Genomic DNA, 115,343 nt, shown 5'->3' with positions numbered 1-115,343 from the left:
ACGCCGGGGACTGCATAGCGCAGCTTGGCGATCAGGCCGTTGACCTTGCCACCGGGCAGCTGGCCGCCCTCACCGGGCTTGGCGCCCTGAGCGACTTTGATCTGCAGTACTTCGGCGTTGACCAGGTACTCCGGGGTCACGCCGAAACGGCCAGTGGCCACTTGCTTGATCTTCGAGCTCTTGATGGTGCCGTAGCGCGCCGGGTCTTCACCGCCTTCACCGGAGTTGGAACGCGCGCCAAGGCGGTTCATGGCTTCGGCCAGGGCTTCGTGAGCTTCCGGCGACAGGGCACCCAGGGAGATACCGGCAGAGTCGAAGCGCTTGAGGATCGATTCCAGGGGCTCGACTTCGCTGATGTCCATCGGCGTGTCCAGGGTCTTCACCTGGAACAGGTCGCGGATCATCGACACCGGACGGTTGTCCACCAGCGCGGTGTATTCCTTGAACTTGGCGTAGTCGCCCTGCTGCACAGCGGCTTGCAGGGTGTTGACCACGTCCGGGTTGTAGGCGTGGTATTCGCCGCCGTGGACGAACTTCAGCAGGCCGCCTTGCTGGATCGGCTTGCGCGGGCTCCAGGCTTCGGTCGCCAGGGCTTTCTGCTCGGCTTCGATGTCGACGAAACGTGCGCCCTTGATCCGGCTCGGCACGCCACGGAAGCTCAGGTTGCAGACCTCCTCGGACAGGCCGATGGCTTCGAACAGCTGCGCGCCACGGTAAGAGGCGATGGTGGAGATGCCCATCTTCGACAGGATCTTCAGCAGGCCCTTGGTGATGCCCTTGCGGTAGTTCTTGAACACCTCGTAGAGGTCGCCCAGCACTTCACCGGTACGGATCAGGTCGCCCAGCACTTCGTAGGCCAGGAACGGATAGACCGCCGAGGCGCCGAACCCGATCAGCACCGCGAAGTGGTGCGGATCGCGGGCGGTGGCGGTTTCCACGAGGATGTTGGAGTCGCAGCGCAGGCCTTTTTCGGTCAGGCGGTGGTGCACCGCGCCCGTGGCCAGGGAGGCGTGGATCGGCAACTTGCCCGGCGCGATATGACGGTCGCTGAGGACGATCTGGGTGCGGCCGGCGCGCGCGGCTTCTTCAGCCTGGTCGGCGACGTTGCGGATCGCCGCTTCCAGACCGACGCTCTCGTCGTAGTTGAGGTCGATGACCTGGCGCTCGAAGCCCGGGCGATCGAGGTTCATCAGCGAACGCCACTTGGCCGGGGAGATCACTGGCGAGCTGAGTATCACTCGCGAAGCATGCTCAGGCGACTCCTGGAAGATGTTGCGCTCGGCACCGAGGCAGATCTCCAGGGACATGACGATGGCTTCGCGCAGCGGGTCGATCGGCGGGTTGGTGACCTGGGCGAACTGCTGGCGGAAATAGTCGTAAGGGGTACGCACGCGCTGGGACAGCACCGCCATCGGCGTGTCGTCGCCCATGGAGCCCACCGCTTCGTAGCCCTGCTCGCCCAGCGGACGCAGGACCTGGTCACGCTCTTCGAAGGTGACCTGGTACATCTTCATGTACTGCTTGAGCTGGTCGACGTCGTAGAAGGCCGAACCGTGGTCGTTGTCTTCCATGGTGGCCTGGATGCGCAGGGCATTCTTGCGCAGCCATTGCTTGTACGGATGACGGGACTTCAGACGGTTGTCGATGGCGTCGGTGTCGAGGATCTGCCCGGTCTCGGTGTCCACGGCAAAGATCTGGCCCGGGCCGACCCGGCCCTTGGCGATCACGTCCTCGGGCTGGTAGTTCCACACGCCGATTTCCGAGGCCAGGGTGATGAAGCCGTTCTGGGTGGTGACCCAGCGCGCCGGGCGCAGGCCGTTGCGGTCCAGCAGGCAGACGGCGTAGCGGCCGTCGGTCATGACCACGCCGGCCGGGCCGTCCCACGGCTCCATGTGCATCGAGTTGTATTCGTAGAACGCGCGCAGGTCGGCGTCCATGGTCTCGACGTTCTGCCACGCTGGCGGAATGATCATGCGCACGCCGCGGAACAGGTCGATGCCGCCGGTGACCATCAACTCCAGCATGTTGTCCATGCTCGAGGAGTCGGAACCCACACGGTTGACCAGCGGGCCGAGCTCTTCCAGGTCCGGGATCAGGTCGTTGGCGAACTTGGTGCGCCGGGCCACGGCCCAGTTGCGGTTGCCGGTGATGGTGTTGATCTCGCCGTTGTGGGCGAGGAAGCGGAATGGCTGGGCCAGCGGCCATTTCGGCAGGGTGTTGGTGGAGAAGCGCTGGTGAAACACGCAGATCGCGGTTTGCAGGCGCTCGTCACCCAGGTCCGGATAGAAGGCGGCGAGGTCCGCCGGCATCATCAGGCCCTTATAGATGATGGTCTTGTGGGAAAAGCTGCAGATGTAGTGGTCGGTGTCGGCGGCGTTGGCCACCGAGGAGCGGCGACGGGAACTGAACAGCTTGATGGCGAAATCCTGGTCGCTCAGACCCTGGCCGCCGATGAACACTTGTTCGATCTGTGGCAGGCGCTCCAGGGCCAGACGCCCGAGCACACTGGTATCGATCGGTACTTTGCGCCAGCCCACCAGTTGCAGGCCGGCGGCGAGGATCTCGCGGTTCATGTTTTCGCGAGCGGCTTCGGCTTTCACCGGGTCCTGGTTGAAGAACACCATGCCCACCGCATATTGCTTGGGCAGCTCGATGCCGAAGTGCTCCGTGGCGACTGCGCGCAGGAACAGGTCGGGCTTTTGCATCAGCAGACCGCAACCGTCGCCGGTCTTGCCGTCCGCGTTGATCCCACCGCGGTGGGTCATGCAGGTCAGGGCCTCAATGGCCGTTTTCAACAGGGTATGACTGGGTTCGCCCTGCATGTGGGCTATCAGGCCGAAACCACAGTTATCCTTAAATTCATCTGGTTGGTACAGACCTGCTTTCATAGACACTTTCTCACCAGGCTGCCTCTTTTAGAGGCAAATTTCTTTTCAATTCAACCACTTGCATTCCGCGCCGAACGTACGCCAGCTTTGCGGGGGCAAAAGGGAGGTCATTGTACACACCGACACAAAGCCCCACAAATTTAGCGACGATCTGCCGTAAATTCATGTCGCATTTATGAACGTTTTAAAGCGATATGCTGTGCTAGTCAAAAAGTTTTGCTTTTGACTGCCGCGACTCAAAAACTACTGTGACGCAGACACCACAAGGCACGCGGCCTGTAAGGCAGCATGCCGATGCGGAAATTTGAGGTTGCCGGGAGAGGCGGCCTGGGTAAGGCCGCCGAATCTTCAGCGAGTTGTTGCCAGTTCTTGTTGAACGCTAGCGACAGTGCGAGGCCAAGGTTTACCAGCCTGAACCTTCGCTGGCAAGGATTTGATGGCGCTGACCGCTGCATCGCGGCTTGCGAAGTTGCCGTAGGTGATCACATACAGCGGCTTGCCGTTGAGGACTTTCTTGAAGTAGCGGTATTCGCCGCCCTGTTCCTTGACGAAGTTCTGCGCGGTGGCTTCCGAGCTGGTGCCGAGGATCTGCACCACGTAGTTGCCTGGCGCCTGGCCAGCGTACCAGCTGCCACCGGCGGCCTTGGCCACGGTGACCGGCTTCTCGGCCGGCTTGGCCGGAGCAGGCTTGGCTGCCACTGGTTTCTCTGCCGGCTTGGCGGCAGGCGCAGGCTTGGCCGTGGCCACCTGGGTCGGTGCCGGGGTTGGACGCGCTGCCGGAGTCGGCGTCGGGCCAGCCGTAGCCCCAGCAGGCGGCGCGGTGGTGGTCACGGTCGGTGGAACGGCGCTGGAGCCTTCAACCGGTACCCCGTCGTCACCCTCACTGATACCCCCTGCGGCTTCGGCCAGAGGACCGCGCATCACGGGCTGCGACTGGCCGACCAACGGCAGCGGCATTGGCTGTGACGAACCGGCGAACTCTACTGACGGGCTGCCATTGGCATTGGGTGTCGGTGTTTGCCCCAAAGGCAGTTGCGCTTGCTCATTGGCCGGAGCGCCGGTGGTTGGAGCCTTGCTGCGGCCCGGCATCAACCAGGCCGCGGCCACGGCCACCACCACGACAGCGGAGATGGCCAATACGTGTTTCTTCGGCATGTTGAACCCCATACTTGGACGCTTGACCGCAGAGCGGCTGGCGATCATTGCTTCGATCATTGCATCCCTGGCGACCTGGTTGATGTTGCCCGGCCAGCCATCGGAGCCTTCGTGAATATCACTGATCTGATCTGCGGAGAAAAGTTCGATGCCCTGCCCCGCACCTTCAAGCCGCTGGGCCAGATATTCGCGGGTTTCCTCTTCGGTATAAGGCTGCAACTCGATGACGTGGAAGCGCTCTTCCTCGGTATTGAGCTGGTCCAGTGCGGCGATCAGCGACGACTCGCCGAACAGGAACACATGGGGACGACCTTCCGGAGCGCCGGCCGCCAGGGCCAGCAGGGCCTCGAGGGCGGACTCGTCGAGCTGCTCGGCATCATCCACCAGCAGATAGACTTCCTGACCGGTCAGGGCCAGTTGCACTATCTGGGCGAGGATCGCGCCGATTTCAGCCTCGGCCACGTTCAGCGCCTGGGCCACCTGGCGCAGCACGCCGGCAGCGTCGCCAGCGCCGCGGGCCGACACCACCACGCTCTGCACCGATTGCTTGTTGGTACTGGCTACCAGCGCCTGGCGCAGCAGGGTCTTGCCGCTGCCCTGAGGCCCGGTGACCACCAGCAGCAACTGGCTGTAGCGGGCCAGGTGATGCAGTTGCCCCAGCACGGGCTTGCGCTGGGCAGGAAAGAACTTGAAGCCAGGGACCCGGGGAGCGAAAGGATCGTGGCTCAACTGGTAATGGCCGAGGAAAGCCTCGTCGGCGTGCAAACTAGTCATCGGGATCTTATTAACCTTTAAGCTGAGCCAGGGCGCGGTAGTCCGCTCCCAGCGTGGCCTGTAAAACCTCTTTCGGATAATCGTCGGTCACTACGGCTTCGCCCATGCGGCGCAACAGCACCAGACGCAAACGACCGTCGATCACTTTCTTGTCAATTGCCATGTGTTCGAGAAAATCCGCTTCGCTCATTTCCTCTGGCGGGATGACCGGCAAGCCCGCGCGCTGGAACAGGCGAATACCGCGGTCACGCTCCTGGCTGGTGATCCAGCCCAGGCGCGCGGACATTTCCAGGGCCATTACGGTGCCAGCAGCCACCGCCTCCCCATGCAGCCACACACCGTACCCCATGTGGGTTTCGATGGCGTGGCCGAAGGTATGCCCCAGGTTGAGAGTGGCCCGCACTCCCGATTCACGTTCGTCGGCACCCACCACCGCGGCCTTGGCCGCACAGGAGCGCTCGATGGCGTAAGTCAGGGCCTGCTGGTCCAGGGCCCGCAGGCGGTCGACGTTCTCTTCCAGCCAGGTGAGGAAGGGCTCGTCGCAGATCAGGCCGTACTTGATCACTTCCGCCAGACCTGCCGACAGCTCGCGGCTGGGCAGGGTGTTAAGGCTGGTGGTATCGATCAGCACCACGTTCGGCTGGTAGAAGGCGCCGACCATGTTCTTGCCCAGCGGGTGGTTGATACCGGTCTTGCCACCCACCGAAGAGTCCACCTGGGACAGGAGGGTGGTAGGAATCTGGATGAAATCCACGCCCCGCTGGTAGCAGGCCGCGGCAAAGCCGGCCATATCACCGATCACGCCGCCACCGAGGGCGATGATGGTAGTGCGTCGATCGTGGCGAGCAGTGAGCAGGCCATCGAAGATCAACTGCAGGGTTTCCCAGTTCTTGTAGGCCTCGCCATCGGGCAGGACCACCGAGATCACCGAGAACTGCCCCAGGCTGCGGGTCAGACGCTCAAGGTAAAGCGGCGCGACGGTCTCATTGGAAATGATCGCCACTTGCCGCCCGGCGATATGCGGCACCAGCAGCTCGGGCTGGTCCAACAGACCTTCACCAATGTGAATCGGGTAGCTGCGCTCGCCTAGATCGACCTTAAGTGTCTGCATGTGTCCCCACAGTGAAGATGGAAGCAGGCATTGTGCCCTGCATTGACGATGGGCCTCGTCTGGTCTTCTGACGCAGCCCGATAGCTCTGCGCCACACCTTGGCGGTCTGGCGCGACGCCGAGAATAGCGCATTTCGCTCGACGCATTAACGGGGTGGCAGCTGCTGCAGGCGCTCCAGTATGTCCAGTACCACCATTCGTGGCGGCCGCTCATCGGTTTCCACCACCAGATCGGCAATTTCCCGATAAAGCGGGTCGCGGATTTCCAGCAGGTCGCGCAGGGTCTTGGCCGGATCGGCGGTGCGCAGCAGGGGACGATTGCGGTCCCGGGCGGTGCGCCCCACCTGTTGCTCGACCGAGGCGTGCAGATAGACCACTCGTCCGCCAGCGTGCAGCGCCCGACGATTGGCCTCGCGCATCACTGCACCACCGCCAGTGGCCAGGACCACGCCGTCAGTGCCACAGAGCTCGGCGATCATCGCCTGTTCGCGATCACGAAAGCCCGGTTCGCCTTCCTTATCGAAGATCCACGGGATATTCGCGCCTGTACGCAGTTCAATTTCCTTATCGGAATCTTTGAATGGCAGGCGCAGCTCTTTGGCCAGTAAGCGACCAATGGTGCTTTTTCCAGCCCCCATCGGCCCAACAAGAATCAAATTTCGCACAGAATCAACGACTCACAGCAATCGCCTGGTTGTTCATGATACGCGGAGTGAGAAATACCAGCAGCTCGGATTTTTTCTCCGACACCACGTCACGCCGGAAAAGGCGGCCAAGATACGGCACATCGCCAAGAAATGGCACTTTATCTACAACCTTGCTCTGGGTATTCGAGAAAACCCCGCCGATGACGATGGTCGCCCCGTCGTTGACCAGGACCTTGGCATTGACCTCGTTCTTCTTGATCGGCGGTACATCCTGGACCTTGTTCAGGTAGTCCGGCTCATCCTTGGTGACCTTGACCTCCATGATGATGCGGTTGTCCGGGGTGATCTGCGGCGTCACTTCAAGCGACAGCGACGCCTCCTTGAAGGACACCGAGGTAGCGCCGCTGGAGCTGGCTTCCTGGTAGGGGATCTCGGTGCCCTTGAGGATCTTTGCGGTTTCCTTGTCGGAGGTGACCACCTTGGGCTGGGAAACGATCTCGCCGTTGCCGGTCTTCTCCATGGCGGTCAACTCCAGGTCCAGCAGCACGTTGTCGGTGATGTAGGCGATACCGATGCCCGAGGTATGGGCGCTAGCCCCCAGATCGACAAAGGGCGAGTTGCTGCCGCCGCTGCCCGGAGCGCCGATGCTGCTGGAACCGCTGGCAGCGTTCTGCACCCCGCTGGCGCTCCAGTTGCCCTGGTTCTGCACCGAGCCGCCCCAGCGCACGCCCAGGCTCTTGTCGTAGTCAACGTTGGCCTCGACGATGCGCGCTTCGATCATCACCTGGCGCACCGGAACATCCAGCTGGGCGACGATGCGCCGAAGTTCGTCGAGGCGCTCCTGGCTCTGGTAGGCAATGATGCTGTTGGTGCGTTCGTCCACGGTGATCGAGCCACGCTCATCGGCTTTTTCCTCGGCGCGGGTCACCGACTGGAACAGCTTGGCGATGTCCGCTGCCTTGGCGTAGTTGACCTGCAGCAGCTCCCGACGCAACGGCGCCAGGTCCTCCAGCTGCTTCTGTGACTCCAGCTCCTGACGCTCCCGGGCGGCAATCTCATCCGCCGGAGCCACCAGCAGCACATTGCCGATCTTGCGTGAATCAAGGCCCTTGGTCCGTAGCACCAGATCCAGGGCCTGATCCCAGGGCACGTTCTGCAGGCGCAGGGTGATGCCGCCCTGCACCGTGTCGCTGGCCACCAGGTTGAGGCCCGTGAAATCGGCGATCAGTTGCAGCACCGAGCGCACCTCGATGTCCTGAAAGTTCAGCGAGAGCTTTTCCCCCTTGTAGGCAGGTCGGGCCGCAGCCGCCCTGCTGCTGGTCTCGGCCAGGGGGCGGACACTGACCGTCAGGCGGTTGTCGGTCTGGAAGGTGGAATAGTCGAAGGCGCCCTTGGGCTCCAGGGTGACGGTGGTACGCCCGGCAGCCGTATCCGCAGTGATGTACTGCACCGGGGTGGCGAAATCCTTGACGTCCAGGCGAACCCGCAGCGCCTCGGGCAATTGGGTACGGGCAAAATCGAGGACGATCCGGCCCTCGCGCCGCTGGACATCGACAGCGATGCGCGGGTCGGACAGGTCGATCAGCACATTGCCTTCGCCCTCCTCGCCGCGCCGAAAATCCACGCCGCGTATCGACCCGGCCACTGCCTGCGGCTTTGCAGGCGCCCGAGCTGCCGTCCCCGGAGCAGCGGGCTTGGGCTCGGCGGCGCCGACCAGCGGTGCCAGCAGCGCTATCCATAGCGCTACACCGAGGGCTGAAACAGTCCTGTTCATTTTCCAGATTCCACTTAAGAGTGTTTTTTCAGCGCCAGTGTTCGCGGCCGCTCCAGCCAGGCTCCCGCTCCATCGGGAACAATTTCCACCACCTCGATCTGCGATTCGCTGATGGTCACAACCCGGCCTTCGTTGCGCCCCAGGTAGTCGCCCACCTGCAAGCGGTGGATGCCACCTGCGCCGCGCAACAGGGCAAAGCTCCCGGAGGCGTTGGACAGGGTCCCGACCATTTGCAACTGCTCGATATCGAACCCCTCCAGGTATTGCCGGGCTCGCTGCGGGTCGGGCCGGACCGCACTGGCCCCTTGCCGACGGGCCGCCAGGTCAAGCCTTTGCGGCGGCTGGAACGGACTACGCAATGCGCTGGCGTCATAGGTGAACGAGGGGTAAGACCGGATTACCGGGATTGGTTCAATCGGCCCGGGCGCTTGCAGGCGCATCTGGTTCATGTAGGCGTCCAGGTCGGCAAAGTCGTCATCGGCGCCACCACACCCCCACAGCCCGGCACAAAGGCAGCCAAGCACCGCCCAGCGCAGGCGCCTCATGAGTGCGGCTCCGGAGCGTCGTACCTGTAGGTGCGCGCCTCGATGCTCATGCGCAACAGCGCCGGATTGCCCGCCGCCACAGGCTGAATGCGAAAATCATGCAAGGTGACGATGCGCGGCAGGCCGGCGACGCCACTGACGAAGCTCGCCAGGTCGTGATAGGCCCCGGTGACAGTAATCTGGATCGGCAACTCGACGTAGAACTGCCTGGCCACCTCCGGTTGCAGCCTGATTTCCTCGAAGGCCAGGCCACTGCCCAGCCCCACGCGACTGATGTCCTCCAGCAGGCCGGGGACCTCGGTGTCGCTGGGCAACTGACGCAACAGCAGGTCGAAGCTGTTGCGTATGACGGCCAACTGCTCCTGGTAGCGCGGCAAATTGGCTCCCTGGCGCGCCTTGCCGGCAAACTCCTGCCTGAGACGAGTTTCCTCCTGGCGCTGGCGCTCCAGTTGCTCCAGGTGCGGGCTCAGGTAAAAGCCGTAGCCCACTAGCAGAACCAGCAGCAGAAGCAGGGCCGCCACCAGACTCCTGGCCGGCCCGGGCCAGGAGCCCAGGTTGGCCAGCTCCAGCTCCCGCAGATCGATACGCCGCAACTCTGCCAGCCATTGTCGAGGGGTCATTGCCGAAGCTCCCCGGTTGGCCCGGGCGTCTGCCCGACATTCAGCCGGAACAGGTTGTTCAGCCCTTGCTGGGCGTCCACCGCGTTCTTCACCTCGGTCAGGCTGGGGGCAGCAAAACCCTCGGCAGCCTGCAGATTGCGCATCAGGTCGGACACCCTGTTGTTTGACTCGGCGGCACCGCTGATTCCAAGGTTCTGCCCCTGCAGATCCACCTCGGTGAAGTACACGCCATCAGGCAGGCTGCGGGCCAACTGCTGAAAAATCCGCACACTGTTGGAGCGGTTGCCCTGCAGCTCTTCGATGATGCCCATGCGTTCGAGCAACTGCTGTCGTTGCGCCTTGAGCCCCTGGATGCTGGCGATCTGCTCATCCAGGCGTGCCGTCGCCTGGCCCAGATACTGGTTGCGCAAATGCTGGCGCTCGATCACCCGGCTTATATAGGCGTCGGCCAACAGAATGACCCCGGCCCCGAGCACGACCATCATCGCCAGCATCTGCAGGAAACGCCGACGCCTCAGTTCGCGCGAGGCCTCGCGCCAGGGCAACAGGTTGATCCGCGCCATCAGTCGAACCCTCGCAGGGCCAGGCCACAGGCCAGGAGCAGGTTCGGCGCCTGTTCATTCAATACCTGGGGGTCGACTCGAGGCCCCATCGGCATGGCCCGGAAAGGATTGGCCAGCGACGTATCGATGCCTGTCTCGCCCTCCACCCGTCGCTCCAGGCCGGCCAGGCCGCTACCGTCTCCGGCCAGCAGCAGTTGCACCAGGGGCTGTTGCTGAGGCGAGGTGGCGAACTGCTGCAGGGAACGGCTGACCTGTTGCAGCACTTCCTGCTCGAAGGGTTGCAGCAACTCTTCGGCGCAGCCCTGTGGCAAACGGCCCTGGCTCTGCGCCAGCAATGCCTGCTCCAGTGTCAGCCCGTATCGACGCTGGAGCGCTTCCATCAGCAGCCCGCTACCGAAAAGCTGCTCACGGTTATAGATCACTCGCTGGCCGTGCAGGACGCTGAAACGGCTGAGGGCCGGACCTATATCCAGCAACGCCACGGCGCCAGGAGTCGCCAGCGGCAGGTGCGCCGCCAGCAGCAACAGGCAGCGCTCCAGAGCCAGGGGCTGGGTATCCACCACCCGGGCTGTCAGGCCGGCCAGGCCCAATACCGTTTCCAGGGCTTCTACCCGCTCGTTGCGACAGGCTACCAGCAGCACCTGAACCCGCTGCGGATTACCGGGCACCGGCCCCTGCACTTCAAAATCCAGGGCCACGTCTTCCAGGGGATAGGGAATGTACTGGCCGGCTTCCAGCCGGACCTGCTGCTCCAGTTCGTCGGTGTGCAGGCCCGCCGGCATCTCGATCAGTTTGCTGATCACCGCTTCGCCGGCCACCGCTACCGCCACCCCCTTGAGCCGGCTGCCCGTCTTGAGCCAGGCGCGGGACAGGGCCGCGGCCAGGGCCTCGGGGTCGGCAATGTGCTGGTCAAGCACAGTATTGGGCGCCAGGGGCTCCCTGGCGTAGGCCTCGACCCGGTACCCCTGCCCCTGGCGCCCCAGGGCCAGAAGCGTGACCGATGTCGCATTGATATCGATCCCCATAAGGGAACTCGGCTTTTTGCTGAAGAGTCCAAGCACGACCAATTCCCTATGACTATCCGTGACTTACGGACTGCTTAAGCTGCATTGCGTTCAATGGTCACGTCTTGACAGACGGGCAAATGACGCTCTCGGCGGAAAATGCTTATAATGCCCAGCGTTTTTTTCCGCTTTTACCTGCTGCGTGGGCCGGCCCCTGATGTCCGTGAATGCCCTGACGCCTAATTCATTCCTTTCTCTGGAAATCCAAAAGCCTTGATTCGTCTGCTGAAGTTTTTCGGGTGGTCCATCGTCGCGGTGTTCTGCGGGCTCCTCCTCGCCCTCTCCGGTGCGTTTCTCTATCTTAGTCCCGGCTTGCCGTCGGTTGAGGCCCTGAGAAGCATCCAGTTGCAGATTCCCCTGCGGGTGTACAGCAGCGACGGCAAACTGATCGCTGAATTCGGTGAAATGCGCCGTACCCCCATACGTTTCGCCGACATTCCGCCCAACTTCATCAATGCGTTACTAAGTGCTGAAGACGACAACTTCGCTAACCATTACGGGGTTGACCCCAGCAGCCTGATGCGTGCCGCAACCCAGCTGGTCAAGAGCGGACACATCCAGTCCGGCGGCAGTACCATCACCATGCAAGTGGCGAAGAACTTCTTCCTGACCAGCGAGCGCAGCTTCTCGCGCAAGACCACCGAGATCCTCCTGGCTCTGCAGATCGAACGGCAGCTGACCAAGGACGAGATCCTCGAGCTGTACGTCAACAAGATCTACCTGGGCAACCGTGCCTACGGGATCGAGGCAGCGGCCCAGGTGTATTACGGCAAGTCCATCCGTGACGTGAGCCTGGCGCAGATGGCGATGATCGCCGGCCTGCCCAAGGCGCCTTCGCGCTTCAACCCCCTGGCCAACCCGGCACGCAGCAAGGAACGTCGCGACTGGATCCTGGGGCGCATGTACAAGCTCGGCAAGATCACCGAAGCGGCCTATACCGAGGCAATCAACGAACCGTTGAACGCCAGCTATCACGTACCGACTCCGGAAGTGAACGCCCCGTACATCGCCGAGATGGCCCGGGCCGAAATGGTCGGCCGCTATGGCAGCGATGCCTACACCGAAGGTTTCCGGGTCACCACCACGGTGCCCAGCGATCTGCAGGAAATGGCCAACACCGCGGTCCATGAAGGCCTGATGACCTACGACCAGCGCCACGGCTATCGCGGCCCGGAATCGCGCCTGCCAGGCAAGACCCAGGCGGCCTGGGCCAGCGAACTGACCAAGCAGCGGACCATCAGCGGCCTGGAACCGGCGATCGTCACCCTGGTAGAGAAGAATGGCCTCCAGGTGCTGACCCGCAACGGCGAAGAACATGTGGCCTGGGACAGCATGAAATGGGCCCGGCCGTTCCTCAATACCAACAGCATGGGCCCGGTCCCGCGCCAACCGGCGGACGTGGCCCAGGTCGGCGACCTGATCCGCGTGCAGCGCCAGGCGGACAACTCGCTGAAGTTCAGCCAGATCCCGGTCGCCCAGGGCGCCCTGGTGACGCTGGACCCGCAGAACGGTGCGATCCGCGCCCTGGTGGGCGGCTTCGCCTTCGAGCAGAGCAACTACAACCGTGCGATGCAGGCCAAGCGCCAGCCCGGCTCCAGCTTCAAGCCGTTCATCTATAGCGCCGCCCTGGATAACGGCTACACCCCGGCCAGCCTGGTGAACGACGCACCTATCGTGTTCGTCGACGAATACCTGGACAAGGTCTGGCGCCCGAAGAACGACACCAACACCTTCCTCGGCCCGATCCGCATGCGCGAGGCGCTGTACAAGTCGCGCAACCTGGTGTCGATCCGCCTGCTGCAGAGCATGGGCGTGGACCGCACCATCGACTACATCAGCAAGTTCGGCTTCAACAAGCAGGACCTGCCGCGCAACCTGTCCCTGGCCCTGGGTACCGCAACCCTGACGCCGATGGAAATCGCCACCGGCTGGAGCACCTTTGCCAACGGCGGCTACAAGATCACCCCGTACATCATCGACAAGATCGAAAGCCGCAACGGCGAGCTGCTGTTCAGCGCCAACCCGCCAAGCGCCCCCACCGGCAATACGGCCACCAGCGGCATCGCCGCCCCTGAGCACAACTTCACGATCAACAACGTGGCCGGTGAAACCTCAGCTCCGGCAGCGACGCAAGCCCCGGCGGTTGCCGAGCGGATCATCGATGGCCGTACCACCTACATCCTCAACAGCATGCTCCAGGACGTGATCAAGCTGGGTACCGGACGCCGCGCACTGGCCTTGGGCCGTACCGACCTGGCGGGCAAGACCGGTACCACCAACGAGTCCAAGGATGCCTGGTTCTCCGGCTACAACGCCGACTACGTGACCACCGTATGGACCGGTTTCGACCAGCCGGAAAGCCTCGGGCGCCGCGAATACGGCGGCACCGTGGCACTGCCGATCTGGATGAGCTTCATGGGCGCCGCCCTCAAGGACAAGCCGCCACACACCCAGCCAGAGCCAGAAGGCATTCTCAGCCTGCGGGTAGACCCGGTCAGCGGCCGCGCCGCCACACCCGGCACGCCCAATGCCTACTTCGAACTGTTCAAGAGCGAAGACACTCCGCCCTCGGTCAATGAACTGGGCAATGGCGCCGTACCAGGCAGCCCGCTGCCGGCGGACGAAGCGGCGCCGATCGATCTGTTCTAGCGCCAGGGGAGCCGCGAACGCGGCAACCTTCGCCGGCTTGCCCGCTCCTACAGCGGGCAAGCGCCCACAAAAAAGCCCCGGCTCTCGCGAGCCGGGGCTTTTTGCATGACGCTACGAACGCTTAACCGTTGAACACATCATCCACGCTCTTGAGCGGGTAGTTCTTCGGGTACGGCAGGGTAGCCACGCCGGTCTCGATGGCGGCCTTGGCCACGGCATCGGAGATCACGGTGATCAGGCGGGCATCCATTGGCTTGGGAATGATGTACTCACGGCCGAATTCCAGCTTGATGCCACCGTAGGCGTCGCACACTTCCTGAGGAACCGGCAGCTTGGCCAGGTCACGCAGGGCGTTGGCCGCGGCGATCTTCATTTCTTCGTTGATGCGCTTGGCGCGTACGTCCAGGGCACCACGGAAGATGAACGGGAAGCCCAGGACGTTGTTCACCTGGTTCGGGTAGTCCGAACGGCCGGTAGCCATGATCACGTCGTCGCGGGTGGCGTGCGCCAGTTCCGGGGCGATTTCCGGATCAGGGTTGGAGCAGGCGAACACGATCGGGTTCGGCGCCATGGATTTCAGGCCTTCAGCACTCAGCAGGTTCGGGCCGGACAGACCGACGAACACGTCGGCGCCTTGCAGGGCGTCGGCCAGGGTGCGCTTGTCAGTGGCGTGGGCGAACACCGCCTTGTACTGGTTCAGGTCATCGCGGCCGGAGTGGATCACGCCGGTACGGTCGACCATGAAGATGTTTTCGATCTGTGCACCCATGCTCACCAGCAACTTCATGCAGGAGATGGCGGCAGCACCGGCACCCAGGCAGACGATCTTGGCGTCGGCCAGGGTTTTGCCAGCGATTTCCAGGGCGTTGATCATGCCGGCGGCGGTAACGATCGCGGTGCCGTGCTGGTCATCGTGGAACACCGGAATGTCGCACTGCTCGATCAGAGCGCGCTCGATCTCAAAGCACTCGGGTGCCTTGATGTCTTCCAGGTTGATGCCACCGAAGGTGATGGAAATGCGCTTGACGGTGTCGATGAAAGCCTGCGGGCTTTCGGAGTCGACTTCGATGTCGAATACATCGATGCCGGCGAAACGCTTGAACAGCACGCCCTTGCCTTCCATCACTGGCTTGGAGGCCAGTGGGCCGAGGTTACCCAGGCCGAGAATCGCGGTGCCATCGGAAATGACGGCAACCAGGTTGCCTTTGCCGGTGTACTTGTAGGCCAGTTCCGGATCGCGAGCGATTTCGCGTACCGGCTCGGCTACGCCGGGGCTGTAGGCCAACGCCAGATCACGAGCGGTAGCAGTGGCCTTGGTGAGCTCGACACTCAGCTTTCCTGGACGAGGATTGGCATGGTATTCGAGAGCGGCAGTTTTCAAATCAGACATGTGGGCATTCCGCTTTTTGCTGTTGGACAGACGGACCGCCGAGGATACTCGTGTCGCATAGTCCCCACAAGACTGCCCAGTCACCCCTGTCAAGGCCCCTAGCGTACGACTTTGGGCCAAGAGCCGCGGGGTACAAGGCTTTCAACTGTTCACAATCTATTAAAAAAATGTCTACAATTTTTCTTTATCAGATAAGTCTGAGCATGGAAGGGTCAGTCACGGACAACATCCAGCGTGGATGTGCAGATTGCCGGCCAGGCTGACGCGAGCGATCGACAACCCAGCCGCGAGCCTCGATCCGGCGCCCCGAAAGGCCACTGAGCAGCCGGCGATCGAAGCGCCGCAGGACATTGGGTGCAATGCGCAATACAACCTGCCCCTGCAATGTGATCCAAAGACCACCGCGATTGCGCTGCACCCTGCTCACTCGCCCTTCGAACAGGGCAAAGCCCGCGCGATGGATCTGCTGCGCCTTGAGTACAGGTGAACGTCGCCAAAGCCCCAGCCCGGCTCGGCGCGCATGGTTCTCGGCAGCCTTCTGGCAGCTCGCCAGGGCGACGTTTGGCAGCACGGCAATCCGATAGGCCAAGCCTTCCGCGATCAACCGGGCTTCGAAGTTGATACCAGTGACGCCATAGACATGGGCCAGGACACGACCGTAACGATCCTGCCTTTCACGCCCCGGCAGCAGGCCGACCCGCCCACCACTCTGTGCCACCAGTTGTCGCAGGCGCTGCCGCGCCGCCTCGGCAAAGGGCTCGGCAGGGCGCCCCTTGCCCGCCAGCTCCGGGGCATTGAGGCCGATCATGCGCAACCTGCGGCCATCCTTGAGGTGCAGGGTGTCGCCGTCCACCACCCGGAGCACCGTTGCCGGCAACAGCCCCTTGGGCGCCGGGCAAAACGCCTCGGCCGCTGTCAGCCAAATCGCGCCCACAAAAAAGGCGCCCACTAGGGACGCCTTTTTCATCAGCGAGGAAAGTCGGTATCGGCTTTCCAGAACGATCAGCCTCAGGCCTTCTTCGTTGCGCCGAAAGCACCGAAGCGCGACTTGAACTTGTCGACACGACCGCCAACGTCCAGAGTCTTTTGCTTGCCGGTGTAGAACGGGTGGCACTCGTTGCACACGTCCAGGCTCAGAGGCTTGGCCAGGGTGGAGCGAGTTTCGATGACGTTACCGCAGCTGCAGGTAGCGGTAATGGCTTCGTATACTGGATGGATATCGGCTTTCATGGTGTATTCCTCAGGCTAGCGTGCCGCCACCCAACACTATTGTTGAATACCGCACGAATTAGGGCGCGAATTCTACCAGACCGCGTCAAACGCGCAAGCGATCCTGAGTGCAGCCCATCAGAAAAAGCCGGTGCAACCTTGACAGCCCAGGCTTTGCCACCTCCTGAACTTAAAAACCGGCTCCATGCCCGGGCAGACCCCGCAGGTACAGGGGCCACGCACGCTTATACAGGACACTCCACCGCTGCTCTGTTAGGCTCCGGGGCCTATTTACCCTCTGCTCAACGAGATTGTCCCGCGTGCCCGACGCCATCCTGCGCCTCGCCCTGCCCTCGCCCCTGCGCCGCCTGTTCGACTACCGTGCTCCGGCCGGGGTGCTGCGTGCCCAGTTGCACCCCGGCATGCGCCTGCGGGTGCCATTCGGCCGCCGGGAAATGATCGGCATCCTGGTGGAGGTGGCAGATCACAGCGAGGTCCCGGCGGAAAAACTCAAGCCGGCCCTGGCCCTGCTGGATCCCACGCCTCCGCTACCGCCGGCCCTGTTCAAGCTGTGCCTGTGGACCGCCCAGTACTACCAGCACAGCCTGGGAGACACCCTGAGCTGGGCATTGCCAGTGCTGTTGCGCCAGGGCGAGCTGGCCGAGGCCCGCCAGGAACGCTTCTGGTCGATCGCCCCCGGGGCCCGGCTCGACGACCCGCGCATCGCTCGCGCCCCACGCCAGCGCGAAGCCCTGGCAACCCTGGCCCAGCACCCACACGGCGTGCCCCATACCCTGCTGAGCAAGTTGATGCTGAGCAAGGACAGCCTCGACCTGCTGCTGGCCAAGGACCTGGTGCAGGTGGAGGTGCGCAAGCACGCGCCGGGCGTGCGCCACGAACACTGGCTGGCCCAGCCCGAACTGCCGCTCAACAGCGAGCAGCGCGCCGCCTATGAAGCCATCCGCGCCGGGTTCGACAGCTATCACGCGTTTCTCCTGGCCGGGGTCACCGGCAGCGGCAAGACCGAGGTCTACCTGCAACTGATCCGCGAAACCCTGGAAGCCGGCAAGCAGGCCCTGGTGCTGATTCCGGAGATCAACCTCGGCCCGCAGACCCTGGCGCGCTTCGAGCAACGCTTCAACGCCCGCATCGCCCTGCTGCACTCGGCGGTCAATGACCGCGAACGCCTGGACGCCTGGCTGGCTGCCCGGGACGGCGAGGCCGACATCATCATCGGCACCCGCTCGGCCCTGTTCACGCCGATGAAGAACCCTGGCCTGATCATCATCGATGAGGAGCACGACGGGTCCTATAAACAGCAGGAAGGCCTGCGTTACCACGCCCGCGACCTGGCTTTGGTGCGTGCGCGCCAGGAAAACATTCCCATCGTCCTGGGCTCGGCCACGCCGTCCCTGGAAAGCCTGCACAACGCCTACACCGGCCGCTACGGCCTGCTGCGCCTGAACGAGCGGGCTGGCGGCGCCAAGCAGCCGCGTTTCCTGCGCCTGGACGTGAAGAGCCGCCCGCTGGACAGCGGCATTTCCGGCCCCATGCAGCAAGCCATCGGCCAGACCCTGGCCGCCGGCCAGCAGGTCCTGGTGTTCCTCAACCGCCGCGGCTTCGCCCCGACCCTGCTCTGCCACGACTGCGGCTGGATGTCCGAATGCCAGCGCTGCGACGCCCGCATGACCGTGCACCAGCGTTCCGGCGAGCTGCGCTGCCACCACTGCGGCCATGTGGAGCGGGTTCCGCGCCATTGCCCGCAATGCGGCAAGGTCGACCTGCGCCCCGTGGGCGCCGGCACCGAGCGGGCGGAAGAGCGCCTGGGCATCTTGTTTCCCGACTACCCGGTGCTGCGGGTGGACCGCGACAGCACCTCGCGCAAGGATGCAATGAACCAGCTGTTCGCCACTATCCAGAAAGGCCAGCCGTGCATCCTCGTGGGCACCCAGATGCTGGCCAAGGGTCATCACTTTCCCCGGGTGACCCTGGTGTCGATCCTCGATGCCGATGGCGGCCTGTTCTCCGGCGACTTCCGCGCCAGCGAGCGCATGGCGCAACTGATCGTCCAGGTCGCCGGGCGGGCTGGCCGGGCCGAAGAGCCGGGCAAGGTGATCATCCAGACCCACCTCGCCGACCACCCGTTGCTGGTGCAGTTGACCGAGCAGGGCTACTTCGCCTTCGCCGAACAGGCCCTGAGCGAGCGCCGCGCCGCCGGCCTGCCACCTTTCGCCCACCTGGCGCTGCTGCGGGCCGAAGCCCACAAACCGGGCCAGGCCGAGGGGTTCCTCGATGAAGCCTGCAGCGAGGCCGAGCGCCTGCTGGCGGAACAGAACCTGGGGGGCATCGAACTATTGGGCCCGGTGCCGGCTCCGATGGAGCGGCGCGCCGGACGTTATCGCGCGCAATTGCTGCTGCAGGCCAATGCCCGAGCGCCCTTGCATCGTTTGCTCAGCAGTTGGCTGCTGGTGCTGGAACAGATGCCCAGCGGGCGGCAGGTCCGCTGGTCGCTGGATGTGGATCCCGTGGATCTGTATTGATCGAGGTCGTGCTTTCGCGGGCAAGCCCGCTCCTACAATGGGCAGCATCAAACCCGCAAGAGCCGGCTTGCCGGCGAAGGCAATCGAATGCCGCCATCGATCCCCAAGCAGTCCTCTATAGTTGGCAAGCCCGTTCCAGCAACGGATAATGCCCAGTTTTTCCACCTGCGCACCGAAGCGCCGCCGCACCAGCGGTCGAAAGAGAAGACCATGAAAGACACCATTCGCCAGCTCATCCAGCAAGCCATCACCCAACTCGTCACCGAAGGTGTGTTGCCAGAAGGCCTGACGCCGGCGATCCAGGTCGAAAACACCCGCGACAAGACCCACGGCGACTTCGCCAGCAACATCGCCATGATGCTGGCCAAGCCGGCCGGCATGAAGCCACGCGACCTGGCGGAGAAAATCATCGCCGCCCTGCCGGCCCATGAAGACCTGAGCAAGGCGGAAATCGCCGGCCCCGGCTTCATCAACTTCTTCCAGAACACCCAGGCCCTGGCCGCGCGCCTGGACGCTGCTCTTGGCGACGACCACCTGGGCGTACGCAAGGCCGGCCCGGCGCAGCGCACCGTGATCGACATGTCGGCGCCCAACCTGGCCAAGGAAATGCACGTTGGCCACCTGCGCTCCACCATCATTGGCGACGGCGTGGCCCGGGTCCTGGAGTTCCTCGGCGACACCGTGATTCGCCAGAACCACGTGGGCGACTGGGGCACCCAGTTCGGAATGCTGATGGCCTACCTGGAAGAAAACCCCATCACCAGTGACGAGCTGTCGGACCTGGAGAACTTCTACCGCGCCGCCAAGCAGCGCTTCGACGAGTCCGAAGCCTTCGCCGACCGCGCCCGCGGCCTGGTGGTCAAGCTGCAGGCCGGCGACCCGGACTGCCTGGAGCTGTGGACCAAGTTCAAGGACATCTCCCTGTCCCACTGCCAGAAGATCTACGAGCTGCTCAACGTCAAGCTGACCATGGCCGACGTGATGGGCGAGAGCGCCTACAACGACGACCTGATCAACGTGGTCAACGACCTCAAGGCCCAGGGCCTGCTGGTGGAGAGCAACGGCGCCCAGTGCGTGTTCCTCGACGAGTTCAAGAACGCCGAAGGCGAGCCGCTGCCGGTGATCATCGTCAAGGCTGACGGCGGCTACCTGTACGCCACCACCGACCTGGCGGCCGTGCGCTACCGCAGCGGCAAGCTCAAGGCCGATCGCGCCCTGTACTTCGTCGACCAGCGCCAGGCCCTGCACTTCCAGCAAGTGTTCGCCGTGGCCCGCAAGGCCGGTTTCGTGACCCATCCGATGGAAATGGAGCACATGGGCTTCGGCACCATGAACGGCGCCGACGGCCGTCCGTTCAAGACCCGCGACGGCGGCACCGTGAAGCTCATCGACCTGCTGACCGAAGCCGAAGAACGTGCCTACGCCCTGGTGAAGGAAAAGAACCCGCAACTGCCGGAAGCCGACCTGCGCAGCATCGCCAAGGTGGTGGGCATCGACTCGGTGAAGTACGCCGACCTGTCCAAGCACCGCACCAGCGACTACAGCTTCAACTTCGACCTGATGCTCAACTTCGAAGGCAACACCGCGCCGTACCTGCTGTACGCCTACACCCGCGCCGCCGGTGTGTTCCGCAAGCTGGGCAAGGACTTCAGCGAAGTCGGCGGGCAGATCGAACTGCACGCGGCCCAGGAACTGGAGCTGGCGGCCAAGCTGGCGCAGTTCGGCGAGATTCTCAACAACGTCGCCGAGAAGGGCACGCCACACATCCTCTGCACCTACCTGTACGACGTGGCCGGGCTGTTCTCCAGCTTCTATGAAAACTGCCCGATCCTGGCAGCCGAGACGCCGACCCAGATGCACAGCCGTCTGCGCCTCACCGAGCTGACCCGGCGCACCCTCAAGCAAGGTCTGGAACTGCTGGGCCTCAAAGTCCTGGAGCAAATGTAAGTTGGCTGCCAAGAAAAAACCTGCACCCAAGCGTGGCGCCAGCCGTTACCAGGCCCCGGCCAAGAAGCCGATTCCGGGCTGGTTGTGGCTGGCCATCGGCCTGACCATCGGTGCCTTCATCGTGTTCCTGATGAAGCTCGAGCCCGGCAAGGGCGGCGACAGCGTCAAGCGCGAGAAGATCGAACAGCAGAAAGCCACCAAGATCGCCGAGGCCAACAAGACCCCGCCGAGCCCCCAGCAACCGGTGAAGCCGAAATACGACTTCTACACCCTGTTGCCGGAATCGGAGGTCATCGTGCCGCCGGAAGCGGTGCCGGAAAAAACCCTGCCGACGCCACAGGTGCCACCTGTGCCCACCACCCCGGTAACCCCGGCGGAAGCGGCCAAGATCGACACCGCCCGTGCCCAGGCAGCCCTGGCCGGGATCACCCCGCCACCAGCGCCACCCGTGGCCAAGGCGGCGCCGGTGACCAAGTTCTTCCTCCAGGCCGGTTCGTTCCGCAAGGAAGCCGATGCCGACAAGGTCCGGGCGCAGATCATCCTGCTGGGCCAGTCGGTCTCGGTGGAATCCGGCACGGTGAAGGATGAAACCTGGTACCGGGTATTGGTAGGCCCGTTCAGCAACCGCGAACAGCTGACCGTGGCGCAGAAACAACTGGCCGGCGCCGGCTTCAGCAACCTGCTGTTACAACAGCGCCAGAGCCGCTAAGCCGACCGCTACGCGATTGATCGCGGGCAAGCCCACTCCTACATGGCCCCCCGTAGGAGCGGGCCTGCCCGCGAAGCGCTTGCAGCATGCAACAATGACCGCCGGTCCCTCGCTGCAGCCTCCGGTTGAAAAACGCCCGACCACCCCCATATGAGTTTCCATCAGGGCACTTTCGCCCCGCTGTGTGGAGACTCCCCCCTTGACCACCATCGTTTCAGTCCGCCGCCACGGCAAAGTCGTCATGGGCGGCGACGGCCAGGTTTCTCTCGGCAACACCGTGATGAAAGGCAACGCGAAAAAAGTCCGCCGCCTCTATCACGGCCAGGTCATCGCCGGCTTTGCCGGGGCCACCGCCGACGCCTTCACCCTGTTCGAGCGCTTTGAAGGCCAACTGGAGAAACACCAGGGCCATCTGGTCCGTGCCGCCGTAGAGCTGGCCAAGGAATGGCGCACCGATCGCTCCCTGAGCCGCCTGGAAGCCATGCTGGCCGTGGCCAACAAGGATGCGTCCTTGATCATCACCGGCAATGGCGACGTGGTTGAACCCGAGGACGGGCTGATCGCCATGGGTTCCGGTGGCGCCTACGCCCAGGCCGCTGCCAGCGCCCTGCTGAAAAAGACCGACCTGTCGGCCCGTGAAATCGTCGAGACCGCACTCGGCATCGCCGGCGACATCTGTGTATTCACCAACCACACTCAAACCATCGAGGAGCAGGATCTCGCGGAATAAGCCTGTTGCGGCGCTTGCGCCACGGCATTCATTCTTGCTTGAGGACCGCCAACTACTATGTCCATGACACCCCGCGAAATCGTCCACGAACTCAATCGCCATATCATCGGCCAGGACGATGCCAAGCGCGCCGTCGCTATCGCCCTGCGCAACCGCTGGCGCCGCATGCAACTGCCGGCCGAGCTGCGCGTTGAAGTGACCCCCAAGAACATCCTGATGATCGGCCCGACCGGCGTCGGCAAGACCGAGATCGCCCGCCGCCTGGCCAAGCTGGCCAATGCGCCCTTCATCAAGGTCGAGGCCACCAAGTTCACCGAAGTCGGCTATGTGGGCCGCGACGTTGAATCCATCATCCGCGACCTGGCCGACGCGGCGATCAAGATGTTCCGCGAACAGGAAATGATCCGGGTTCGCCATCGCGCCGAAGACGCCGCCGAAGAACGCATCCTCGATGCCCTGCTGCCCCAGGCACGCACCGGTTTCAACAGCGACGACGCGGCTCCGGCCCAGGACTCCAATACCCGCCAGCTGTTCCGCAAGCGCCTGCGCGAAGGCCAGCTGGATGACAAGGAAATCGAGATCGAAGTGGCGGAAGCTGCAGGCGTCGACATTTCCGCGCCACCGGGCATGGAAGAAATGACCAACCAGCTGCAGAGCCTGTTCGCCAACATGGGCAAGGGCAAGCGCAAGAACCGCAAGCTCAAGGTCAAGGAAGCGCTGAAACTGGTACGCGACGAAGAAGCCAGCCGCCTGGTCAACGACGAAGAACTCAAGGCCAAGGCCCTGGAAGCCGTCGAGCAGCACGGCATCGTGTTCATCGACGAGATCGACAAGGTGGCCAAACGCGGCAACGCCGGCGGTGTGGACGTCTCCCGCGAGGGCGTGCAGCGTGACCTGCTGCCGCTGATCGAAGGCTGCACCGTCAACACCAAGCTGGGCATGGTCAAGACCGACCACATCCTGTTCATTGCCTCCGGTGCCTTCCACCTGAGCAAGCCCAGCGACCTGGTACCGGAGCTGCAAGGCCGTCTGCCGATCCGCGTGGAACTCAAGGCGCTGTCGCCGCAAGACTTCGAGCGCATCCTCAGCGAGCCGCACGCTTCGCTGACCGAGCAATATCGCGAGCTGCTGAAGACCGAAGGCCTGAACATCGAGTTCCTGCCCGAAGGCATCAAGCGCCTGGCGGAAATCGCCTGGCAGGTCAACGAGAAGACCGAGAACATCGGTGCCCGTCGCCTGCACACCCTGCTCGAGCGCCTGCTGGAAGAGGTGTCGTTCAGTGCCGGTGACCTGGCCAGCGCCCACAGCGAAGAGCCGATCCGCATCGACGCCGCCTACGTCAACAGCCACCTGGGCGAATTGGCGCAGAACGAAGACCTTTCCCGTTATATCCTGTAAACCTTCGCCACCCATGCAGGGACTGGCTTGCCAGCGATAGGGCCTCCCCCGATCGCCGGCAAGCCGGCTCCTGCCGGAAGGACTACAGGTCATGAGCAAACTTCCCACCGGTATCAACCTGCACAAAGCCTCGAAAACCCTGACCCTGACTTACGGGCCGGACGAGGTCTATCACCTGCCTGCAGAACTCCTGCGGGTGCATTCTCCCTCCGCCGAGGTCCAGGGCCACGGCAAACCCATCCTGCAATTCGGCAAGCTCGGCGTCGGTCTGACCAAGGTTGAACCGGCGGGCCAGTACGCACTGAAATTGACCTTCGACGACGGTCATGACAGCGGATTGTTCACCTGGGACTACCTCTACCAACTGGCGCTGCGCCAGGACGAGCTGTGGAACGACTATCTGGCGGAGCTCAAGGCTGCCGGAAAATCCCGCGATCCGAACGAGTCCATCGTCAAGCTGATGCTCTAGCTCAAGGCTCCGATGGTTTAGAGGGCATTTTCTAATTTCATCTGTTTGAATGCTTGGCTGTATGGCCAATGAATGGCCTGCTTGCGGAAAAAATTAAACTCGGGTAACCAATGGAGCTGGCAAGTTCCCTGCAGAGCTTTCGGAACAAAAAGCAGCGGTGCGCAATCAACGGTCACCCGAGCAGTAGTACCTGGCATCGTGCTGTGTGACTGCACAGCAGGTCCGGTACTCGTCTCAGGACAATGGAGCGTCGTAGATGAGTAACAAGAATAACGATGACCTGAAACGCCAAGCCTCGGAAAACACCCTGGGGCTCAATCCGGTCATTGGCTTGCGTAGAAAGGACCTGCTTACTTCCGCTCGAATGGTGCTTGCCCAGGCCATCAAACAACCCATCCACAGCGTCAAGCACGTCGCCCATTTCGGCATCGAACTTAAGAACGTGATGTTCGGCAAATCCACCCTGCAGCCGGAGAGCGACGACCGTCGCTTCAACGACCCCGCGTGGAGCCAGAACCCGTTGTACAAACGCTACCTGCAAACCTACCTGGCGTGGCGCAAGGAGCTCCACGACTGGATCGACGACAGCAGCCTGTCCGAGCAGGACATCAGCCGCGGCCACTTCGTGATCAACCTGATGACCGAAGCCATGGCCCCGACCAACAGCGCGGCCAACCCCGCAGCGGTAAAGCGCTTCTTCGAAACCGGCGGCAAGAGCCTGCTGGACGGCCTGTCCCATCTGGCCAAGGACCTGGTGCACAACGGCGGCATGCCCAGCCAGGTCAACATGGACGCCTTCGAAGTGGGCAAGAACCTGGGCACCAGTGAAGGCGCGGTGGTGTTTCGCAATGACGTGCTGGAGCTGATCCAGTACCGGCCGATCACCGAGCAGGTGCATGAGCGCCCGCTGCTGGTGGTGCCACCGCAGATCAACAAGTTCTATGTCTTCGACCTCAGCCCGGACAAGAGCCTGGCGCGCTTCTGCCTGCGCAACAACGTGCAGACCTTTATCGTCAGCTGGCGCAACCCCACCAAGGCCCAGCGCGAATGGGGCCTGTCCACCTACATCGAAGCCCTGAAAGAAGCGGTCGACGTAGTGACCGCGATCACCGGCAGCAAGGACGTGAACATGCTCGGTGCCTGCTCCGGCGGCATCACCTGCACCGCGCTGCTGGGCCACTACGCGGCGCTGGGGCAGAAGAAGGTCAACGCCCTGACCCTGCTGGTCAGCGTACTCGACACCACCCTGGACACCCAGGTAGCGCTGTTCGTCGACGAGCAGACCCTGGAAGCGGCCAAGCGCCACTCCTATCAGGCCGGAGTCCTGGAAGGCCGCGACATGGCCAAGGTGTTCGCCTGGATGCGCCCCAACGACCTGATCTGGAACTACTGGGTCAACAACTACCTGCTGGGCAACGAGCCGCCGGTGTTCGACATCCTGTTCTGGAACAACGACACCACCCGCCTGCCCGCCGCCTTCCACGGCGACCTGATCGAAATGTTCAAGAACAACCCGCTGGTGCGCGCCAATGCACTGGAAGTGTGCGGCACGCCGATCGACCTCAAGCAGGTGACCGCCGATATCTTCTCCCTGGCCGGCACCAACGACCACATCACCCCGTGGAAGTCCTGCTACAAGTCGGCGCAGCTGTTTGGCGGCAACGTCGAGTTCGTGCTCTCCAGCAGCGGCCATATCCAGAGCATCCTCAACCCGCCTGGCAACCCCAAGGCGCGCTACATGACCAGCACCGACATTCCGGCCTGCCCCGACCAGTGGCAGGAAAACTCGATCAAGCACACCGATTCCTGGTGGCTGCATTGGCAGGCCTGGCAGGCGGAACGCTCAGGTGACCTGAAGCCGGCGCCCACCAGCCTGGGTAACAAGAAGTTCGCAGCCGCCGAGGCGGCGCCCGGGACCTACGTCCACGAGCGCTGAGCCCCGGCCATCGACACGGCGGCGCCAGGAGGCTCCGCCAAGCCCTATTCTTGACAAGAGGCTCGGCCTCAGGAAATCCGCAGGACGCCCGGGATGGCGGCTGCGACGGTTTAATTCACAGGGCTACGGCATGCCACACTCATTCATATTCCGCACCGTCGACCTGGATGGCCAGACCATCCGCACCGCGGTACGCCCAGGCAAGCCGCACTTGACGCCGCTGCTGATCTTCAACGGCATCGGCGCCAACCTGGAGCTGGTGTTTCCCTTTGTCCAGGCCCTGGATCCGGACCTCGAGGTGATCGCCTTCGATGTCCCCGGTGTCGGCGGCTCCTCCACGCCGAGCCGGCCCTACCGCTTTCCCGGGCTGGCCAAGCTGACCGCGCGGATGCTCGACTACCTGGACTACGGCCAGGTCAATGCAGTGGGTGTGTCCTGGGGCGGCGCGCTGGCCCAGCAGTTCGCCTACGACTACCCCGAGCGCTGCAAGAAGCTGGTGCTGGCCGCCACCGCGGCCGGGGCGTTCATGGTCCCGGGCAAACCCAAGGTGCTGTGGATGATGGCCAGTCCACGGCGCTACGTGCAGCCCTCCCATGTGATGCGCATCGCGCCGCTGATCTATGGCGGCTCCTTCCGCCGCGACCCGAGCCTGGCAGCGGAACACGCAGCCAAGGTGCGCTCGGCCGGCAAGCTCGGCTACTACTGGCAGCTATTCGCGGGCCTGGGCTGGACCAGCATTCACTGGCTGCACAAGATCCATCAGCCGACCCTGGTGCTGGCCGGCGATGACGACCCGCTGATTCCCCTGATCAACATGCGCATGCTGGCCTGGCGCATACCCAATGCCCAGTTGCACATCATCGATGATGGCCACCTGTTCCTGATCACCCGGGCCGAGGCCGTCGCCCCGATCATCATGAAGTTCCTCCAGGAAGAACGCCAAAGGGCGGTGATGCACCCGCATCCCGAACCTGTGCGCCCTACCAAGTAAAAGATACCTGTCGACAGGATCGTCGCGCGCAAGAAGGGCCAGGACCGACTATGTTGTCTGTCTTGGATTGGTCTGCTTGTTAGTGGTTTGACGAAGGAGTGTTGACTCATGCAAGACAAACCTGCGACGGGCTCATTGCCGTCACCCGCCGCGTATATCAATGCGCAGAGTGCGATCACCGGCCTGCGCGGCCGGGACCTGTTCTCCACCTTGCGCAGCCTGGCGGCCCACAGCCTGCGCAATCCGTTGCACAGTGCCCGGCATACCCTGGCCCTGGGCGGCCAGCTGGGGCGTGTGCTGCTGGGGGAAACCCTGCACAAGACCAACCCCAAGGACAACCGCTTCGCCGACCCGGCCTGGAGCCTCAACCCCTTCTACCGGCGCGGCCTGCAGGCCTACCTGAGCTGGCAGAAGCAGGTGCGCCACTGGATCGACGACAGTGGCATGAGCGAGGACGACCGGGCGCGGGCACACTTTGCCTTTTCCCTGCTCAATGATGCCGTTGCGCCTTCCAATACCCTGCTCAACCCCCTGGCCCTCAAGGAGATCTTCAACACCGGGGGCAACAGCGTGGTGCGGGGCATCGGCAACCTGCTGGATGACCTGCTGCACAACAACGGGTTGCCCAGCCAGGTGACCAAGCACGCCTTCGAGGTGGGCAAGAACCTGGCGGTCACCCCGGGCTCAGTGGTGTTTCGCAATGAATTGCTGGAGCTGATCCAGTACAGCCCCATGAGCGAAAAACAGTACGCCAAGCCGCTGCTGATCGTGCCGCCACAAATCAACAAGTACTACATTTTCGACCTGAGCCCGACCAACAGCTTCGTCCAGTACGCGCTGAAAAACGGCCTGCAGGTGTTCATGGTCAGCTGGCGCAACCCGGATGTGCGGCACCGCGAGTGGGGCCTGTCGACCTACGTCGAGGCGGCCGAAGAAGCGCTGAACGTCACCCGGGCGATTACCGGCAGTCGCGAAGTCAACCTGGTGGGAGCCTGTGCCGGAGGGCTGACCATCGCCGCCCTGCAAGGCCATCTGCAGGCCAAGCGCCAGCTGCGCCGGGTATCCAGCGCGACCTACATGGTGAGCCTGCTGGACAGCCAGATGGACAGCCCGGCAACGCTGTTCGCCGACGAGAAGACCCTCGAAGCGGCCAAGCGTCGCTCCTATCAGCAAGGGGTACTGGACGGTCGCGACATGGCCAAGGTGTTCGCCTGGATGCGCCCCAACGACCTGATCTGGAACTACTGGGTCAACAACTACCTGCTGGGCAAGGAGCCGCCGGTCTTCGACATTCTCTACTGGAACAACGACAGCACCCGGTTGCCGGCCGCGCTGCACGGCGATCTGCTGGACTTCTTCAAGCACAACCCCCTGAGCCATGTCGGCGGGCTGGAAGTCTGCGGCACGCCGATCGACTTGCAGAAGGTCACGGTGGACAGCTTCAGCGTGGCCGGGATCAACGACCACATCACGCCCTGGGACGCGGTCTACCGCTCGACCCTGCTGCTGGGCGGCGAACGGCGCTTCGTGCTGTCCAACAGCGGCCACGTGCAGAGCATCCTCAACCCGCCGAGCAATCCCAAGGCCAATTACGTGGAGAACCGCAAGCTCAGCAGCGACCCGCGGGCCTGGTACTACGATGCCGAGCATGTGGACGGCAGCTGGTGGAGCCAGTGGCTGACCTGGGTCCAGGAGCGTTCGGGGGCGCAGCGGGAAACCCTCACCACCCTGGGCAACCAGAACTATCCGCCGATGGAGGCTGCGCCCGGCACCTACGTGCGCGTGCGCTGAAGACACTTTGCACCACGGTTCCACGCCGGAGCCGTGCCCCTTCAATGGACCGACAAGAAGTCAGGATGAAGACCCGCGACCGGATACTCGAATGTGCCCTGCAACTGTTCAATCAAAAGGGCGAGCCCAATGTCTCCACCATGGAGGTGGCCAATGAAATGGGGATCAGCCCCGGCAACCTCTACTACCACTTCCATGGCAAGGAGCCGCTGGTGCTCGGCCTGTTCGAGCGCTTTCAGAACGAACTGACGCCATTGCTGGACCCACCGTCCGACGTCCAGCTGGCGGCGGAAGACTACTGGCTGTTCCTGCACCTGATCGTCGAGCGCCTGGCCCACTACCGCTTTCTATTTCAGGACCTGTCCAACCTGGCCGGGCGCCTGCCAAAACTGGCCAAGGGCATTCGCAACCTGCTCAATGCCTTGAAACGCACCCTGGCCTCGTTGCTGGCCCGGCTCAAGGCTCAGGGGCAACTGGTCAGCGGCACCCAGGCCCTGGGGCAGCTGGTGGAACAGATCACCATGACCCTGCTGTTCTCTCTGGATTACCAGCGGATTCTCGATCGCGAAGGCGAAGTTCGGCTGGTGGTCTACCAGATCATGATGCTGGTGGCGCCACACCTGCTGCCGCCGGCAAAGATGGCCACCGAACAGATGGCGCTGCGCTACCTGGATGAGCAGGGCTAGAACGCCTCAATAAAAAACGCCCGGCCTTCCCAGGCCGGGCGTTTTTTATTCCTGATGCGATCAGGACTGGCTGCTTGGCGTCGCTGGAGCTGGCGCGGCAGTCGGGGTTGCAGCCGGGCTCGGGGCTGCGGCGGAGTTCGCCGAGCTGGCCGGAGCCGGGGCTGCAGGCTTGGCCGCAACAGCGGGCTTGGCTGCTGGTTTGGCCGCTGGCTTGGCAGCCACAGGCTTTTTCGCCACTGCAGGCTTGGCGGCCGGTTTGGCCGCTGGCTTGGCCGCTGCGGTTTTCGCCGCGGGCTTGGCTGCTGGCTTGGCAGCGGGCTTGGCCGCTACAGGCTTGGCAGCCGGTTTGGCCGCTGGTTTGGCGGCTGCGGTTTTCGCGGCCGGCTTGGCTGCGGGTTTAGCGGCGGCCTTGGCGACAGGCTTAGCGGCAGGCTTGGCCAGAGGCTTGGCTGCGGGTTTTGCAGCAGGCTTGGCAGCTGCAGTTTTGGCTGCAACCGGCGCAACCTTGGCACCTGTGAGTTTTTCAATCTGCTTGGTCAGGGTATCGACCTTGTCGTGCAGGGCCTTGACTTCGTTGCGGCTAGGCACGCCCAGACGCGAGATGGCGCTGTTCAAGCGCTTGTCGAAAGCGCCTTCCAGTTCATCCCACTTACCCAGGGCGCGATCCTTGACGTCGCTGATACGCGACTTGGCCGAAGTTGCGGAATCTTTGGCCGCATCAACTTTCTTGCCGACTACGCTCTTAGTCAGTTTCTCGGCTTTCTCACCATCTTTGACCAATGTCTCGAAAAGCTTGCTGCCGTCAGAGTCGATTTTCGAGTACACGCCTAAACCAGCAAGCCAAATTTTACGGGAGTACTCTTCGACTTTCCCGATCCACGAGCTGCCTTCTTTTTCAGTATTCTTTTTACCAGCCATCCCGTTCTCCTTAATGTTTACGCGCGACACGTTCGAGCAACGCCGTCAGCTCATCGAGCTTAGCAGAGAGTGTCTCAACGTCATGTTTAGACGGAATGCCGATACGATTCAAGGCACTGGCGACGCGCGTGTCAAAAGCCTTCTCGACCTTGTCCAGTTGCACTTCGACTTTGCCTTTAAGAGTGCTGACATCCCCTTTAACGCCATCTATCTGACTGTTGGCTGCTTCAAGTTGTTCAGTGACAACTTTTTTGCCTTTCTTTTCAACGGATTGACCAGCCTTGATCAACTCCTGGAAGTACTCGCTGCCTTCCTGACCGACTTTGGCGTAGGCCCCCAGGCCTGCCAGCCAGATCTTGCGGGCATAGGATTTGACTTCACTCAGAGCAGTCGATTGGGCATCAACTTTTTTCTTCAGAATTACTTTGGCCATGGTGCACCTCACGCGCAGAAGGTTTGAGGAACTGCCCTCGGAAAGAGGACCTGAGGCACAACCTAGAGAGAAAAATTAGAATCGGCACCCTAACGACTGTCATGAATTCATGTAGGAGCCGGTTTGTAGTGGTCCAGCTTTTTTGGACCACTCTGTAGGAGCATTAGGCCGCCAGCCTTTCAAAAGCAGCGGGCGGCAGATCGTTTGAGGCGCTGTGGCAACGCCGATGGTTGTAATGGGCAATGAAATCCATCACATCCTTCTGCGCCTCGAAATGATTCTGGTAGCCATTTTCAGGCGACCAGTCGTGTTTCAGTGTCCGGAAATAACGCTCCACCACCGCGTTGTCCCAGCAGTTTGCGCGTCGACTCATGCTCTGCACGATCTGCTTCTCAGCCAGGTATTCGACAAAGCGATCCGCGGTGTATTGGCAGCCCTGGTCCGAGTGGAATACCAGCGCTGAACCAGGTCGACGTATGCCAACAGCCAGCCGCAACGCCTTGAGCGACAGCTCGGCATCGGCGGTCCTGGAAAAGGCCCAGCCGACGATCCGACGTGAAAACAGATCCATCACGATTGCCAGGTACAGCCAGCTTCCACCGACGCGAATATAAGTGATGTCTCCGGCCCAAAACGTATTGGGCGATGCAGGATTAAAGCGACGATCAAGGACATTGGCTGCGGTATTGCTGGGCTTTCCGGTCCGACGATAGTGAGCGTAACGGGCTCGTCGTCTGACCAGACCAAGGTTTTTCATCAGACGGCCCATACGATGGCGTCCAACCACGACGCCCTGCTTTTTAAGCTCCCTGGCAAATCCCCGGGCGCCCAGGGCACCTCGATGCTCCCGGTGCAACTGCCGAATGGTCTTTTCCAGTTGCCGCTCGACCCCAGGCTCAGACCGGGCCAAGTGCTTGGCGTAATAGCTGCTGCGAGGCACGCCCAGAAGTCGGCAGCAGTGCCGAATGGAGAGCTGTCCTTTCAAACCCTCGATCATTTGATTCGGCTGAACAGCACCTTCAGATGAGAGGGCAATTGCTTTTTTAGGACGCTATTCTCGGCTTCCAGCAGGGCGAGCCTGGCCTGCAGTGAGTCAATCAGTTCCTGGTCCTGAGGGCGTGTGGGCAGCAAGGCTCCTTCATGCTCCTTGCGCCATCTGGCGACCCAGCGTCGCAGGGCTGTAGGCCCAACCCCGGTTTGCTCACACGCCTTAGGCACCGAGTAATTCATTTCCACGACCAGGCGAATAGCTTCAGCCTTTTCTTCAGCGCTAACAACCCGAAATCCCATGATGCTTCCTTAGGTTGAAACTCCTACAGAGTGGTTCAGGAATATTGAGCCACAACAGTTCAGACCAGAGCCTTGTCCAGAGCCTTTTCGATTTCCGACTTGATGGTGCCGCTCATGGCCGACATCAACATCCCCAGTTCCACGTCGATGCGGATCGACTCTTCACCCACATGCACCGCGCCTTTGACGCCCGAGCGCTTGAGGTTCAGGGTATCGCCTGCCCACTGCGGCTCCAGGCCATATTGATCGGCGAGTTTCTGCGCCAGTTTGTCGGCCTTTTCACGGGCTGCCTGCTTGCCCAGGCCATGGGCACGTTCAACACTAATACGGGCCATTGAAGGTCTCCTGCTGTTTCGGGACTTGCCTGAAGCATCTTGACCCTGCGTGCGTCAAAACGTCCCGGCGGATCGCTATCTTACATTCAGCCTTGCCAAGACAAAGACCGCCACCGGCATTAGAATGTCCCGCATTCTCTTTTGGTGACAGCGATATGACTGATCAGCGCAAAGGCAGCGATGCCGAACCCACCACTCACTTCGGCTTCAAGAATGTTCCTGAAAGCCAGAAAGCGGAAAAAGTCGCTGAGGTGTTCCACTCAGTAGCGGCCAAGTACGACTTGATGAACGACGTGCTGTCCGGTGGCATGCACCGCCTGTGGAAACGCTTCACGATCGAGCTGTCCGGCGTGCGCGCCGGCAATCGCGTACTGGACATCGCCGGCGGCACGGGTGACTTGACCAAGCGTTTCTCCCACCTGGTGGGCCCGACCGGCCAAGTGGTACTGGCCGACATCAACGAATCCATGCTCAAGGTCGGTCGTGACCGCCTGCTGGACCTGGGTGTGGCCGGCAACGTCGAGTTCGTCCAGGCCGATGCGGAAAAACTGCCGTTCCCGGACAACCATTTCGACTGCGTGACCATTGCCTTCGGCCTGCGCAACGTGACCCACAAGGAAGACGCCCTGCGCTCCATGCTGCGGGTGCTCAAGCCCGGCGGTCGCCTGCTGGTGCTGGAGTTCTCCAAGCCCACCAACGCGCTGATGTCCAAGGTCTACGACGCCTACTCGTTCGCCTTCATGCCCCTGGCCGGCAAGCTGATCACCAACGACTCGGAAAGCTACCGCTACCTGGCCGAATCGATCCGCATGCACCCCAACCAGGAAACCCTGAAGTCGATGATGGTCGAGGCCGGTTTCGACCGCGTGACCTATCACAACATGACCGCAGGCATCGTCGCCCTGCACCGCGGCATCAAGCCCTGATGTTGCTCAGCGGCCTGCTCGCCAGCGTCGAGACCGGCATCAATCGGGTGCTGCGTCTGGACAGCACGGCGCTGCCGCGCCTGCAGCACCTCAATGGCAAGGTGATCGCCGTGGAATGCCGCAACCCGGCGCTGCAGCTGTTCATCCTGCCCAGCGATGAAGGCCTGATGCTCGCCAGCCAGTGGGCCGCGGACCCGGACTGCACCCTGCGCGCACCGGCCTCGAGCCTGCTGCGCCTGGCCCTGAGCAAGGACAAGACCGCGGTCCTGCACGGCCCCGAAGTGGAGCTGGAAGGCGATAGCGGCGTGCTGCTGGACCTGGCAGCAACCCTTCAGGACCTGGAGCTGGACTGGGAGTACGAGCTCTCGCGCTGGCTGGGCCCCGTGGCCACCCAGCTGTTCAGTGGCCATGTGCGCAGCCGCGCCCGCTGGTATCAGCAAGGATTTGCCAGCCTCAACCAGAACCTCGCCGAATTCCTCGCCGAAGAATCGCGGACCCTGGTGGGTCAGCGCGAAGCCGAAGCGCGCTTTCGCGAGCTGGATCAGGCCAAACTCGACCTGGAACGTCTCGAGGCGCGCTTGGAGCGCCTTTCCCGATCCCTTGACCCAAGCGATAACGCATGAAGCTGCTTGCCGTCCGCCGTCTGTTGCGCATCCAGCGCGTCGTGATCCGCTACCGCCTCGATGACCTGCTGTTCGACCTGCCCCTGCCCTGGTTCCTCCTGGCCCTGCGCTTCGCCCTGCCCTGGCGCTGGTTCCCGCGCAAGCCGCTGGACCTGAGCCGCGGTGCACGCCTGCGCCTGGCGTTGCAGGACCTGGGGCCGATCTTCATCAAGTTCGGGCAGATCCTCTCGACCCGCCGCGACCTGCTGCCGGAAGACATCGCCGACGAGCTGATGCTGCTGCAGGACCGGGTGCCGCCGTTCGACTCGCAAAAGTCCGTGGCCCTGATCGAAGCGCAGCTGGGCAAGAAGATCAGCGACGTGTTCAGCCGCTTCGACATCGAGCCCCTGGCGTCGGCGTCGGTGGCCCAGGTGCACGCCGCCAAGCTCAAGACCGGCGAAGAAGTGGTGGTCAAGGTGATCCGCCCCGGGCTCAAGCCGATCATCGCCCAGGACCTGGCGTGGCTGTTCATCCTCGCCCGTGCCGCGGAAAAGCTCTCTGCCGACGCGCGCCTGCTGCACCCGGTGGACGTGGTCAGCGACTACGAGAAAACCATCTACGACGAGCTCGACCTGCTGCGCGAGGCGGCCAACGCCAGTCAGCTCAAGCGCAACTTCGAAGGCTCGCCGCTGCTCTATGTACCCCAGGTCTACTGGGACTGGTGCCGGCCCAAAGTGCTGGTGATGGAGCGCATCTACGGCATTCAGGTCACCGACCTGGCCACCCTGGCCGACCAGCGTACCGACATGAAGATGCTCGCCGAGCGTGGCGTGGAGATCTTCTTCACCCAGGTGTTCCGCGACAGCTTCTTCCACGCCGACATGCACCCGGGCAACATCTTCGTCAGCACCGTGCAGCCCTGGAGCCCGCAGTACATCGCCATCGACTGCGGCATCGTCGGCAGCCTGACCCCGGAAGACCAGGACTACCTGGCCCGCAACCTGTTTGCCTTCTTCAAGCGCGACTACCGCCGCGTGGCCCAGTTGCACATTGATTCCGGCTGGGTCCCGGCGGAAACCAAGCTCAACGAATTCGAGGCGGCGATCCGCACCGTGTGCGAGCCGATCTTCGAAAAACCGCTGAAGGACATTTCCTTCGGCCAGGTGCTGATGCGCCTGTTCCAGACCGCTCGGCGCTTCAACATGGAAGTGCAGCCGCAACTGGTGCTGCTGCAGAAGACCCTGCTCAACATCGAGGGCCTGGGCCGCCAGCTGTACCCGGACCTGGACCTGTGGAACACCGCGCAACCCTTCCTCGAACGCTGGATGCGCGAACGGGTCAGCCCCAAGGCCGTGCTCGGCAACATCCACAGCCAGATCGAACAGTTGCCGCACCTGGCCAACATGACCCGCGACCTGCTGGAGCGCATGTCCCAGCCCCATGCCGCCGATCCGCCAGCGCCCTGGCACAAGCGCAAGGACGACTGGTTCCTGCGCCTGCTGGGCACTGCCCACCTGGGCGGTGGTGCGGTCCTGGCCGCCGGCGGTCCATTGCATGAGCTGGGGCACTGGCCTGCTGGCATCATGATTGCGGTCGGTTTGTATCTGATCGTTCGCCGATAGCCAGTGGCGCGACCTGCTGGCAAACTGTCGAAATCGCCGAGGCGTCACCAGCGGGTTGAGCCCGGTTGTCGGAGTCGAAAATGAAAGATTGGCTGGACCAGATCAAATGGGATGCGGACGGCCTGGTGCCGGCCATCGCCCAGGATCACAAGACCGGGCGCGTACTGATGATGGCCTGGATGAACCGCGAGGCCCTGAGCCTGACCGCTGCCGAGAATCGCGCCATCTACTGGTCACGTTCCCGTGGCAAGCTGTGGCGCAAGGGCGAAGAATCCGGGCACGTGCAGAAGCTTCATGAAATGCGCCTGGACTGCGACGCCGATGTGATCATCCTGATGGTTGAGCAGATCGGCGACATCGCCTGCCATACCGGCCGCCACAGCTGTTTCTACCGCGTCTATGAAGATGGCGAGTGGAAAACCGTCGAACCGGTCCTCAAGGACCCGCACGCGATCTATTCTGCAGGACACTGACATGAGCGATACCCTCACCCGTCTGGCCCAGGTGCTGGAAGAGCGTAAAGACGCCGCAGCCGACAGCTCCTACGTCGCCAGCCTGTACCACAAGGGCCTGAACAAGATTCTGGAAAAAGTCGGCGAAGAATCGGTGGAAACCATCATCGCCGCCAAGGACGCTGCCATCAGCGGCGACTGCAGCGATGTGATCTACGAAACCGCGGACCTGTGGTTCCACACCCTGGTCATGCTGGCACAGCTGGGGCAGCATCCCCAGGCCGTGCTCGATGAGCTGGACCGCCGCTTCGGTTTGTCCGGACACGCCGAGAAAGCCTCGCGTCCGTCCGCCTGAACAACTTTCTAAGAGGAAACGCAGCATGGGCATTTTTGACTGGAAACACTGGATCGTCATCCTGGTGGTCGTGGTACTGGTATTCGGCACCAAGAAGCTCAAGAACCTGGGCACCGACGTCGGCGAATCGATCAAGGGCTTTCGCAAGGCCATGAATGACGACGAAAAGCCTGCCGAACCCGTGGTCCCGCCAGCAGCGCAGCCTGTGCCACCGGTTCAGCCGCAGCAGAGCGCGCCGTTGAGCCAGCCGCACACCATCGATGTGCAGGCGCAGAAAGTCGAAGAGCCGACCCGCAAAGACTCGTGAGCACTGACTAATGTTTGGTATCAGCTTCTCTGAACTGCTGCTGGTGGGCCTGGTGGCCCTGCTGGTGCTCGGCCCCGAGCGCCTGCCCGGCGCTGCGCGCACCGCCGGCCTGTGGGTCGGGCGCCTCAAGCGCAGCTTCAACGCGATAAAACAGGAAGTTGAACGTGAAATCGGTGCCGACGAGATCCGCCGGCAACTGCACAACGAGCACATTCTGTCCCTGGAGCAGGAAGCGCGGAAAATCCTCGCCCCGACCCAGCAGCAACCGACTCCGGTAGAGCCTGTGGCCGAGCAGACGATTCACGCGCCAGGCGCCGCTACGGTCGCCGAAGCGCCGCCAGCCAGCGAAGTGCCCGCGCCTCTGCCATCGACACCAGCACCGGCACCGACCGCAGAGCCCGCAGCCCCAGTGGCAACACCCGCCACCACGGCCCCCCACGACTCCACCTTGCCGCCGCGAGCACCATGAGCGATATCCCAGAGAACGACCAACACATGCCGCTGGTGTCGCACCTCACCGAGCTGCGCACCCGCCTGCTGCGCTGCGTAGCGGCGATCTTCATCATCTTCGCCGGGCTGTTCGCCTTCACCCAGCAGATCTACACCATCGTCTCCACGCCGCTGCGCCAGTACCTGCCGGTCGGCGCGACGATGATCGCCACCGACGTCGCCTCGCCGTTCCTGACGCCGCTGAAGCTGACCATGATGGTCTCGCTGTTCCTGGCGATCCCGGTGATCCTGCACCAGATCTGGGGCTTTATCGCACCCGGCCTGTACAAGCATGAAAAGCGCATTGCCGTGCCCTTGCTGGTGTCGAGCATCCTGCTGTTCTACATCGGCATGGCGTTCGCCTACTTCCTGGTGTTCCCGCTGATCTTCAAGTTCTTCGCCGCCGCCACCCCGGCCGGCGTGGAGATGATGACCGATATCACCAGCTACCTCGATTTCGTCATGACCCTGTTCTTCGCCTTCGGCGTGGCCTTCGAGATCCCGGTGGCCGTGGTCCTGCTGGTGTGGATAGGCGTGGTCAACGTGGCGTACCTGCGCAAGATCCGCCCTTACGTGATCATCGGCTGCTTCGTGGTGGGCATGATCCTCACCCCGCCGGACATTTTCTCCCAGACCCTGCTGGCCGTGCCCATGTGGCTGCTGTTCGAGATCGGCGTGCTGTTCGGCGGGCTGATCAGCAAACGTGGCGAGCACCCGGACGATGAACCGGCCGACGACCACAACGACCAGCCGCCAGCGACCCAAGCGTGAACCTGCTGCTTCTGGAAGAGGCCGATTTCATTGCGGCCGACCGGGTAGTGCTGCGCGACCGACGCCTGACCCACATGCAGGACGTGCATCGGGTGGCGGTCGGCGACAGCCTGCGGGTCGGGCGCATTGGCGGCTTGATGGGCAGTGCCCAGGTACTGCGCCTGGAGCCTGCTGAAGCCGAACTGCAAGTGACCCTCGATCAGCCGCCACCGGCCAAGCTGCCATTGACCCTGGTGCTGGCCCTGCCGCGCCCGAAAATGCTTCGCCGGGTGTTCCAGACCATAGCGACCATGGGCGTGCCGCGGCTGGTGCTGGTGAACAGCTACCGGGTAGAAAAGAGCTTCTGGCAGACCCCGTTCCTGGAACCCGAAACGATTCGCGAACACCTGGTGCTCGGCCTGGAACAGGCCCGTGACACCGTGCTGCCCGACGTCCTGATCGAAAAACGCTTCAAGCCCTTCGTCGAAGACCGCCTGCCGGCCCTCAGCGCTGGCACCCTGGGGCTGGTGGGCCACCCTGGCCCATATCCGCCCTGCCCTCGCGGGCTGGACCAGGCCGTCACCCTGGCCATTGGCCCGGAGGGCGGCTGGATTCCCTACGAGATCGATCTTCTGGGCAAGGCCGGCCTGCAACCGGTGCAACTGGGCGAACGCATCCTGCGGGTCGAAACCGCGGTCACCGCCCTGCTTTCGCGCCTGTTCTGAGCCCCCATGTGCGTGCTGGCCAAGTGGCCAGCCGGACCTCACGGTCGTAATGGCAACTAGCCAGTCAAGCTACAGAATCCCCCACTCCCGCCGATAGCCTATGGTTAAGCGCACATTGCTAAAAGGGAGTTCGCAGAATGTACCGTTGGCTAGCCAGAAACCTGGGAAACGTAAGCGTCAGCCTCAAGCTGGGTATCGGCTTCGGCCTGGTACTGCTCCTGACCCTGCTGATCACCGCCACCGGCTGGACCGGCCTGAGCCGGGTGATCGACCGGGGCGACAAACTGGGCAATATTTCCGTTATCTACGCCCTGACCAAGGACCTGCGCATCGCCCGCCTCAACTACGAGATGAGCCGCGGTGAACACGGCCCGGCAGCGGTCAACGACTTCCTCAAGCAACTCAACGACGGCCTGCAGGACGCTCGCGCGCAACTGCAGCAACCGGAAAGCATCACCATGGTCGACCAGCAACTGGACGCCGTGGCCGAATACCAGAAAGCCTTTGCCGACATGACTCGCGCCACCGCCAACCGCGAGGCTGCGAGGTCCCAGCTTGGCGCCACCGCGGACAATGCCGTGGCCCGGGTCGCGGAGGTTGAAAACTCACTGCTGCAAGGCGACAGCGTGGCGCAGTTCAATAGCGTGATCGACCTGTCCAAGCTGATCCAGCAGGCACGCTTCCAGGTACGCGGCTACACCTACAGCGCCAAGCCCGAGGCCAAGCAGCCGGCGCTGGACGCCATCGACAACGCCCTGAACAACCTCACCAGCCTGCCTTCGCGCCTGCCCGAGCAGCACGTTGCCAACCTGCAACAGGCCAGCGACTCGCTGAAGGCCTACCGGATGGCCGTCAGCGCCTACAGCGACGCCGAAGAAGCCAGCGCGGCTGCGCTCAAGCGCATGGCCGCCCAGGGCGACCGGCTGATGGACCTGAGCAAGCAGCTGACCGTGGCCCAGACCACCAAGCGTGACAGCGACGCCGCGCAGGCCAAGAGCACCCTGCTGATCGCCACCTTGCTGGCCATGCTGTTCGGCCTGATCGCCGCCTGGGCCATCACCCGGCAGATCACCCAGCCGCTGCAGCAGACCCTCAAGGCCGCCGAGCGCGTGGCTTCCGGGGACCTGAGCCAGAACCTCGCCGTGGAGCGCCGCGACGAACTGGGCCAACTGCAGAAAGCCATGCAGCGCATGACGGTGAGCCTGCGGGAACTGATCGGCGGCATCAGCGACGGGGTGACCCAAATCGCCAGCGCCGCCGAGCAACTGTCCGCGGTGACCGAGCAGACCAGCGCCGGGGTCAACAGCCAGAAAGTCGAGACCGACCAGGTGGCCACGGCCATGAACGAAATGGCCGCCACCGTGCAGGAAGTGGCGCGCAACGCCGAGGAGGCCTCCGAGGCCGCTGTGGCGGCCGACCAGCAGGCCCGCGAGGGTGACCGGGTGGTGAACGAAGCCATCGCCCAGATCGAGCGCCTGGCCAGCGAGGTGGGCCATTCCACCGAGGCCATGGGCCATCTCAAGCAGGAAAGCGACAAGATCGGCAGCGTCCTGGATGTGATCAAGTCGGTGGCCCAGCAGACCAACCTGCTGGCCCTGAACGCCGCCATCGAGGCCGCCCGGGCCGGTGAAGCCGGGCGGGGTTTTGCCGTGGTGGCGGATGAAGTACGCAGCCTGGCGCAACGTACCCAGCAATCCACCGAAGAAATCGCTGAACTCATCGTTGGCCTGCAAAGCGGCACCCAGCAGGTGGCCAGCACCCTGGATACCAGCCGCAGCCTGACCGACAGCAGTGTCGAGCTGACACGCCGGGCTGGTGGTTCCCTGGAAAACATCACCCGTACCGTGTCGGCGATCCAGGCGATGAACCAGCAGATCGCCGCGGCAGCAGAGCAGCAGAGCGCGGTGGCGGAAGAGATCAACCGCAGCGTGTTGAATGTGCGGGATGTGTCTGAACAGACGTCATCGGCCAGCGAGGAAACCGCCGCGTCCAGCGCCGAGCTGGCGCGGCTGGGGATTCACCTGCAAAGCCTGGTGGGGCGTTTCCGGGTCTGAGCCGCTTCGCCGGCAAGCCGGCTCCTACCGGGAAATGCAGGAGCCGGCCTTACAGCACCTGGCGCAGGAAAGCCTGGGCCCGCGGGTCTTGCGGCGCGTCGAAGAACACCTGCGGCGCCGCGTCTTCCAGTAGTTTGCCGTGATCGAAGAACAGCACCCGATCCGCCACTTCCCGGGCAAAGCCCATTTCGTGGGTCACGCAGACCATGGTCATGCCTTCCAGGGCCAGGGTCTTCATCACATCCAGCACCTCGCCGACCATTTCCGGGTCCAGGGCCGAGGTCGGCTCGTCGAACAGCATCACCTTGGGTTCCATGGCCAGGGCCCGGGCGATGGCCACACGCTGCTGCTGGCCACCGGAAAGCCGCGAAGGAAACTCGTGGGCCTTCTGGGCGATCCCGACCTTTTCCAGCAACGCCAGGGCCTTGGCCTCGCGCTCCTGCTTGCCGCGCTTGCGTACCACCTTCTGCGCCAGGCAGAGGTTTTCCAGCACGGTCATGTGCGGGAACAGGTTGAAGTGCTGGAACACCATGCCGACTTCCCGGCGGTAGGCGTTCACATCGGTCCTCGGGTCGGCCAGTTGCAGGCCGTCGATGCTCACCGAGCCGGAATCGAACTCTTCAAGGCCATTGAGGCAACGCAGGAAGGTCGACTTGCCGGAGCCGGACGGGCCGATCACCACCAGCACCTCGCCCTTGGCCACCTGGGTGGTGACGTTATCCACCGCGCGCACCACCTGGCCGCGGGTGTCGAAGACTTTTACCAGATCGCGGACTTCAATCACTTTGCGCGAGCCTCCGCTCAAGCCGGCTGGCCATCTTCGACAGCGGCAGGTTGATCAACAAATACAGGCCTGCCACGCAGAACAGGATCTCGAATGGCGAGAACGACGTGGTGATGACTTCCCGGCCGCTTTTGAGCAGTTCGGTAATGGCGATCACCGACACCAGGGAGGTGTCCTTGACCAGGCTGATGAACTGCCCGGCCAGCGGCGGCAGCACCCGCTTGAAGGCCTGGGGCAGCACCACATGGCGCATCGACTGGCCGGCGCTGAGCCCCAGGGAGCGAGCGGCTTCGTTCTGCCCGCGGGCGATGGACTGCACCCCGGCGCGAACGATTTCCGCCACATAGGCCCCGGTAAACAGCGACAGCGCGGCGATCCCGGCGAACTCCCGGGACAGATTGAGCACCGTGCCAATAAAGAAATAGAAGATGAAGATCTGCACCAGCAGCGGCGTGCCCCGCACCAGTTCGACATAGATCGTCGACAGGTCGCGCAGGGTCGGGTTGCTGGACAACCGGCACAGGCCGGTACCCAGGCCGATCAGCAGCCCCAGCACGCCGGACACCACCGACAGCCACAAGGTGGTCCACAGGCCCCACAACAGCGGGCCCGCGGCCCAGTGCCGGGTCACGCCGATGACATCGCCTTCGGCAACGTCATCGCCGCTAGCCACCTGCAAGCTGCTTTCATCGACGCTCAGATGCTGCTCGGCACCCGAGTCACCGCGCAGCGTGACTTGTGCCTTGCCGCCCTGGCGCACCACCTCGGCGACGGTGGAGATTTCCGCCGCCCGCTGGGACTCTTCGGCCTGATAGGCGAAGTACTGGGGGACACGGTTCCAGCGCCACTCGTAGGACATCAACGAGGTGGCGTAGTACAGCGCGCCAGCCAGACCGATCAGCACCAGCACGGTCAGCACGTGCCAGGGCCATTGGGCTTTCTTGTGTTTGTTCACTTTGCAGGTTCCAGCGGTTTGCAGCGGGGAGGTTCGGCAGAGCCCGGGTGGGCATCGTCGCGAGCAGGCTCGCTCTTACAAAAACGCTATGCGCCCTGTAGGAGCGAGCTTGCTCGCGATCAACCACAAGTCAGTTGCCTGACACCTATTCCATGTCCTTGAGCCACTCGGTGCTCTTGAACCACTTGTCATGGATGCGATCGTAGGTGCCGTCTTCGTGGATCTGGTGCAGGAAGTTGTTGATGAAGTTGATGCTGTCGTAATCGCCCTTCTTCAAACCGAAGGCCAGGGGCTCGTAGGTGAACGGCTTGTCGAGGAAGACCAGCTTGCCATTGCCCACTTTGTTGACGGCCACCACGTTGTACGGAGCGTCGTAGATGAAGGCGTCGGCCTTGCCGTTGACCACGTCCAGCACCGCTTCCTGCTCGTTGTCGTAGCCGTGGTACTTGGCCTTGGCGATCAGCTTCTTGGCGACCATCTCACCGGTGGTGCCCAGCTTGGAGGTGATGCGGTAGTCGGCGCTGTTCAGGTCCTTGTAGGACTTGATGGTGCCTTCCAGGTCCTTGCGGATCAGCAGGGTCTGGCCGACCACGATGAAGGGTTCGCTGAAGTTCAGGCGCAGGTTGCGTTCCTGGGTCAGGGTCATGCCGCTGCCGATCATGTCGAACTTGTCGGTCAGCAGGGCCGGGATGATACCGTCGTAGCCAGTGGAAACCATCTCCAGCTTGACCCCCATGGACTTGGCCATGGCCTTGAGCAGGTCGACTTCGAAACCGATGATTTCGCCACGCTTGTTGGTCATCTCGAACGGCATGTAGGTCGGGTCCATGCCGACTTTCAGCGTGCCGCGCTTGACCGCGTCGTCGATTGCGCCGGCCTGGGCCGTGTTGACCGCCAGCAGGGCTGCGGCACCCGCCAGCAGCAGCGAAAGATACTTCTTCATCTCAAGTCCCCTGAAGCCATTTTATTGTGGTGTCTGCGCACGGCGGTCATCTGCTTGAGTGCTTCGAATGGCAGGCCGTTGTCGATTGCGCGCAGAAATTTGCGGGTGCGATGCTAACGCACTCGGCCATTTGCACAAGGATTTTTGTTGTTTCAGGGGGAGCGACCGGTAGCCGCTGCCACAGCCTCCGGCAAGGCGTAGGCGGCCATTGGCGCCATAAAGCAAAACGCCCTTGAGCAAGAGCTCAAGGGCGTTGGCTTCAGGCCGGTTGCGGCGCCGCGTTCAACGGCTGCAACGGCAGCAGCGGTGCATGGGGATCGGCATCCACCGACTGGCGCCAGGCGCTCAGCCATTCGCTGTGCCCCTCGCTCCAGACCTGCTCGTGCAGGCGCCCCAGGGCTACCGGGTCGCTCAACAGCGCCAGCCGCTCGCTGTTGTTCAGGGCCGCCGGGCCGACTTTCAGGGCATGCCGTACACGCTCCTGGCGCAGCCACTCGATGGGCTCGGCCTGGGTGTGGCGCGAGGTCGCCAGGGCACAGGCCAGGGCGTTCTGCTGCGGATCCACCACGGCCCGGACAAAGCCGTCGTTGAGCGCATGCCAGCGGTTTTCATGGGTGTACTGGTCGGTTGCCAGCAGCGCCTGTGGCGGAGCGTATTCCTCGGGGATCAGGAACAGGCTTTCGTCACGGGACTTCAGGCCCAGGCCCACGCGGCTGGAGATCACCGACACCGGGATCGACAGCATCAACGAACCGACGATCGGTACCAGCCACCAGAGGAAGCTCGGGTTCAACCAGATCACCAGCAGCGCCCAGCAGAAGCCCAGCAGGGTCTGCGGACCGTGGCGCTTGACCGCTTCACTCCACGGCGTGGAGTCGTCGTCACGCTGTGGCGAGTTCCAGGTCGCGGCCCAGCCCAGGAATGCGGCCAGTACGAAACGGGTGTGGAAAATCATCCGCACCGGCGCCAGCAGCATGGAGAACAGCATCTCCAGGAGCATCGACAGGGTCACCTTGAACTTGCCACCGAACTCTTTCGCCCCCTTGGCCCAGATCAGGATGATGCTCAAGAGCTTGGGCAGGAACAGCAGCACGATGGTGGTGGAGAACAGCGCGATGGCCTTGTCCGGATGCCACTGCGGCCACAGCGGATACAGCTGCCGCGGCTCGAGGAAGTACTGCGGCTCCATCAGGGTGTTGACCGCCAGCAGGGCCGTGGACAGCACCAGGAAGAAGAACCACAGCGGCGCCGACAGGTAGGACATCACCCCGGTGAGGAACACCGCGCGGTGCACCGGGTGCATGCCCTTGACCAGGAACAGGCGGAAGTTCATCAGGTTGCCGTGGCACCAGCGCCGGTCACGCTTGAGTTCGTCCAGCAGGTTCGGCGGCAGCTCTTCGTAGCTGCCCGGCAGGTCGTAGGCAATCCACACGCCCCAGCCGGCACGGCGCATCAGCGCTGCTTCGACGAAGTCGTGGGAGAGGATCGCACCGGCGAAGGCACCCTTGCCCGGCAACGGCGCCAGGGCACAGTGCTCGATGAACGGCTGCATGCGGATGATCGCGTTGTGCCCCCAGTAGTGGGATTCCCCCAACTGCCAGAAGTGCAGGCCGGCGGTGAACAGCGGGCCGTAGACCCGGGTGGCGAACTGCTGCATGCGCGCATACAGGGTGTCCATGCCCGAGGCCCGTGGCGCGGTCTGGATGATCCCCGCGTCCGGCGTGGCTTCCATCAGGCGTACCAGGCTGGTCAGGCATTCGCCGCTCATCACGCTGTCAGCGTCGAGCACGACCATGTACTTGTAGTCACCGCCCCAGCGACGGCAGAAGTCGTCGAGGTTGCCGCTCTTGCGTTTCACTCGGCGGCGACGGCGGCGATAGAAGATCTTGCCGAAGCCCTTGGCTTCGCGGCAGACATCCAGCCAGGCCTGCTGCTCGGCCACGCAGATATCGCTGTCGTTGCTGTCGCTGAGGACGAAGAAGTCGAAACGGTCCAGGTCACCGGTGGCCGCCACCGACTCGAAGGTTGCGCGCAGGCCGGCAAACACCCGGGGCACGTCTTCGTTGCAGATCGGCATCACCAGTGCGGTGCGCGCATCCTTGGGAATCGGCTCGTTGCCGGCGCTGGCCCCGGAGATGCGGTACTTGTCGTGGCCGGTCAGCAGTTCCAGGAAGCCCATCAGGGCGGTCCAGAAACCTGCCGAGACCCAGCAGAACAGGATCCCGAACAGAATCAGGATGCTGGTCTGCAGGGCATAGGGCAGCACTTGCTGGGCGGTCTGCATCAGCGGCTGGTGCATGACCTCTTCCAGGTCGACGAAGGACCAGCCCTGGTACGGCATGATGCCTTTCATGTACCAGCCGGCGACGATGGTCTGGCCGAGCATCAGCACCAGCAGGATGTAGCGGCGGATAGAACCGACGGTACGCCAGCGAGCGGCCGGCAGTACCCGTTCGTCCTTCTTCGGCGCTGGCGGGTTGGTACGCCCGGTCAGGCGCCGCCAGCCGCGCACCAGGATATTGGTGCGCCACGGCTCCGGGACCACCTTGGTGCGGCGGATCGGTGGCGTGGCCTTGAGGCAGACCCGGCCCTCGGCGTCCACCGCGAGCATTTCCGCTTCTTCCAGCTCAGCGGCGGTGCTCAGGGTCAGGCGCTGGCCCACCGAGGCCTGGGCGGCATCGGTGGGGCCATCGAAGGTGCTGGACGACAGGCGTTGGTGCAATTCGCTGAAGGACTGGCAGCCCGCGAGTTCCGCGCGCTGCTGGTCCGACATCGGCAAATGCGCCAGGTACTCGGCAAGAGACTCTGGCTGTAGTTGAGAGTTACTCATCGGCAGGCAACTGATAGCTCCAGGTCTCGGTCAGGACTTGCTCCGTTTTAACCGGTTCCGGTGTGGCTGGGGCCGCGTCCGCAGCAGCAGGCTGCTTGGCGTCTTTGTGGTCCTTGTCCTTGGCGTTCTTGGCGTCTTTAGCCTCTTTGCCCGGCTGGGCTTGCGCCTGCTTGGCGGCTGCCGCTGCGGCTTCCTTCTCTTTCTTCTCCTGCTGCTTGGCGGCGATCTTGTCGGCCTTGGCGATGGAGGAGTTGGAGTTCGGCGTCGAGGCCTTGGCCGGCTCGGGCTGCGCAATGTCGCGGACCAGAGCGGCACGCATCTCGGTGGACTTGCTCGCGTCCTTGATCTTCATCCGCAGGGTCAGGCGCCAGCCCTTGGTTTCCGGGTTGTAGCGAACGCTGTTTTCCACCAGCTCGGCGTTGTCACCCACGCTGACCTGGCTACGAACGTCGGCGTTTTCCGGCAATGCCGCCAGGGACGGGCCTTCGAAGTCCACCAGGTAGGCCACGCTGCCGTCGGGCTGACGGATCAGGTTGGACTGCTTGACGTCACCGGTGGAGCGCAGGGTTTGCTGTACCCAGGCGCTGTCAGGGGAATGCAGGGCGGCTTCGTCGATGGTCCAGTGCAGGCGATAGGCGAAATCCAGCGGCTGGCCTGGCTCAGGCTGCTTTTCCGGGTTCCAGAACGCCACGATGTTGTCGTTGGTTTCGTCCGCGGTCGGGATCTCTACCAGGTCGACGGTGCCCTTGCCCCAGTCGCCCTTGGGCTCGATCCAGGCGCTTGGGCGCTTGTCGTAGCGGTCGTCGAGGTCTTCATAGTGGCTGAAGTCGCGGCCACGCTGGAGCAGGCCGAAACCACGCGGGTTCTCCACCGAGAAGTTGCTCACGGCCAGATGTTTCGGGTTGTTCAGCGGGCGCCAGATCCATTCGCCATTGCCGGCGTGGATCGACAGGCCGCTGGAGTCATGCAGTTCGCGACGGTAGTTGAGGACCTTCGACGGCTGGTTGGCGCCGAACAGGTACATGCTGGTCAGCGGGGCCAGGCCCAGCTTGCCGACCTTGTCACGCAGGAACACCCGGGCCTTGACGTCGACAATGGTGTCGGCGCCCGGCCGCAGGGTCAGGCGATAGGCGCCGGTGGCCCGTGGCGAATCCAGCAGGGCGTAGATCACCAGGTGCTTGTCGGTAGCCTTGGGCTGCTGGATCCAGAACTCGCTGAAACGCGGGAATTCCTCGCCGGATGGCAGGGCGGTGTCGATTGCCAGGCCCCGGGCGGACAGGCCATAGGTATGGCCCTTGCCAACGACGCGGAAATAGCTCGCGCCGAGCATGGTCATGATCTCGTCTTGCTTGTCAGCCTTGTTGATCGGGTACAGCACGCGGAAACCGGCGTAGCCGAGCTTCTCGGTGGCCTTGGGATCGAACTTCACGTCGCCGAAATCGAAACGGTTCGGGTCGTACTTGATCTCGGTAACGGTGTTGGCGCTGATCTCGTTGATCTTCACCGGCGTGTCGAAGTGCATGCCCTGGTGGTAGAACGACAGCTTGAACGGGGTCTTCTGGTCGGCCCATTCGGCTTTTTCGGTGAGGAAGCGGATTTTTTGGTAATCCGCGAACTTCATCTCACGGAACTCGTTCGGCAGGTTACTGCGCGGGGCCTCGTACTTCTGCCCGGCCAGGTCCTTGGCCTTGACCGATACATCATCCAGATTGAATGCCATGAGTTGACCGGCGCCGAGCAGGCAGACCAGCGCAGAGCCCGTCACCAGTGCGTTTCGTAACCGTTTGGCAAACAAGTTTGGTGCATTACAGGGACTAACAATCACGAGCAACCCTCGCCGAAAACAGATCAAAAAACCAACGGCCAGCTATCTATATGCCAGGTTGGCGAGCATTGTTCCGACTCCGATGGGGCTAAATGATTCCCCAAACGGCCGTGGACAAGTCTCTACTTAAGTCAAAATGGACCAACGAACGCTGATCCCCGTAGCGCGCGATTATCTAGTAGCCCGCGTTACAACGCATCAGGGGTAACAAAGTATTTATCGCGAAAAACAGCAGTTTCCGGCCCAAATCGGTGGAAAAAGCTGTTTCAGGCGTTTTCAGGTCTGTAACAGGAAGGTTACCGGGCCATCATTGACCAGGTGCACCTGCATGTCCGCGCCAAAACGCCCTGATGCCACTTTGCCATGCAACTGTTGCGCCTTCACTACCAGGTAGTCAAAAAGCTCTTCGCCAAGGGCCGGCGGCGCGGCTGTGGAAAAGCTCGGGCGCAGCCCGCTCTTGGTGTCCGCCGCCAGGGTGAATTGCGACACCAACAGCAAGCCGCCCTGCACATCCGCCAGGGACAGGTTCATCTTGCCCTCGGCATCACTGAACACCCGATAGTTAAGCAGCTTATGCAGGAGTTTGTCGGCACTGGCCCGGGTGTCCTCGGGCTCCACCGCCACCAGTACCAGCAATCCCTGGTCCACCGCGCCGACTATGTCCCCGGCGACTTCCACCCGCGCGCCACGCACGCGCTGCAACAGGCCCTTCATGCTTCTTCGGGCGGCAGGTCGAGCAGACGGCGCGCCATCTGGTCGGTGGCGCGTACCAGAGCATCGGTGATGCCCGGCTCGGAGGCGGCGTGGCCAGCGTCGCGGATCACCTGCAGCTCGCTGTTGGGCCAGGCCTGATGCAGCTCCCAGGCGTTGTCCAGCGGGCAGATCACATCGTAGCGGCCATGGACGATGACCCCGGGCAGATGGGCGATCTTGCCCATGTCACGGATCAGCTGGTCAGGTTCGAGGAAGGCGTTGTTGGTGAAGTAATGGCATTCGATCCGGGCAATCGACAGCGCCCGCTGCGGCTCGGAGAAACGGTCCACCACCAACGGGTTGGGGCGCAGGGTCGCGGTGCGCCCTTCCCAGCCCGACCAGGCCTTGGCCGCATGCATCTGGGCGATCTGGTCGGTGCCGGTCAGGCGCTTGTGGAAGGCGCTGACCAGGTCATGCCGCTCTTCCAGGGGAATCGGCGCCACATAGTCCTGCCAGTAGTCGGGGAACAGGCGGCTGGCGCCACACTGGTAGTACCACTGGATTTCCTGGGGCCGGGCAAGGAAGATGCCCCGCACGATCAGGCCGAGCACGCGCTCCGGGTGGGTCTGGGCATAGGCCAGGGCCAGGGTCGAACCCCAGGAGCCGCCAAACAGCACCCACTTGTCGATGCCCAGGTGCTGGCGAATGCGCTCAAGGTCCGCCACCAGGTCCCAGGTGGTGTTGTTTTCCAGGCTGGCGTGGGGGGTGGAACGCCCGCAACCGCGCTGGTCGAACGTGACGATGCGGTACAGATTCGGGTCGAAGTAGCAGCGGCTGGCCCCATCGCAGCCCGCCCCCGGCCCGCCATGAATGAACACCACCGGCAAACCTTCCGGTGAACCACTTTCGTCGACATACAGCACGTGCGGCTCGTCGACGGCCAGATCGTGCCGGGCATAGGGTTTGATCTGCGGGTACAAAGTCTGCATTACGCGCTCCGTGGAGGTCGGGTTCATCCCTGGCGGGGACTACATTTATTCTGCCGTCCGGCATCATAAACCCGAATTACGCAATGAGCATGTCCTTGGAGAAAACAGGGTTGTTTGCAGGTTTTGCGCGGGGGTCGAAGGCGCTTCGCGAGCAAGCGCGCTCCTACACAAAGGCGTGTACCCGCTGTAGGAGCGCTTGCTGTCAGGCGTAACGTTCCTGCCCCCAGGCCAGCAGCCCCTGGAGCAATTCCTTGAGCACCACCTGGGTCGGTGCTGCCAGGTCCTCGCGATAGCGGAACGGTTCGAACTCTTCCATGTAGGCGCTCTGTGCCAGTTCCAGTTGCACGGCATGGATATGCTCGGCCGGGTTGCCGTAGTGGCGGGTGATATGCCCACCCTTGAAGCGCCCGTTGAGCACATGGGTGTAGCCGCCGTGGCCGGCGCAGATCGCCTCCAGCCGGCTGGCCAGTTGCGGATCGCAGCTGGCGCCATTGAAAGTGCCGAGGTTGAAGTCCGGCAGCTTGCCTTCGAACAGGTGCGGGATCAGCGAGCGGATGGAGTGGGCATCGAACAGCAGGGCATAGCCGAATTCGGCCTTGAGCCGCGCCAGCTCTTCCTGGAGGGTGCGGTGGTAAGGCCCCCACACCTCGTGCAGGTACTGCTCGCGCTCCTCACTGGACGGCGCCTGACCTTCGACGAACAAGGGCTCGCCGTCGAACAGGGTGGCCGGGTACAGGCCAGTGGTGGCCCCCACGTACAGGGGCTTGTCATCGGACGGGCGGTTCAGGTCGATGACAAAACGCGAATATTCGGCCGCCAGGGTACTGGCCCCCAGCTCCTGGGCGAACTGGTACAGCCGTGGAATGTGCCAGTCGGTGTCCGGCAGGCTCTGCGCCTGGGGCACCAGCCCGGCCGCCACCGCCGGGGTCAGGCGCGTACCGGCGTGGGGCATGCTGATCAGCAGCGGCACCCGGCCTTGTTTGAAATTCAGAACCTTATCCACAACCCTTCTCCTACACAGTCACTTCAACGCCGTGTCGCACGACGCGCTTTTCCAGATCGCCGCCCAGCCAGTAGGCCAGGTCGGCAGGACGATCGATCTGCCAGGCGACGAAGTCCGCCACCTTGCCCACCTCCAGCGAACCATGGGTCTTTTCCATGCCCAGGGCCTGGGCCGCATGCAGGGTAACCCCGGCCAGGGCCTCCTCGGGGGTCATACGGAAACAGGTACAGGCCATGTTCAGCATCAGCCGCAGCGACAACGCCGGTGACGTACCGGGATTGAGGTCGCTGGCCACGGCGATCTTCACCCCGTGCTTGCGCAGGGCTTCCATTGGCGGCAGCTGGGTTTCCCGGAGGAAATAGAAGGCCCCCGGCAGCAACACCGCCACGGTCCCGGACGCCGCCATGGCTATTGCATCCTCCTCGGTCATGAACTCCAGGTGATCGGCGGACAGCGCATGGTAGCGGGCCGCCAGGCTCGAACCATGCAGCGACGACAGTTGCTCGGCGTGCAGCTTGACCGGCAGGCCGAGCTGTTGCGCGGCAATGAACACCCGCTCCACCTGCTCCGGGGAGAACGCCAGGTATTCACAGAAGGCATCCACCGCGTCCACCAGCCCCTCGGCCGCCAGGGCCGGGAGCATCTCGCTGCAGAGATGCTCGATGTAGGCATCGCTGCGCTCGGCGTATTCCGGCGGCAGGGCGTGGGCCGCCAGGCAGGTGCTGCGCACGCTGACCGGCAACTCTTCGCCCAGGCGACGGATCACCCGCAGGATCTTGCGCTCGCTGGCCAGGTCCAGGCCGTAGCCGGACTTGATCTCGACGCTGGTCACGCCATCGCGCAACAGGCTCAGCAGACGCTTGCGGGCGCTGCCGAACAGTTCCTCCTCGGTGGCGGCCCGAGTAGCCCGTACGGTACTGGCGATACCACCGCCGGCAGCGGCGATCTCGGCATAGCTCACCCCTTGCAGGCGCTGCTCGAACTCACCACTGCGGTTGCCGCCAAATACCGTGTGGGTGTGGCAATCGATAAAGCCCGGGGTTACCCAGGCTCCAGCCAGGTCATTGACCTGGGCGTAGTCGCCGGCCGGCGCCTCCGAGCGCCGGCCGATCCACTCGATGTGCGCCCCTGACGTCACCATGGCCGCATCCTCGATGATCGAGTAAACACCCGAGGCCATGCTGGCGACGTTGCAGTGTTGCCAAAGAGTTTTCATCCAACCTCCATTAATGGTCAGTAGGTAAAGGAGCGTCGCTCATGATCGCCTGGGCCTGCCCCGCCATGGGCTTGACCCACAGCATATAGGCCACGATCAGTAGAGCGATCCACACTACGCCGACGATCAGCGCTCCCTGGGTTTTCGGGAAATAGCCCAGCACGCCGAAGATGAACAGCATGAAGGCAATGGCCGCCGCCGGGGCCCAAGGCCAGAATGGCACCTTGAACTGCAACTGGGCCACCTGCTCGGCGGTCATCGAACGGCGCATGGCCACGTGAGTCAGGAGAATCATCAGCCACACCCAGACCGTGGCGAACGTGGCCAGGGAAGCGATCAGCAGGAAGATGTTTTCCGGGATCAGGTAGTTCAGCACCACCCCGATCAACAGAGTCACGGCCATCACCACCACGGTCATCCACGGCACCCCGTGCTTGGACACCTGGGCAAAGCCCTTGGGCGCCTGCCCTTGCCGGGCCAGGCCATACATCATCCGGCCGGCGCCGAAGATGTCGCTGTTGATGGCCGATACCGCCGCCGAAATCACCACGATATTGAGGATAGTGGCGGCCGAGCTGATGCCCAGGCTGTCAAAGATCTGCACGAACGGGCTGCCCTGGGTACCGATCTGCGGCCAGGGGAAAATCGACATCAGCACGAACAGGGTCAGCACGTAGAACAGCAGGATACGCAGCGGCACGGCATTGATCGCCTTGGGAATGACCCGCTTCGGGTCCTGGGCCTCGCCCGCAGTGACCCCGATGATCTCGATGCCGCCAAAGGCAAACATCACCACGGCAAACGAGGCGATCACCCCACTGATGCCATTGGGCATGAAGCCTCCGTGGGCCCAGAGGTTGGCGGCGCCAGTGGCCTGGTCCTGCGCGGCGCTGCTGATACCGAAGAGCATGATGCCCAAGCCCCCCAGGATCATCGCGACGATCGCCCCGACCTTGAGCAGCGACAGCCAGAACTCCATCTCGCCGAACACCTTGACGTTGCACAGGTTCAGGCCACCGATGAACAGCACGATGCCCAGCACCCAGATCCAGCGCGCCACTTCGGGAAACCAGAAGCCCATGTAGATGCCAAAGGCAGTCACGTCCGCCAGGCACACGATCAACATCTCGAAGGCGTAGGTCCACCCCAGGATGAAGCCCGGCAACGGCCCCAGGTACTGGCTGGCGTAATGCCCGAACGAACCGGACACCGGGTTGTGCACGGCCATCTCCCCGAGGGCGCGCATCACCATGAAAACCGCCGCGCCACCGATCAGGTAGGCCAGCAACACGGCGGGCCCGGCCATCTGGATGGCCGAGGCCGAACCGTAGAACAATCCTGTACCGATGGCCGACCCCAAGGCCATGAAGCGTATATGGCGGGCTGTCAGCCCTCGGCGTAGTCCACTGTCTTGCGATTGCATGTCATCGTCCCTTTTATTGTTATCGGACAAGTCCGCCCCGCGCAGGGGTGCGGGGCGGAGGAAGCAGACGCTCCGCGCCTGTCTTGCAGGTAAAGCCAACCAGCACGGGCCGCAGCTCCACGCCGAGCGCGAAGCTGCCTGGCGGCCCGGCGTGCATTACAGGCTCGGCAACAACCGGGCTGGCAGCAGCCCGTTCAGGCAACGCGAAGCCAGCAACTCACTGGCGGCGTTGATGTCCGGTGCAAAGAAGCGGTCCTTCTCGTAGTACGCCACTTTCTCGCGCAAGGTGGCACGGGCCTTTTCCAGGGTCGGCGAGGTTTTCAGGCCTTCGCGCAGGTCCAGCCCCTGGCAGGCCGCCAGCCATTCCACAGCCAGGACACCACGGGTGTTCTCGGCCATTTCCCACAAGCGCTTGCCGGCGGCCGGGGCCATGGAGACGTGGTCTTCCTGGTTGGCAGAGGTAGGGATGCTGTCCACCGAGTGCGGGTGGGCCAGGGCCTTGTTCTCGCTGGCCAGGGCCGCGGCGGTGACCTGGGCGATCATGAAGCCGGAGTTGACCCCGCCATTGGCCACCAGGAACGGCGGCAGCTGGGACATGTGCTTGTCCATCATCAGCGAGATCCGCCGTTCGCTCAGGGAGGCGATCTCGGCGATGGCCAGGGCCATGTTGTCGGCGGCCATGGCCACCGGCTCGGCGTGGAAGTTGCCACCGGAAATCACGTCACCTTCGGCGGCGAACACCAGCGGGTTGTCCGACACGGCGTTGGCTTCCACCACCAGCACTTCGGCAGCCTGGCGCAACTGGGTCAGGCAGGCGCCCATCACTTGTGGCTGGCAACGCAGGGAATACGGGTCCTGGACCTTGTCGCAGTTCTTGTGCGACGCGGATACCTCGGTGCTGTCCCCCAGCAACGCGCGATAGGCCGCGGCGGTATCGATCTGCCCGCGCTGACCACGAGCGGCGTGAATCCGCGGGTCGAATGGCGAGCGCGAACCCAGCACCGCTTCCACGGTCAGGCCGCCGCACACCAGGGCGCCGGCGAACAGGTCTTCGCCCTCGAACAGACCGCGCAAGGCGTATGCGGTGGAAACCTGGGTGCCGTTGAGCAGCGCCAGGCCTTCCTTGGCGGCCAGGGTCAACGGCTTGAGGCCGGCCACTTCCAGGGCCGCTGTCGCTTCCAGCCACTGCCCCTTGTAGCGCGCCTTGCCCTCGCCCAGCAGCACCAGGGACATGTGGGCCAAAGGCGCCAGGTCGCCGGAAGCACCCACCGAGCCCTTGAGCGGGATGTGCGGGTAGACCTCGGCGTTGATCAGGGCGATCAAGGCGTCGATCACCTGGCGGCGGATCCCGGAGAAGCCACGGCTCAGGCTGTTGACCTTGAGCACCATGATCAGGCGTACCAGGTCATCGCTGATAGGCTCGCCAACACCGGCGGCGTGGGACAGCACCAGCGAGCGCTGGAGGTTTTCCAGGTCGGCGCTGGCAATGCGGGTCGAGGCCAGCAGGCCAAAACCGGTGTTGATGCCATAGGCAGTACGATTCTCGGCGAGGATCTGCTCGACACAGGCGACGCTGGCGTCGATCTGCGCCGAGGCGCTGCCATCCAGGGTCAGGGTCAGCGGCTGCTGATAGATGGCCCGCAGTTGGGCCAGGGTCAGTTGGCCGGGAATCAGGTTTAGCGCAGTCACATTCATGCTCCTTTTGAGAGTTTTGTAATAACTAGCCAGTCGCTCCGGAAGCTTCCGTTGTCCGTCGCCACCCGCAGCTTGAGCAGGTGGCGCCTTGGCACGCTGGCGATGGGGAAATCCGTTTTATTGCACCTTGGAAAAGCGTTTGTTGAGCAATCGCGAGTCCTTGAGCAAGGCCGCCACGCTGGCGATATCCGGGGCCAGCCAGCGGTCCTGGTCGTAGGCCGGAACCCGCTCGCGCAGCAGGCACCAGGCAATGCCGGTGCCGGTGCCGAAGCGCTGCTCCTTGAGAAATTCGAATGCCTGGGCCGCCAGCAGGTACTCGATGGCGAGAATCTGGGTGCAGTTTTCCAGCACCTGCAGCAGCTTCAGGGCGGCGTTGGTGCCCAGGCTCAGGTGGTCTTCCTGCAGGCCCGAGGTGACGAAGTTGTCGAGCACCGCCGGCTGTGCCAGCTGGCGGTTCTGCGCGCACAGCGAGGCCGCCACGTACTGCACGATCATCATCCCGGAGTTGACCCCGGGCTCGGCCACCAGGAACGCCGGCAGGCCACTGACATGGGGGTTGATCAGGCGGTCCAGGCGGCGCTCGGCGATGGAGCCGATCTCGGCCATGGCAATCGCCAGCACGTCCGCCGCCAGGGCCACCGACTGGCCGTGGGGGTTGGCCTGGGACACCACCCGATAGTTGTCCGGGGTGCCCAGCAGCAACGGATTGTCGGTGGCGGCATTGAGCTCGGTTTCCACCTGCCTGGCCGCGTGGGCCAGTTGATCCCGGGCAGCACCGTGCACCTGGGGAATCGAGCGAATGCTCAGGGCGTCCTGGGTACGGATGCCCTTGCTGGAAGCGATCACCTCGCTGCGGTCGAGCAAGGCCCGCAGGTTGCTGCCCACCACCTGCATGCCGGGGTGCGCCTTGAGGGCGATGATCTCGGCATCAAAGGCGGCGATCTGGCCGCGCAGGGCCTCGAAGCTCATGGCGCCGATCACGTCGGCCCACTGCAACAGGCGGCTGGCATCGGCCAGGGCCAGGCAACCGAGGCCGGTCATGCACGGCGTGCCGTTGACCAGGCACAGACCATCCTTGGCCCCCAGTTGCACCGCTTGCAGCCCTTCCTCGGCCAGGGCCTGCTCGGCGCTGACGATGTGCCCGCGATAGCTGACCTGACCGACGCCGAGCAGCGCCACGCCGATATGGGCCATGTGGGTCAGGTAGCCCACCGAACCCTGCGACGGCACCTGCGGGGTGATCCCGCGATTGAGCAGCGCCAGCAGCGCCTGGACCACCTGCCGGTGGATCCCGGACTTGCCGTGGCTGTAGTTGATGATGGCCGCACAGATGATCGCCCGGGTCTGTTCGTCGGCCAGCACCGGGCCAACTCCGCAGGCATGGCTGAGCAGGGTATTGCGCGACAGCTGGCTGAGCTGCTCGCCGGCCAGCAACACATTGCACAAGGCCCCAAGGCCGGTGCTGATGCCATAGGCGCGCTCGCCGCTGTCCACCACTTTGCGCACGATGGCCTGGGCATTGTCGATCCGCGCCCAGGCCTGCTCCGAGAGTTCGAGCTCAGCACCGTGGCGGGCGACGGCGACAACATCCTGCCAACCCAGGGGGGCGTCGGCGATTACGATCTTTTCAGCCTGGAACATCGTTAACCTCGTGGTGAAATCCGGGGGCCTCTTCGCTGGCAAGCCAGCTCCTACGGGCCCGGGGCTTGTGGGCTGTTGAACTACACCGTCGCGGCACGACGCTGGACGAAACGATCGACGTACTCATCCGCCGGTGAATGCAGGATCTCCCTGGGCGTGCCCACCTGGATCAGGCGGCCGTCCTTGAGGATCGCGATGCGGTTGCCGATGCGCACGGCCTCGTCCAGGTCATGGGTGATGAAGACGATGGTCTTGTGCAGCGTCTTCTGCAGCTCCAGCAACTGGTCCTGCATTTCTGCGCGGATCAGCGGGTCGAGGGCGCTGAAGGCCTCGTCCATGAGAATGATGTCGGTGTCCGCCGCCAGGGCCCGGGCCAGGCCGACCCGCTGGCGCATGCCGCCGGACAGCTGGTGCGGGTACTTGTTCTCGTAGCCCTTGAGGCCCACGGTGTTGATCCAGTGCAAGGCACGCTCGGCACACAGTGCCTTGCTCTCGCCGCGCACCTTGAGGCCGTAGGCAACATTGTCCTGCACGTTGCGGTGGGGCAGCAGGCCGAAGCTCTGGAACACCATGCTGATCTTGTGCCGGCGAAACTGGCGCAGGGCCTCCATGTCGTATTGCAGGATGTCCTCGCCGTCCACCAGGATCGCGCCGCTGGTGGGGTCGATCAGGCGGTTGAAGTGGCGCACCAGGGTCGACTTGCCAGAGCCGGACAGGCCCATGATGACGAAGATCTCGCCGGTGCCAATGCTCAGGGACAGGTCGTTGACCCCGACCACACAGCCGGTCTCGGCCAGCACCTGGTCCTTGCCCTTGCCTTGGCGGATCATCGCCAGGGCATCGGCAGGGCGACTGCCGAAAATCTTGAAGACGTTCCTCACTTCGATCTTGCTGATGGCAGCGCTGCTCATTTGCTCACCTCATGGCGCGGACGACCGTAGGCCTGGGTAATGCGGTCGATCACCACCGCCAGAATCACGATCGCCAGCCCCGCTTCCAGGCCGCGCCCGACGTTGAGGGTCTGGATCCCCACCAGCACATCCTCGCCCAGGCCACGGGCACCGATCATCGAGGCGATCACCACCATCGACAGGGCCATCATCGTGGTCTGGTTGATCCCGGCCATGATGCTCGGCAGGGCCAGGGGCAGTTGCACACCGAACAGCTGCTGCCAGCGGTTGGCGCCGAAGGCGTTGATCGCCTCCATCACCTCGCCGTCCACCTGGCGGATCCCCAGGTCGGTGAGGCGGATCAAGGGCGGCGCGGCGTAGATCACCGTAGCGAAGATCGCCGGCACCTTGCCCAGGCCGAACAGCATCAGCACCGGGATCAGGTACACGAAGCTGGGCATGGTCTGCATGATGTCCAAGAGCGGCATCAGCACTGAGCGCAGGCGGTTGCTGCGGGCCGAGAGGATCCCCAGGGGGATGCCGATCAGCACCGAGATCAGGGTGGCCACCAGCATCAGCGCCAGGGTCTGCATCAGCTTGTCCCACAGACCCACCGCGCCCACCAGGAACAGCAGGCCGACGATCACCGCGGTGGTCAGCAGCTTGCGGGTGGCGTGCCAGGCGATACCGCCGACAATCGCCAGCATCAGCCACCAGGGCGCCATGCGCAGCAGGCCTTCGAGGTTGACGATAGCCCACAGCAGGGTGTCGGAAATGTGCCGGAACACATCGCCATAATGGGTCACCAGGGCGTCGACCCAGCCGTTGACCCAATCGGCGATGGAAAACGTGAAGCTTTCTGGAAACATAGGAAACTCTCGCTCAAAGGAGGTTGCTGTCCGGTTCCCGACGGCCCTTGGAGCCGCCGGAAAAGCCCGGGCTACAGGGCCGCGTCGATTTTCCCGGCGGCCTCTTCACTGACCCATGGGTGCCAGACTTCAGGATGTTCCTTGAGAAAGAGTTTCGCCAGTTTCGGCGACTCGATGCGCTCACGGCTCATGCGCGCCAGATTCTGGTTGAGCAGGTCGATCGGCAGGTTGACCTTTTCCAGTACCGCCACCAGCTCCGGGGCCTCGTCGTGGAAGACTCTGGACAAGCCGACCTTGATGCTCACGCTCTTGTCGACGCCAGGTTTCTCATCGAGCTTGACCAGGTCCACCTGGCCCATCAGAGGGGTCGGCGACCAGTAGTAGAAGAGGATCGGCTCGCCGCGCTTGTAGCTCGACAGTACCGCCGCATCCAGGGCCGGGCCGGTGCCCGGGCGGAAGTTGGTGTAGCTGCTTTCCAGGCCGTAGCTCTTGAGCATCTCGCTGTTGTCCAGCTCGCAGGTCCAGCCCGCCGGGCAGTTGTAGAAACGCCCCTTGCTCGGTTCTTCCGGGTCCTTGAACACGCTGGCGTACTTGCCCAGGTCGGCAATGTTCTTCAGGTCCGGGGCCTTGGCTTCGAGCTTGCGCTTGGCGTCGCCTTCGATCACGTAGCGCGGGACGTACCAGCCTTCGACAGCACCCACCACCGGCGCGCCGACGCCCACCACCTTGCCGGCCTTCTCGGCCTTGTTCCACACCTCGCTGCGGCCCACCCACTCTTCGGCGAAGATCTGGATGTCATTGCTGCCCAGGGCGTTTTCCATGGTGATGGAGTTGCCCGGCAGGCTGTCGGTCTTGCAGCCGTAGCCCTTCTCCAGGACCAGTTGCAGCACGTCGGTCAGCAACATGCCGCTTTCCCAGTTCAGGCCGGCGAACTTCACCGCCTTGCCCGACTCGCACCAGCCCGCGGCCTGGGCGCCGGAAGCGGCCAGCAGGCCCATGGACAGCAACGTGGTCAGCAGGGTCTTATGCATTTTCATTGTGTGACGCTCCTAATCATGAGTTGGCTTACGGCAGTTAAGAGGCATCCAGCCCTGTCCACGTCCAATCAAGACTCATACCGCTGCAGCGCGGGTGGTCCCACTCGTTTTTTGTTCGGTGGGCGCGCCCTGCTCTACTGGCAGGATCAGGTGCTCGGGCACCGCGCCATGCCACTTCTTCGCACAGGCGTAGTACAACGCCGCGGGCACCACCAGGCCGATGATCCAGGAGATGTCGGTATCTCCGAGGCTCGCCACCAGGGGGCCGGTGTAGAAGTGGGTGGAAATGAACGGCATCTGAATGAGCACGCCGAACACATAGATACTGATGCCCATGACATTCCAGCGACCGTAGCGACCGTCCGGATTGGACAGCGCGGGGATGTCATAGCGCTCCTTGGTAATGCAGTAGAAATCCACCAGGTTGATCGCACTCCAGGGCGTGAAGAACGCCAGCAGGAACAGGATGAAGGCGGAGAAATCCTTGAGGAACGAATCCTTGCCCAACAGTGCCAGGGTGGCGGCAAGCGAGACCATGATGAAGATGTAGAACAGGCGCACACCGCTGCCGATATGCCGGCTGCCGCGAAAGCCGCTGATGATCGTGGCGATCGACATGAAGCTGCCGTAGGCATTCAGCGTGGTCACCGTGACCTTGCCGAAGGCCACGGCGAAATACAGCAGGCCGGCGACGATACCGGTACCGCCGAGGCTGACGATGAACGACACCTCGTGGTGGGCGAACTGGGACCCGGCCAGGGCCGCTGCGAAGACCCCGAAGACCATCGCGGCCTGGGCCCCGATCACCGAACCCAGGCCTACGGCCCAGAAGGTTTTCGCCGCCGAGGTGCTGCGCGGCAGGTAGCGCGAGTAGTCCGCCACATAAGGGCCGAAGGCGATCTGCCAGGAGGCCGACAGCGATACCGCCAGCAGGAAGCTGGCCAGGGAAAAATGCTTGTTGCCGAGCAGGGCCGTGATGTCGTTGCCTGCCAGCAGCTTGTAGAACAGGTAGATGAAGGCCACCACGCCAAGCACGCTGGCGATCCGCCCGATGCCGTGGATGACCCGGTAGCCGAAAATGGTGAAGACCATGATCGAGCCGGCGAACAGCAAGATGCCGGCCCAGTCTTCGACGTGCAGCAGTTGCGCCACAGCCTGCCCCGCCAGCAGCGAACCGCTGGCGGAAAAGCCGACGTACATCAGGCACACCAGCACCAGGGGAATCACCGCACCGTACACGCCGAACTGCACGCGGCTGGAGATCATCTGCGGCAGCCCCAGTTGCGGGCCCTGGGCGGCATGCAGGGCCATGACCCCGCCCCCCAGCAACTGACCGACCAGCAAGCCGATCAGCGACCAGAACACATCACCGCCCAGGACCACTGCCAGGGCGCCGGTGACAATGGCGGTGATCTGCAGGTTGGCGCCCAACCACAGGGTGAATTGACTCAAGAGACGACCGTGTCTTTCCGCTTCCGGGATGTAGTCGATCGAACGCCTTTCGATCAACGGTTTGTTGCTTGCACGATCATTCGCTAAAGCCATGGACGTCGAACCTCTAGTGGGCACTGCAGACGATTTCCCCTGTAGGAGCGAGCGGGCTTGCGAGGCGGTGTGCCTGATGCACCGCGGTGCATGCTTGGCCAGCAAGCTGGCTCCTACAGAGAGCGGTGGTTACTTGCCGGTGATCATCGGCAGATTCAGGCCCTGTTCCTTGGCGCAATCGATGGCGATCTGGTAGCCGGCATCGGCGTGACGCATCACCCCGGTGGCCGGGTCGTTGTGCAGCACCCGGGCAATACGCTCGGCCGCTTCATCGGTGCCGTCGCAGACGATCACCATCCCCGAATGCTGGGAGAAGCCCATGCCGACGCCGCCGCCGTGGTGCAGGGAAACCCAGGTCGCGCCACTGGCGGTGTTCAACAGGGCATTGAGCAGCGGCCAGTCGGATACGGCATCGGAACCGTCCTGCATGGATTCGGTTTCACGGTTCGGGCTGGCCACGGAACCGGAGTCCAGGTGGTCGCGACCGATGACGATCGGTGCCGACAGCTCGCCGCTGCGGACCATTTCGTTGAAGGCCAGGCCGAGCTTGGCGCGCAGGCCCAGGCCAACCCAGCAGATCCGTGCCGGCAAGCCCTGGAAGCTGATGCGCTCGCGCGCCATGTCCAGCCAGTTGTGCAGGTGGGCGTCGTCGGGGATCAGTTCCTTGACCTTGGCGTCGGTCTTGTAGATGTCCTGCGGGTCGCCGGACAGCGCCGCCCAGCGGAACGGGCCGATGCCACGGCAGAACAGCGGACGGATATAGGCCGGGACGAAGCCGGGGAAGTCGAAAGCGTTTTCCACGCCCTCTTCCTGGGCCATCTGGCGGATGTTGTTGCCGTAGTCGAAGGTCGGAACCCCCATTTTCTGGAAGTCCAGCATGGCTTGGACGTGCACGGCCATGGACTGCTTGGCCGCCTTGATCACCGCCGCCGGCTCGGTCTGGGCGCGGTCACGGTACTGCTCCCAGGTCCAGCCCTTGGGCAGGTAGCCGTTCAGCGGGTCGTGGGCGCTGGTCTGGTCGGTGACCATGTCCGGGCGCACGCCGCGGCGTACCAGTTCCGGCAGGATCTCGGCAGCGTTGCCGCACAGGGCAATGGAGATGGCACGGCCTTCGGCGGTGTATTTCTTGATCCGCGCCAGGGCGTCGTCCAGGTCGGTGGCCTGCTCGTCGACGTAGCGGGTCTTGAGGCGGAAGTCGATGCTGGTCTGCTGGCACTCGATGTTCAGCGAGCAGGCTCCGGCCAGGGTCGCGGCCAGTGGCTGGGCACCGCCCATGCCGCCCAGACCCGCAGTCAGCACCCAACGGCCCTTGAGGTTGGAATCGTAATGCTGGCGGCCGGCTTCGACGAAGGTTTCATAGGTGCCCTGGACGATGCCCTGGCTGCCGATGTAGATCCAGCTGCCGGCGGTCATCTGGCCGTACATGGCCAGGCCCTTGGCATCCAGTTCGTTGAAGTGTTCCCAGCTGGCCCAGTGCGGCACCAGGTTGGAGTTGGCGATCAGTACCCGCGGGGCGTTGCTGTGGGTCTTGAACACGCCCACCGGCTTGCCGGACTGCACCAGCAGGGTTTCGTCGTCATTCAGATGGGTCAGGGCCTCGACGATCTTGTCGTAGCACTCCCAGTTGCGCGCCGCGCGGCCGATGCCGCCGTACACCACCAGCTCCTTGGGGTTCTCGGCAACTTCCGGGTCGAGGTTGTTCATCAGCATGCGCAGCGGCGCTTCGGTCAGCCAGCTCTTGGCGGTCAGCTTGTTGCCGCGTGCAGCACGGATTTCGACGTTACGGTATTTAGTTGGCTTGCTGTCGGTCACGGAAAAACTCCTCGGCGATGAGTCCAAGGTGCGAAGAGGATTCCATCGACTCTTACGCACACATATTTACTTGTACATACAAGCATATGCAATCAAGCGGCCAACTCCCTTGAGATCATTCTCATAAACCTGACGAACACATCGCAGGCCTTGTAGAACGGGGCTTTCAACCAAAGATAAATTTTCAGCGAAGGTTTTTTTCCACGCGCGCGGCTGTTACCAGGATGGGCTTTTGCGCCGAGCTGGGGCGTTCGGTAACAAATGAGTGCGCGCAAGAAACAGCAGGCGCGCCGGCGCAGGCACGCAGGACCCCGCACGAAGCCAAGGGCAACCAAGCACGAATAAAGAAAGGAGGTTTGCAGCATCCGCAGGCCGTATCCCGGCCTGCGGCAAGATGTGATGAATCAGCGGGCGGTGAGTTCGATCACGCAGCACAGCCCGTCCAGGGCGACTTCCAGCAGCCCGCGATTGCCTTCCAGGCGCAGGCAGTCATAACGCCCCAGTGCTTGCACCGGTGCGCTACCGGTATCCACCCAGGCTTGCTCGGCAGCGCTGAACAGCAACAAGGTGTGCGCCTGGGTGAAAAACCGCTGCTGGCCATCGAGCCACTGCAAACGGGCGACGTAGCGCTGTGGGCAATAGATCAGGTTGAAGTCGCGAATCGCCCCCTCCAGCAGTGTGCAATCGACCTGGCTGGCGCCGCTGAAGGCAAAGGCGTCCAGAGGCAACAGCGGCCGCACATCCTCGCCATCGATGGTCAGTTGCATGCCCGCCCCCTGGAGCACGGTGATGACCCGCTGGTAACCGGCAAAACTGGAAAACCCGCCGGACTCGGCGATATCGGCAATCGACAGGCGCCAGCCGAAACCGTCCAGGCCGTCACCGGTATCCCGGGCAATCTCTTCGGTGCTGCCTCCACCGTTTTTCCAGGGCATGCGTGGGTAGTCGGCGGCACGCAGATGGGTGAGCTGGATCATTTGTGAAAGCGCCCTTCCAGACGATGACGGGAACCGGGGTGGATCAGCCGCGCGGCGGTCACCGGCTGGCGCCCGGACCAGGTGCGACGGCGAATCAGCAGGCAAGGCTCGCCCCGCTCGATCTGCAGCAGCCGGCATTCTTCGGCTTCGGCGAGAATCGCCTCCACCACATGCTCGCCCTCGGTCAGGGGCGCGACCTGGGACAGATAGGCGTAGGGAGTCTGCAGGGTGAAGTCCTGCTTGAGGTACTCCGGCGCCACCAGGGCGTTGACGAAACGGTCCTCGATCTGCACCGGGATGTCGTTCTCGAAATGCACGATCAGCGAGTGGAAGACCTTCTGCCCTTCACGCATGTCCAGGGCCAGGGCACGCTCGGAACCGGCGGCCTCCTCGCCCAGGGTGATCACCTGGCAGGTGTGGCGATGACCACGGGACGCGATCTCGTCGGCAATGTTGTGCACTTCGAACAGGGCGGACTGGCTCTTGGGTTCGGCGACGAACGTGCCCACGCCCTGCATCCGCACCAGCATGCCTTCGGCCGTCATCTCGCGCAGCGCGCGGTTGATGGTCATGCGGCTGAAACCCAGCTGATTGACCAGCTCGCTTTCCGAGGGAACACGGTAGTGCGGCGGCCAGTTTCCGCTCTCGATCTGCTGGGTGATCATCTGTTTGACGCGGGCGTACAAGGGCGCCGGACTATCGCCCAAGTGGGCAGCCAGCGGCGATTTGGCAGGCGGAGTCGGCACAGGAAATCCTTGTTGATCGATAAAGGTGGCTAGCTTGCCGGAGTTTACCGGGCAGGCAAACGTCTGTATATGTATATACAAATAACAAACGATAGGGTGCTTGAACCATGTCCGCCTTTTTCGCCGAACGTGCACTGCTGCCTGATGGCTGGGCCAACCATGTACGCCTTGAAGTCAGCGCTAACGGCCAACTGACACAGATCCAGGCCAACGCCAGCGCAGACGGCGCGGAACGGCTCAAGGGCCCGCTGCTGCCGGGCATGCCCAACCTGCACTCCCATGCATTCCAGCGGGCCATGGCCGGGCTGGCGGAAGTGGCCGGCAACCCCAATGACAGCTTCTGGACCTGGCGCGACCTGATGTACCGCCTGGTGGGCAAGATCAATCCCGAGCAGTTGGAAGTCATCGCCCGGCAGCTGTATATCGAAATGCTCAAGGCCGGCTACACCTCGGTAGCTGAATTCCACTACGTGCATCACGACAGCGACGGCAAGCCCTACGCCGACCCCGCCGAACTGTCCCGCCGCATCAGCCAGGCCGCCGCCGGCAGCGGTATCGGCCTGACCCTGCTGCCAGTGCTCTACAGCCACGCAGGCTTTGGTGGCCAGGCACCGAATGACGGCCAGCGCCGCTTCATCAACAGCACCGAAAACTACCTCAAGCTGCAACAGCACTTGCAGCCGCTGCTGGCGCAGCAGGCCAACCAGCAACTGGGCCTGTGCTTTCACTCGTTGCGAGCGGTCACGCCACAGCAGATCAGCGAAGTGCTGGCTGCCAGTGATCGCCATTGCCCGGTGCATATCCACATCGCCGAGCAGCAGAAGGAAGTCGACGACTGCCTGAGCTGGAGCGGCCGGCGTCCATTGCAGTGGCTGTATGAAAACGTCGCGGTGGATCAGCGCTGGTGCCTGGTCCACGCCACCCACGCCAACCCCGAGGAAGTCAGCCTCATGGCCAGAAGCCGGGCCATCGCCGGCCTGTGCCTGACCACCGAGGCCAACCTGGGCGACGGTATTTTCCCGGCGGTGGACTTCCTGGCCCAGGGCGGGCGCCTGGGCATCGGCTCCGACAGCCATGTGTCCTTGAGCGTGGTGGAAGAACTGCGCTGGCTGGAGTACGGCCAGCGCCTGCGGGACCAGCGCCGCAACCGCCTGTACCGCGCCGACCAGCCCATGGTCGGCCGGACCCTGTACGACGCCGCGCTGGATGGCGGGGCCCAGGCCCTGGGACAAGGCATTGGCGCCCTGGCCGTGGGTACCCGCGCCGACTGGCTGGTGCTGGATGGCAACGACCCCTACCTGGCCACCGCCGACGGCGACGGGATTCTCAACCGCTGGCTGTTCGCCGGCGGCGACCGTCAGGTGCGCGATGTGATGGTGGGTGGGCAGTGGGTCGTGCGCGACGGGCGTCACGCCGCCGAAGAAGACAGCAGCCGGGCCTTCACCCAGGTCCTGCGTGACCTGCTCAACTAACCCCGACCTGTAGGAGCCGGCTGGCCGGCGAAAGCATTCTCACGAGCGCCTTCGCCGGCCAGCCGGCTCCTGCGGATGAGCTTATTTCGAGGTCTTGGCCATGGCCGAGTCCGACACCCGCCAGATCAGCCGCGTGGTGTCATACCCCTGCTGGCGAGCCTTGCTCAGCAGTTCCTCGCGCACCGTTTCGTTGACCTCCTTGGTCCGCGACAGCAGCCACAGGTAACGGCGGTTCGGGTTGCCGACAATCGCGGTCTTGTAGTCATCACTGACGTACAACACCCAGTAGTCGCCCTTGGTAGCGCCCGGCAGCAGCCGCGAGAACCAGTTATCGAACTCCACCCACAGCTTGTCGGTCTTGCCCGGCACTTGAGGCGTGGCCGTACCACGGGCCTCTTCCCATTTCCATTCCGGCGTCAGGCAGCGATTGAGCACCGCCACGTTGCCCTCCGGCAGCAGGGTATAGCGAGCCTCGGATTGCGCACAGTTGCGCTGGAAGTACATGGGCAACCGCGCCAGCTCGTACCAGGTGCCCTGATAACGCTTGAGATCGACGTGGTTGACGGTCTTGGGCGCCAGCGAATCGTCCCGGGACGTGGCGCAGCCGGCCAAGAGCAGGCCGACCAGAAGAGTGACAGCAAAACGCATCATTATTTTTCTCCCGTGGGCCCGAAGCCCCGGTTTTTTTACTTCAGGCCTTGCCCGGAAAACATCAGAACCTTGTCACCGGCGTACTGCACGCTGATAAAGCTGTTCTTGTCACCCCAGGTGCAGCTGGACATGCCCAGCGCGCCCGAACAGTCAGTCGGCTTGCCCAGGAGTTGTTCGACCTCGGCCTTGGGCATACCCGCCGACAGCTTGGAATAGTTTTCCTGATTGACCTTGCTGCACGCGGCCAGCAGCACGCAGAACGACAACAGAGCGAGAGAACGCAGGGACATGGTGAACTCCTGAACAAAAGGGGGAAGGCCTGTCAGCCAACCAGAAGCTTAGAAGAGAAAACCCCCTTCTGGTTCCCCGGGGAGACGGGTATTTCTTGCCTGGCAAACCGGGCAATTGCCTCGTAAATCAAGGACCTTTTTGCCGCACCTGACAGTTCGTCGGCTTTGTGTATCTGCCCCTCATTTTCAGTGGTGGCCAGTCGACATAAGATGCAGCGCAAAGCCCTCCACTGTGGCAAATTGACGCCCCTCGTTGACCAGCCCCTCGCGGTAGTTCATTTAATGACCAGAAATATGAAGTTCAGCCACAAGATCCTGCTCGCCGCCGCCCTTGTGGTTGCCGTTGCGTTCGCCTGTTTTATTCTGTTCAACGACTATCGACAGCGAGAGGCCCTGCGCAGCAGCACCGAAGCCTCGATGCAGGAACTGGGCAGCCTGACCACCAGCAACATCCAGACCTGGCTGGAGAGCCGCATCCAGCTCCTGCAAACCCTGGCCCAGCAGATCGCCGTGGACGGCAGCGGCGCCGATAGCCTGAAACGCAGCGTCGGCCTGCCCGCCTACACCGGCAACTTCCAGCTCAGCTACTTCGGGGGCCAGGACGGCGTGATGTTCTCGGTACCGGCCGGCAACCGCGCCGCCGATTACGACCCCCGTGCCCGCGGCTGGTACAAGGCAGCCACCGGCGCCCAGCGGACCATCGTCACCGAACCCTACATCGCCGCCTCGTCGGGCAAGCTGGTGATCACCGTCGCCACCCCGGTACAGCACCAGAACCAGATGATCGGTGTGGCCGGTGCCGACATCGACCTGTCGAGCGTCAGCGCCATCATCAACTCACTGAACTTCGGCGGTCACGGCCATGCCTTCATCGTCAGTGCCGAGGGCAAGATCCTCATCCACCCTGACAGCAAGCTGGTGCTCAAGAACCTGAGCGAGGCCTACCCCAACGCAGCGCCGAACGTCAGCCCGGGCCTGAAAGAAGTACAGCAGGGCGGCAAGACCCAGTTCATTTCCTTCACCCACGTCAATGGCGTGCCCTCGGCCGATTGGTACGTGGCCCTGGTCCTGGACCAGGACACCGCCTTCGCCATGCTCAGCGAGTTCCGCACCTCGGCCATCATCGCCATGGCCATTGCCGTGGTGATCATCATCAGCCTGCTGGGCATGCTGATCCGCATGCTGATGCAGCCCCTGCACCTGATGGGCCGGGCCATGCACGATATCGCCGAAGGTGAAGGCGACCTGACCAAACGCCTGGTGATCCACGGCCACGACGAATTCGGCACCCTGGGAGTGTCGTTCAACCGTTTCGTCGAACGCATCCACAGCTCGATCCGCGAAGTGTCCTCGGCCACCGGCCAGGTCAACGAAGTGGCCCTGCGGGTCGTGGCTGCCTCCAATTCGTCGATGTTCAACTCCGACCAGCAGGCCTCGCGCACCAGCAGCGTGGCCGCAGCCATCAACCAGCTGGGCGCCGCCGCCCAGGAAATCGCCCAGAACGCAGCCCTGGCCTCGCAGCACTCCAGCGACGCCCGCAGCCTGGCGGAAGACGGCCAGCAGGTAGTGGACAAGACCATCGCCGCGATGCACCAGCTGTCGGCCAAGATCAGCAGTTCCTGCGACAACATCGAAACCCTCAACAGCAGCACGGTGAACATCGGGCAAATTCTGGAAGTGATCACCAGCATCTCCCAGCAGACCAACCTGCTGGCCCTCAACGCCGCCATCGAAGCCGCCCGCGCCGGTGAAGCCGGGCGCGGCTTCGCAGTGGTAGCGGACGAGGTGCGCAACCTCGCCCACCGCACCCAGGATTCGGCGCAGCAAGTGCAGAAGATGATCGAGGAACTGCAGGTAGGCGCCCGTGAAGCGGTGGGCACCATGACCGAAAGCCAGCGCGAGAGCGAGAACAGCGTGGGCATTGCCAACCAGGCCGGCGAGCGCCTGGGCAGCGTGACCCAGCGCATCGGCGAGATCGACGGCATGAACCAGTCGGTGGCCACCGCCACCGAGGAGCAGACCGCCGTGGTGGAGTCGATCAACGTCGACATCACCGAGATCAACACCCTCAACCAGGAAGGCGTGGAAAACCTCCAGGCCACCTTGCGCGCCTGCGCCGACCTGGAGCAGCAGGCCAAGCGCCTGCAGCATCTGGTGGGCAGTTTCCGTATTTAAAGGAACAGCTTCGCCGGCTTGCCGGCGAAAGCGCCCTTAAAAACGCGAACCGGGCTCGCGCAGGAAAGCCAGTTCCTCGGCCGTGGATTCGCGGCCCAGGATGGCATTGCGATGGGGGAAGCGCCCAAAGCGGGCAATGACTTTCTGGTGCCGTTCGGCGTAGTCCAGGTTGTCGGCAAACACTGCACGCTCGTCCGCTGGCTGTTCATCGTGCAGGGCGGTAAAGCGTGAAACGCTCTCGTTCTGCACCGCCAGGTTTTCGCAGTGCTCGAACACCAGGTAGATGAAGCAGCGCTGCATGGCCGGCAGGCGCCGGTCAAAATCCGCGGCGATACCCTGGGCCACCAGTGCCTGGGCACGCAGGTCGCCGGCAAATGCCTTGGGAGTGTCGCGATAGATCATCCGTGGCAGTTGGTCGAGCAACAGCACCATGGCCAGCCAACCTTGGGGGCTTTGCGCCCATTCGGTCAAACCGCCAGCCAGGGCCTGCTCCACCAGGCCGGCGAAACGCTGACGCGCTTCGAGGTCCTGGCTGTCGCGCTTGCCGAACCACAACCGGCCCTTGGCAGCGACAATCTCCGCCGGCTTTTCGGCTGAACCGAACCACCAATCAAGCAGAGGCTGCCAGGGCGCGCTCATGATTTATTCCTTGTGGTAGCCGGTCACGCGGGCCACTTCTTCCTTCGAGCCGAGGAACACCGCCACACGCTGGTGCAGGCCTTCAGGCTGAATGTCGAGAATGCGCTTGTGACCATCGGTGGACGCGCCGCCGGCCTGTTCCACCAGGAACGACATCGGGTTGGCTTCGTACATCAGGCGCAGCTTGCCCGGTTTTTCCGGCTCGCGGCTGTCACGTGGGTACATGAACAGACCGCCCCGGGTCAGGATACGGTGCACGTCAGCCACCATCGCCGCGACCCAGCGCATGTTGTAGTTCTTTTTCAGCGGGCCGGTGTCGCCCGCCAGCAGTTCTTCCACGTAGCGCTTGACCGGGGCTTCCCAGTGACGCTCGTTGGACATGTTGATGGCGAATTCCTGGGTGGACTCCGGAATCTTGATGTCTTCGTGGGTCAGGACGAAGCTGCCCATTTCGCGGTCCAGGGTGAAGCCTTTGACGCCGTCGCCCAGGGTCAGCACCAGCATGGTCTGCGGGCCGTAGATGGCGTAACCGGCAGCGACCTGCTGGGTGCCCGGCTGCAGGAAGGCCTTTTCATTCAGGGCTTCGTTCTGGCTCAGGTACTCGTTCGGGCAGCGCAGTACCGAGAAAATGGTGCCGACCGGTGCGTTGATATCGATGTTCGAGGAGCCGTCCAGCGGGTCGAATACCAGCAGGTAGGCGCCTTTGGGGTACTTGCCCGGGATCTGGTAGGCATTGTCCATTTCCTCGGACGCCATGCCGGCCAGGTGGCCGCCCCATTCGTTGGCTTCGAGCAGGATCTCGTTGGAGATCACGTCGAGCTTCTTCTGCACTTCGCCCTGCACGTTTTCCGTGCCCATGCTGCCCAGGACACCGCCCAGGGCGCCCTTGGAAACGGCGTGGCTGATCTCCTTGCAAGCACGCGCCACCACTTCGATCAGGAAGCGCAGATCGGCAGGAGTGTTGTTGCTGCGGGTCTGCTCAATCAAATAGCGACTCAGGGTAACGCGGGACATGGAAGGCTCCGGAGGAATGGGGGGCTAAAAACCCGCGCAGTTTAACGCGAGTCGAGGCGCATTTCCTCCTCTCAGACAGGGAACCGCCAGTTAGAGTTCAGGCGCCGGTTTCAGCGTAGTCAAAAACCCCGGGCACGATGGACCTTGGTGGCGAGGGAGCTTGGTCCCTCGCCACACCTGCCCGCCTCAGGCCGCGGGTTTGCGCAACATGCTGAAGGCCATGCCGGCCAGGGCCAGCACCCCGAGAAGCAATACGGCCCACAGGCCGATCTTCTTCCAGTCCGGCCCGCCTGCCGCCACGGCAGCGGCAGGAGCGACAGTGGCCGAGGCCAGCTGCGCCGCACCCTCGACCTTGGCCTGGCCCAACTGCTTGAGGCGTTGCGCACTGTAGTCGGGGATCAGGGTCGCCAGCGGCAGGTTGGCCGCGCTCGCGGTGGGGTTGCCCAGGGCCAGGGTGTAAGGGCCGGCTCCCCGAGCCAGGAACACCAGTTGGGTGCCACGCACGGCGAACTCCAGGCTCGGGGCCTCGGCGCCCAGGCCGCCACCACGCTCATCCACCACCAGCCTGAGTTGCTGCACGGTCTGCCCCGGCAGTTGCAGTTCGTTCTGCTGCACGTCCTGGCCATTCTGGGTCAGGCGGTACAGCAGGCCATTGCCCAGGGGCTGCCACGGCAGGCTGCTTTCTCGGCGCCCATAAAGCGTGGCCGGAGCCAGGCTGTTGGCCTGGGTCAGGGCAATGCGCACCCGTTCCAGGTTCAAACCCATAGGCAGCTGCCAGGTGTACTCGCCGGCCTTGGCACTGCTGCCCTTCAGGGGCTGCGACCACACCAGCGGCGAGGGCAGGCTGCTGGTGGTACTGCTTTGCAATTGCGCCGAAGTCAGCACCGGCGCCGTTTGCGGGGCGTTCCATAACAGGCGCAGGTAGCGCGCCGTCTGCCCGGGCAAGGCCACTTCATGCTGTTCGACCCGCTCGTCGGCGAACGACAGGCGCGCCACCTGGCCTTCGCCCCAGGGCTGCCAGTGTTGCAGGTCGTCGCTGGCTTCGATGCTGAACCGCTGGAAGCCGTCGCGTTCGCTGGTCCAGTCCAGCACCAGTTGCTGCAACGGAGCCTTGATTGCGCTGGCATCCAGCAACCAGCCACGCAGGACCTCCTCGCCGGCCTCCAGTTGAGTGGAGGGCTGAACCTCCACCAGCGTGCCATTGCTGGTGGATTGCACCCGCACGCTGGGGGTGCTGTCGGCGGCATCTGCCGAGCTGTACAACGGGAACCACTTCACATCGCTGAGCGTGTGCTGCTCGGTGGTCTGCGCCTGCTGGCGCGCCAGGGCATAGGCCTGGGGCTCACCGGCAGCGTTGAACACACGGATATCCCGCAGGTCGGTCTGGCTGGCGTGCAGTTGCACCGCCAACGGCAATTCCAGGCGATACCAGGGCCCCTCGCCGCTCAGGCTCAGGGGTGCCAGGGACTTGAAGTCCCCCGGTTTGTCCTGGGCCACGGCGGACAACGCCACACACAGGCCCACAGCCCCCAACCAGCCCAGGCTCAGCTTCACACTCACGATGACACTCCTTCATTCAACGGTTTGCCGGGCTCGGCTTGCGCCTCGGCGCGCTTGGGCGGCAATGGGGCGAAATAGCCCACCACCAGCAGCAATACTCCCACCCCGATGAACGAGACGATCCGCGCCAGCCCGCCACGGTTGCTCAACTCCACCAGGAACAGCTTGGCCACCACCACGGCAATCAGCACTGCGCCGATCAGCCAGACTTCACGGCGATGACGCAGGTGGCCGCCGATCATCAGGCTCAGGGCAATCAGGGTCCAGACGATGGACAGCCCGGCCTGGACCATCATCGATTCCAGCAACGCATCCGCCTGGAACGGCACGCCGCTCCAATGGTGGGCCGCCCGCATCACCAGCACGGTGAAGAAGGCGAACAGCGACAGCCCCGCCACCAGTTGCGTGGCACGCTCGGCGTAGTCGACACGGATCGCCAGTTCCCGCACCGCGCTGCGCGACCAGACATAGACGCCGAACAGCGCGAACAGCAGCCCCAGTTCCAGCGGGTTGAGCAGCGGCAGGTAAGGCAGTGGTTCGGCCCGGCCATCGCTGAAGATATTCGCCAGCCAGAACCAGCCGAGCATCAGCACCGCCAGGGGCAGCGCGGCATACAGGCGGTACTCGCGGGAGTGGGCAGAAACCGGCCACGGCCAGGCGCGCGGCACGGCCATCGCCACCAGGTAGAGGCTCGGCAGGATCGCCCAGCCCAGCCAGCGCCAGGCGTTGTACTGCTCGGACAACAGCAGCAGGCCATAACGCAGCTCCAGCGCCAGCACGCCGATCAGCAACCAGCAGCCCAGCACATGGGCGATGCTCGCCACCCGTGCCGGCAGCTGCGACGCCAAGCGCCGCAGGCTGAAGAAGTGCACGGCGAACAACAGGGTCCAGGCCAGCCAGCCGAAATCCGCCGCCGGGTGATAGCGCGGAGCCCAGGAAGCCAGCAGTACCAGACCCGCGGCCGGTATCAACAGGCTGCACAACAGGCCCAGGGACGACCATTTCAAACGTACCGCCAGCAGCGCCCAGAGCAACACGCTAGCCGCGCTGATCAGCAACAGCAGGCTGGCCTGCCAATGGGCCGGGGCGAAGCGCAGCACTTCCTTGAGCCAGGTAAAGGCCCACCAGCACGCGCCCCAGGCCAGCAACAGATCGGACAGATGGCCCAGGCTCAAGGTATCGAAGGCCGAACCATGGTTGCCCCGCTGCAGGCGCCAGGCGCCCACCAGGGCCGCCAGGGCCAGGACCATCGGCGTCCAGAAATCGCCATTGGCCAGAGGCCGCGCAGCGTCCGCCGCCACGAAATACCAACCCGAACCGGCCAGCAGGAAAGTGCTGCCGCCAATCACCTGGAGCACCAGGCCGAAGACAAAGCTGGCCCGCTGCTGCAGATACAGGCTGAGCCAGATGATCAGCAGGCCACTGGCGGCCCAGACGCCACTGGCCGTGCTCCAGGGCAGGACGAACAGCACCGCCAGGTTGATCATCATCAGGCCGGCCAGCAGTACCAGGGACAAGCCCCGCAGCAGCCGCGGATCACTGCGCACCATGTCATTGCGGGCTGCCATGAGCATGCCGCCGATCAGCGCCAGGCCAATCAGCGAAGCGCTCATCAGCCCGCTCCAGCCGGCGTTGAACACCGCACCGGCATCACCGTCCGCACCTTGCAGGCGCATCAGGAACAGCGCACCGCCCAACAGCTGCACGGCGAAGGCGGTGAACAGGAACGTCCGCGATTGCAGGCGCAGGCCGACAAACAGCGTCGCCAACCCGGCCACCGCCCAGCTGATGGCGGTGCCCTGGGTGAACAGGAACAACGGCGCCAGCAGGTACAGGAAAGCCAGCCCGGCCACCGCCAGGATCGGCGCAATGCCCTGCTCCCAGCTCGCTACCTGGGTCTTCCGCACCCGCCGCAACTGGTCGAAGCTGAACAGCAGCGCGACGCCCAGCAGCAACGCCCCCAGCGGCGCGCCATCCAGCAGGCTGGTAGCGCCAGGCTGCAGCTTACTGAGGAAGGCCAGGGCCGACCCCAGTTGCAGCAGCAGGGCGAACGCCCGGGCCAGCGGCCGTTGCTGGCGCAGGCCGAGCCAGAAGATTCCCGCCCCTTCCACGGCCCAGGCGGCGCAGGTCCAGCGCGCATCCAGGCCTAGAGGGATCGCCAGGCTGGCGAAGATCACGCCCAAGGCCAGGCAGGTTTCACCCAGCAACAGGGCGCGGCCGCCCATCAGTAGCCGGGCCAGGACCATGTAGGTCAGGCCCAGGGCCAGGGCACTGAAGGAAGCGGCGAACTCCAGGTGCTGGACCAGCGCCAGTTGCAGGCCGAAGCCCACCAGGGGCGGGCCGAAGAGCATGCTGCCGTCGACGTAGTCACCCTTGCGCGCAGACCAGTGCAGCAGCGCCTGGCGGCTGTCATCCGCCGGTGCGTCGGGCATTTCCAGCAGCTTGCGCCGGGTGAACAGCAGGCCGATGGCCAGGTACATGACAAAGAACAGGATCAGGAAGGGCTCGGTGCTCCACAGCAGCTCCGGCGTGTAGGAGCGCAGGCCCCAGGCAAAGCCGATACCGAAGGTGCCGACAAAGCCGATCAGGTTCAGCAGGCGCCAGGCCTTGAACCAGGCAATGGCCAGGATGCCGGCATTGAGCAGGGCGAAGTAACTGAACAGTGCCACATGGCTGCCGGCGCCGGTGGACGTCAGGATCGGTGCGGCAAAGCCGCCCAGGGCTGCAGCGGCCGCCAGACTGAGGGCGTCCTGGGTAATGGCCAGGATCGCCGAAAACACCGTGACCGCCACCAACAGGCCAAGGGCCGCGGAAGGGTCGAGCAACGGATGCAGGCGCATCGCCGCGAACACCGTCAGGTACAGCACCGCGATACCGGTGCCCTGGAGCATCAGGGCGTAGTTGCTGTTGCGCCGCCGCAACCACCAGCCCAGGCCCAGCAGGCCCAGGGAGCAGGCCGCAACCCCGGCGTAGCGCAGCTCCAGCGGCACCACCATGCCTTCGGTGGCGTAGCGCAGAAGGAAAGCCAGGCCAAGGAACAACAGCACCACGCCGACCCGCAGCACAGTGTTGCCGCCAAACAGCCAGTTGCGCGCGCCGCTCAGGGCGCGCTCGATCAGGTTGGGTTCCCGAGGCGCAGCTACGGACTCACGGGCCGGCGCCTGGGGCTGGGGTTGCCACACCGACTCCGGCACCGGCTGGCTGGCCTCCACGGAGGCGGCAGGGCTCGCTGCCGCGGGCAACTCCCAGACCAGCTCGGGGGCAGCCGGCACCGGCTCCACGGGCTGGACTTCCTCAAGAATGAATTCGGGAAGGTCTGCAAGTTCCGGCGCGGCGCTCATGCTGCTGCCTGCCTCGGCCAGCGGGGCGCTGGCCTGGGGTTCTGAGGCGGGCTCGGCAGCGGGGCCGCCGGTGCTTTCCAGCAGGGCAAGGCGCTGGCCCAGGGTAGCGAGGGCCTTCTTTGCCTTCTCCAGCTCACGATGCTGGTCGACAACTTGTCGATGCAAGGCGTCGGAACGAATCGCCAGGCCGATGGCCAAGCCCGAGACCGCGCCAATCAGGGCGTCGCTGAAGGACTCGTCAAGGAGCCAGCCCAGTCCCCCTCCCAGCAGCATGAATATCCATTGCATGTGTCGATATCCCTAAGCAGTCCATTGACGGACGGGTGCAACCGTATGGGTGCCCGCGCCGGTAAACCGGTAAAGGCCCCTCCCCGCTTGGAAGCCGGACACCAGACAAAAGACACCGCCGGGGAGGCAAAACGCTGCCCAGTATATCGGCAAGGCCCAACAAACGCTGGGCCTTGTACACACTTCTAGAATTTTCTCAGGGGCCTCATTCCAGGGCCTTCCAGATCTCCGTAGCGTATTCACGGATGGTCCGGTCCGAAGAGAACCAGCCCATGCGCGCAGTGTTGAGCACCGCCGAACGCCACCATTCCTTGGAGTCGTGCCAGCGCTCCTCGACCCGAGCCTGGGCGTTCCAGTAAGCGTCGAAATCGGCGCAGACCAGGAACCGGTCGTAATCGATCAGCGAATCGATCAGCGCGGTATAGCGCGACGGATCGTCCGGGGAGAACACCCCGCCGCGAATCGCCTGCAGCACATCGTTCAGCCGACGGGAGGCGGCGATGTCCGGCACCGCGCTGAACTCGCCATTGCGTTTGCGCGCCTCCACCTGCTGGGCACTGAGGCCGAAGATGAACATGTGCTCCGCGCCGACCTGCTCGCACATCTCGACGTTGGCGCCGTCCAGGGTGCCGATGGTCAACGCGCCATTGAGGCCGAACTTCATGTTGCTGGTGCCCGAGGCCTCGAACCCGGCGGTGGAGATCTGCTCCGACAGGTCGGCGGCAGGAATGATGCTTTCCGCCAGGCTGACGTTGTAGTTGGGCAAGAACACCACCTTGAGCAAGCCGCGCACCGTGGGGTCATTGTTCACCGTACGGGCGATGTCGTTGGTCAGCTTGATGATCAGCTTGGCCTGGTGATAGCTGGCGGCAGCCTTGCCGGCGAAGATCTTCACCCGGGGCACCCAGTCGGTTTCCGGCTCGGCGCGGATCGCCTGGTACAACGCCACGGTGTGCAACAGGTTGAGCAACTGGCGCTTGTATTCGTGGATGCGCTTGACCTGCACATCGAACATTGCCGCCGGGTTGATCGCGATTCCCAGGCGCTCATGGATGATCGCCGCGAGGGCGCGCTTGCTGTGCAGGCGCTGCTCGGCGAACTGTTTGCGAAAGGCCGGTTTCTCGGCAAAGGGTTCGAGCCCCCTGAGCAGTTCCTCGGGGCTGTCCAGCAGCTCGGGGCCCAGGGCCTCCACCAGCATTTCAGTGAGTTGCGGGTTGGCCTGGTACAGCCAGCGGCGGAAGGTGATGCCGTTGGTCTTGTTGTTGATGCGCTCGGGGTACAGCTTGTGCAGCTCGGAGAACACCGTGCTGCGCATCAGCTGGGTGTGCAGCCCGGACACGCCGTTGACGCTGTGGGAGCCGAGAAACGCCAGGTTGCCCATGCGCACCCGGCGGCCGTTGTCTTCCTCGATCAGCGACACCGCCCGCAGCACGTCGAAATCGTGCAGGCCCTTGGCCCGCAGCGAGTCGATGTGCTGGGCGTTGATCAGGTAGATGATCTGCATGTGCCGCGGCAGCATGCGCTCCATCAGGCCCACCGGCCAGGTTTCCAGGGCCTCGGGCAGCAAGGTGTGGTTGGTGTAGGAGAGGGTTTCCACGGTGATCTGCCACGCCGCGTCCCAGGCGATGCCGTGCAGGTCGACCAGTTGGCGCATCAGCTCGGCCACGGCGATCGACGGGTGGGTGTCATTGAGCTGGATCGCCGCGTGCTCGCCGAGGCTGAGCACCGAGTCGTGCATGTTCTTGTGGCGGCGCAGCAGGTCCTGCAGCGACGCCGAGACGAAGAAATATTCCTGGCGCAGGCGCAGCTCCTGGCCGGCCTCGGTGCTGTCGGCCGGGTACAGCACCCGGGAAATGCTCTCGGCCCGGGCCACTTCGGCTACCGCGCCCAGGTGGTCACCGGCATTGAAGCGCTCCAGGTGCAGGTCTTCCATGGCCCGTGCCCGCCACAGGCGCAAGGTGTTGACGCTGGCCCCGCGCCAGCCCACCACCGGGGTGTCGTAGGCCACCGCGCGCACCGTTTCCGCCGGCCACCAGACCTGCCGGGTGTTGCCCGCCTCGTCGGTCACGGTGTCGACACTGCCGCCAAAGCCGATGGAGTAGATCACCTCGGGGCGCTCGAACTCCCAGGGGTTGCCGAAATCCAGCCAGTGCTCGGTCTGCTCCTGCTGCCAGCCATCGACGATGGCCTGGCGGAACAGCCCGTGTTCGTAGCGGATGCCGTAGCCGTGGCCGGCGATGCCCAGGGTCGACATGCTTTCCATGAAGCACGCCGCCAGGCGCCCCAGGCCACCGTTGCCCAAGGCCGCATCGGGCTCCAGCAGGCGGATGCGCTCCAGGTCCACGCCCAGGTCGGTGAGGGCCTCGCGGGCCACCTCCAGCAGCCCGAGGTTGCTCAGGCTGTCGAACAGCAGGCGGCCGATAAGGAACTCCAGGGACAGGTAGTACACCCGCTTCTGGCCCTTGCGGTAGATCTGCCGCGTGTGATCCATCCAGTGGTCGACCATGTGGTCCCGCGCGGCCAGGGCAATGGCTTCGAACCAGTCGTGGTCGAAGGCGTGATCCGGGTCTTTGCCTACCGCGTAGGTGAGCTTGGTCAAGACGGCTTCGCGAAAAGCGGCCACCTCAGCGTCGCGAACAAGGGGTTCCTGAGTCATCGATACGACCTCTGACGAGATACACAGTGAGCATGGAATTGTCTGAGCCTAGTCGGTCTGACACGAGGCGAAGGCTCTGGTTCGGCGCTATTTCAAATGGCTCGGCTAAACAGGGAGTCTTCTGCGCCAGCGGGAGAAAAGGATGCAGTTGCCGTGCCGCCAGGTATTGTTCGGCGCCACATGAAGAAAAATCCGACCTAAAGTCGTTCAAAAATCCACCAGTCCCGGTATGATCGCGCGCCCTGGAACACCTGCCGGAAATGACCTTGATGAAGTCCAACCTGATCGCCGCCGCGGAAATCGATCGTCTCGATACCTGGGCCAAGTACACCGCCCCCATGTGCGGCTCCTGCATGTCCAGCTGCTGCACACTGCCGGTGGAAGTGAAGATCAAGGACCTGATCCGCATCGGCATCGTCGATGAATTCGAACGCGGCGAGCCGGCGAAGAACATCGCCAAGCGCCTGCAGAAGGAAGGCATCGTCGAGCGCTACAACCAGAAGTCGGAAATCTTCACCCTGCAGCGCATGAGCAACAACGACTGCCTGTATCTGGATCGTAAAAGCCGCCTGTGCACCATTTATGACAAGCGCCCGGACACCTGCCGCAACCATCCGAAGATCGGCCCGCGCCCGGGTTACTGCGCTTACAAGCCCAAGCCCCAGGTGCGCCCGACCAATACCAGCAGCCGGACCCTGGAACGTTTCTGAGCCCCGGCCTGCGCCTGCAACCCCGTTCCCCATGTAACCCTGCCGCCCTGTAGCCGCAGCCGAGCCTTGGCGAGGCTGCGAACGGCTGCAAAGCCGCCGCAGTACAGGCTACTGCAGAGTTTCAGATACACCGCTTTAGGACCGCTACGCGGTCGAGCGCAGCCTCGCAGGCTCGGCAGTGGCGACAGGACCCGAGCTTTTTCACAGATCAAAAAAAACGCCCCCGGCCGCAAGGCCGGGGGCGTTTTCATTCAGCCGGAACTAAAGACTCAGTTCTTGGCTTTCTTGGCAGCGCGAGTACGCTCGCCTTCGTCCAGGATCTTCTTGCGAAGACGGATGGACTTAGGCGTCACTTCGCACAGCTCGTCGTCCTGGATGAATTCCAGAGCCTGTTCCAGGGTGAAACGGACCGGTGGAACCAGGGCGATGGTTTCGTCCTTGCCCGAAGCACGCATGTTGTCGAGCTTCTTGCCTTTGGTTGGGTTCACACCCAGGTCGTTGTCACGGCTGTTCAGACCAACGATCTGACCGTTGTAGATTTCCTGGCCGTGCTCGACGAACAGCTTGCCGCGCGCCTGCAGGGTTTCCAGGGAGTAGGTCAGGGCCTTGCCGGTTTCTACCGATACCAGTACGCCGTTCTGACGGCCGGACATGTGGCCGGACTTCATCGGAGCGTAGCGATCGAAGATCGAGGTCAGGATGCCTGCACCGTTGGTCAGGGTCAGGAACTGGTTACGGAAACCGATCAGACCACGGGCTGGAATGTTGTATTCCAGGCGTACACGGCCCTTGCCATCCGGAACCATGTTGCTCAGGTCGCCCTTACGCAGGCCCATTTCTTCCATGACCTTGCCCTGGGAATCTTCAGGGATGTCGATGGTGACGTTTTCGAACGGTTCCTGCTTCACGCCGTCAACTTCACGGATGATCACTTCAGGACGGCCAACGCCCATTTCGAAACCTTCGCGACGCATGGTTTCGATCAGTACCGACAGGTGCAGCTCACCACGGCCGGAAACCTTGAACTTGTCGGCCGAGTCGCCTTCTTCGACACGCAGAGCAACGTTGTACAGCAGCTCCTTGTCCAGACGCTCCTTGATGTTACGGGAGGTCACGAACTTGCCTTCTTTACCGCAGAATGGCGAGTCGTTGACCTGGAAGGTCATGGAAACGGTTGGCTCGTCGACGGTCAGCGGCTTCATCGCTTCAACAGCGGTCGGGTCGCACAGGGTGTCGGAGATGAACAGCTCGTCGAAACCGCTGATGCAGACGATGTCGCCGGCAGCGGCTTCTTCAACGTCTACGCGGTGCAGACCGTGGTGGCCCATCAGCTTGAGGATACGACCGTTGCGGCGCTTGCCGTCGACGTCGATGGCCACTACCGGGGTGTTGGGCTTGACGCGACCGCGAGCGATACGGCCAACGCCGATCACACCCAGGAAGCTGTTGTAGTCCAGAGCGGAGATCTGCATCTGGAACGGACCGTCACGGTCAACGCTTGGCGCTGGCACGTTGTCGACGATCGACTGGTACAGCGGGGTCATGTCTTCGGCCATTTCGGTGTGGTCCAGACCGGCAATGCCGTTCAGGGCCGAGGCGTAGACGACTTTGAAGTCCAGCTGTTCTTCGGTGGCACCGAGGTTGTCGAACAGGTCGAAGATCTGGTCCAGAACCCAGTCAGGACGCGCGCCCGGACGGTCAACCTTGTTGATCACGACGATCGGACGCAGGCCGGCTTCGAAAGCCTTCTTGGTCACGAAACGGGTTTGCGGCATAGGGCCGTCTTGAGCGTCGACCAGCAGCAGCACGGAGTCGACCATGGACATTACGCGCTCAACTTCGCCGCCGAAGTCGGCGTGGCCCGGGGTGTCCACGATGTTGATGTGGTAGCCGTTCCAGTTGATGGCGGTGTTTTTCGCCAGGATGGTAATGCCGCGCTCTTTTTCCTGGTCGTTGGAGTCCATCACGCGCTCGTCGTTGAGCTCGTTGCGCTCCAGGGTGCCGGATTGACGCAGGAGTTTGTCTACCAGGGTGGTCTTACCATGGTCAACGTGGGCAATGATGGCGATGTTGCGTAGATTTTCGATCACTTGTGTATCTCGATCAGAGGATTCGGTGTGCTGACAAATGCTGGCAGCGATTAACAATAGATTCAGGCCTGGCCGTTACAGCTGGACGGCGGCGTCGGGGGCCGGTGACGCAAGCCACAGGCGAACATCCCCGGGCACTTAGCTCGGTCTATAAACGCGCACATTGGCATGTCCCTCACTGAGCAGATGGTGAGCATGCAGGCGACTCATGACGCCTTTGTCGCAATACAGCAGGTACTGGCGCGTAGGGTCCAGTTCCTTGAAGCGGGCGTTCAATGCATAGAACGGCAGCGCTTTTACTTCGATGCCTGCGAGCTCCAGCGGCTGGTCTTCCTCGGCATCCGGATGACGGATGTCGATGACGATCTGACCGGCCAGCGCCTCACTGACTTCTTCAATCTGTACATCCTGGCCCAACTCGTCGATCACCCGATCGATCGGCACCAGTTTGGCCCGCTCGATCGCACGCTCGAGCACCGCCATATCGAATTCTTTCTCTTCATGCTCGACGCGATGGCGCTTGGCATGGGTCTTGGGGTTCACCGAGATGACCCCGCAGTACTCCGGCATGTGCTTGGCGAAGTCGGCGGTGCCGATCTCCACGGCCAGGTCGATGATGTCCTGCTTGTGGCTGGCGATCAGGGGGCGCAGTACCAGTTTCTCGGTCACGCAGTCGATCACCGACAGGTTCGGCAGGGTCTGGCTGGACACCTGGGAAATCGCCTCGCCGGTCACCAGCGCATCGATGTGCAGGCGGTCGGCGATGCTCGACGCGGCACGCAACATCATACGCTTCAAAATGACGCCCATATGACTGTTGTCGACTTTGCCGAGGATTTCCCCGAGCACTTCCTCGAACGGCACGCTGACGAACAGCACGCGCTGGGAGCTGCCGTACTTCTTCCATATATAGTGCGCGACTTCCATCACGCCCAGTTCATGGGCACGCCCGCCCAGGTTGAAGAAGCAGAAATGCCCCATCAGGCCGCGGCGCATGATCTGGTAGGCCGCCACCGTGGAATCGAAACCGCCGGACATCAGGACCAGGGTCTGTTCCAGGGCGCCCAGCGGGTAGCCGCCGATGCCGTTGTGCTGGCTGTGGATCACGAACAACCGTTGGTCGCGAATTTCCATCCGCACTTCGATTTCAGGCTCTTTCAGGGAAATTCCGGCGGCGCCGCACTGCCGACGCAGTTGGCTGCCGACGTATTTTTCCACGTCCATGGAGCTGAATTCATGCTTGCCGGCACGCTTGCAGCGCACGGCAAAAACCTTCCCCGGGAGGGCTTCGCCAAAGTGCTGCTTGCACTTGGCGACGATGTCGTCGAAGTCGCCCAGAGGGTACTCGTCGACCTGCAGGAAATGCGCGATGCCGGGCATGCAGCTCAGGCGCTCGGTCATGTCCTTCAGGGCCTTGGGCTCGCTGACGGCGGTTTCCAGCTCGAGGTTGTCCCACACACCATTGACCACCACGGCCGGGTCTAGGTCGCGGAGCACGGCACGGATGTTCTTCGCCAACTGACGGATGAAACGCGTCCGAACCGGGCGGCTCTTGATGGTGATTTCCGGGAAAACTTTAACGATTAGTTTCATGAAAACAGCGCGCGCTGGGCCAGCCGAAAAAGGGGGGCGCGGATTATAGCGGAAATTGCTCAAGGTTTAACCAGTTTATGTGCAGAAGGTTTTCGATGCACCAAAACGGGTCATTTATTGGTAAAGACGCTACATTGCAGTGCGCCGAATGCCGGCATTCAACCCAATACGTCGCAGAAAGCGTGATTTTGGGGCAGAAAACCCATCTCGGGGCACTGGCATGCAATTTGCTCCCTTGTGAGGCAGGTTGCCATGGCAGAGTATTCGCGCCGGCATCACCCACATTCTAAGGGCACTCCAACACCAAGCCCGAAGCCACCCGGAGGACACTATGTCGAAGTCGGTTCAACTCATCAAAGATCATGACGTCAAATGGATTGATCTGCGCTTCACTGACACCAAGGGCACTCAACATCACGTGACCATGCCGGCTCGTGATGCGCTGGATGAAGACTTCTTCGAAGCTGGCAAGATGTTCGACGGCTCCTCCATCGCTGGCTGGAAAGGCATCGAAGCCTCCGACATGATCCTGATGCCGGACGACGAAACCGCCGTACTGGACCCGTTCACCGAAGAACCGACCCTGATCCTGGTGTGCGACATCATCGAGCCTTCGAGCATGCAGGGTTACGATCGTGACCCACGTGCCATCGCCAAGCGCGCCGAAGAGCACCTGAAAGCCACTGGTATCGGCGACACCGTATTCGCCGGCCCAGAGCCAGAGTTCTTCATCTTCGACCAGGTGAAATTCAAGTCCGACATCTCCGGCTCCATGTTCAAGATCTACTCCGAACAAGGTTCGTGGATGTCCGACCAGGACATCGAAGGCGGTAACAAGGGCCACCGTCCAGGCGTCAAGGGCGGCTACTTCCCGGTTCCACCGTTCGACCACGACCACGAAATCCGTACCTCCATGTGCAACGCACTGGAAGAAATGGGCCTGACCGTCGAAGTTCACCACCACGAAGTGGCGACTGCCGGCCAGAACGAAATCGGCGTCAAGTTCAACACCCTGGTGAAGAAGGCCGACGAAACCCAGACCCTGAAGTACGTGGTGCACAACGTGGCTGACGCCTACGGCCGCACTGCCACCTTCATGCCCAAGCCTCTGTACGGCGACAACGGCTCGGGCATGCACGTCCACATGTCGATCTGGAAAGACGGCAAGAACACCTTCGCAGGTGAAGGCTATGCCGGCCTGTCCGATACCGCCCTGTACTTCATCGGCGGCATCATCAAGCACGGTAAGGCCCTGAACGGCTTCACCAACCCGGCGACCAACTCCTACAAGCGTCTGGTGCCAGGCTTCGAAGCCCCGGTCATGCTGGCCTACTCGGCGCGCAACCGCTCCGCTTCGATCCGTATTCCTTACGTGTCGAGCCCTAAGGCCCGCCGTATCGAAGCCCGTTTCCCGGACCCGGCTGCCAACCCGTACCTGGCCTTCGCTGCCCTGCTGATGGCCGGCCTGGACGGCATCCAGAACAAGATCCACCCTGGCGACGCTGCTGACAAAAACCTGTACGACCTGCCGCCTGAAGAGGCCAAAGAGATCCCACAAGTTTGCGGCAGCCTGAAGGAAGCCCTGGAAGAGCTGGACAAAGGTCGTGCGTTCCTGACCAAAGGCGGCGTTTTCAGCGACGACTTCATCGACGCCTACATCGCCCTGAAAAGCGAAGAAGAAATCAAGGTACGTACCTTCGTACACCCACTGGAATACGAGCTGTACTACAGCTGCTGATCCGGTAACGCCGGCGCAAGCCGCGTGATCAAGGGGCCTCCTTCGGGAGGCCTTTTTTATGCCCGCGCATTTGCCCTGCCCGGGGTGGTTGCGTGCATCATGGGCGCCGTCTCCCCCTCAGCAGCCGAGCCCGCCCATGACTTCGCGCCTCAACCTGTGCCTCGCCCTGACTTGCAGCCTGTTCGCCACCGCCGCCTGCGCCAGTGACGCCCCGCCCGCCCTCGCCCCGCTGCTGCAGAGCATCGGCGAACGCCTGGCGATTGCCGATCAGGTGGCCCTGAGCAAATGGGACAGCCACAAGGCCGTGGAAGACCGCCCGCGGGAACAACAGGTGATCGCCGGGGCAACCGCCCAGGCCGCAACCTATCACTTGAGCGAAGAAACGGTTGGGCAGTTCTTCGCCGCCCAGATCGAAGCCAACAAGCTGGTGCAATACGCCCGACTCTCGACCTGGCACTTGCAAGGCCGGGCACCGGACACTCCGCGCCAGGACCTGGCCGGGCAGATCCGCCCCCAACTTGATCAGTTACAAAAACGCCTGCTGCAGCAACTGGCCGACTTCAGCCCGCAGCGCACCGACCGCCAATGCCCGCAATGGCTGGCCCGGGCCAATCAGGCCAGCAGCAGCGACCCACTGCGACGACTGGCGATGGTTCGTGCCACGGCAGAGTTATGTGTGTTCAAAGGTTAACCACGCCTGTGCCACGCGCAGCAGCACCCTATGCTGGAGCCTTTCAGGCACCCGCCAGGATCAGCGAGATGCACCTCGTCATTGCTTGCCTGCTGTGGATCAGCGCATTGCCAGCCGGCGCGCAGATCTACCAGTACACCGACTCGGCCGGTAATCGCGCCTATAGCGACCAGCCGCCGGGAACCTCGTACCGGCAGATTGAAACGCCCGCGCCGAATCGCCTCCCCAGCCCGGCCACCCCGGCGCCACATACGCCGGCAGCACAACCTGCCAGCACCCTTCTGGCCTACGAACGGCTGCAACTGAGCGGCGTACCGGAGCACGGTGCCTTGCGCGCCAACAACGGCAGTTTCAGCGTGCAGGTGGAGTTGCAGCCCAGCCTGCGGCCCGGCCACCGTCTGCGCCTGCTGCTGGATGGCCAGCCCTATGGCCAGGCCGGCCAGGGGCCCGAGCTGCAACTGGTGAATATCGACCGTGGCCAGCACCGGTTGGCGGTGCAGGTGCTGGCTGGCGACAAGGTCCTGCAACAGAGCCCGGCCATCAGCTTCACTCTGCTGCGGGCCCGCCGCCCCTGAGCCTCAACCGTGCACCACGCCGCTGGCCAGCAGTGCGGCGATGGTCGATTCATCCAGGCCCAGCCCCTGCAATACCGCCCGGGTGTCCTGCCCCAGGCTCGGCGGCGCCGTACGGTAGCTGGCCGGCGTGCGCGACAACTTCACCGGCGAACCTATGCCCCGGTAGCCATCGAGTTCCACCAGCAGCCCGCGATGCCGGGTGTGGGGATGAGCCACCACCTGGTCGACGGTGGCGATCGAACCACAAGGCACCCCCAGGCCGATCAGCCGCGGGGCCAGCAACGCGCCGTCGTGTGCCGACAGGTAATGCTCCAGTTGCTGCTTCAAGGCCTCGCGATTGACCGAGCGCTGGCCGTTGTCGGTAAAGCGCGGGTCCTCCAGCAACGCGCCGGCCCCCAGTTCCTGGCACAGCCGGGCGAACTGGCGGTCGTTGCCCACCGCCAGGAAAATCGGCTCGCCAGCGGTGCGGTAGCTGTCGTAGGGAGCAATGTTGGGATGGGCGTTGCCCGTGCGTTTGGGCGTCTGGCCGGCGGCGAAGTAGTTCGGCAGGTGCGGGTGCAGCAGGGACACGCCGCAGTCGTACAGGGAGATGTCCAGTGACTGCCCGAGGCCGCTGCGCTGGCGCTCGTTGAGGGCCAGGAGAATCCCCGCCAGGGCATTCAGGCCGGTGACCATATCGACAATCGGCAGGCCGATGCGCAACGGCCCGCCGTCGCCTTCGCCGTTGACGCTCATCAGCCCGGCCATGGCCTGGATCACCGCGTCGTAACCCGGTAGCCCGCCCAGCGGGCCATCGGCGCCAAAGCCGGAAATCCCGCAGTGGATCAACGCCGGAAAACGCTGGCTCAGCACCTCCTGGTAACCGATGCCCCAACGCTGCAGGGTGCCCGGCTTGAAGTTCTCGATCAGCACGTCGGCGCCTTCCAGCAACTGCATCAGCAGTTCCAAGCCTTCGGGGCGCGACAGGTCGACGGCGATCCCCTGCTTGTTACGGTTGATGCCGCGAAAATACGCCGCGTCATCACCTTCGAAAGGCGGCCCCCAGCCCCGGGTCTCATCACCGCTCAAAGGTTCCAGCTTGATCACGTCGGCGCCGTGGTCGGCCAGGGCCTGGGAGCAGTAGGGGCCGCCCAGCACACGGCTGAGATCGATGATTTTCACGCCCGCCAGGGCGCCTTGGGCAAACGTCATGGATGTACTCCGGCAGATCGGACAAGGACGGCCATTCAGGCCGGCAGCAATTGCATGGCCTGGGCCTGGGACAGCGGGCTTTCATTGGCCAGGCGCACCAGCAGCTCGGCATCGATCACCGGCTCAAGGCCCAACGGATCGCGCGGCAACACCTTGTGCACCAGCACCAGGTGAGCCAGGGCCAGGCGCCGATGGTCCGCACCCTGGCGCGCGGCCTCCCAGGCCATGAAGATGGCGCTGGCCAGGTGATAGAGAACGCTGCCCACCTGCCGCACCTGCTCGTCCCGGCGCTGCTGCGCCACGGCATGGAAGCCGGTCACGGTGCGCAACAGGGCCGAATCGAACAGCCGGCGGCTCGCCGGTGGCAAATCGGCCTCGGCCAGCAGCCCGGCCAGATAGCCCTGCAACGGCTCCAGCGCCTGCTCCCGAGTCACCGCCCGGGCAATGTCCAGGGCGACGATGTTGCTGGTGCCCTCCCAGATCGACCCCAGGTGCGCATCGCGCACCAGCCGGGCATCGCTCCACTCCTCGATATAGCCAACCCCGCCGCGCACTTCCATGGCATCGCCGGTCACCCGGCGGGCATCACGGCAGGCGCGGAACTTGATCAGCGGCGTAAGGATCCGCACGCACTTGCGCGCCGTCTCATCGCCGCCATCGGCCCGGGGCAGCAAGCTGGCGATCTGCATGAACATCGAGCGCGCCTGTTCGGCGGGCAGCATCATCTTCAGCAACTGGCGCTGCATCAGCGGCATTTCGATCAGGTGCTTGCCGAAGGCCCGGCGCTGGCGGGCGATGTACAACGCCTCGCTCAGCCCCCGGCGCATCAGCCCCGCCGCGCGCACGCCATTGGACAGGCGCGACATGTTGATCATGTCGGCCATCTGCTGAAAACCGCGGCCGACCTCACCGATCAGGTAGGCCGTGGCGCCTTCCAGGGTGATCTCGCCACTGGCCATCGAGCGGCTGCCCAGCTTGTCCTTCAGGCGCTGGATCCGATAGTGGTTGCGCGAGCCGTCGGGCAGCACCTTGGGCAACAGGAACAGGGTCACCCCGGCCATGCCCGGTGGTGCGTCTTCCGGGCGCGCCAGGACCATGGCCAGGTCGGCATCCGGGTTGGAGCAGAACCACTTCTCACCGAACAGGCGCCATTGGCCATCTTCCAGCCGGGCCCGAGTTTCGGTGCGTGAAACGTCGGAACCGGCGGCCTGTTCGGTCATGAACATCGCCCCCTGGAACAGCGTCTCGAAATCCTGGGACTGCAACTGCGGCAGGTAGCGCGCCACCAGTTCCGGCGTACCGAACTTGCACAGGGTGCGGGTCAGGGAGTCGGTCATGCTCACCGGGCAGCACAGGCCGAACTCGGCCTGGACGAACAGGTAGGTCAGGGCGTACTTGATCAGCGGCGGCGGGCCTCCGGGCTGGTGGCTCATGGCAGCCAGCCCCAGTTCGGCAAAGGCCACCCGTTCCAGGGTGACGTAGTCCGGATGCTTGGCAATGCTTTGCAGGTTCTCGCCGCGGCGGGTACGCGGTTGCAGCACCGGGGGATTCTTGTCGGCGCTCAGGGCCAGCACATCCAGCTCGCCACCGGCCCGGGCGCCCATGTGCTGCAAGGTGGGCAACCACTGCTGGTAGACCGCCGAGGGCAGGTAGACCTGGAGCAGCGCGGCCAGGCCGGCGTCGCACTCGAACAGGTTGATGCCGCGGCTGTCGGGGATGTTGAGGCTGTCTTCAATGGGGCGGGGCTCGGCGGTCATGGCGCGTCTCCTGTTTTTTGTAGGCCGAGACTAGAGCCGCCATCGATAAGTATCTAATACAAAATCAATCAACTACGATAAGAAATCCATATCGTAGAACCGGAGTCGCCATGGACCTCAAACAGTTGCGCTACTTCGTCGCGGTAGCCGAAGAACTGCATTTCGGGCGGGCCGCGAACCGTCTGTGCATTTCCCAGCCGGCCCTGAGTTTCGACATCAAGAAGCTTGAGGGGCAACTGGAAGTCCAACTGCTCAATCGCAACAACAAGTCGGTGAGCCTGACCAACGCCGGACAGGTTCTGCTGGACGAGGCCCGCTACCTGCTGCTGCGTGCCGACCAGGCGCGGCACCTGACCCAGCGCTCGGCAGAAGGCTTTGCCGGGCGCCTGAGCCTGGGTTTCGTCAACTCGATCCTGCACCGCGGGCTGCCCGAGGCGGTCAAGGCCTTCGAACAGCAATACCCGGAAACCGAAGTGGTGCTGATGGAAATGAACAGTGCCGACCAGACCCAGGCCCTGCAACGCGGCCAGATCGACATCGGTTTCGTCCATGGCAGCACCTTCGCCGCCGGCATCCACAGCGAACCGCTGCTGGCCGAGCCGTTCCTCTGCTGCCTGCCCCAGAGCCACTCGCTGGCCACCCAGGCGCGGATCGACCTGGCGCAACTGGCCAATGACGATTTCATCCTGTTTCCGCGGGCGGTCTCGCCGCACTACCACGACCTGATCATTTCCCGCTGCGTGGCGGCCGGGTTCAGCCCGCGCATTCGCCACGAGACGCGGCTATGGCAAACGGTGGTGGCAATGGTGGCCCACGAGATGGGCGTGGCGCTGGTGCCCCAGACCCTGGCCATGCTCGGCCAGCCGGGCGTGCATTACGGCGAGCTCGAAGGCTCCGGCGCGCCTTCGCAGATCCAGGCGATCCGCCTGGAGGACAAGCCTTCGGCGGCGGCCGAAAGCTTTCTCGGGCTGCTCAAGTCCCTGATCAAACCGGCCGCCGGAGGGCGCTGAGCGTTGGGGCGCGATACGCAATCACGTATCAAACCATAAGATTTAATCATTATATTTTTCGATTCCTGCCTGTATAGGCTCCCAGCGGTCGGACCTTGCCAGAGGTCCATGCGCCCGATCAGGGGCGCATATAACAATAAAAACGCAGGAATTGAACATGAACGCTGCCCAGGATGCCGCTGCCCACAAGAAAGCCCGCAAGGCGGGTATCGCCTCATTCATCGGCACCACCATCGAGTGGTATGACTTCTACGCCTACGGCATCGCCGCCGCCCTGGTGTTCGGCAAGGTGTTCTTTCCCGCCGACCTGCCCCCCGGCACGGCCACCCTGCTGTCCTTCCTGACCCTGTGGGCCGGGTTCATCGCCCGCCCCGTCGGCGGCATCATCTTCGGCCACATGGGCGACAAGATCGGTCGCAAGACCACCCTGGTGATCACCCTGATCATGATGGGCCTAGCCACCACCTGCATCGGCCTGCTGCCCAGCTACCTGCAGATCGGCGTCTGGGCCCCCATCGCCCTGGTGACCCTGCGCATCATCCAGGGCATCGCGGTGGGCGGCGAATGGGGCGGGGCGATCCTCATCGCCAGCGAAAGCGCGCCCAAGGGCAAGGGCATTCTCTATGCCGCCTTCGCCCAGCAGGGTTCGCCGGCCGGCAACCTGCTGGCAACCCTGGTGTTCTTCGGCCTCAGCGCCCTGCCGACTCCGGACTTTCTGCTCTGGGGCTGGCGCATTCCGTTCCTGCTGTCGGCGGTGCTGGTGATCATCGGCATGGTCATCCGCCTCAAGCTGGAAGAATCCGATGACATAAAGCGCCTGATGGAGCAGAAAAAGACCGTCAAGCTGCCGATTCTCGAAGTCCTGCGCGACCACTGGCGCCTGGTACTGCTGGGGGCCGGGGTGCTGCCGATCATCCACGTCACCTATTTCAAGAGCACCTTCGCCCTGTCCTGGGCCACCAAGGAGCTGGGCTACAGCCAGGGCAGCTTCCTCAGCGTGATCGTCATCGCCCTGGTGGTGCAGTTCATCACCCAGCCCCTGGGTGCGGTGCTGGTTTCACGCATGGACATGCGCAAGGCCATGGTGCTGATGGTGGTGCCCGAGCTGCTGCTGATGCCGGCGATGTTCTTCGCCGTGGAGACCGGTCACTACTGGATCGCGGTGCTGGGCATGTGCCTGGCCACGGTGCCGCACTCGATGTTCTATGGCGCGGTGGGCGGCATCCTGGCGCGGGCGTTTCCGACCCGGGTGCGCTACAGCGGGCTGTCGATCTCCTATCAGCTGTGTTCACTGCTGGTGGGCGGCGCCACGCCGGTGCTGGCCCAGAGCATCCTCAATGGCACCGGCAGCATCATCGGCGTGGCCATCGCCTCGGCCTGCTACGCCCTGGTCTCGCTGGCATGCATGCTGGCCCTGCTCAAGCGCATCGGCCATAACGCCGCCGAGCTGTCCACGGCAGAACAGGCGGATGCCGACGAATTGGCGCGCCAGACTGGCGCCCAGCCACCTGTGGATAAGGTTTCCCGGCTCGACCCGGTGCCCGGCAGCGAGCTACAGCCCGCTCGCTGATGCACCCTGCAAGTGGTGCAGGCGCCGCTCATGCTCCAGCAACCAGCGCTTGCGCCACAGACCACCGCCATAGCCGGTCAGGGAGCCATCGGCGCCAATCACCCGGTGGCAGGCAATGACAATGGAAATCTGGTTGGCGGCATTGGCCCGGGCCACCGCGCGCACCGCTGAGGGCGAGCCAACCTGCCGCGCCACCTCGGCGTAGCTGCAGGTGGTACCCAGGGGAATGGCCCGCAGCGCCTGCCAGACGGTACGGGTAAAGGGCGAGGCGCTCATCGCCAGCGGTGTGGCGAAGTGCACCGCCTCGCCGGCGAAGTAACGCTGCAGTTCGGCCTCGATCTGGTCGATGGGGGCAAAACGCCCGAAACCTATGCTCGAACCGCTGCTCTTCTGCAGGTTCTGCAACTCATTGGCCAGTGCCGGGCGGTCGAAGAATTCCAGCAGATGCAGGACCTGGGCGTCGGCCACCGCCAGCATCACGCCGATCGGGGTCTGCAACCAATCGACCTTGAGCAGTTCCCGCCCCCGCAGGTTGGACGGCGGCTGGCCCGCCAGGCGGCTGAAGGCGTGGCGAAAGCCGCTGTCGGAGTCGAAGCCGGCGCTGATCTGCGCCTCGATTACCGGCTCTCCCGAGGCCAGTTGCTGCATGCCCTGGCCCATGCGACGCAGGCGCGCCATTTCCAGGAAGGTGACGCCGAAATAGCGCTTGAACGCACGGCGCACGGTGGATGGGTCCAGCCCCTGGGCGACCAGGTCGTCCTCGTACCAACGGCGTTCCGGGTCGCGGCCCAACTGCTCGAGCAAGGTCTGCACCCAGGGCTCCTGGACCCCGGCCCGCTCCAGCGGACGACAGCGCAGGCAGGCGCGGAACCCTGCTTCGACACAACCCTTGATGGAGCCGAAGAACACCGTGTTCTCGCGCTTGGGCTTGCGTGCAGCGCAGGTCAGGCGGCAGAACACGCCGGTGCTCTTCACCCCGACAAAGGCAAAGCCTTCATAGGCCGGGTCCCGTGCCAGCAGCGCCTGGTACAGGGTGTCGTCATCGGGAAGCTGGAACAGCAGAGGGGCATTTTCCATGGCCGCATCCTAAACCTTGAAGCATCGGGTTCGAGCACTCTAAACCCGCCCTTTGCCCCGCGCCGCTGAAAAACGGGCGTTGATTCTTCTATCAAGGCACGCCCATCGAGCGCCGTTCAGATTCATGCACTATATTGGTGCAATGCCTTGCACTCAGGTGCCAATACCAGCCCATTTTGGTTCGAAAATACCCGCCACAGCTGGCAAAACGCCATAGAACCAGGCTTCAAACGCCTGTTTCAGGGCATGCGCGCTTCTTTTCGGAGCCTTGGTTTGGTTTTTGCATTTTCTCCACCACAGCGCCTTAGCCGCGCGCGCACTTCGGGACCGGCCCCGGATTGTCTTGCTTCAAAAGAGGTCACCATCTACCCATGACCATCAGCGACCCACTGCACCGCCTGCTTCTGGACAACCTGACCACCGCCACCATCCTGCTCAATGCCGACCTGCGCCTTGAGTACATGAACCCGGCGGCGGAAATGCTCCTGGCCATCAGCGGCCAGCGCAGCCATGGGCAATTCATCAGCGAGCTGTTCACCGAATCCGCCGAGGCCCTGAGCTCCCTGCGCCAGGCGGTGGAGCAGGCGCACCCCTTCACCAAGCGCGAAGCCATGCTCACCGCACTGACCGGCCAGACCCTGACCGTCGACTACGCGGTGACGCCGATCCTCAGCAACGGCGACACCTTGCTGCTGCTGGAAGTCCACCCCCGGGACCGGCTGCTGCGGATCACCAAGGAAGAGGCCCAGTTGTCCAAGCAGGAAACCAGCAAGATGCTGGTGCGCGGCCTGGCCCATGAAATCAAGAACCCCTTGGGGGGCATTCGCGGCGCGGCACAGTTGCTGGCCCGGGAGCTGCCCGAGGAAAGCCTCAAGGACTACACCAACGTCATCATCGAAGAAGCCGACCGCCTGCGGAACCTGGTGGACCGCATGCTCGGCTCGAACAAGCTGCCATCCCTGGCCCTGACCAACATCCATGAAGTGCTGGAGCGGGTCAGCAGCCTGGTGGAAGCCGAAAGCCAGGGCTGTATCACCCTGGTGCGCGATTACGACCCGAGCATTCCCGACGTGCTGATCGACCGCGAACAGATGATCCAGGCGGTGCTCAACATCGTGCGCAACGCCATGCAGGCCATCAGCAGCCAGAATGAAATGCGCCTGGGGCGCATCACCCTGCGCAGCCGCACCATGCGCCAGTTCACCATCGGCCACGTGCGCCATCGCCTGGTGAGCAAGATCGAGATCATCGACAACGGCCCGGGCATCCCCGCGGAACTGCAGGACACCCTCTTCTTCCCCATGGTCAGCGGCCGCCCGGACGGTACCGGGCTGGGCCTGGCCATCACCCAGAACATCATCAGCCAGCACCAGGGTCTGATCGAATGTGACAGCCATCCCGGCCACACCACGTTCTCGATCTTTCTGCCACTGGAACAAGGAGCCCCATCGACATGAGCCGTAGTGAAACCGTGTGGATCGTCGATGACGACCGTTCTATCCGTTGGGTCCTGGAAAAAGCCTTGCAGCAGGAAGGGATGACCACCCAGAGCTTCGACAGCGCCGACGGGGTGATGAGCCGCCTGGCCCGCCAGGCCCCGGACGTGATCATTTCCGACATTCGCATGCCCGGCGCCAGTGGCCTGGACCTGCTGGCACGGATTCGCGAGCAGCACCCGCGCCTGCCAGTGATCATCATGACCGCGCATTCGGACCTGGATAGCGCTGTCGCCTCCTACCAGGGCGGTGCCTTCGAATACCTGCCCAAGCCGTTCGATGTCGATGAAGCGGTGTCGCTGGTCAAGCGCGCCAATCAGCACGCCCAGGAACAGCAAGGCCTGGAAGTGGCCCCGACCCTGGCTCGCACCCCGGAGATCATCGGCGAAGCGCCGGCGATGCAGGAGGTGTTCCGCGCCATCGGGCGCCTGAGCCACTCCAACATCACAGTGCTGATCAACGGCGAGTCCGGCACCGGCAAGGAGCTGGTAGCCCATGCCCTGCATCGCCACAGCCCGCGGGCGGCTTCGCCGTTCATCGCCCTGAACATGGCGGCGATCCCCAAGGACCTGATGGAATCCGAGCTGTTCGGCCATGAAAAGGGCGCGTTCACCGGCGCGGCCAACCTGCGGCGCGGGCGCTTCGAGCAGGCCGACGGCGGCACTCTGTTCCTCGACGAGATCGGCGACATGCCAGCCGACACCCAGACCCGCCTGCTGCGGGTCCTGGCCGATGGCGAGTTCTATCGGGTCGGTGGCCATACCCCGGTCAAGGTCGATGTACGCATCATCGCCGCGACCCACCAGAACCTGGAAACCCTGGTGCACGCCGGCAAGTTCCGTGAGGACCTGTTCCACCGCCTCAACGTGATCCGCATCCATATCCCGCGCCTGTCGGACCGTCGCGAAGACATCCCGACCCTGGCCAGGCATTTCCTCAGCCGCGCCGCCCAGGAGCTGGCGGTGGAACCCAAGTTGCTGAAAAACGAAACCGAGGAATACCTGAAGAACCTGCCGTGGCCGGGCAACGTGCGCCAGCTGGAGAACACCTGCCGCTGGATCACGGTCATGGCCTCGGGTCGCGAGGTGCATATCAGCGACCTGCCACCGGAGTTGCTGAGCCTGCCCCAGGATTCGGCGCCGGTCACCAACTGGGAACAGGCCCTGCGCCAATGGGCCGACCAGGCCCTGGCCCGCGGGCAATCGAACCTGCTGGACAGCGCGGTACCGAGTTTCGAGCGGATCATGATCGAGACCGCCCTCAAGCACACCGCCGGCCGCCGCCGCGATGCCGCGGTCCTGTTGGGCTGGGGGCGCAATACCCTGACCCGCAAGATCAAGGAGCTGGGGATGAAGGTCGACGGTGGCGACGAGGATGAAGGCGAGGAAGGCTGAAGCCCCGGCCGCGGCATGTAGGAGCTGGCTTGCCAGCGAAGAGGCCCTTGAACCTTGCAGTGCGCCCACAGGCGCTTTCGCCGGCAAGCCGGCTCCTACGATGAGGATGTGCGTGCACCAGGATGGGGTGCATGCACTGCCCGAAGGCGCGCTGCAGTGCCATCCAGCCCGGGTACAACCCGGGCCTCAGCTCTGAAAAGCCCTCCGTCGAAAACGCAAAAGCCCCGGATTACGGGGCTTTCGGCTTTTTATCCCAGCAATCAACGCCTCTGCAGCCAAAACTGGCACGCCACCTGCAATAACCCAGTCACTACCCAGTTTCGGGGACCTTGGTACAGGCAGGCCGGGGATTCCCCTCTTTAACACCAGGCTCGGCACGCACATCGCGACGGCCAATGGTTTCGGGAACCCCAGTACAGGCAGGCTGGGACTTCCCTCTTTAACACCAGGCCCACCCCGCTCACAGCGACGGGCCAGGCTTTCGGGAACCCCGGTACAGGCAGGCCGGGACTTCCCTCTTTAATACCCGGCCCATCCCGCGCATCGCGACGGGCCACGCTTTTGGGGACCCTGGTACAGGCAGGCCGGGAATCCCCTTCTTTACACCGGGACTCATCGCCCTCGTGGCGCTCAGCCCCTCCCGCTTTTGGGGCCTTGGTACAGGCAGGCCGGGGTTTCCCTCTTTTATTCCTCCAGCAGGTGGATCGCCAGGCGCCAGCGCCCCTCCACCTCGCTCCCGTCCCACTGGCCCCGCAGCGGCCGCGCGGCCACCAGGTTCAGCAGCAGACCCTGGTCCGCCCGGCGCACCCGCCAGTTCACATTGCGCTGATTGACCTGCAACTGGCCCTTCTGTGCCTGCCCCTGGGCATCGAACAGCAGCGCCACGGTGCCATCGATGTGTTCCCCATGGAGCTTGGGCTCATGGTTGAACCACAGCACCAGCCCATCGGGCGCCACCTCGACCTGCTGCAACGCCACCGGATCAGGCTGGGTCAGGCGGCCGATCATCAGCCCTACCATCACCCCGACAATCGCCAGGGAGCCGAACACCCGCAGCATTAGCTTCGGTCGCGAGTACGCTTCAGGCGTAGAATGCAGCCTGTCTTTCTCTTCGGAGCCGTGCATGTTTCACGTCATCCTCTTTCAACCAGAAATTCCGCCGAATACCGGCAACGTTATCAGGCTGTGCGCCAACAGCGGCTGCCACCTGCATTTGATCGAGCCGCTGGGTTTCGAAATGGACGACAAGCGCCTGCGCCGCGCCGGCCTCGACTATCACGAATACGCCACCCTGCAACGCCATGCCGACCTTGCCAGTTGCCTGGAAAGCCTCGGCCACCCGCGCCTGTTCGCCTTCACCACCAAGGGCTCGCGCCCCTTCCATGACGCCAGCTTCCAGGAGGGCGACGCCTTCCTGTTCGGCCCCGAGAGCCGGGGCCTGCCGGCGGACGTGCTGGACGCCCTGCCCGGCGAACAGCGCCTGCGCCTGCCCATGCGCGAAGGCTGCCGCAGCCTGAACCTGTCCAACACCGTGGCCGTTGCGGTCTATGAAGGCTGGAGACAGTTGGGGTTCAAGTAGGGCCGGGGGTTCGCGGGCAAGCCCGCTCCTACAGGTTTTGCCCGAGCATGAAAAAAGCGCCGTTACAGGCGCTTTTTTCGTACCGCAACCAGCACTTACTGAACGGTGTTTTCGCCAGCGGACTGCAGGCGTTGCAGCTCTTGGGCGTACAGCGCATCGAAGTTCACCGGGGCCAGCATCAGCGCCGGGAACGAACCGCGGGTCACCAGGCTGTCCAGCGCTTCACGAGCGTAAGGGAACAGGATGTTCGGGCAGAAAGCACCCAGGGTGTGGCTCATGGAAGCCTCATCCAGGTTCTTGATCAGGAAGATACCGGCCTGCTGGACTTCAGCGATGAAGGCCACTTCGTCGCCGTTCTTCACGGTCACGGACAGGGTCAGCACCACTTCGTGGAAGTCGGCTTCCAACGCTGTCTGGCGGGTATTGAGGTCCAGGCCGACGCTAGGTTCCCACTGCTGACGGAAGATCGCCGGGCTTTTCGGCGCTTCGAAGGACAGGTCACGCACGTAGATACGCTGCAGGGAGAATTGCGGTGCGCTTTCGTCGTCGGCAACGGTGTTCTGTTGGTCAGTCATCTCATGATCCTTCTTGATCTTGGGTCTATAGGGTTAGGTTCTGTACGCAAACTGCCTGCGCTTCGACCATGCTGCGTTAAAAACAGGCTCGGAATGCTCATGTAGGCCCCTACACTCCGCTTCCTCGCCTGTTTTTGCCTTGCCTGATCTTCGCTCGGCGAGTTTCCATACGAACCTAGGAATTTCAGGCCGCTAGCAGCGCGTCGAGCTTGCCGGCACGCTCCAGGGCGAACAAATCATCACAGCCACCTACGTGGGTGGCGCCGATCCAGATCTGCGGCACGGACGTACGCCCGGCCTTCTGGGCCATCTCGGCGCGTACCTGGGGCTTGCCATCGACCTTGATCTCTTCGAAGGCTACGCCTTTGCTCGCCAGCAGATGCTTGGCGCGCGAGCAGTAAGGGCAGTAATCACTGGAGTAGACGATGACCTTGGACATTACTTCACCAATGGCAGGTTATCGGCCTTCCAGCTGGCCACGCCGCCGGACAGCTTGGCCGCGGTGAAACCGGACTTGAGCAGCTCGCGGGCGTGGGTGCCGGCGTGCTGACCCTGAGCGTCCACCAGGATGATGGTCTTGGACTTGTGCTTCTCCAGCTCGCCGACACGGGCGGCCAGCTTGTCCTGGGGAATGTTCAGTGCACCGACGATATGGCCGGCGGCATAGTCCTTGGATGGACGGATATCGATCACGACGCCCTGCTCGCTGTTGACCAGCGCGGTCAGTTCACGGGTGCTGAGGCTGCGGCCACCGCGGCTCAATTCATGAGCGATCAACAGAGCCAGCAGGATGGCGAAGGCGCCGACGAGCAAGTAGTGTTCAGTGGCGAATTGAATCAGGTGAGCAACCATCTAAGGAGGTTCCAGGGCGTTAAAATGTCGGCCAGTATACACAGCCCTCCGGGTCGACCAAACCCCGCCCGGCGGTGACTCCACCGGAACTTCGCTTTAAACTGCCACTCCCTTTTTCAACACCTCCCTTTCATCTCTTTCCTATCCAGCCACGAGTGGACGCCATGACTACCACGCCTAAACCTTTGGTCCTGATGATTCTGGATGGCTTCGGTCACAGCGAAAGCCACGAATCCAACGCCGTCTATGCGGCCAAGAAGCCAGTCCTGGACCGCTTGTGCGCCAGCATGCCCAACGGCCTGATCTCCGGCTCGGGCATGGACGTCGGTCTGCCGGACGGGCAGATGGGCAACTCCGAAGTCGGCCACATGAACCTCGGTGCCGGTCGCGTGGTGTATCAGGACTTCACCCGGGTGACCAAGGCCATCCGTGACGGTGAGTTCTTCGAGAACCCGACCATTTGCGCGGCCGTGGACAAGGCCGTGGCCGCCGACAAGGCCGTACACATCCTCGGCCTGCTGTCCGACGGCGGCGTACACAGCCACCAGGACCACCTGATCGCCATGGCCGAACTGGCCTTCAAGCGCGGCGCCGAGAAGATCTACCTGCACGCCTTCCTCGACGGTCGCGATACGCCGCCCAAAAGCGCCCAATCGTCCATCGAACTGCTGGACGAAACCTTCAAGACCCTGGGCAAGGGCCGCATCGCCAGCCTGATCGGCCGTTACTTCGCCATGGACCGCGACAATCGCTGGGACCGTGTGGCCCAGGCCTACAACCTGATCGTCGACGGCCAGGGCCAGTTCAACGCCGCCACCGCCCAGGAAGGCCTGCAAGCCGCCTACGCACGTGAAGAGAGCGACGAATTCGTCAAGGCCACCACCATCGGCGAACCGGTCAAAGTCGAGGACGGCGATGCCGTGGTGTTCATGAACTTCCGCGCCGACCGCGCACGCGAGCTGACCCGGGTCTTCGTCGAAGACGACTTCAAGGACTTCGAACGCCCACGCCAGCCTAAGCTGGCCGGCTTTGTCATGCTCACCCAGTACGCCGCCAGCATCCCCGCGCCGTCGGCCTTTGCTCCGGGCAGCCTGGAAAACGTGCTGGGCGACTATTTGGCGAAAAACGGCAAGACCCAACTGCGCATCGCCGAGACCGAGAAGTATGCCCACGTCACCTTCTTCTTCTCCGGCGGCCGTGAAGAGCCGTTCCCGGGTGAAGAACGCATCCTGATCCCATCGCCGAAAGTCGCCACCTACGACCTGCAGCCGGAAATGAGCGCCCCTGAAGTCACCGACAAGATCGTCGACGCCATCGAGCACCAGCGTTATGACGTGATCATCGTCAACTACGCCAACGGCGACATGGTCGGCCACAGCGGCGTGTTCGAGGCGGCGGTCAAAGCCGTGGAATGCCTGGACCTGTGCGTCGGACGTATCGTCGACGCCCTGGAAAAGGTCGGCGGCGAAGCCCTGATCACCGCCGACCACGGCAACGTCGAGCAGATGTCCGACGAATCCACCGGCCAGGCCCACACCGCCCACACCACCGAGCCGGTGCCATTCATCTATGTCGGCAAACGCGCCTTGAAAGTCCGTGAAGGCGGGGTTCTGGCGGACGTGGCGCCCACCATGCTCAAGCTGCTGGGCCTGCCCAAGCCCGCGGAAATGACCGGCACGTCGATCCTGGTGGACCCAGCGCACTGATCCCTCCAGCTCGCCATTGCAGGCAAAAACGCCCGATGCAACCGTCGGGCGTTTTTCATGGTGGCCTTGCACAGGGCGAATCAGGGCCATGGAAGTAAAAGCAGACAAGCGCCGGGCACTTATTGAATAATGATTATCGTTATCAATAACAGCAGAGAGAATCTCCATGAACAAGACGGCTACGCTGCTTCTGGCCTCCCTCCTGTCAGGCTGTGCAAGCCAGATTCCTGCTCAACAGCCGGTGGATGCCAGTGCCCTCGCACAGCAACACAGCCCGGTGGAAATGGATGCTCAGACCGCCGATAAATTGAAAGCACTGCTGAAGATCCAGCCTCCTCGGGGCTCTACCGACATAGGCCAGATGAACGACCTGATTTCCCGGGAGTTCCTGCACACGCCTTACGCGGCGAACCGGCTGCACGGCTCCGCAACCCTGGCCGAGAAGCTGGTGGTCGACTTCAGGGGCCTGGACTGCTTCACCTACCTGGATTACGTCGAGGCCTTGCGCCAGTCCAGCGACGAGGCCGGCTTCATCAACAACCTGGTGCAGATTCGCTACGTGAACGGCGATATCAACTTCCTCAACCGCCGCCACTTCTTCACCGATTGGGCCCATGCCGGGCAACCCATGGCCGAGGATGTGACCGCCCAGCTGAGTGCGAACGCGGTGACCGTGGCCAAGCGCCTCAATCAAAAGGCCGATGGCGGCCGCTACCTGCCCGGCCTGCCCGTGGCCGAACGCGACATCACCTACATTCCCAGCGCATTGATTGACCAGCATCTGCTCAGCCACCTGCGAACCGGCGACTACATCGGCATCTATACCCACCTCTCGGGCCTGGACGTCACCCATACCGGGCTGTTCATTCAGACGGCCCAGGGCCCGGTCCTGCGCAACGCCTCCTCGAAAAAGGACCAGGGCGCGGTCATCGACTCACCCTTCATGGAGTACGTTCACAACGTCCCGGGAATCGTGGTCCTGCGGGCCCGGCAAGACAGCCAGGCCGGCCAGGATGCCTCGGCCGCGAAGGCCGGCACCCAGGCGCTGCAGCATCAGGCTCGTTCGCCCGCACAAGGTTGATCGGCGCCGCCGCCCCAGGCCACGGCGGCGGCACGCTGATAGCAAATGGCCCAATAACGGCCCGGAAACGGCTTTTTATGACGAACGCCTCAAAGCAGTTGGCTTTGAGGCGTTTTTTTTGCAGCGATGGGCGGGCATACTAGGCCGTCCCTTTCCCTGGTGTCGCCCGCCTCTATGCTTCGCGCCCTGATTACCCTTGCTCTGATCTGCCTGCTCCAACCGGCTTTCGCCGACGAGCGCGCGCAAACCCAACAACAGTTGGACGCCACGCGTCAGGACATTGCCGAGCTGAAAAAGCTGCTGGGCAAGCTGCAGGAAGAGAAGTCCGGCGTGCAGAAAGACCTGCGCGGCACCGAGACCGAGATGGGCAAGCTGGAGAAGCAGGTCGAAGCCCTGCAGAAAGAGCTGAAAAAAAGCGAATCCGAGCTGCAGCGACTCGATGAGGAGAAAAAAAAACTCCAGAGCGCGCGCACTGAACAGCAGCGACTGATCGCCATCCAGGCCCGCGCGGCCTACCAGAACGGGCGCCAGGAGTACCTCAAGCTGCTGCTCAACCAGCAGAATCCGGAAAAATTCGCCCGCACCCTGACCTATTACGACTACCTGAGCCAGGCCCGCCTGGAGCAGTTGAAGAATTTCAACGAAACCCTGCGTCAGCTGGCCAATGTGGAAAAGGACATCTCCCTGCAACAGGCCCAGTTGCTGGTGCAGAAGAGCAGCCTCGACACCCAGCGTGAAGAACTCGACAAGGTCCGCAAAGAGCGGCAGTTGGCCCTGGCCAAGCTGAACAACGACGTGAAGGCCCGGGACGACAAGCTCAAGGCCCGTGAACAGGACCAGGCCGACCTGGCCAAGGTCCTGAAAACCATTGAAGAAACCCTGGCCCGCCAGGCCCGCGAGGCAGAAGAAGCGCGCCAGAAAGCGCTGATCGCCCAGCAGGAAGCCGAAAAAAAGCGCTTGCATGAGGCTCAGGCCGACGCCAGCGATGAGCCGCGCAAACCCGCAAGATCAAGCCCTGGAGCCCTGGTTTCCAGCGCCGGCCCTTCCTATGGCGGGGCATTTGCTTCAGCCCGGGGAAAACTTCCATGGCCCGTTGATGGTCGACTACTGGCACGCTTTGGTGAAACCCGTGGCGACGACTCCCGCTCCAAGTGGGACGGCGTGATGATCAGCGCCGCCGCCGGCAGCCAGGTGCACGCCGTGCACGGTGGCCGGGTAGTGTTCGCCGACTGGCTGCGCGGCGCCGGCCTGCTGGTGATCCTCGATCACGGCAACGGTTACCTGAGCCTCTACGGACACAACCAGACGCTGCTCAAGGAAGCCGGCGACGTGGTCAAGGCCGGAGAGTCCATCTCCACCGTCGGTAATAGTGGCGGACAGGACACTCCTGCGCTGTACTTTGCAATTCGTCAGCAGGGCCGCCCCAGCGACCCGGCACAGTGGTGCCACGCGCAAGGATAAGCGCTGCATCTAAATTAGGAGTTCGTTCGACATGCTGCATTTGTCCCGCCTTACCTCGCTGGCCCTGACGATCGCCCTGGTGATCGGAGCGCCTCAGGCGTTTGCCGCCGAAACCGCTCAAGCAGCAACCGCCGCGACCACCAAGGCGCCCTTGCCGCTGGAAGAGCTGCGCACCTTCGCCGAGGTCATGGACCGCATCAAGGCAGCGTATGTCGAACCCGTAGACGACAAGACCCTGCTGGAGAATGCCATCAAGGGCATGCTCAGCAACCTCGACCCGCACTCTGCCTATCTGGGCCCGGAAGACTTCGCCGAACTGCAGGAAAGCACCAGCGGTGAATTCGGCGGCCTGGGCATCGAAGTCGGCGCCGAGGACGGCTTCATCAAGGTGGTCTCGCCCATCGACGACACCCCGGCATCCAAGGCCGGGATCCAGGCCGGCGACCTGATCGTCAAGATCAACGGCCAGCCGACCCGTGGCCAGACCATGACCGAAGCCGTGGACAAGATGCGCGGCAAGATCGGCCAGAAGATCACCCTGACCCTGGTGCGCGACGGCGGCACGCCGTTCGACGTGACCCTGGCCCGCGCCACCATCCAGGTGAAAAGCGTGAAGAGCCAGCTGCTGGAGTCGGGCTACGGCTACATCCGCATCACCCAGTTCCAGGTCAAGACCGGCGAGGAAGTCTCCAAGGCCCTGGCCAAGCTGCGCAAGGACAACGGCAAGAAGCTCAACGGCATCATCCTCGACCTGCGCAACAACCCGGGCGGCGTGCTGCAAGCCGCGGTGGAGGTGGTCGACCACTTCATCACCAAGGGCCTGATCGTCTACACCAAGGGCCGCATCGCCAACTCCGAGCTGCGCTTCTCCGCCACCGGCAAGGACGAAAGCGAAGCCGTGCCGATGGTGGTGCTGATCAACGGCGGCAGCGCCTCGGCTTCGGAGATCGTCGCCGGTGCCCTGCAGGATCAGAAGCGCGCAGTACTGATGGGCACTACCAGCTTCGGCAAGGGCTCGGTGCAGACCGTGCTGCCGCTGAACAACGACCGGGCGCTGAAGATCACCACCGCGCTGTACTTCACCCCCAACGGCCGCTCGATTCAGGCCCAGGGCATCGTTCCGGACATCGAAGTGCGCCGCGCCAAGATCACCAGCGAGTCCCAGGACGGCGAGTACTTCAAGGAAGCCGACCTGCAGGGCCACCTGGGCAATGGCAACGGCGGCGCCGACAAGCCCAGTGGTGCAGCGAGCAAGGCCAAGCCGATGCCGCAGGACGACGACTACCAGTTGGCCCAGGCCCTGAGCCTGCTCAAGGGGCTGAGCATCACCCGCGGCAAATGATTGAACCCTTCGCCGGCAAGCCGGCTCCTACAGGAGCCGGCTTGCGTAGGAGCTGGCTCGCCAGCCAAGCGCCCGCCAGGGTGCCCATTCCCCTAAAGGCCTGATCCCGATCCCCATGATTTCCCGCTGCTCACTGCTGTTGCGCTCGCTCCAGGCCCCGCTGCTCACCCTGCTGTGCCTCTTGCCCCTCGCGACCCAAGCCGCCGAACCCACAGCCGCTGCGCCCAAGGCCTACCTGAGCCTGATCATCGACGACCTCGGCCAGAACCTGCCCCGTGACCGTCGCGTACTGGCCCTGCCCGGCCCGGTCACCACGGCGATCATGCCCGACACGCCCCACGCTGCCGAATTCGCTCGCGAGGCCCATCGCGCCGGCAAGATCGTCATCCTGCACATGCCCATGGACCCGGCCACCGGGCCGTTTGCCTGGCACCCCGAGTTGCCCATCGAAGAGCTGCAAAAACGCCTGGAAGCCGCCTTCCAGGCCGTGCCCTACACCAGCGGCATCAACAATCACATGGGCAGCCGCATGACCGCCCAGCCCCAGGCCATGGCCTGGCTGATGGGCGACTTGCAGCGGCGACACAAATTCTTCGTCGACAGCCGCACCAGCGCCCAGACGGTGGCCGCCGCCGAAGCGCAGAAGATCGGCCTGGCCAGTGTTTCCCGGGATGTGTTCCTGGATGACGAACGTACCGAAGCGGCGATCAGCCAACAGTTGCAGACCGCGATCAAACTGGCGCGCAAACAGGGTTCGGCGGTGATGATCGGCCACCCTTATCCACAGACCCTGGCAGTGCTCGAACGTGAGCTGCCCAGGCTCAAGGCCCAGGGCATCGAGTGGATCGATATCAAGTCGATGATCAGCCTGCGCAGTAACAAGGCCATGGCCGGGCATGGCAAGAACGGGGTTTATCGCTAGAGGCCTTCGCCACAGGAGCTGGCTTGCCAGCGAAGCGCCTACAGGTAACGCCCCATGATCTCCTCCACCAGCCCCTCTTGGCGCATCTGGTCCAGGGCGGCCTGGAGCTTGGCCACCACCTCATCGGAGACATCCTTGTTCAGGGCCAGGTACAGCTCGGCGCTATTGAAGCGCAGCACCGTCTTGAGGCCGCTGATGCCCTCCTGCTTGGCCAGATAGCGCCCGGCCGGGTCGCCGGTGGCCCAGAGGTCGATCTGCCCCGCCACCAGCTTCTTGGCATTGTCCTGGTCCCGCAGCACCACCTGGGGTGCCAGGCCCTGCTTGGTCAGGGTCTCGGCAATGGCATCGCCCTTATAGGCGCCGATCTTGTATTTGCGCGCCTGTTCCAGGGATTCGAGGGTGATCTTGCTGCCGGCCTTGGCCAGCATGATCCAGTCATCCGGGCCAATGGGGCCGACCCACTTGAACAGCGGTTCGCGGTCCGGCAGGCGCGCCATGACGAACACACCATAGCCCGGCTGCTCCAGCGCCATCTTGTAGATACGCTCCCATGGAAAACGCAGGGTCAGGCTGTAATTGATTCCGGCACGCTTGAACATTTCACGGACGATATCCACGGCGATGCCGTCGATATTCTCGCCCTGGGCGAAGTTCTTGCCGTTCTTGGCCATGTTGTAGGGGGGAAGTTTTCCGTCAGCAACACCAGGGAGGTGTCGGCGGGTTCATCAGCGCGGGCGAGGCCGCAAAGAACAAGCGAAGCGCTGGCGACAACCACTAGAAGACGTTTGAACATGACGGGCTACCGGAATCCATGGCGTGCTCAAGAGTGCCGTGAGCACGCCATGCTGTCCAGTGGCTACCGCACAACAATCCCGCGCTGAGCCATATAGGCCTTGGCCTCGGGAACCGTGTATTCGCCGAAGTGGAAAATGCTCGCCGCCAGCACTGCGCTGGCATGGCCTTCAATGATGCCGTCGGCCAGGTGCTGGAGGTTGCCGACACCGCCGGAGGCGATCACCGGAATCCCCAGGGCATCGCTGATGGCCCGGGTCACGCCCAGGTCGAAGCCGTTTTTCATGCCGTCCTGATCCATGCTGGTGAGCAGGATCTCGCCGGCACCCAGGCCTTCCATCTTCTTCGCCCACTCCACCGCGTCCAGCCCGGTGGGCTTGCGCCCGCCATGGGTGAAGATTTCCCAGCGCGGGGTTTCACCCGGGCCGGAGACTTTCTTGGCGTCAATGGCGACCACGATGCACTGAGAACCAAAGTGCTGCGCCGCTTCGCCGACGAACTCGGGATTGAACACTGCTGCGGTGTTGATCGAAACCTTGTCCGCGCCGGCATTGAGCAGGTTGCGGATGTCCTGCACGGTGCGCACGCCACCGCCCACAGTCAGCGGGATGAACACCTGGCTGGCCATGCGCTCGACGGTATGGAGGGTGGTATCGCGTCCATCGACGCTGGCGGTGATGTCGAGGAAAGTGATTTCGTCGGCACCCTGCTCGTCGTAGCGACGGGCGATTTCCACCGGGTCACCGGCATCGCGGATGTTCTCGAACTTGACGCCCTTGACCACCCGGCCGTTGTCCACGTCCAGGCAAGGGATGATGCGTTTGGCCAGTGCCATGGCGAGTCCTCAGCCTTGGTACGAATCGCAGAAAGCCTGGGCTTCTGCAACATCGAGGGTGCCTTCATAGATCGCGCGGCCAGTGATGGCGCCGATGATTCCTGGCGCCTTGGCGTCCAGCAGGGCCTTGATGTCGCCCAGGTTGTGGATACCGCCGGAAGCGATCACCGGGATCCGGGTAGCGGCCGCCAGGGCTGCGGTGAAGGGAACGTTGCAACCCTGCATCATGCCGTCTTTGGCGATGTCGGTATAAACGATGGCGGACACGCCGTCGGCTTCGAAGCGCTTGGCCAGGTCGATGACCTGCACGCTGCTGACTTCAGCCCAGCCGTCGGTGGCGACGAAACCGTCCTTGGCGTCCAGGCCGACAATCACCTTGCCGGGGAACGCGCGACAGGCCTCGGCGACGAACTCCGGCTCCTTGACCGCCTTGGTGCCGATGATCACGTAGCTCACGCCGGCCTTCACATAGTGTTCGATGGTTTCCAGGGAGCGGATGCCGCCGCCGATCTGGATCGGCAGGTTCGGGTAGCGCTTGGCGATTGCGGTGACCACCTCGCCGTTGACCGGCTGGCCTTCGAAGGCACCGTTCAGGTCCACCAGATGCAAGCGCCGGCAACCCCCTTCAACCCATTTGGCGGCCATGCTCACCGGGTCATCGGAGAACACCGTGGAGTCTTCCATGCGGCCTTGGCGCAGACGCACACAGGCGCCGTCCTTGAGATCGATAGCGGGAATAATCAGCATCTGGCAAACCTTCAAGTTCGATTGTTCAGCTTCACTCGGAAATCAGTTTTTCTCGAGCGCCCACAGGTCGCTTTCGATGCTTTCGAACCTCTCCTTGAGGTGCGCCTGCACATCGAAAATCGCCCGGTTGTAATAGTGCGGAGCAATTTCGCGGGTAAACAGTTCAAGAACCTCCGCCGCTTCGAACGAGCCCAGCTCGAGCTCGAACCGATCCTCCAGGAAACGCTTGATCTTGTGCGTCGCCTCGCTCTCCTGTTCGGCAGTGAGGCTCAGGATCGGCGGCTTGGGTTTCTTGATCGCCATTTACCAGCGACCGTCCCAGGCGGCGAAATTCTGCAGCAGCTGCAGGCCGTGGGTATGGCTTTTCTCCGGGTGGAACTGCACGGCGAAACGCGAGCCGTCGGCCAGCGCCGCGGCGAAATCCACGCCATAGTGACCGCTGCCCACCACCTGCCGCGCGTTACCGGCATTGATGTAGTAGCTGTGCACGAAGTAGAAGCGCGCCAGGTCCGCAATGTTGTGCCACAGCGGGTGATCCACCGCCTGCTTCACTTCGTTCCAGCCCATGTGCGGCACCTTCAGGTGCTCGCCATCCTCGATCAGGCCCTTGCCGAAGAACTTCACCTGGCCGGGAAACAGGCCGATGCAGTCCACGCCTTCGTTCTCTTCACTGTGGTCGAGCAGCGCCTGCATGCCCACGCAGATACCGAGGAACGGACGGTCCTGGCTGACCTCGCGCACCAGGGCATCGAAGCCCAGGCGGCGGATCTCGGCCATGCAGTCACGGATCGCGCCCACTCCGGGGAACACCACCCGGTCAGCTTCGCGAATCACGCTGGCATCGCTGGTGATCAGCACCTTGCCGGCGCCCACGTGCTCCAGGGCCTTGGCCACCGAGTGCAGGTTGCCCATGCCGTAGTCGATAACGGCGACGGTCTGCATTACAGCACACCCTTGGTGGACGGCATCTGGCCGGCCATGCGCTCGTCCAGCTCCACCGCCATGCGCAGTGCACGGCCGAAGGCCTTGAACACGGTCTCGATCTGGTGGTGAGTGTTGGTGCCGCGCAGGGTGTCGATGTGCAGGGTCACGTTGGCGTGGTTGACGAAGCCCTGGAAGAACTCCTGGAACAGGTCGACATCGAAACCACCGACGGTGGCGCGGGTGAACGGCACATGCATCTGCAGGCCAGGGCGGCCGGAGAAGTCGATCACCACGCGGGACAGGGCTTCATCCAGCGGCACATAGGCATGGCCGTAGCGACGGATGCCTTTCTTGTCGCCGATGGCTTTGCTGAATGCCTGGCCGAGGGTGATACCGACATCCTCCACGGTGTGGTGGTCGTCGATATGCAGGTCGCCCTTGCTTTCGATGTCCAGGTCGATCAGCCCGTGCCGGGCGATCTGGTCCAGCATGTGCTCAAGGAAGGGCACGCCGATATCGAATCGGGCCTTTCCGGTGCCATCCAGGTTGATCGAGGCTTTGATCTGGGTTTCCAGAGTGTCGCGCTCGACAGATGCCTTACGTTCGGCCATCACCAGCTCCGCAAAATCATTGGGCGAAAAAGGCGAATAGTATAGGCCCCACGGCGGCTAAACAGAAACACGATGGACAATATCCTGACGGGCGCCAGCCAATGGCTGCGGGGCTGTACCTGTCATGACAACTGTAGAAACTGACTTGCTGGTGAGGTGCCAGGCCTACAAGACCGAGGCACCTTGTGCACCGGCAAGCCGGCTCCTGAGCAGGAGCGGGCTTGCCGGCGAAGCCATCAATGGAACAGCACCGCCGTCTTCTGCAAGGTCACCCACACACCCCAGGCCAGGGGAATGCCCACCACCAGCCAGGCAGCGATCACCACCGGCAGACTGGCGGACGAAGCTTTCCACTCCAGCACGACACTGCTGTCAGCGCCCTTGTCATGACCCAGGGCCTGCTCGGCCGCCAGTTGCTCATCGGTCATGAAGTACTTGTCGGCCACCGGGCGCACCAGCAGGTTGCACAAAAAGCCCAGCACCAGCAGGCCGGCGAGGATGTACAGGGTGATGTCGTAAGCCGCAGCGCGCTCGACGCCGATGCTCAGCTGGTACTCGCGCAGGTAGTTCACCAGCACCGGGCCCAGCACGCCCGCCGCGGCCCAGGCGGTCAGCAGGCGACCGTGGATAGCGCCCACCATCTGGGTGCCGAACAGGTCCGCCAGGTAGGCCGGCACCGTGGCGAAACCGCCGCCGTACATCGACAGGATGATGCAGAACGCCGCCACGAACAGGGCGATATTGCCCAGGTGGCCGAGGTTCGGGATCAGCGCATAAAGGGCAAAGCCCAGGGCAAAGAACACGAAATAGGTGTTCTTGCGGCCCAGGTAGTCGGAGAACGACGCCCAGAAGAACCGCCCGCCGATGTTGAACAGGCTCAGCAAACCGGTGAAGCCGGCGGCAATCGCGGCAATCTGCGCCAGTTGCCCGGCGTCCAGCTGGCTGAAGGTCAGGCCATTGCCCAGCAGCTTGCCGGCAAACACTTCCTGCAGCAGGGGCGAGGCCATGCCGAGGATGCCGATACCGGCCGAAACGTTGAGGCACAGCACCAGCCACACCAGGCGGAACTGCGGGGTCTTCCAGGCCACGTTCATGTGCACGTGGCGGTGGGTGATCATCGCATTGGCGGCTTTCTTCGCCGGTGCGGTCCAGCCCTCAGGCTTCCAGCCGGTAGGCGGAACCCGGTAGGCCAGGGCGCCACCGATCATGAACACGAAGTAGATGGCCGCCATCACCAGGAAGCTCTGCCACACGCCAACGCTGGTCGGCGTTGCAAAGTGGCCCATCAGGGCCGCCGCCAGGGGCGCACCGACCATGGCGCCGCCGCCAAAGCCCATGATCGCCATGCCGGTGGCCATGCCGCGCTTGTCCGGGAACCACTTGATCAGGGTCGACACCGGGGAGATATAGCCCAGGCCCAGGCCGATACCGCCGATGACCCCGGAGCCTATCCACATCAGCCAGATCTGGTGGGTGTAGATCCCCAGCGCCGAGATCAGCAGGCCACCGCACCAGCACAGTGCCGAAACCACACCGGCCTTGCGCGGGCCGGCATGTTCCAGCCAGCCGCCCCAGATCGCCGCCGAGCACCCCAGGAAGATGAAGAACAGGGTGTAGATCCAGCCGAGCATGGAGATCGGCCAGTCACACTGGGACGAAAAGATCTGCGCGATGAAGCCCATGCCGGGCTCGCAAGCCACGGGCGCACTGACGCCCAGGGCCTTGGACAGCGGCAGCCAGAACACCGAAAAGCCATAGGCCATGCCGATGCACAGGTGGATGGCCAGAGCGGCCGGTGGAACCAGCCAGCGGTTGAAACCGGGCTTGGCGATGATGCGTTCTTTGGACAAGAACGCTGGCTGAGCGGACGGACTGGCCGCCGCGTTGCTAGTGCTCATGGATGTTTCCCCCAATTATTAGAATTGTTCATCGGCCACTCTTCTGCGACGACCTTGGCACAACGGCGCGGTCGTTTTATTAAGTAAAGCTCCATTTGGGCAGACGCGACATTAAGTCGCACAAGGGCGGACGAACCGCGAGAGGTTACCATTTGCGACAAACTAAAAAACCAAACTGACATCACCTTTTTTCCCGCAGCTGCTTTGCCCACAGGCCAGGCCGCTGGCCAAAAAAAACCGCTACAACGAAAAAACCTCTAACTGCAATGGGTGACCAGTCGTCAGGTTCAGAGCGCTATACTCCCCCGCTAAATTTTGAATTCGACATACAAGGACTCGCCCATGAAAGCGTTCGGCAAAATCCTGGGTCTGGTAATTCTCGGGCTGTTGCTGATCATCGTGGCTCTGGGCTTCGCCCTGACCCACCTGTTTGATCCCAACGACTACAAAGACGAGATTCGCCAGATTGCCCGCGACAAGGCCCACATCGAGCTGACGCTCAATGGCGACATCGGCTGGAGCCTGTTCCCCTGGCTGGGCCTGGAACTGCACGATGCCGGCGTCGCCACCCTGGCCAACCCGACCCAACCTTTCGCCGACCTGCAGATGCTCGGCCTGTCGGTCCGGGTGTTGCCGCTGCTGCGCCGCGAAGTGCAGATGAGCGATGTGCGTGTCGAAGGCCTGAACCTGCGCCTGACCCGCAACAAGGACGGCCACGGCAACTGGCAGGACATTGGCAAGGCCGCACCGACCGACAAGCAGGCCGAGACTCCGGCCGCCAGCACCGGCGAAGCCAGCCAACCACCAGCCGGCGCGGACAAACCCGCGCAGCCGATCCGCCTGGACATCGACAGCCTGACCGTGAACAACGCCCGGGTTGAGTACAACGATGAACAGACCGACAAGCAGTTCACCGCCGAAAGCATCCAGCTGAGTACCGGGCCGATTCACGAAGCCACCAACACCCCGGTCAAGCTCACGGCCTTCCTCGCCAGCAGCCAACCCGCAGTGCGCGTGCGCACCGAACTCAATGGCGAACTGCGCTTCGACCGCGCCCTGAAGCGCTACCAGTTCGAAGACATGCGCCTGTCCGGCGAAGCCGCCGGCGACCCGTTGCAAGGCAAGACCCTGACCTTCGCAGCCCAGGGCCAGCTGCTGCTGGACCAGGCCGCCAACGTTGCCCAGTGGACCGGCCTGAAGGTCTCTCTCAATCAGTTGCGCGCCCTGGGTGAGCTCAAGGTCAACGACCTGGACAAGACCCCGCAGATCAGCGGCGGCATCTCCATTGCCCAGTTCGACCTGGCGAGATTCGTCGACAGCATCGGCCAGACCCTGCCCGCCATGGGTGAAGGCAGCCTGAGCAAGGTCGAGCTGGTCAGCCGCCTGCAAGGCACGCCCACCAGCCTGGCACTGGAAGACCTGAACCTGAAGCTCGACGACAGCACCTTCAGCGGCCGCCTGGCCATCGAGGACTTCGACAAGCAATCCCTGCGCGCCCAGCTCAAGGCTGACACCTTCAATGTCGACCGCTACCTGCCGCCCAAGTCCGCCGAAGCCAACAGCGCGGCATCGGCACGCAAGGCCGAAGTGCAGAGCAGCGAAGCCGATGCCATGGCCGGAGCCGGCAGCACCCCGCTGCCCAACGCACCGACCAAGGGCGCCTGGAGCACCGACCGCCTGCTGCCGGTGGAACGCCTGAGCAAACTCGACGTCGATGCCGACCTGAGCTTCGGCCAACTGACCCTGGACAAGCTGCCGATCCAGAATGCCGCACTCAAGGCCTCCGGCCAGGGTGGCCTGCTCAAGCTTTCCAGCCTGCGCGGCGAGCTGTACAACGGCAGCTTCGATGCCAGCGGCAACCTCGATGTGCGCCAGAGCACACCGCAGTTGAGCTTGCAGACCAAGATCAACCGGGTGCCGGTGGAACGCATCCTCGAAAGCCAGGGCCAGAATCCTCCGGTCAAGGGCCTGGTGACCCTGAACAGCAACCTCAGCGGCAGCGGCAACAGCCAGAAGGCATTGATCGACAGCCTCAACGGCACCGCCAGCTTCGTCATCAACAACGGCGTGCTGCTCAACGCCAATATCGAACAGCAGCTGTGCCAGGGCATCGCCGTGCTCAACCGCAAGAACCTCAGCAGCACGCCACGGGGCAAGGACACGCCCTTCCAGGAGCTCAAGGGCAACCTGACGCTGCGCAATGGCGTGGCCAGCAACCCGGACCTGAAAGTGCGCATCCCCGGCATGACGGTGAACGGCAACGGCGACATCGACCTGCGAGTGCTGGGCATGGACTACCGGGTCGGCATCATTGTCGAAGGCGACCTGCGGGATAACCCGGACCCGGCCTGCCAGGTGGGCGAGCGCTTTACCGGCATCGAGCTGCCGCTGCGCTGCCGCGGCCCGCTGGAGCTGGGGGCCAAGGCCTGCCGCCTGGACAAGGACGGCCTGGGCCAGGTAGCAGCCAAGCTGGCCGGTGACCGCCTGCAGCAAAAGATCGACGAGAAACTGGGGGACAAGGTCAGCCCGGAACTGAAGAACGCGCTCAAGGGGCTGTTCAAGCGATGAGAGCCGAGGCCTTTTCAACGGCGGTGCTGGACTGGTACGACCGCCACGGCCGCCATGACCTGCCCTGGCAGCAGGACATCAACCCATATCGGGTGTGGGTCTCGGAGATCATGCTGCAACAGACCCAGGTCAGCACCGTACTCAACTACTTCGACCGCTTCATGGCCTCGCTGCCCACGGTGCAGGCCCTGGCCGAAGCCCCGGAAGACGAAGTGCTGCACCTGTGGACCGGCCTGGGCTACTACACCCGGGCGCGCAACCTGCAAAAGACCGCGAAGATCGTCATGGCCGAATACGGCGGCGAGTTTCCCCGGGATGTGGAAAAACTCACCGAGCTGCCGGGCATCGGCCTGTCCACCGCCGGCGCCATCGCCAGCATCAGCATGGGCCTGCGGGCGCCGATCCTCGACGGCAACGTCAAGCGGGTGCTGGCACGCTTCACCGCCCAGGAGGGCTACCCGGGGGAACCCAAGGTGGCCAGGCAGCTGTGGGCCGCTGCGGAACGCTTCACGCCCCATAGCCGGGTCAACCACTACACCCAGGCGATGATGGACCTGGGGGCGACCCTCTGCACCCGGAGCAAGCCCAGCTGCCTGCTGTGTCCTCTGGAGCGCGGCTGCGAAGCCCACATGCTCGGCCTGGAAACCCGCTACCCGATCCCCAAGCCACGCAAGGAAGTGCCTCAGAAGCGCACCCTGATGCCGATGCTGGCCAACCGCGAAGGCGCCATCCTGCTTTACCGGCGGCCCTCCAGCGGCCTCTGGGGCGGGTTGTGGAGCCTGCCGGAGCTGGATGGCCTGGACGACATCCAGCACCTGGCCCTGCAGCACTCCCTGGAACTGGGCCAGCAACAGCAGATGCCCGGGCTGGTGCACACCTTCAGCCACTTCCAGCTGGCCATCGAACCCTGGCTGATCCGGGTCGAAGAGTCGGCCCTGCACGTCGCCGAGGCCGACTGGCTCTGGTATAACCTCGCCACCCCGCCGCGCCTGGGCCTTGCCGCCCCGGTGAAAACACTGCTCAAACGCGCGGCCGAAGTCTTGAATGCAGGAGAGTCGTCATGACCCGCACCGTAATGTGCCGCAAGTACCAGGAAGAACTGCCGGGCCTGGAACGCCCCCCGTACCCGGGCGCCAAAGGCCAGGATATTTTCGAACACGTCTCGGCCAAGGCCTGGGCTGACTGGCAGAAACACCAGACCCTGCTGATCAACGAAAAGCGCCTGAACATGATGAATGCCGAAGACCGCAAATATCTGCAGGGCGAGATGGACAAATTTTTCTCCGGCGAGGAATACGCCAAGGCCGACGGCTACGTGCCACCGGCTGAGTAAAGCTGTTGAAAATCGGGGGTGGAACGTAAGCGACGGTAATAATTAAACATTTTTTTCAAAACTTGCTTGACGCCCCCCTGAAAAACCCGTTTAATGCGCCCCGTTGCCCAGATAGCTCAGTCGGTAGAGCAGGGGATTGAAAATCCCCGTGTCGGCGGTTCGATTCCGTCTCTGGGCACCACCTTCAGCTTTCAGGTGGTGTTTACATCACGTGAAAGCAATCAGAAAACCCGCCTAGTGCGGGTTTTTTGTTGCCTGCAATTCAGCCCTTCCCTTCCCCCTGCTCGACACCCCGGCCTTCTTTCCTGCACAACCAAGCCGCTGCGCGACCATCACGCCACCCACACAGCGCATCACGCCTCGCTTTTTCTCAAGCGTTCACTTAAGTGAAGTACCATTTTGAGATAATCATCTTTTGATATT

97 protein-coding genes, 1 tRNA gene and 2 pseudogenes (1 of these 100 only partly in view) are annotated in these 115,343 nt (G+C 63.3%); 41 read left to right on the top strand and 59 right to left on the bottom strand.

The window, feature by feature from the left end; genetic code table 11:
• The 9 genes and pseudogenes from gltB to pilM form a co-directional block, all read right to left on the bottom strand.
• Window positions 1-2,888, bottom strand: the 5' portion of a protein-coding gene (gltB, locus tag KI242_RS02335) for a glutamate synthase large subunit (RefSeq protein WP_011058827.1). The gene continues 1,561 nt to the left of window position 1, outside the view; 2,888 of the gene's 4,449 nt are visible here — the first part of the coding sequence; the start codon lies at window positions 2,886-2,888; its stop codon lies off the left edge, out of view.
• 348 nt (window positions 2,889-3,236) lie between these two features.
• Window positions 3,237-4,817 carry an AAA family ATPase gene (locus tag KI242_RS02330; protein WP_053148670.1) on the bottom strand — a complete coding sequence of 527 codons (1,581 nt, stop codon included), beginning with the start codon at window positions 4,815-4,817 and terminating at the stop codon, window positions 3,237-3,239.
• 10 nt (window positions 4,818-4,827) lie between these two features.
• Window positions 4,828-5,928, bottom strand: a complete 1,101-nt coding sequence (gene aroB, locus KI242_RS02325) for a 3-dehydroquinate synthase (protein WP_011058825.1) — start codon at window positions 5,926-5,928, stop codon at window positions 4,828-4,830.
• 145 nt (window positions 5,929-6,073) lie between these two features.
• On the bottom strand, window positions 6,074-6,592 hold the full coding sequence (gene aroK / locus KI242_RS02320; protein WP_011058824.1) for a shikimate kinase AroK: 519 nt from the start codon (window positions 6,590-6,592) through the stop codon (window positions 6,074-6,076).
• 4 nt (window positions 6,593-6,596) lie between these two features.
• Window positions 6,597-8,273, bottom strand: a pseudogene (locus tag KI242_RS02315) (type IV pilus secretin PilQ family protein); the annotation flags it as partial.
• A gap of 89 nt (window positions 8,274-8,362) precedes the next feature.
• The gene (locus KI242_RS02310; RefSeq protein ID WP_015633866.1) at window positions 8,363-8,893 is read right to left on the bottom strand and encodes a pilus assembly protein PilP; all 531 of its coding nucleotides are present in this window, start codon (window positions 8,891-8,893) and stop codon (window positions 8,363-8,365) included.
• The gene (gene pilO, locus KI242_RS02305; RefSeq protein WP_047283605.1) at window positions 8,890-9,513 is read right to left on the bottom strand and encodes a type 4a pilus biogenesis protein PilO; all 624 of its coding nucleotides are present in this window, start codon (window positions 9,511-9,513) and stop codon (window positions 8,890-8,892) included. Before pilO ends, KI242_RS02310 begins: the two co-directional genes overlap by 4 nt.
• Window positions 9,510-10,076 carry a PilN domain-containing protein gene (locus tag KI242_RS02300; protein WP_019095185.1) on the bottom strand — a complete coding sequence of 189 codons (567 nt, stop codon included), beginning with the start codon at window positions 10,074-10,076 and terminating at the stop codon, window positions 9,510-9,512. The genes pilO and KI242_RS02300 overlap by 4 nt, the downstream gene beginning before the upstream one ends.
• Window positions 10,076-11,137 carry a type IV pilus assembly protein PilM gene (gene pilM, locus KI242_RS02295; protein WP_212805876.1) on the bottom strand — a complete coding sequence of 354 codons (1,062 nt, stop codon included), beginning with the start codon at window positions 11,135-11,137 and terminating at the stop codon, window positions 10,076-10,078. The genes KI242_RS02300 and pilM overlap by 1 nt, the downstream gene beginning before the upstream one ends.
• A 216-nt stretch (window positions 11,138-11,353) precedes the next feature.
• Between pilM and KI242_RS02290 the strand changes: the two genes are divergently transcribed.
• Entirely contained in the window at window positions 11,354-13,789 is a 2,436-nt protein-coding gene (locus tag KI242_RS02290) for a penicillin-binding protein 1A (RefSeq protein ID WP_011058818.1), read from the top strand.
• Between the two features lie 121 nt (window positions 13,790-13,910).
• Here KI242_RS02290 and KI242_RS02285 read toward each other — a convergent pair whose 3' ends face one another.
• The 3 genes from KI242_RS02285 to rpmE form a co-directional block, all read right to left on the bottom strand.
• Complete coding sequence (locus tag KI242_RS02285) at window positions 13,911-15,179, bottom strand: malic enzyme-like NAD(P)-binding protein (RefSeq protein WP_011058817.1); 1,269 nt, start codon at window positions 15,177-15,179, stop codon at window positions 13,911-13,913.
• Window positions 15,180-15,366: 187 nt separating this feature from the next.
• Window positions 15,367-16,146 (bottom strand): thermonuclease family protein, encoded by a 780-nt coding sequence (locus KI242_RS02280; RefSeq protein ID WP_093407043.1) that lies wholly within the window; start codon window positions 16,144-16,146, stop codon window positions 15,367-15,369.
• A gap of 41 nt (window positions 16,147-16,187) precedes the next feature.
• Complete coding sequence (gene rpmE / locus KI242_RS02275; RefSeq protein WP_011058815.1) at window positions 16,188-16,409, bottom strand: 50S ribosomal protein L31; 222 nt, start codon at window positions 16,407-16,409, stop codon at window positions 16,188-16,190.
• Between the two features lie 299 nt (window positions 16,410-16,708).
• On the opposite strand from rpmE, the gene KI242_RS02270 reads away from it, so the two are divergent.
• The 10 genes from KI242_RS02270 to KI242_RS02225 all read left to right on the top strand — a co-directional run bounded on the left by KI242_RS02270 (window position 16,709) and on the right by KI242_RS02225 (window position 29,585).
• Entirely contained in the window at window positions 16,709-18,928 is a 2,220-nt protein-coding gene (locus tag KI242_RS02270; RefSeq protein ID WP_011058814.1) for a primosomal protein N', read from the top strand.
• A 210-nt stretch (window positions 18,929-19,138) separates the two neighbouring features.
• Window positions 19,139-20,875 (top strand): arginine--tRNA ligase, encoded by a 1,737-nt coding sequence (argS, locus tag KI242_RS02265; RefSeq protein WP_011058813.1) that lies wholly within the window; start codon window positions 19,139-19,141, stop codon window positions 20,873-20,875.
• A gap of 1 nt (window position 20,876) precedes the next feature.
• Complete coding sequence (locus KI242_RS02260) at window positions 20,877-21,584, top strand: SPOR domain-containing protein (RefSeq protein WP_011058812.1); 708 nt, start codon at window positions 20,877-20,879, stop codon at window positions 21,582-21,584.
• Window positions 21,585-21,783: 199 nt separating this feature from the next.
• Window positions 21,784-22,314 carry an ATP-dependent protease subunit HslV gene (hslV, locus tag KI242_RS02255; protein WP_003186641.1) on the top strand — a complete coding sequence of 177 codons (531 nt, stop codon included), beginning with the start codon at window positions 21,784-21,786 and terminating at the stop codon, window positions 22,312-22,314.
• Between the two features lie 57 nt (window positions 22,315-22,371).
• The gene (gene hslU / locus KI242_RS02250; protein WP_011058811.1) at window positions 22,372-23,712 is read left to right on the top strand and encodes an ATP-dependent protease ATPase subunit HslU; all 1,341 of its coding nucleotides are present in this window, start codon (window positions 22,372-22,374) and stop codon (window positions 23,710-23,712) included.
• A gap of 91 nt (window positions 23,713-23,803) precedes the next feature.
• Window positions 23,804-24,181 carry a DUF971 domain-containing protein gene (locus tag KI242_RS02245; RefSeq protein WP_011058810.1) on the top strand — a complete coding sequence of 126 codons (378 nt, stop codon included), beginning with the start codon at window positions 23,804-23,806 and terminating at the stop codon, window positions 24,179-24,181.
• A 256-nt stretch (window positions 24,182-24,437) separates the two neighbouring features.
• A complete protein-coding gene (phaC, locus tag KI242_RS02240; RefSeq protein WP_015633859.1) occupies window positions 24,438-26,117 on the top strand; it encodes a class II poly(R)-hydroxyalkanoic acid synthase in 1,680 nt (559 codons plus the stop codon).
• A 130-nt stretch (window positions 26,118-26,247) separates the two neighbouring features.
• Window positions 26,248-27,108 carry a poly(3-hydroxyalkanoate) depolymerase gene (gene phaZ / locus KI242_RS02235; protein ID WP_011058808.1) on the top strand — a complete coding sequence of 287 codons (861 nt, stop codon included), beginning with the start codon at window positions 26,248-26,250 and terminating at the stop codon, window positions 27,106-27,108.
• 108 nt (window positions 27,109-27,216) lie between these two features.
• A complete protein-coding gene (gene phaC / locus KI242_RS02230; protein WP_011058807.1) occupies window positions 27,217-28,899 on the top strand; it encodes a class II poly(R)-hydroxyalkanoic acid synthase in 1,683 nt (560 codons plus the stop codon).
• Window positions 28,900-28,964: 65 nt separating this feature from the next.
• Complete coding sequence (locus KI242_RS02225; RefSeq protein ID WP_011058806.1) at window positions 28,965-29,585, top strand: TetR/AcrR family transcriptional regulator; 621 nt, start codon at window positions 28,965-28,967, stop codon at window positions 29,583-29,585.
• Window positions 29,586-29,645: 60 nt separating this feature from the next.
• Here the strand turns inward: KI242_RS02225 and KI242_RS02220 are convergent, their stop codons facing one another.
• The 5 genes from KI242_RS02220 to KI242_RS02200 form a co-directional block, all read right to left on the bottom strand.
• Complete coding sequence (locus KI242_RS02220) at window positions 29,646-30,503, bottom strand: phasin family protein (protein WP_174395697.1); 858 nt, start codon at window positions 30,501-30,503, stop codon at window positions 29,646-29,648.
• A 10-nt stretch (window positions 30,504-30,513) separates the two neighbouring features.
• Window positions 30,514-30,936, bottom strand: coding sequence for a phasin family protein (locus KI242_RS02215; protein ID WP_011058804.1), 423 nt, complete (start codon window positions 30,934-30,936; stop codon window positions 30,514-30,516).
• Window positions 30,937-31,099: 163 nt separating this feature from the next.
• Window positions 31,100-31,933 carry an IS3 family transposase gene (locus tag KI242_RS02210; protein ID WP_169894174.1) on the bottom strand — a complete coding sequence of 278 codons (834 nt, stop codon included), beginning with the start codon at window positions 31,931-31,933 and terminating at the stop codon, window positions 31,100-31,102.
• Window positions 31,930-32,226 (bottom strand): transposase, encoded by a 297-nt coding sequence (locus tag KI242_RS02205; RefSeq protein WP_092308884.1) that lies wholly within the window; start codon window positions 32,224-32,226, stop codon window positions 31,930-31,932. Before KI242_RS02205 ends, KI242_RS02210 begins: the two co-directional genes overlap by 4 nt.
• Before the next feature lie 59 nt (window positions 32,227-32,285).
• Window positions 32,286-32,561 (bottom strand): polyhydroxyalkanoic acid system family protein, encoded by a 276-nt coding sequence (locus tag KI242_RS02200; RefSeq protein ID WP_011058803.1) that lies wholly within the window; start codon window positions 32,559-32,561, stop codon window positions 32,286-32,288.
• 155 nt (window positions 32,562-32,716) lie between these two features.
• On the opposite strand from KI242_RS02200, the gene ubiE reads away from it, so the two are divergent.
• The 10 genes from ubiE to KI242_RS02150 all read left to right on the top strand — a co-directional run bounded on the left by ubiE (window position 32,717) and on the right by KI242_RS02150 (window position 40,843).
• Window positions 32,717-33,487 carry a bifunctional demethylmenaquinone methyltransferase/2-methoxy-6-polyprenyl-1,4-benzoquinol methylase UbiE gene (gene ubiE, locus KI242_RS02195; RefSeq protein ID WP_011058802.1) on the top strand — a complete coding sequence of 257 codons (771 nt, stop codon included), beginning with the start codon at window positions 32,717-32,719 and terminating at the stop codon, window positions 33,485-33,487.
• Window positions 33,487-34,110, top strand: coding sequence for an SCP2 domain-containing protein (locus tag KI242_RS02190; protein WP_015633857.1), 624 nt, complete (start codon window positions 33,487-33,489; stop codon window positions 34,108-34,110). Before ubiE ends, KI242_RS02190 begins: the two co-directional genes overlap by 1 nt.
• Window positions 34,107-35,711 (top strand): ubiquinone biosynthesis regulatory protein kinase UbiB, encoded by a 1,605-nt coding sequence (ubiB, locus tag KI242_RS02185; protein WP_011058800.1) that lies wholly within the window; start codon window positions 34,107-34,109, stop codon window positions 35,709-35,711. Before KI242_RS02190 ends, ubiB begins: the two co-directional genes overlap by 4 nt.
• Before the next feature lie 80 nt (window positions 35,712-35,791).
• The gene (hisI, locus tag KI242_RS02180; RefSeq protein ID WP_011058799.1) at window positions 35,792-36,184 is read left to right on the top strand and encodes a phosphoribosyl-AMP cyclohydrolase; all 393 of its coding nucleotides are present in this window, start codon (window positions 35,792-35,794) and stop codon (window positions 36,182-36,184) included.
• A gap of 1 nt (window position 36,185) precedes the next feature.
• Window positions 36,186-36,518: a phosphoribosyl-ATP diphosphatase gene (locus KI242_RS02175; protein WP_011058798.1), complete on the top strand. Its 333-nt coding sequence runs from the start codon at window positions 36,186-36,188 to the stop codon at window positions 36,516-36,518.
• Window positions 36,519-36,543: 25 nt separating this feature from the next.
• A complete protein-coding gene (locus KI242_RS02170) occupies window positions 36,544-36,825 on the top strand; it encodes a twin-arginine translocase TatA/TatE family subunit (RefSeq protein ID WP_077933226.1) in 282 nt (93 codons plus the stop codon).
• Window positions 36,826-36,835: 10 nt separating this feature from the next.
• Window positions 36,836-37,294 (top strand): Sec-independent protein translocase protein TatB, encoded by a 459-nt coding sequence (gene tatB, locus KI242_RS02165; protein WP_011058796.1) that lies wholly within the window; start codon window positions 36,836-36,838, stop codon window positions 37,292-37,294.
• Window positions 37,291-38,085, top strand: coding sequence for a twin-arginine translocase subunit TatC (gene tatC, locus KI242_RS02160; protein ID WP_011058795.1), 795 nt, complete (start codon window positions 37,291-37,293; stop codon window positions 38,083-38,085). Before tatB ends, tatC begins: the two co-directional genes overlap by 4 nt.
• Complete coding sequence (locus KI242_RS02155; protein WP_011058794.1) at window positions 38,082-38,789, top strand: 16S rRNA (uracil(1498)-N(3))-methyltransferase; 708 nt, start codon at window positions 38,082-38,084, stop codon at window positions 38,787-38,789. Before tatC ends, KI242_RS02155 begins: the two co-directional genes overlap by 4 nt.
• Window positions 38,790-38,926: 137 nt before the next feature.
• Window positions 38,927-40,843 carry a methyl-accepting chemotaxis protein gene (locus KI242_RS02150; protein ID WP_041115316.1) on the top strand — a complete coding sequence of 639 codons (1,917 nt, stop codon included), beginning with the start codon at window positions 38,927-38,929 and terminating at the stop codon, window positions 40,841-40,843.
• Between the two features lie 49 nt (window positions 40,844-40,892).
• On the opposite strand, the gene KI242_RS02145 is transcribed toward KI242_RS02150, so the two are convergent.
• The 19 genes from KI242_RS02145 to hutC all read right to left on the bottom strand — a co-directional run bounded on the left by KI242_RS02145 (window position 40,893) and on the right by hutC (window position 64,716).
• Window positions 40,893-41,627, bottom strand: coding sequence for an amino acid ABC transporter ATP-binding protein (locus KI242_RS02145; protein ID WP_011058792.1), 735 nt, complete (start codon window positions 41,625-41,627; stop codon window positions 40,893-40,895).
• On the bottom strand, window positions 41,620-42,582 hold the full coding sequence (locus tag KI242_RS02140; RefSeq protein ID WP_011058791.1) for an amino acid ABC transporter permease: 963 nt from the start codon (window positions 42,580-42,582) through the stop codon (window positions 41,620-41,622). The genes KI242_RS02145 and KI242_RS02140 overlap by 8 nt, the downstream gene beginning before the upstream one ends.
• A 145-nt stretch (window positions 42,583-42,727) precedes the next feature.
• Window positions 42,728-43,525 (bottom strand): transporter substrate-binding domain-containing protein, encoded by a 798-nt coding sequence (locus KI242_RS02135; protein ID WP_019095754.1) that lies wholly within the window; start codon window positions 43,523-43,525, stop codon window positions 42,728-42,730.
• 259 nt (window positions 43,526-43,784) lie between these two features.
• Window positions 43,785-46,355, bottom strand: coding sequence for a glucans biosynthesis glucosyltransferase MdoH (gene mdoH, locus KI242_RS02130; RefSeq protein ID WP_011058789.1), 2,571 nt, complete (start codon window positions 46,353-46,355; stop codon window positions 43,785-43,787).
• On the bottom strand, window positions 46,348-48,180 hold the full coding sequence (locus KI242_RS02125) for a glucan biosynthesis protein G (RefSeq protein WP_011058788.1): 1,833 nt from the start codon (window positions 48,178-48,180) through the stop codon (window positions 46,348-46,350). The genes mdoH and KI242_RS02125 overlap by 8 nt, the downstream gene beginning before the upstream one ends.
• A 276-nt stretch (window positions 48,181-48,456) precedes the next feature.
• Window positions 48,457-48,894, bottom strand: coding sequence for a D-aminoacyl-tRNA deacylase (gene dtd / locus KI242_RS02120; protein WP_011058787.1), 438 nt, complete (start codon window positions 48,892-48,894; stop codon window positions 48,457-48,459).
• Window positions 48,891-49,862 (bottom strand): prolyl aminopeptidase, encoded by a 972-nt coding sequence (gene pip, locus KI242_RS02115; protein WP_011058786.1) that lies wholly within the window; start codon window positions 49,860-49,862, stop codon window positions 48,891-48,893. Before pip ends, dtd begins: the two co-directional genes overlap by 4 nt.
• Window positions 49,863-50,064: 202 nt before the next feature.
• Window positions 50,065-50,865, bottom strand: a complete 801-nt coding sequence (gene hutG / locus KI242_RS02110) for an N-formylglutamate deformylase (protein ID WP_019095427.1) — start codon at window positions 50,863-50,865, stop codon at window positions 50,065-50,067.
• A 10-nt stretch (window positions 50,866-50,875) separates the two neighbouring features.
• On the bottom strand, window positions 50,876-52,081 hold the full coding sequence (hutI, locus tag KI242_RS02105; RefSeq protein ID WP_123473084.1) for an imidazolonepropionase: 1,206 nt from the start codon (window positions 52,079-52,081) through the stop codon (window positions 50,876-50,878).
• A 10-nt stretch (window positions 52,082-52,091) separates the two neighbouring features.
• Window positions 52,092-53,504 carry an amino acid permease gene (locus KI242_RS02100; protein WP_015633849.1) on the bottom strand — a complete coding sequence of 471 codons (1,413 nt, stop codon included), beginning with the start codon at window positions 53,502-53,504 and terminating at the stop codon, window positions 52,092-52,094.
• A 156-nt stretch (window positions 53,505-53,660) separates the two neighbouring features.
• The gene (gene hutH, locus KI242_RS02095; RefSeq protein ID WP_019095429.1) at window positions 53,661-55,199 is read right to left on the bottom strand and encodes a histidine ammonia-lyase; all 1,539 of its coding nucleotides are present in this window, start codon (window positions 55,197-55,199) and stop codon (window positions 53,661-53,663) included.
• Window positions 55,200-55,316: 117 nt separating this feature from the next.
• Window positions 55,317-56,840, bottom strand: coding sequence for a histidine ammonia-lyase (hutH, locus tag KI242_RS02090; protein ID WP_212805875.1), 1,524 nt, complete (start codon window positions 56,838-56,840; stop codon window positions 55,317-55,319).
• An 80-nt stretch (window positions 56,841-56,920) separates the two neighbouring features.
• Window positions 56,921-57,751 carry a glycine betaine/L-proline ABC transporter ATP-binding protein gene (locus tag KI242_RS02085; protein WP_011058780.1) on the bottom strand — a complete coding sequence of 277 codons (831 nt, stop codon included), beginning with the start codon at window positions 57,749-57,751 and terminating at the stop codon, window positions 56,921-56,923.
• Window positions 57,748-58,599, bottom strand: a complete 852-nt coding sequence (locus tag KI242_RS02080) for a proline/glycine betaine ABC transporter permease (RefSeq protein WP_011058779.1) — start codon at window positions 58,597-58,599, stop codon at window positions 57,748-57,750. Before KI242_RS02080 ends, KI242_RS02085 begins: the two co-directional genes overlap by 4 nt.
• Before the next feature lie 71 nt (window positions 58,600-58,670).
• Window positions 58,671-59,636 (bottom strand): ABC transporter substrate-binding protein, encoded by a 966-nt coding sequence (locus KI242_RS02075; RefSeq protein WP_011058778.1) that lies wholly within the window; start codon window positions 59,634-59,636, stop codon window positions 58,671-58,673.
• Between the two features lie 75 nt (window positions 59,637-59,711).
• Window positions 59,712-61,181 carry a cytosine permease gene (locus KI242_RS02070; RefSeq protein ID WP_212805874.1) on the bottom strand — a complete coding sequence of 490 codons (1,470 nt, stop codon included), beginning with the start codon at window positions 61,179-61,181 and terminating at the stop codon, window positions 59,712-59,714.
• A 129-nt stretch (window positions 61,182-61,310) separates the two neighbouring features.
• Window positions 61,311-62,993: a urocanate hydratase gene (hutU, locus tag KI242_RS02065; protein WP_011058776.1), complete on the bottom strand. Its 1,683-nt coding sequence runs from the start codon at window positions 62,991-62,993 to the stop codon at window positions 61,311-61,313.
• Window positions 62,994-63,397: 404 nt separating this feature from the next.
• Window positions 63,398-63,970, bottom strand: coding sequence for a HutD family protein (locus tag KI242_RS02060; RefSeq protein WP_011058775.1), 573 nt, complete (start codon window positions 63,968-63,970; stop codon window positions 63,398-63,400).
• Window positions 63,967-64,716, bottom strand: coding sequence for a histidine utilization repressor (hutC, locus tag KI242_RS02055; RefSeq protein WP_011058774.1), 750 nt, complete (start codon window positions 64,714-64,716; stop codon window positions 63,967-63,969). The genes KI242_RS02060 and hutC overlap by 4 nt, the downstream gene beginning before the upstream one ends.
• A 107-nt stretch (window positions 64,717-64,823) precedes the next feature.
• Between hutC and KI242_RS02050 the strand changes: the two genes are divergently transcribed.
• Window positions 64,824-66,188, top strand: a complete 1,365-nt coding sequence (locus tag KI242_RS02050; RefSeq protein WP_011058773.1) for a formimidoylglutamate deiminase — start codon at window positions 64,824-64,826, stop codon at window positions 66,186-66,188.
• Window positions 66,189-66,269: 81 nt separating this feature from the next.
• Here KI242_RS02050 and KI242_RS02045 read toward each other — a convergent pair whose 3' ends face one another.
• Both KI242_RS02045 and KI242_RS02040 read right to left on the bottom strand, forming a co-directional pair.
• Window positions 66,270-66,839 (bottom strand): lipocalin family protein, encoded by a 570-nt coding sequence (locus KI242_RS02045; RefSeq protein ID WP_011058772.1) that lies wholly within the window; start codon window positions 66,837-66,839, stop codon window positions 66,270-66,272.
• A gap of 35 nt (window positions 66,840-66,874) precedes the next feature.
• Window positions 66,875-67,129 (bottom strand): hypothetical protein, encoded by a 255-nt coding sequence (locus tag KI242_RS02040; RefSeq protein ID WP_011058771.1) that lies wholly within the window; start codon window positions 67,127-67,129, stop codon window positions 66,875-66,877.
• Window positions 67,130-67,411: 282 nt separating this feature from the next.
• On the opposite strand from KI242_RS02040, the gene KI242_RS02035 reads away from it, so the two are divergent.
• Window positions 67,412-69,304 (top strand): methyl-accepting chemotaxis protein, encoded by a 1,893-nt coding sequence (locus KI242_RS02035; RefSeq protein WP_197731926.1) that lies wholly within the window; start codon window positions 67,412-67,414, stop codon window positions 69,302-69,304.
• 36 nt (window positions 69,305-69,340) lie between these two features.
• Here KI242_RS02035 and KI242_RS02030 read toward each other — a convergent pair whose 3' ends face one another.
• From KI242_RS02030 to KI242_RS02010, 5 genes are all read right to left on the bottom strand, one after another.
• Complete coding sequence (locus KI242_RS02030; protein ID WP_011058769.1) at window positions 69,341-69,943, bottom strand: DUF924 family protein; 603 nt, start codon at window positions 69,941-69,943, stop codon at window positions 69,341-69,343.
• 3 nt (window positions 69,944-69,946) lie between these two features.
• Window positions 69,947-70,957: a class 1 fructose-bisphosphatase gene (locus KI242_RS02025; RefSeq protein WP_011058768.1), complete on the bottom strand. Its 1,011-nt coding sequence runs from the start codon at window positions 70,955-70,957 to the stop codon at window positions 69,947-69,949.
• Window positions 70,958-71,143: 186 nt separating this feature from the next.
• A complete protein-coding gene (locus tag KI242_RS02020; protein WP_015633843.1) occupies window positions 71,144-72,517 on the bottom strand; it encodes a DUF3999 domain-containing protein in 1,374 nt (457 codons plus the stop codon).
• Entirely contained in the window at window positions 72,514-76,146 is a 3,633-nt protein-coding gene (locus KI242_RS02015) for a DUF2339 domain-containing protein (protein ID WP_212805873.1), read from the bottom strand. Before KI242_RS02015 ends, KI242_RS02020 begins: the two co-directional genes overlap by 4 nt.
• Before the next feature lie 205 nt (window positions 76,147-76,351).
• A complete protein-coding gene (locus KI242_RS02010; RefSeq protein ID WP_212805872.1) occupies window positions 76,352-78,802 on the bottom strand; it encodes a glycogen/starch/alpha-glucan phosphorylase in 2,451 nt (816 codons plus the stop codon).
• Between the two features lie 269 nt (window positions 78,803-79,071).
• Between KI242_RS02010 and KI242_RS02005 the strand changes: the two genes are divergently transcribed.
• The gene (locus KI242_RS02005; RefSeq protein WP_026020056.1) at window positions 79,072-79,512 is read left to right on the top strand and encodes a YkgJ family cysteine cluster protein; all 441 of its coding nucleotides are present in this window, start codon (window positions 79,072-79,074) and stop codon (window positions 79,510-79,512) included.
• Window positions 79,513-79,781: 269 nt separating this feature from the next.
• Here KI242_RS02005 and typA read toward each other — a convergent pair whose 3' ends face one another.
• Together typA and thiI are read right to left on the bottom strand one after the other, a co-directional pair.
• Complete coding sequence (gene typA / locus KI242_RS02000) at window positions 79,782-81,602, bottom strand: translational GTPase TypA (RefSeq protein ID WP_019093868.1); 1,821 nt, start codon at window positions 81,600-81,602, stop codon at window positions 79,782-79,784.
• 138 nt (window positions 81,603-81,740) lie between these two features.
• Entirely contained in the window at window positions 81,741-83,195 is a 1,455-nt protein-coding gene (gene thiI, locus KI242_RS01995; RefSeq protein ID WP_011058762.1) for a tRNA uracil 4-sulfurtransferase ThiI, read from the bottom strand.
• Window positions 83,196-83,526: 331 nt separating this feature from the next.
• Here thiI and glnA point away from each other — a divergent pair, with 331 nt between their 5' ends.
• The 3 genes from glnA (at window position 83,527) to KI242_RS01980 (ending at window position 86,199) form a co-directional block, all read left to right on the top strand.
• On the top strand, window positions 83,527-84,933 hold the full coding sequence (gene glnA / locus KI242_RS01990) for a glutamate--ammonia ligase (RefSeq protein ID WP_011058761.1): 1,407 nt from the start codon (window positions 83,527-83,529) through the stop codon (window positions 84,931-84,933).
• Between the two features lie 136 nt (window positions 84,934-85,069).
• A complete protein-coding gene (locus KI242_RS01985) occupies window positions 85,070-85,624 on the top strand; it encodes a chorismate mutase (protein WP_011058760.1) in 555 nt (184 codons plus the stop codon).
• A 68-nt stretch (window positions 85,625-85,692) separates the two neighbouring features.
• Window positions 85,693-86,199 carry a DUF4124 domain-containing protein gene (locus KI242_RS01980; RefSeq protein WP_015633837.1) on the top strand — a complete coding sequence of 169 codons (507 nt, stop codon included), beginning with the start codon at window positions 85,693-85,695 and terminating at the stop codon, window positions 86,197-86,199.
• A 3-nt stretch (window positions 86,200-86,202) separates the two neighbouring features.
• Here KI242_RS01980 and KI242_RS01975 read toward each other — a convergent pair whose 3' ends face one another.
• Both KI242_RS01975 and KI242_RS01970 read right to left on the bottom strand, forming a co-directional pair.
• Window positions 86,203-87,390, bottom strand: coding sequence for a CaiB/BaiF CoA-transferase family protein (locus KI242_RS01975; RefSeq protein ID WP_015633836.1), 1,188 nt, complete (start codon window positions 87,388-87,390; stop codon window positions 86,203-86,205).
• 35 nt (window positions 87,391-87,425) lie between these two features.
• A complete protein-coding gene (locus KI242_RS01970; RefSeq protein ID WP_077933221.1) occupies window positions 87,426-89,147 on the bottom strand; it encodes an acyl-CoA dehydrogenase family protein in 1,722 nt (573 codons plus the stop codon).
• A 110-nt stretch (window positions 89,148-89,257) separates the two neighbouring features.
• Here KI242_RS01970 and KI242_RS01965 point away from each other — a divergent pair, with 110 nt between their 5' ends.
• Both KI242_RS01965 and KI242_RS01960 read left to right on the top strand, forming a co-directional pair.
• Window positions 89,258-90,157 (top strand): LysR family transcriptional regulator, encoded by a 900-nt coding sequence (locus tag KI242_RS01965; protein WP_011058756.1) that lies wholly within the window; start codon window positions 89,258-89,260, stop codon window positions 90,155-90,157.
• A 157-nt stretch (window positions 90,158-90,314) separates the two neighbouring features.
• Window positions 90,315-91,727, top strand: coding sequence for an MFS transporter (locus KI242_RS01960; protein ID WP_212805871.1), 1,413 nt, complete (start codon window positions 90,315-90,317; stop codon window positions 91,725-91,727).
• On the opposite strand, the gene KI242_RS01955 is transcribed toward KI242_RS01960, so the two are convergent.
• Window positions 91,710-92,804 (bottom strand): trifunctional transcriptional activator/DNA repair protein Ada/methylated-DNA--[protein]-cysteine S-methyltransferase, encoded by a 1,095-nt coding sequence (locus tag KI242_RS01955; RefSeq protein ID WP_011058754.1) that lies wholly within the window; start codon window positions 92,802-92,804, stop codon window positions 91,710-91,712. The genes KI242_RS01960 and KI242_RS01955 overlap by 18 nt on opposite strands.
• A gap of 371 nt (window positions 92,805-93,175) precedes the next feature.
• Here KI242_RS01955 and glnL point away from each other — a divergent pair, with 371 nt between their 5' ends.
• Together glnL and ntrC are read left to right on the top strand one after the other, a co-directional pair.
• A complete protein-coding gene (gene glnL / locus KI242_RS01950; protein ID WP_011058753.1) occupies window positions 93,176-94,261 on the top strand; it encodes a nitrogen regulation protein NR(II) in 1,086 nt (361 codons plus the stop codon).
• Window positions 94,258-95,694 (top strand): nitrogen regulation protein NR(I), encoded by a 1,437-nt coding sequence (ntrC, locus tag KI242_RS01945; protein ID WP_011058752.1) that lies wholly within the window; start codon window positions 94,258-94,260, stop codon window positions 95,692-95,694. Before glnL ends, ntrC begins: the two co-directional genes overlap by 4 nt.
• 684 nt (window positions 95,695-96,378) lie before the next feature.
• On the opposite strand, the gene KI242_RS01940 is transcribed toward ntrC, so the two are convergent.
• Window positions 96,379-96,819, bottom strand: coding sequence for a hypothetical protein (locus KI242_RS01940; protein ID WP_212805870.1), 441 nt, complete (start codon window positions 96,817-96,819; stop codon window positions 96,379-96,381).
• Here KI242_RS01940 and trmL point away from each other — a divergent pair.
• On the top strand, window positions 96,818-97,273 hold the full coding sequence (gene trmL, locus KI242_RS01935; protein ID WP_011058750.1) for a tRNA (uridine(34)/cytosine(34)/5-carboxymethylaminomethyluridine(34)-2'-O)-methyltransferase TrmL: 456 nt from the start codon (window positions 96,818-96,820) through the stop codon (window positions 97,271-97,273). The genes KI242_RS01940 and trmL overlap by 2 nt on opposite strands.
• A gap of 95 nt (window positions 97,274-97,368) precedes the next feature.
• On the opposite strand, the gene secB is transcribed toward trmL, so the two are convergent.
• From secB to KI242_RS01920, 3 genes are all read right to left on the bottom strand, one after another.
• Window positions 97,369-97,848, bottom strand: coding sequence for a protein-export chaperone SecB (gene secB, locus KI242_RS01930; RefSeq protein WP_011058749.1), 480 nt, complete (start codon window positions 97,846-97,848; stop codon window positions 97,369-97,371).
• Window positions 97,849-98,032: 184 nt separating this feature from the next.
• On the bottom strand, window positions 98,033-98,287 hold the full coding sequence (gene grxC / locus KI242_RS01925) for a glutaredoxin 3 (protein ID WP_011058748.1): 255 nt from the start codon (window positions 98,285-98,287) through the stop codon (window positions 98,033-98,035).
• Complete coding sequence (locus tag KI242_RS01920) at window positions 98,287-98,700, bottom strand: rhodanese-like domain-containing protein (protein WP_011058747.1); 414 nt, start codon at window positions 98,698-98,700, stop codon at window positions 98,287-98,289. The genes grxC and KI242_RS01920 overlap by 1 nt, the downstream gene beginning before the upstream one ends.
• 164 nt (window positions 98,701-98,864) lie before the next feature.
• Between KI242_RS01920 and gpmI the strand changes: the two genes are divergently transcribed.
• The 5 genes from gpmI to KI242_RS01895 all read left to right on the top strand — a co-directional run bounded on the left by gpmI (window position 98,865) and on the right by KI242_RS01895 (window position 105,212).
• Window positions 98,865-100,406 carry a 2,3-bisphosphoglycerate-independent phosphoglycerate mutase gene (gene gpmI, locus KI242_RS01915; protein WP_194237451.1) on the top strand — a complete coding sequence of 514 codons (1,542 nt, stop codon included), beginning with the start codon at window positions 98,865-98,867 and terminating at the stop codon, window positions 100,404-100,406.
• Window positions 100,407-100,572: 166 nt separating this feature from the next.
• Window positions 100,573-101,487, top strand: a complete 915-nt coding sequence (locus tag KI242_RS01910; RefSeq protein WP_015633831.1) for a DUF1460 domain-containing protein — start codon at window positions 100,573-100,575, stop codon at window positions 101,485-101,487.
• Window positions 101,488-101,661: 174 nt separating this feature from the next.
• Window positions 101,662-102,948 (top strand): murein hydrolase activator EnvC, encoded by a 1,287-nt coding sequence (locus KI242_RS01905; RefSeq protein WP_212805869.1) that lies wholly within the window; start codon window positions 101,662-101,664, stop codon window positions 102,946-102,948.
• Between the two features lie 31 nt (window positions 102,949-102,979).
• Window positions 102,980-104,290, top strand: coding sequence for a S41 family peptidase (locus KI242_RS01900; RefSeq protein ID WP_011058743.1), 1,311 nt, complete (start codon window positions 102,980-102,982; stop codon window positions 104,288-104,290).
• Window positions 104,291-104,405: 115 nt separating this feature from the next.
• Window positions 104,406-105,212: a divergent polysaccharide deacetylase family protein gene (locus KI242_RS01895; protein ID WP_015633829.1), complete on the top strand. Its 807-nt coding sequence runs from the start codon at window positions 104,406-104,408 to the stop codon at window positions 105,210-105,212.
• A 38-nt stretch (window positions 105,213-105,250) separates the two neighbouring features.
• Here KI242_RS01895 and KI242_RS01890 read toward each other — a convergent pair.
• The 7 genes and pseudogenes from KI242_RS01890 to KI242_RS01860 all read right to left on the bottom strand — a co-directional run bounded on the left by KI242_RS01890 (window position 105,251) and on the right by KI242_RS01860 (window position 111,019).
• Window positions 105,251-106,005: pseudogene (locus KI242_RS01890) on the bottom strand (ABC transporter substrate-binding protein).
• Between the two features lie 63 nt (window positions 106,006-106,068).
• Window positions 106,069-106,839 (bottom strand): imidazole glycerol phosphate synthase subunit HisF, encoded by a 771-nt coding sequence (hisF, locus tag KI242_RS01885; protein ID WP_015633827.1) that lies wholly within the window; start codon window positions 106,837-106,839, stop codon window positions 106,069-106,071.
• A gap of 9 nt (window positions 106,840-106,848) precedes the next feature.
• On the bottom strand, window positions 106,849-107,586 hold the full coding sequence (gene hisA, locus KI242_RS01880; protein ID WP_011058739.1) for a 1-(5-phosphoribosyl)-5-[(5-phosphoribosylamino)methylideneamino]imidazole-4-carboxamide isomerase: 738 nt from the start codon (window positions 107,584-107,586) through the stop codon (window positions 106,849-106,851).
• Window positions 107,587-107,628: 42 nt separating this feature from the next.
• Window positions 107,629-107,889: a DUF2164 domain-containing protein gene (locus KI242_RS01875; protein ID WP_011058738.1), complete on the bottom strand. Its 261-nt coding sequence runs from the start codon at window positions 107,887-107,889 to the stop codon at window positions 107,629-107,631.
• The gene (hisH, locus tag KI242_RS01870; RefSeq protein ID WP_019093880.1) at window positions 107,890-108,528 is read right to left on the bottom strand and encodes an imidazole glycerol phosphate synthase subunit HisH; all 639 of its coding nucleotides are present in this window, start codon (window positions 108,526-108,528) and stop codon (window positions 107,890-107,892) included. It lies immediately after the preceding gene.
• Window positions 108,528-109,121 carry an imidazoleglycerol-phosphate dehydratase HisB gene (gene hisB / locus KI242_RS01865; protein WP_011058736.1) on the bottom strand — a complete coding sequence of 198 codons (594 nt, stop codon included), beginning with the start codon at window positions 109,119-109,121 and terminating at the stop codon, window positions 108,528-108,530. The genes hisH and hisB overlap by 1 nt, the downstream gene beginning before the upstream one ends.
• A 236-nt stretch (window positions 109,122-109,357) precedes the next feature.
• A complete protein-coding gene (locus KI242_RS01860; protein ID WP_212805868.1) occupies window positions 109,358-111,019 on the bottom strand; it encodes an OFA family MFS transporter in 1,662 nt (553 codons plus the stop codon).
• A gap of 342 nt (window positions 111,020-111,361) precedes the next feature.
• Between KI242_RS01860 and KI242_RS01855 the strand changes: the two genes are divergently transcribed.
• From KI242_RS01855 to KI242_RS01840, 4 genes are all read left to right on the top strand, one after another.
• Complete coding sequence (locus KI242_RS01855; protein ID WP_212805867.1) at window positions 111,362-113,587, top strand: AsmA family protein; 2,226 nt, start codon at window positions 111,362-111,364, stop codon at window positions 113,585-113,587.
• A complete protein-coding gene (gene mutY / locus KI242_RS01850; protein WP_053148603.1) occupies window positions 113,584-114,651 on the top strand; it encodes an A/G-specific adenine glycosylase in 1,068 nt (355 codons plus the stop codon). Before KI242_RS01855 ends, mutY begins: the two co-directional genes overlap by 4 nt.
• Complete coding sequence (locus KI242_RS01845) at window positions 114,648-114,920, top strand: oxidative damage protection protein (RefSeq protein ID WP_015633824.1); 273 nt, start codon at window positions 114,648-114,650, stop codon at window positions 114,918-114,920. Before mutY ends, KI242_RS01845 begins: the two co-directional genes overlap by 4 nt.
• 105 nt (window positions 114,921-115,025) lie before the next feature.
• A tRNA-Phe gene (locus KI242_RS01840) sits at window positions 115,026-115,101 on the top strand.
• Window positions 115,102-115,343: the final 242 nt, after the last annotated feature.

This window comes from Pseudomonas sp. Eqa60, from assembly GCF_018326405.1.
Taxonomy (GTDB): domain Bacteria; phylum Pseudomonadota; class Gammaproteobacteria; order Pseudomonadales; family Pseudomonadaceae; genus Aquipseudomonas; species Aquipseudomonas protegens.
This window is presented reverse-complemented; position numbering and strand designations above follow the sequence as displayed.

Bases quoted from the DNA above. Each gene is read 5' to 3' on its own strand.
- KI242_RS02330 (WP_053148670.1), bottom strand. From the start codon at position 4,817: ATGACTAGTTTGCACGCCGACGAGGCTTTCCTCGGCCATTACCAGTTG.
- aroB (WP_011058825.1), bottom strand. From the start codon at position 5,928: ATGCAGACACTTAAGGTCGATCTAGGCGAGCGCAGCTACCCGATTCAC.
- KI242_RS02310 (WP_015633866.1), bottom strand. From the start codon at position 8,893: ATGAGGCGCCTGCGCTGGGCGGTGCTTGGCTGCCTTTGTGCCGGGCTG.
- pilO (WP_047283605.1), bottom strand. From the start codon at position 9,513: ATGACCCCTCGACAATGGCTGGCAGAGTTGCGGCGTATCGATCTGCGG.
- KI242_RS02300 (WP_019095185.1), bottom strand. From the start codon at position 10,076: ATGGCGCGGATCAACCTGTTGCCCTGGCGCGAGGCCTCGCGCGAACTG.
- KI242_RS02285 (WP_011058817.1), bottom strand. From the start codon at position 15,179: ATGTCTGATTTGAAAACTGCCGCTCTCGAATACCATGCCAATCCTCGT.
- KI242_RS02280 (WP_093407043.1), bottom strand. From the start codon at position 16,146: ATGAAAAAGGCGTCCCTAGTGGGCGCCTTTTTTGTGGGCGCGATTTGG.
- rpmE (WP_011058815.1), bottom strand. From the start codon at position 16,409: ATGAAAGCCGATATCCATCCAGTATACGAAGCCATTACCGCTACCTGC.
- argS (WP_011058813.1), top strand. From the start codon at position 19,139: ATGAAAGACACCATTCGCCAGCTCATCCAGCAAGCCATCACCCAACTC.
- hslU (WP_011058811.1), top strand. From the start codon at position 22,372: ATGTCCATGACACCCCGCGAAATCGTCCACGAACTCAATCGCCATATC.
- KI242_RS02245 (WP_011058810.1), top strand. From the start codon at position 23,804: ATGAGCAAACTTCCCACCGGTATCAACCTGCACAAAGCCTCGAAAACC.
- phaC (WP_015633859.1), top strand. From the start codon at position 24,438: ATGAGTAACAAGAATAACGATGACCTGAAACGCCAAGCCTCGGAAAAC.
- phaZ (WP_011058808.1), top strand. From the start codon at position 26,248: ATGCCACACTCATTCATATTCCGCACCGTCGACCTGGATGGCCAGACC.
- phaC (WP_011058807.1), top strand. From the start codon at position 27,217: ATGCAAGACAAACCTGCGACGGGCTCATTGCCGTCACCCGCCGCGTAT.
- KI242_RS02225 (WP_011058806.1), top strand. From the start codon at position 28,965: ATGAAGACCCGCGACCGGATACTCGAATGTGCCCTGCAACTGTTCAAT.
- KI242_RS02220 (WP_174395697.1), bottom strand. From the start codon at position 30,503: ATGGCTGGTAAAAAGAATACTGAAAAAGAAGGCAGCTCGTGGATCGGG.
- KI242_RS02215 (WP_011058804.1), bottom strand. From the start codon at position 30,936: ATGGCCAAAGTAATTCTGAAGAAAAAAGTTGATGCCCAATCGACTGCT.
- KI242_RS02210 (WP_169894174.1), bottom strand. From the start codon at position 31,933: ATGATCGAGGGTTTGAAAGGACAGCTCTCCATTCGGCACTGCTGCCGA.
- KI242_RS02205 (WP_092308884.1), bottom strand. From the start codon at position 32,226: ATGGGATTTCGGGTTGTTAGCGCTGAAGAAAAGGCTGAAGCTATTCGC.
- KI242_RS02200 (WP_011058803.1), bottom strand. From the start codon at position 32,561: ATGGCCCGTATTAGTGTTGAACGTGCCCATGGCCTGGGCAAGCAGGCA.
- ubiE (WP_011058802.1), top strand. From the start codon at position 32,717: ATGACTGATCAGCGCAAAGGCAGCGATGCCGAACCCACCACTCACTTC.
- KI242_RS02190 (WP_015633857.1), top strand. From the start codon at position 33,487: ATGTTGCTCAGCGGCCTGCTCGCCAGCGTCGAGACCGGCATCAATCGG.
- ubiB (WP_011058800.1), top strand. From the start codon at position 34,107: ATGAAGCTGCTTGCCGTCCGCCGTCTGTTGCGCATCCAGCGCGTCGTG.
- hisI (WP_011058799.1), top strand. From the start codon at position 35,792: ATGAAAGATTGGCTGGACCAGATCAAATGGGATGCGGACGGCCTGGTG.
- KI242_RS02175 (WP_011058798.1), top strand. From the start codon at position 36,186: ATGAGCGATACCCTCACCCGTCTGGCCCAGGTGCTGGAAGAGCGTAAA.
- KI242_RS02170 (WP_077933226.1), top strand. From the start codon at position 36,544: ATGGGCATTTTTGACTGGAAACACTGGATCGTCATCCTGGTGGTCGTG.
- tatB (WP_011058796.1), top strand. From the start codon at position 36,836: ATGTTTGGTATCAGCTTCTCTGAACTGCTGCTGGTGGGCCTGGTGGCC.
- tatC (WP_011058795.1), top strand. From the start codon at position 37,291: ATGAGCGATATCCCAGAGAACGACCAACACATGCCGCTGGTGTCGCAC.
- KI242_RS02150 (WP_041115316.1), top strand. From the start codon at position 38,927: ATGTACCGTTGGCTAGCCAGAAACCTGGGAAACGTAAGCGTCAGCCTC.
- KI242_RS02135 (WP_019095754.1), bottom strand. From the start codon at position 43,525: ATGAAGAAGTATCTTTCGCTGCTGCTGGCGGGTGCCGCAGCCCTGCTG.
- mdoH (WP_011058789.1), bottom strand. From the start codon at position 46,355: ATGAGTAACTCTCAACTACAGCCAGAGTCTCTTGCCGAGTACCTGGCG.
- dtd (WP_011058787.1), bottom strand. From the start codon at position 48,894: ATGAAGGGCCTGTTGCAGCGCGTGCGTGGCGCGCGGGTGGAAGTCGCC.
- pip (WP_011058786.1), bottom strand. From the start codon at position 49,862: ATGCAGACTTTGTACCCGCAGATCAAACCCTATGCCCGGCACGATCTG.
- hutI (WP_123473084.1), bottom strand. From the start codon at position 52,081: ATGAAAACTCTTTGGCAACACTGCAACGTCGCCAGCATGGCCTCGGGT.
- KI242_RS02100 (WP_015633849.1), bottom strand. From the start codon at position 53,504: ATGCAATCGCAAGACAGTGGACTACGCCGAGGGCTGACAGCCCGCCAT.
- hutH (WP_019095429.1), bottom strand. From the start codon at position 55,199: ATGAATGTGACTGCGCTAAACCTGATTCCCGGCCAACTGACCCTGGCC.
- hutH (WP_212805875.1), bottom strand. From the start codon at position 56,840: ATGTTCCAGGCTGAAAAGATCGTAATCGCCGACGCCCCCCTGGGTTGG.
- KI242_RS02085 (WP_011058780.1), bottom strand. From the start codon at position 57,751: ATGAGCAGCGCTGCCATCAGCAAGATCGAAGTGAGGAACGTCTTCAAG.
- KI242_RS02080 (WP_011058779.1), bottom strand. From the start codon at position 58,599: ATGTTTCCAGAAAGCTTCACGTTTTCCATCGCCGATTGGGTCAACGGC.
- KI242_RS02075 (WP_011058778.1), bottom strand. From the start codon at position 59,636: ATGAAAATGCATAAGACCCTGCTGACCACGTTGCTGTCCATGGGCCTG.
- KI242_RS02070 (WP_212805874.1), bottom strand. From the start codon at position 61,181: ATGGCTTTAGCGAATGATCGTGCAAGCAACAAACCGTTGATCGAAAGG.
- KI242_RS02060 (WP_011058775.1), bottom strand. From the start codon at position 63,970: ATGATCCAGCTCACCCATCTGCGTGCCGCCGACTACCCACGCATGCCC.
- KI242_RS02050 (WP_011058773.1), top strand. From the start codon at position 64,824: ATGTCCGCCTTTTTCGCCGAACGTGCACTGCTGCCTGATGGCTGGGCC.
- KI242_RS02045 (WP_011058772.1), bottom strand. From the start codon at position 66,839: ATGATGCGTTTTGCTGTCACTCTTCTGGTCGGCCTGCTCTTGGCCGGC.
- KI242_RS02040 (WP_011058771.1), bottom strand. From the start codon at position 67,129: ATGTCCCTGCGTTCTCTCGCTCTGTTGTCGTTCTGCGTGCTGCTGGCC.
- KI242_RS02035 (WP_197731926.1), top strand. From the start codon at position 67,412: ATGACCAGAAATATGAAGTTCAGCCACAAGATCCTGCTCGCCGCCGCC.
- KI242_RS02030 (WP_011058769.1), bottom strand. From the start codon at position 69,943: ATGAGCGCGCCCTGGCAGCCTCTGCTTGATTGGTGGTTCGGTTCAGCC.
- KI242_RS02025 (WP_011058768.1), bottom strand. From the start codon at position 70,957: ATGTCCCGCGTTACCCTGAGTCGCTATTTGATTGAGCAGACCCGCAGC.
- KI242_RS02015 (WP_212805873.1), bottom strand. From the start codon at position 76,146: ATGCAATGGATATTCATGCTGCTGGGAGGGGGACTGGGCTGGCTCCTT.
- KI242_RS02010 (WP_212805872.1), bottom strand. From the start codon at position 78,802: ATGACTCAGGAACCCCTTGTTCGCGACGCTGAGGTGGCCGCTTTTCGC.
- KI242_RS02005 (WP_026020056.1), top strand. From the start codon at position 79,072: ATGAAGTCCAACCTGATCGCCGCCGCGGAAATCGATCGTCTCGATACC.
- thiI (WP_011058762.1), bottom strand. From the start codon at position 83,195: ATGAAACTAATCGTTAAAGTTTTCCCGGAAATCACCATCAAGAGCCGC.
- glnA (WP_011058761.1), top strand. From the start codon at position 83,527: ATGTCGAAGTCGGTTCAACTCATCAAAGATCATGACGTCAAATGGATT.
- KI242_RS01985 (WP_011058760.1), top strand. From the start codon at position 85,070: ATGACTTCGCGCCTCAACCTGTGCCTCGCCCTGACTTGCAGCCTGTTC.
- KI242_RS01980 (WP_015633837.1), top strand. From the start codon at position 85,693: ATGCACCTCGTCATTGCTTGCCTGCTGTGGATCAGCGCATTGCCAGCC.
- KI242_RS01975 (WP_015633836.1), bottom strand. From the start codon at position 87,390: ATGACGTTTGCCCAAGGCGCCCTGGCGGGCGTGAAAATCATCGATCTC.
- KI242_RS01970 (WP_077933221.1), bottom strand. From the start codon at position 89,147: ATGACCGCCGAGCCCCGCCCCATTGAAGACAGCCTCAACATCCCCGAC.
- KI242_RS01965 (WP_011058756.1), top strand. From the start codon at position 89,258: ATGGACCTCAAACAGTTGCGCTACTTCGTCGCGGTAGCCGAAGAACTG.
- KI242_RS01960 (WP_212805871.1), top strand. From the start codon at position 90,315: ATGAACGCTGCCCAGGATGCCGCTGCCCACAAGAAAGCCCGCAAGGCG.
- KI242_RS01955 (WP_011058754.1), bottom strand. From the start codon at position 92,804: ATGGAAAATGCCCCTCTGCTGTTCCAGCTTCCCGATGACGACACCCTG.
- glnL (WP_011058753.1), top strand. From the start codon at position 93,176: ATGACCATCAGCGACCCACTGCACCGCCTGCTTCTGGACAACCTGACC.
- ntrC (WP_011058752.1), top strand. From the start codon at position 94,258: ATGAGCCGTAGTGAAACCGTGTGGATCGTCGATGACGACCGTTCTATC.
- trmL (WP_011058750.1), top strand. From the start codon at position 96,818: ATGTTTCACGTCATCCTCTTTCAACCAGAAATTCCGCCGAATACCGGC.
- KI242_RS01940 (WP_212805870.1), bottom strand. From the start codon at position 96,819: ATGCACGGCTCCGAAGAGAAAGACAGGCTGCATTCTACGCCTGAAGCG.
- secB (WP_011058749.1), bottom strand. From the start codon at position 97,848: ATGACTGACCAACAGAACACCGTTGCCGACGACGAAAGCGCACCGCAA.
- grxC (WP_011058748.1), bottom strand. From the start codon at position 98,287: ATGTCCAAGGTCATCGTCTACTCCAGTGATTACTGCCCTTACTGCTCG.
- KI242_RS01920 (WP_011058747.1), bottom strand. From the start codon at position 98,700: ATGGTTGCTCACCTGATTCAATTCGCCACTGAACACTACTTGCTCGTC.
- gpmI (WP_194237451.1), top strand. From the start codon at position 98,865: ATGACTACCACGCCTAAACCTTTGGTCCTGATGATTCTGGATGGCTTC.
- KI242_RS01910 (WP_015633831.1), top strand. From the start codon at position 100,573: ATGAACAAGACGGCTACGCTGCTTCTGGCCTCCCTCCTGTCAGGCTGT.
- KI242_RS01905 (WP_212805869.1), top strand. From the start codon at position 101,662: ATGCTTCGCGCCCTGATTACCCTTGCTCTGATCTGCCTGCTCCAACCG.
- KI242_RS01900 (WP_011058743.1), top strand. From the start codon at position 102,980: ATGCTGCATTTGTCCCGCCTTACCTCGCTGGCCCTGACGATCGCCCTG.
- KI242_RS01895 (WP_015633829.1), top strand. From the start codon at position 104,406: ATGATTTCCCGCTGCTCACTGCTGTTGCGCTCGCTCCAGGCCCCGCTG.
- hisF (WP_015633827.1), bottom strand. From the start codon at position 106,839: ATGGCACTGGCCAAACGCATCATCCCTTGCCTGGACGTGGACAACGGC.
- hisA (WP_011058739.1), bottom strand. From the start codon at position 107,586: ATGCTGATTATTCCCGCTATCGATCTCAAGGACGGCGCCTGTGTGCGT.
- KI242_RS01875 (WP_011058738.1), bottom strand. From the start codon at position 107,889: ATGGCGATCAAGAAACCCAAGCCGCCGATCCTGAGCCTCACTGCCGAA.
- hisH (WP_019093880.1), bottom strand. From the start codon at position 108,528: ATGCAGACCGTCGCCGTTATCGACTACGGCATGGGCAACCTGCACTCG.
- hisB (WP_011058736.1), bottom strand. From the start codon at position 109,121: ATGGCCGAACGTAAGGCATCTGTCGAGCGCGACACTCTGGAAACCCAG.
- KI242_RS01860 (WP_212805868.1), bottom strand. From the start codon at position 111,019: ATGAGCACTAGCAACGCGGCGGCCAGTCCGTCCGCTCAGCCAGCGTTC.
- KI242_RS01855 (WP_212805867.1), top strand. From the start codon at position 111,362: ATGAAAGCGTTCGGCAAAATCCTGGGTCTGGTAATTCTCGGGCTGTTG.
- mutY (WP_053148603.1), top strand. From the start codon at position 113,584: ATGAGAGCCGAGGCCTTTTCAACGGCGGTGCTGGACTGGTACGACCGC.
- KI242_RS01845 (WP_015633824.1), top strand. From the start codon at position 114,648: ATGACCCGCACCGTAATGTGCCGCAAGTACCAGGAAGAACTGCCGGGC.